Annotated in this window: 98 protein-coding genes (2 of these 98 running past the window's edge); 42 read left to right on the plus strand and 56 right to left on the minus strand. The window is 68.2% G+C overall.

Annotation, left to right across the window (positions count from 1 at the left end):
* The 6 genes from WS45_RS12995 to WS45_RS13020 form a co-directional block, all read right to left on the minus strand.
* A protein-coding gene (locus tag WS45_RS12995) for a glycoside hydrolase family 2 protein (protein ID WP_059700205.1) crosses the window boundary here: on the minus strand, positions 1-2,398 show its 5' portion. It extends 77 nt beyond the left edge of the window; 2,398 of the gene's 2,475 nt are visible here — the first part of the coding sequence; the start codon lies at positions 2,396-2,398; its stop codon lies off the left edge, out of view.
* The gene (locus WS45_RS13000; protein ID WP_059700207.1) at positions 2,395-3,450 is read right to left on the minus strand and encodes a DUF1839 family protein; all 1,056 of its coding nucleotides are present in this window, start codon (positions 3,448-3,450) and stop codon (positions 2,395-2,397) included. The genes WS45_RS12995 and WS45_RS13000 overlap by 4 nt, the downstream gene beginning before the upstream one ends.
* A complete protein-coding gene (locus tag WS45_RS13005; protein ID WP_059525165.1) occupies positions 3,447-4,418 on the minus strand; it encodes an amino acid--[acyl-carrier-protein] ligase in 972 nt (323 codons plus the stop codon). The genes WS45_RS13000 and WS45_RS13005 overlap by 4 nt, the downstream gene beginning before the upstream one ends.
* Complete coding sequence (locus WS45_RS13010; protein WP_059700209.1) at positions 4,415-5,611, minus strand: acyl-CoA dehydrogenase family protein; 1,197 nt, start codon at positions 5,609-5,611, stop codon at positions 4,415-4,417. Before WS45_RS13010 ends, WS45_RS13005 begins: the two co-directional genes overlap by 4 nt.
* Entirely contained in the window at positions 5,608-5,859 is a 252-nt protein-coding gene (locus WS45_RS13015) for an acyl carrier protein (RefSeq protein WP_047903457.1), read from the minus strand. Before WS45_RS13015 ends, WS45_RS13010 begins: the two co-directional genes overlap by 4 nt.
* A 168-nt stretch (positions 5,860-6,027) precedes the next feature.
* Positions 6,028-6,810: a Crp/Fnr family transcriptional regulator gene (locus WS45_RS13020; RefSeq protein ID WP_179949131.1), complete on the minus strand. Its 783-nt coding sequence runs from the start codon at positions 6,808-6,810 to the stop codon at positions 6,028-6,030.
* Between the two features lie 917 nt (positions 6,811-7,727).
* Between WS45_RS13020 and WS45_RS13025 the strand changes: the two genes are divergently transcribed.
* Both WS45_RS13025 and WS45_RS13030 read left to right on the plus strand, forming a co-directional pair.
* Positions 7,728-8,510 (plus strand): Crp/Fnr family transcriptional regulator, encoded by a 783-nt coding sequence (locus tag WS45_RS13025; RefSeq protein ID WP_059525170.1) that lies wholly within the window; start codon positions 7,728-7,730, stop codon positions 8,508-8,510.
* A gap of 32 nt (positions 8,511-8,542) precedes the next feature.
* Positions 8,543-9,934, plus strand: coding sequence for an undecaprenyl-phosphate glucose phosphotransferase (locus WS45_RS13030; protein WP_059700587.1), 1,392 nt, complete (start codon positions 8,543-8,545; stop codon positions 9,932-9,934).
* A gap of 82 nt (positions 9,935-10,016) precedes the next feature.
* Here WS45_RS13030 and WS45_RS35645 read toward each other — a convergent pair whose 3' ends face one another.
* Positions 10,017-10,190: a hypothetical protein gene (locus WS45_RS35645; protein ID WP_175907158.1), complete on the minus strand. Its 174-nt coding sequence runs from the start codon at positions 10,188-10,190 to the stop codon at positions 10,017-10,019.
* A gap of 343 nt (positions 10,191-10,533) precedes the next feature.
* Between WS45_RS35645 and WS45_RS36420 the strand changes: the two genes are divergently transcribed.
* Positions 10,534-10,926 (plus strand): TraR/DksA family transcriptional regulator, encoded by a 393-nt coding sequence (locus WS45_RS36420; protein WP_059525174.1) that lies wholly within the window; start codon positions 10,534-10,536, stop codon positions 10,924-10,926.
* Positions 10,927-11,095: 169 nt separating this feature from the next.
* Positions 11,096-12,862, plus strand: a complete 1,767-nt coding sequence (polX, locus tag WS45_RS13045; protein WP_059700211.1) for a DNA polymerase/3'-5' exonuclease PolX — start codon at positions 11,096-11,098, stop codon at positions 12,860-12,862.
* 15 nt (positions 12,863-12,877) lie between these two features.
* Here the strand turns inward: polX and ald are convergent, their stop codons facing one another.
* On the minus strand, positions 12,878-13,993 hold the full coding sequence (ald, locus tag WS45_RS13050; RefSeq protein WP_059525694.1) for an alanine dehydrogenase: 1,116 nt from the start codon (positions 13,991-13,993) through the stop codon (positions 12,878-12,880).
* Positions 13,994-14,347: 354 nt separating this feature from the next.
* On the opposite strand from ald, the gene WS45_RS13055 reads away from it, so the two are divergent.
* Complete coding sequence (locus tag WS45_RS13055) at positions 14,348-14,764, plus strand: DUF3995 domain-containing protein (protein ID WP_059700213.1); 417 nt, start codon at positions 14,348-14,350, stop codon at positions 14,762-14,764.
* Between the two features lie 244 nt (positions 14,765-15,008).
* Here WS45_RS13055 and WS45_RS33420 read toward each other — a convergent pair whose 3' ends face one another.
* Positions 15,009-15,371 (minus strand): hypothetical protein, encoded by a 363-nt coding sequence (locus WS45_RS33420; RefSeq protein WP_179950365.1) that lies wholly within the window; start codon positions 15,369-15,371, stop codon positions 15,009-15,011.
* A 6-nt stretch (positions 15,372-15,377) separates the two neighbouring features.
* On the opposite strand from WS45_RS33420, the gene WS45_RS13065 reads away from it, so the two are divergent.
* From WS45_RS13065 to WS45_RS13080, 4 genes are all read left to right on the plus strand, one after another.
* Entirely contained in the window at positions 15,378-16,115 is a 738-nt protein-coding gene (locus WS45_RS13065; RefSeq protein ID WP_059700217.1) for a gluconate 2-dehydrogenase subunit 3 family protein, read from the plus strand.
* On the plus strand, positions 16,115-17,893 hold the full coding sequence (locus WS45_RS13070; RefSeq protein WP_059525180.1) for a GMC family oxidoreductase: 1,779 nt from the start codon (positions 16,115-16,117) through the stop codon (positions 17,891-17,893). Before WS45_RS13065 ends, WS45_RS13070 begins: the two co-directional genes overlap by 1 nt.
* Positions 17,890-19,284, plus strand: a complete 1,395-nt coding sequence (locus WS45_RS13075; protein ID WP_059700219.1) for a c-type cytochrome — start codon at positions 17,890-17,892, stop codon at positions 19,282-19,284. Before WS45_RS13070 ends, WS45_RS13075 begins: the two co-directional genes overlap by 4 nt.
* 185 nt (positions 19,285-19,469) lie before the next feature.
* Positions 19,470-21,191 (plus strand): cation:proton antiporter domain-containing protein, encoded by a 1,722-nt coding sequence (locus WS45_RS13080; protein ID WP_059700220.1) that lies wholly within the window; start codon positions 19,470-19,472, stop codon positions 21,189-21,191.
* A gap of 130 nt (positions 21,192-21,321) precedes the next feature.
* Here the strand turns inward: WS45_RS13080 and WS45_RS13085 are convergent, their stop codons facing one another.
* Both WS45_RS13085 and WS45_RS13090 read right to left on the minus strand, forming a co-directional pair.
* A complete protein-coding gene (locus WS45_RS13085) occupies positions 21,322-23,214 on the minus strand; it encodes a peptidoglycan D,D-transpeptidase FtsI family protein (protein WP_059700222.1) in 1,893 nt (630 codons plus the stop codon).
* A gap of 376 nt (positions 23,215-23,590) precedes the next feature.
* A complete protein-coding gene (locus WS45_RS13090; protein ID WP_059525188.1) occupies positions 23,591-23,938 on the minus strand; it encodes a DUF3564 family protein in 348 nt (115 codons plus the stop codon).
* A gap of 650 nt (positions 23,939-24,588) precedes the next feature.
* Here WS45_RS13090 and WS45_RS13095 point away from each other — a divergent pair.
* Positions 24,589-25,800 (plus strand): SDR family oxidoreductase, encoded by a 1,212-nt coding sequence (locus WS45_RS13095; protein WP_059525190.1) that lies wholly within the window; start codon positions 24,589-24,591, stop codon positions 25,798-25,800.
* A gap of 78 nt (positions 25,801-25,878) precedes the next feature.
* On the opposite strand, the gene hpaR is transcribed toward WS45_RS13095, so the two are convergent.
* Entirely contained in the window at positions 25,879-26,319 is a 441-nt protein-coding gene (hpaR, locus tag WS45_RS13100; protein ID WP_059525192.1) for a homoprotocatechuate degradation operon regulator HpaR, read from the minus strand.
* Between the two features lie 160 nt (positions 26,320-26,479).
* Here hpaR and WS45_RS13105 point away from each other — a divergent pair, with 160 nt between their 5' ends.
* The 9 genes from WS45_RS13105 (at position 26,480) to WS45_RS13145 (ending at position 34,529) form a co-directional block, all read left to right on the plus strand.
* A complete protein-coding gene (locus WS45_RS13105; RefSeq protein ID WP_059700224.1) occupies positions 26,480-27,169 on the plus strand; it encodes a fumarylacetoacetate hydrolase family protein in 690 nt (229 codons plus the stop codon).
* Entirely contained in the window at positions 27,166-27,930 is a 765-nt protein-coding gene (locus tag WS45_RS13110) for a fumarylacetoacetate hydrolase family protein (RefSeq protein WP_059525196.1), read from the plus strand. Before WS45_RS13105 ends, WS45_RS13110 begins: the two co-directional genes overlap by 4 nt.
* Positions 27,931-27,952: 22 nt before the next feature.
* The gene (hpaE, locus tag WS45_RS13115; RefSeq protein ID WP_059700226.1) at positions 27,953-29,416 is read left to right on the plus strand and encodes a 5-carboxymethyl-2-hydroxymuconate semialdehyde dehydrogenase; all 1,464 of its coding nucleotides are present in this window, start codon (positions 27,953-27,955) and stop codon (positions 29,414-29,416) included.
* A 64-nt stretch (positions 29,417-29,480) separates the two neighbouring features.
* Positions 29,481-30,329, plus strand: coding sequence for a 3,4-dihydroxyphenylacetate 2,3-dioxygenase (gene hpaD / locus WS45_RS13120; protein WP_059700228.1), 849 nt, complete (start codon positions 29,481-29,483; stop codon positions 30,327-30,329).
* Positions 30,330-30,358: 29 nt separating this feature from the next.
* Positions 30,359-30,751: a 5-carboxymethyl-2-hydroxymuconate Delta-isomerase gene (locus WS45_RS13125; protein ID WP_059700230.1), complete on the plus strand. Its 393-nt coding sequence runs from the start codon at positions 30,359-30,361 to the stop codon at positions 30,749-30,751.
* A gap of 20 nt (positions 30,752-30,771) precedes the next feature.
* On the plus strand, positions 30,772-31,575 hold the full coding sequence (gene hpaH, locus WS45_RS13130) for a 2-oxo-hept-4-ene-1,7-dioate hydratase (RefSeq protein WP_059700232.1): 804 nt from the start codon (positions 30,772-30,774) through the stop codon (positions 31,573-31,575).
* Positions 31,576-31,587: 12 nt separating this feature from the next.
* The gene (gene hpaI / locus WS45_RS13135; protein ID WP_059700233.1) at positions 31,588-32,394 is read left to right on the plus strand and encodes a 4-hydroxy-2-oxoheptanedioate aldolase; all 807 of its coding nucleotides are present in this window, start codon (positions 31,588-31,590) and stop codon (positions 32,392-32,394) included.
* 420 nt (positions 32,395-32,814) lie between these two features.
* Positions 32,815-34,032 (plus strand): DUF6402 family protein, encoded by a 1,218-nt coding sequence (locus tag WS45_RS13140; protein ID WP_257140365.1) that lies wholly within the window; start codon positions 32,815-32,817, stop codon positions 34,030-34,032.
* Between the two features lie 17 nt (positions 34,033-34,049).
* Positions 34,050-34,529, plus strand: coding sequence for a hypothetical protein (locus WS45_RS13145; RefSeq protein WP_059700235.1), 480 nt, complete (start codon positions 34,050-34,052; stop codon positions 34,527-34,529).
* A 136-nt stretch (positions 34,530-34,665) separates the two neighbouring features.
* Here the strand turns inward: WS45_RS13145 and WS45_RS13150 are convergent, their stop codons facing one another.
* From WS45_RS13150 to WS45_RS13165, 4 genes are all read right to left on the minus strand, one after another.
* Positions 34,666-35,739, minus strand: coding sequence for a porin (locus WS45_RS13150; RefSeq protein ID WP_059700238.1), 1,074 nt, complete (start codon positions 35,737-35,739; stop codon positions 34,666-34,668).
* Positions 35,740-35,877: 138 nt separating this feature from the next.
* Complete coding sequence (locus tag WS45_RS13155) at positions 35,878-36,945, minus strand: ABC transporter ATP-binding protein (RefSeq protein ID WP_059700240.1); 1,068 nt, start codon at positions 36,943-36,945, stop codon at positions 35,878-35,880.
* The gene (locus WS45_RS13160; protein ID WP_059700242.1) at positions 36,938-38,710 is read right to left on the minus strand and encodes an ABC transporter permease; all 1,773 of its coding nucleotides are present in this window, start codon (positions 38,708-38,710) and stop codon (positions 36,938-36,940) included. The genes WS45_RS13155 and WS45_RS13160 overlap by 8 nt, the downstream gene beginning before the upstream one ends.
* Before the next feature lie 118 nt (positions 38,711-38,828).
* Positions 38,829-39,929: an ABC transporter substrate-binding protein gene (locus WS45_RS13165; RefSeq protein WP_059689973.1), complete on the minus strand. Its 1,101-nt coding sequence runs from the start codon at positions 39,927-39,929 to the stop codon at positions 38,829-38,831.
* A 125-nt stretch (positions 39,930-40,054) separates the two neighbouring features.
* Between WS45_RS13165 and WS45_RS13170 the strand changes: the two genes are divergently transcribed.
* The gene (locus WS45_RS13170; RefSeq protein ID WP_059450182.1) at positions 40,055-40,729 is read left to right on the plus strand and encodes a response regulator; all 675 of its coding nucleotides are present in this window, start codon (positions 40,055-40,057) and stop codon (positions 40,727-40,729) included.
* 127 nt (positions 40,730-40,856) lie between these two features.
* Complete coding sequence (locus WS45_RS13175) at positions 40,857-42,254, plus strand: sensor histidine kinase (protein WP_059700589.1); 1,398 nt, start codon at positions 40,857-40,859, stop codon at positions 42,252-42,254.
* An 81-nt stretch (positions 42,255-42,335) separates the two neighbouring features.
* On the opposite strand, the gene WS45_RS13180 is transcribed toward WS45_RS13175, so the two are convergent.
* From WS45_RS13180 to WS45_RS34945, 9 genes are all read right to left on the minus strand, one after another.
* On the minus strand, positions 42,336-43,202 hold the full coding sequence (locus WS45_RS13180) for an MOSC domain-containing protein (RefSeq protein ID WP_059700244.1): 867 nt from the start codon (positions 43,200-43,202) through the stop codon (positions 42,336-42,338).
* 99 nt (positions 43,203-43,301) lie between these two features.
* The gene (locus tag WS45_RS13185; RefSeq protein ID WP_059525225.1) at positions 43,302-44,261 is read right to left on the minus strand and encodes an ABC transporter substrate-binding protein; all 960 of its coding nucleotides are present in this window, start codon (positions 44,259-44,261) and stop codon (positions 43,302-43,304) included.
* Positions 44,262-44,299: 38 nt separating this feature from the next.
* Positions 44,300-45,481, minus strand: a complete 1,182-nt coding sequence (locus tag WS45_RS13190) for a c-type cytochrome (protein ID WP_059700246.1) — start codon at positions 45,479-45,481, stop codon at positions 44,300-44,302.
* A gap of 50 nt (positions 45,482-45,531) precedes the next feature.
* A complete protein-coding gene (locus WS45_RS13195) occupies positions 45,532-46,356 on the minus strand; it encodes an ABC transporter ATP-binding protein (protein ID WP_059700248.1) in 825 nt (274 codons plus the stop codon).
* Complete coding sequence (locus WS45_RS13200; RefSeq protein WP_059700590.1) at positions 46,350-47,450, minus strand: ABC transporter permease; 1,101 nt, start codon at positions 47,448-47,450, stop codon at positions 46,350-46,352. Before WS45_RS13200 ends, WS45_RS13195 begins: the two co-directional genes overlap by 7 nt.
* Positions 47,451-47,454: 4 nt before the next feature.
* Positions 47,455-48,489: an ABC transporter substrate-binding protein gene (locus WS45_RS13205; RefSeq protein WP_059689977.1), complete on the minus strand. Its 1,035-nt coding sequence runs from the start codon at positions 48,487-48,489 to the stop codon at positions 47,455-47,457.
* A 36-nt stretch (positions 48,490-48,525) separates the two neighbouring features.
* Entirely contained in the window at positions 48,526-49,371 is an 846-nt protein-coding gene (locus WS45_RS13210) for a class II aldolase/adducin family protein (protein ID WP_059525233.1), read from the minus strand.
* Between the two features lie 20 nt (positions 49,372-49,391).
* Positions 49,392-50,477: an LLM class flavin-dependent oxidoreductase gene (locus tag WS45_RS13215; RefSeq protein ID WP_059525235.1), complete on the minus strand. Its 1,086-nt coding sequence runs from the start codon at positions 50,475-50,477 to the stop codon at positions 49,392-49,394.
* Between the two features lie 82 nt (positions 50,478-50,559).
* The gene (locus WS45_RS34945) at positions 50,560-50,856 is read right to left on the minus strand and encodes a hypothetical protein (protein WP_156437136.1); all 297 of its coding nucleotides are present in this window, start codon (positions 50,854-50,856) and stop codon (positions 50,560-50,562) included.
* 58 nt (positions 50,857-50,914) lie between these two features.
* Here WS45_RS34945 and WS45_RS13220 point away from each other — a divergent pair, with 58 nt between their 5' ends.
* Positions 50,915-52,246: an acyl-CoA dehydrogenase family protein gene (locus WS45_RS13220; RefSeq protein WP_059700591.1), complete on the plus strand. Its 1,332-nt coding sequence runs from the start codon at positions 50,915-50,917 to the stop codon at positions 52,244-52,246.
* A 61-nt stretch (positions 52,247-52,307) separates the two neighbouring features.
* On the opposite strand, the gene WS45_RS13225 is transcribed toward WS45_RS13220, so the two are convergent.
* A complete protein-coding gene (locus WS45_RS13225; protein WP_059700251.1) occupies positions 52,308-53,231 on the minus strand; it encodes a LysR family transcriptional regulator in 924 nt (307 codons plus the stop codon).
* Positions 53,232-53,305: 74 nt separating this feature from the next.
* Between WS45_RS13225 and WS45_RS13230 the strand changes: the two genes are divergently transcribed.
* Together WS45_RS13230 and WS45_RS13235 are read left to right on the plus strand one after the other, a co-directional pair.
* On the plus strand, positions 53,306-53,872 hold the full coding sequence (locus WS45_RS13230) for a cysteine dioxygenase (RefSeq protein WP_059689982.1): 567 nt from the start codon (positions 53,306-53,308) through the stop codon (positions 53,870-53,872).
* Between the two features lie 111 nt (positions 53,873-53,983).
* A complete protein-coding gene (locus WS45_RS13235; protein ID WP_059700252.1) occupies positions 53,984-55,609 on the plus strand; it encodes a rhodanese-related sulfurtransferase in 1,626 nt (541 codons plus the stop codon).
* A gap of 99 nt (positions 55,610-55,708) precedes the next feature.
* On the opposite strand, the gene WS45_RS13240 is transcribed toward WS45_RS13235, so the two are convergent.
* The gene (locus tag WS45_RS13240) at positions 55,709-56,854 is read right to left on the minus strand and encodes a glycerophosphodiester phosphodiesterase (protein WP_059700254.1); all 1,146 of its coding nucleotides are present in this window, start codon (positions 56,852-56,854) and stop codon (positions 55,709-55,711) included.
* A 370-nt stretch (positions 56,855-57,224) separates the two neighbouring features.
* Between WS45_RS13240 and WS45_RS13245 the strand changes: the two genes are divergently transcribed.
* Positions 57,225-58,289: a phytoene/squalene synthase family protein gene (locus WS45_RS13245; RefSeq protein ID WP_059525247.1), complete on the plus strand. Its 1,065-nt coding sequence runs from the start codon at positions 57,225-57,227 to the stop codon at positions 58,287-58,289.
* A gap of 490 nt (positions 58,290-58,779) precedes the next feature.
* The gene (locus WS45_RS13250) at positions 58,780-60,000 is read left to right on the plus strand and encodes a porin (protein WP_059689985.1); all 1,221 of its coding nucleotides are present in this window, start codon (positions 58,780-58,782) and stop codon (positions 59,998-60,000) included.
* A gap of 155 nt (positions 60,001-60,155) precedes the next feature.
* Here WS45_RS13250 and WS45_RS13255 read toward each other — a convergent pair whose 3' ends face one another.
* From WS45_RS13255 to pdxR, 8 genes are all read right to left on the minus strand, one after another.
* Positions 60,156-61,634 carry an efflux transporter outer membrane subunit gene (locus WS45_RS13255; RefSeq protein ID WP_059700256.1) on the minus strand — a complete coding sequence of 493 codons (1,479 nt, stop codon included), beginning with the start codon at positions 61,632-61,634 and terminating at the stop codon, positions 60,156-60,158.
* A 10-nt stretch (positions 61,635-61,644) separates the two neighbouring features.
* Positions 61,645-62,799 (minus strand): ABC transporter permease, encoded by a 1,155-nt coding sequence (locus WS45_RS13260; protein WP_059700258.1) that lies wholly within the window; start codon positions 62,797-62,799, stop codon positions 61,645-61,647.
* On the minus strand, positions 62,796-63,767 hold the full coding sequence (locus tag WS45_RS13265) for an ABC transporter ATP-binding protein (protein WP_059700260.1): 972 nt from the start codon (positions 63,765-63,767) through the stop codon (positions 62,796-62,798). The genes WS45_RS13260 and WS45_RS13265 overlap by 4 nt, the downstream gene beginning before the upstream one ends.
* Positions 63,764-64,732, minus strand: coding sequence for an HlyD family secretion protein (locus WS45_RS13270; RefSeq protein WP_156437137.1), 969 nt, complete (start codon positions 64,730-64,732; stop codon positions 63,764-63,766). Before WS45_RS13270 ends, WS45_RS13265 begins: the two co-directional genes overlap by 4 nt.
* The gene (locus WS45_RS13275) at positions 64,729-65,427 is read right to left on the minus strand and encodes a TetR/AcrR family transcriptional regulator (RefSeq protein ID WP_059700262.1); all 699 of its coding nucleotides are present in this window, start codon (positions 65,425-65,427) and stop codon (positions 64,729-64,731) included. Before WS45_RS13275 ends, WS45_RS13270 begins: the two co-directional genes overlap by 4 nt.
* A gap of 255 nt (positions 65,428-65,682) precedes the next feature.
* Positions 65,683-66,105 carry a cupin domain-containing protein gene (locus WS45_RS13280; protein WP_059700263.1) on the minus strand — a complete coding sequence of 141 codons (423 nt, stop codon included), beginning with the start codon at positions 66,103-66,105 and terminating at the stop codon, positions 65,683-65,685.
* A gap of 13 nt (positions 66,106-66,118) precedes the next feature.
* The gene (locus tag WS45_RS13285) at positions 66,119-66,556 is read right to left on the minus strand and encodes a carboxymuconolactone decarboxylase family protein (RefSeq protein ID WP_059700265.1); all 438 of its coding nucleotides are present in this window, start codon (positions 66,554-66,556) and stop codon (positions 66,119-66,121) included.
* Between the two features lie 95 nt (positions 66,557-66,651).
* Positions 66,652-68,133, minus strand: a complete 1,482-nt coding sequence (pdxR, locus tag WS45_RS13290; RefSeq protein WP_059700266.1) for a MocR-like pyridoxine biosynthesis transcription factor PdxR — start codon at positions 68,131-68,133, stop codon at positions 66,652-66,654.
* Between the two features lie 161 nt (positions 68,134-68,294).
* Between pdxR and WS45_RS13295 the strand changes: the two genes are divergently transcribed.
* Positions 68,295-69,212, plus strand: coding sequence for a LysR family transcriptional regulator (locus WS45_RS13295; protein ID WP_059700268.1), 918 nt, complete (start codon positions 68,295-68,297; stop codon positions 69,210-69,212).
* 146 nt (positions 69,213-69,358) lie between these two features.
* On the plus strand, positions 69,359-70,108 hold the full coding sequence (locus tag WS45_RS13300; protein ID WP_059689994.1) for an SDR family oxidoreductase: 750 nt from the start codon (positions 69,359-69,361) through the stop codon (positions 70,106-70,108).
* A 71-nt stretch (positions 70,109-70,179) separates the two neighbouring features.
* On the opposite strand, the gene WS45_RS13305 is transcribed toward WS45_RS13300, so the two are convergent.
* Positions 70,180-71,835 (minus strand): glycoside hydrolase family 32 protein, encoded by a 1,656-nt coding sequence (locus tag WS45_RS13305; protein ID WP_059689995.1) that lies wholly within the window; start codon positions 71,833-71,835, stop codon positions 70,180-70,182.
* Positions 71,836-72,001: 166 nt separating this feature from the next.
* Complete coding sequence (locus WS45_RS13310) at positions 72,002-73,588, minus strand: glycoside hydrolase family 68 protein (protein WP_059689996.1); 1,587 nt, start codon at positions 73,586-73,588, stop codon at positions 72,002-72,004.
* A 168-nt stretch (positions 73,589-73,756) separates the two neighbouring features.
* Here WS45_RS13310 and WS45_RS13315 point away from each other — a divergent pair, with 168 nt between their 5' ends.
* From WS45_RS13315 to WS45_RS13335, 5 genes are all read left to right on the plus strand, one after another.
* Positions 73,757-74,791 carry a substrate-binding domain-containing protein gene (locus tag WS45_RS13315; RefSeq protein WP_059689997.1) on the plus strand — a complete coding sequence of 345 codons (1,035 nt, stop codon included), beginning with the start codon at positions 73,757-73,759 and terminating at the stop codon, positions 74,789-74,791.
* Positions 74,792-75,205: 414 nt separating this feature from the next.
* The gene (locus tag WS45_RS13320) at positions 75,206-75,892 is read left to right on the plus strand and encodes a type 1 glutamine amidotransferase domain-containing protein (protein ID WP_059525276.1); all 687 of its coding nucleotides are present in this window, start codon (positions 75,206-75,208) and stop codon (positions 75,890-75,892) included.
* A 144-nt stretch (positions 75,893-76,036) separates the two neighbouring features.
* Complete coding sequence (locus WS45_RS13325; RefSeq protein ID WP_059700270.1) at positions 76,037-77,146, plus strand: NADH:flavin oxidoreductase/NADH oxidase; 1,110 nt, start codon at positions 76,037-76,039, stop codon at positions 77,144-77,146.
* Positions 77,147-77,307: 161 nt separating this feature from the next.
* Positions 77,308-78,378: an AI-2E family transporter gene (locus WS45_RS13330; RefSeq protein ID WP_059525280.1), complete on the plus strand. Its 1,071-nt coding sequence runs from the start codon at positions 77,308-77,310 to the stop codon at positions 78,376-78,378.
* 223 nt (positions 78,379-78,601) lie between these two features.
* Positions 78,602-78,976: a hypothetical protein gene (locus tag WS45_RS13335; RefSeq protein WP_059690217.1), complete on the plus strand. Its 375-nt coding sequence runs from the start codon at positions 78,602-78,604 to the stop codon at positions 78,974-78,976.
* A gap of 39 nt (positions 78,977-79,015) precedes the next feature.
* On the opposite strand, the gene WS45_RS13340 is transcribed toward WS45_RS13335, so the two are convergent.
* Entirely contained in the window at positions 79,016-79,810 is a 795-nt protein-coding gene (locus WS45_RS13340) for an SDR family NAD(P)-dependent oxidoreductase (RefSeq protein ID WP_059690000.1), read from the minus strand.
* 161 nt (positions 79,811-79,971) lie between these two features.
* On the opposite strand from WS45_RS13340, the gene WS45_RS13345 reads away from it, so the two are divergent.
* Entirely contained in the window at positions 79,972-80,820 is an 849-nt protein-coding gene (locus tag WS45_RS13345; protein ID WP_059700272.1) for an AraC family transcriptional regulator, read from the plus strand.
* A 99-nt stretch (positions 80,821-80,919) separates the two neighbouring features.
* Here WS45_RS13345 and WS45_RS13350 read toward each other — a convergent pair whose 3' ends face one another.
* The 7 genes from WS45_RS13350 to WS45_RS13380 form a co-directional block, all read right to left on the minus strand.
* Entirely contained in the window at positions 80,920-81,525 is a 606-nt protein-coding gene (locus WS45_RS13350) for a LysE family translocator (protein WP_059690219.1), read from the minus strand.
* Positions 81,526-81,619: 94 nt separating this feature from the next.
* Positions 81,620-83,077, minus strand: a complete 1,458-nt coding sequence (locus WS45_RS13355) for a heavy metal sensor histidine kinase (protein ID WP_059700274.1) — start codon at positions 83,075-83,077, stop codon at positions 81,620-81,622.
* A complete protein-coding gene (locus WS45_RS13360) occupies positions 83,074-83,769 on the minus strand; it encodes a heavy metal response regulator transcription factor (RefSeq protein ID WP_059450219.1) in 696 nt (231 codons plus the stop codon). Before WS45_RS13360 ends, WS45_RS13355 begins: the two co-directional genes overlap by 4 nt.
* Before the next feature lie 21 nt (positions 83,770-83,790).
* Positions 83,791-85,296 carry an efflux transporter outer membrane subunit gene (locus WS45_RS13365; protein WP_059690006.1) on the minus strand — a complete coding sequence of 502 codons (1,506 nt, stop codon included), beginning with the start codon at positions 85,294-85,296 and terminating at the stop codon, positions 83,791-83,793.
* Between the two features lie 5 nt (positions 85,297-85,301).
* Entirely contained in the window at positions 85,302-86,534 is a 1,233-nt protein-coding gene (locus WS45_RS13370; RefSeq protein WP_059700276.1) for an efflux RND transporter periplasmic adaptor subunit, read from the minus strand.
* 33 nt (positions 86,535-86,567) lie between these two features.
* Entirely contained in the window at positions 86,568-89,735 is a 3,168-nt protein-coding gene (locus WS45_RS13375; protein WP_059700278.1) for an efflux RND transporter permease subunit, read from the minus strand.
* Positions 89,736-89,963: 228 nt separating this feature from the next.
* The gene (locus WS45_RS13380; RefSeq protein WP_059700280.1) at positions 89,964-90,731 is read right to left on the minus strand and encodes a Crp/Fnr family transcriptional regulator; all 768 of its coding nucleotides are present in this window, start codon (positions 90,729-90,731) and stop codon (positions 89,964-89,966) included.
* 168 nt (positions 90,732-90,899) lie between these two features.
* On the opposite strand from WS45_RS13380, the gene WS45_RS13385 reads away from it, so the two are divergent.
* Positions 90,900-92,552, plus strand: coding sequence for an acyl-CoA synthetase (locus tag WS45_RS13385; RefSeq protein ID WP_059690010.1), 1,653 nt, complete (start codon positions 90,900-90,902; stop codon positions 92,550-92,552).
* A 39-nt stretch (positions 92,553-92,591) separates the two neighbouring features.
* Here WS45_RS13385 and WS45_RS13390 read toward each other — a convergent pair whose 3' ends face one another.
* The 4 genes from WS45_RS13390 to WS45_RS13405 all read right to left on the minus strand — a co-directional run bounded on the left by WS45_RS13390 (position 92,592) and on the right by WS45_RS13405 (position 97,124).
* Positions 92,592-94,574, minus strand: a complete 1,983-nt coding sequence (locus WS45_RS13390) for a methyl-accepting chemotaxis protein (protein WP_059700282.1) — start codon at positions 94,572-94,574, stop codon at positions 92,592-92,594.
* Positions 94,575-94,713: 139 nt separating this feature from the next.
* Positions 94,714-95,145, minus strand: a complete 432-nt coding sequence (locus WS45_RS13395) for a YqaA family protein (protein ID WP_059525300.1) — start codon at positions 95,143-95,145, stop codon at positions 94,714-94,716.
* 37 nt (positions 95,146-95,182) lie between these two features.
* Complete coding sequence (kch, locus tag WS45_RS13400) at positions 95,183-96,358, minus strand: voltage-gated potassium channel protein (RefSeq protein ID WP_059700284.1); 1,176 nt, start codon at positions 96,356-96,358, stop codon at positions 95,183-95,185.
* 124 nt (positions 96,359-96,482) lie between these two features.
* The gene (locus tag WS45_RS13405) at positions 96,483-97,124 is read right to left on the minus strand and encodes a LysE family translocator (protein WP_059700286.1); all 642 of its coding nucleotides are present in this window, start codon (positions 97,122-97,124) and stop codon (positions 96,483-96,485) included.
* A 286-nt stretch (positions 97,125-97,410) separates the two neighbouring features.
* On the opposite strand from WS45_RS13405, the gene WS45_RS13410 reads away from it, so the two are divergent.
* On the plus strand, positions 97,411-97,893 hold the full coding sequence (locus WS45_RS13410; RefSeq protein ID WP_006755380.1) for an Lrp/AsnC family transcriptional regulator: 483 nt from the start codon (positions 97,411-97,413) through the stop codon (positions 97,891-97,893).
* A gap of 646 nt (positions 97,894-98,539) precedes the next feature.
* Here the strand turns inward: WS45_RS13410 and WS45_RS13415 are convergent.
* Entirely contained in the window at positions 98,540-100,192 is a 1,653-nt protein-coding gene (locus tag WS45_RS13415) for an IclR family transcriptional regulator (RefSeq protein WP_059700288.1), read from the minus strand.
* Between the two features lie 177 nt (positions 100,193-100,369).
* Here WS45_RS13415 and WS45_RS13420 point away from each other — a divergent pair, with 177 nt between their 5' ends.
* Together WS45_RS13420 and WS45_RS13425 are read left to right on the plus strand one after the other, a co-directional pair.
* Positions 100,370-101,329, plus strand: a complete 960-nt coding sequence (locus WS45_RS13420) for an MBL fold metallo-hydrolase (protein WP_059525310.1) — start codon at positions 100,370-100,372, stop codon at positions 101,327-101,329.
* A 182-nt stretch (positions 101,330-101,511) separates the two neighbouring features.
* Positions 101,512-102,879, plus strand: coding sequence for an MFS transporter (locus WS45_RS13425; protein WP_059700291.1), 1,368 nt, complete (start codon positions 101,512-101,514; stop codon positions 102,877-102,879).
* Positions 102,880-103,275: 396 nt separating this feature from the next.
* Here WS45_RS13425 and WS45_RS13435 read toward each other — a convergent pair whose 3' ends face one another.
* A complete protein-coding gene (locus WS45_RS13435; protein WP_059700295.1) occupies positions 103,276-104,076 on the minus strand; it encodes an SDR family NAD(P)-dependent oxidoreductase in 801 nt (266 codons plus the stop codon).
* 140 nt (positions 104,077-104,216) lie between these two features.
* On the opposite strand from WS45_RS13435, the gene WS45_RS13440 reads away from it, so the two are divergent.
* Positions 104,217-105,176, plus strand: coding sequence for a GlxA family transcriptional regulator (locus WS45_RS13440; RefSeq protein WP_059700296.1), 960 nt, complete (start codon positions 104,217-104,219; stop codon positions 105,174-105,176).
* A gap of 74 nt (positions 105,177-105,250) precedes the next feature.
* On the plus strand, positions 105,251-106,399 hold the full coding sequence (locus WS45_RS13445; RefSeq protein WP_059700299.1) for an epoxide hydrolase family protein: 1,149 nt from the start codon (positions 105,251-105,253) through the stop codon (positions 106,397-106,399).
* A gap of 127 nt (positions 106,400-106,526) precedes the next feature.
* On the opposite strand, the gene WS45_RS13450 is transcribed toward WS45_RS13445, so the two are convergent.
* Both WS45_RS13450 and WS45_RS13455 read right to left on the minus strand, forming a co-directional pair.
* Positions 106,527-107,018: a 2,4'-dihydroxyacetophenone dioxygenase family protein gene (locus WS45_RS13450; RefSeq protein ID WP_059450233.1), complete on the minus strand. Its 492-nt coding sequence runs from the start codon at positions 107,016-107,018 to the stop codon at positions 106,527-106,529.
* A 99-nt stretch (positions 107,019-107,117) separates the two neighbouring features.
* The gene (locus tag WS45_RS13455; protein ID WP_059690021.1) at positions 107,118-108,083 is read right to left on the minus strand and encodes a LysR family transcriptional regulator; all 966 of its coding nucleotides are present in this window, start codon (positions 108,081-108,083) and stop codon (positions 107,118-107,120) included.
* Between the two features lie 105 nt (positions 108,084-108,188).
* On the opposite strand from WS45_RS13455, the gene WS45_RS13460 reads away from it, so the two are divergent.
* Both WS45_RS13460 and WS45_RS13465 read left to right on the plus strand, forming a co-directional pair.
* Positions 108,189-109,547 carry an aspartate aminotransferase family protein gene (locus WS45_RS13460; RefSeq protein ID WP_059690022.1) on the plus strand — a complete coding sequence of 453 codons (1,359 nt, stop codon included), beginning with the start codon at positions 108,189-108,191 and terminating at the stop codon, positions 109,545-109,547.
* A gap of 50 nt (positions 109,548-109,597) precedes the next feature.
* Positions 109,598-111,115 (plus strand): CoA-acylating methylmalonate-semialdehyde dehydrogenase, encoded by a 1,518-nt coding sequence (locus WS45_RS13465; RefSeq protein ID WP_059690023.1) that lies wholly within the window; start codon positions 109,598-109,600, stop codon positions 111,113-111,115.
* Between the two features lie 132 nt (positions 111,116-111,247).
* Here the strand turns inward: WS45_RS13465 and WS45_RS13470 are convergent, their stop codons facing one another.
* From WS45_RS13470 to WS45_RS13480, 3 genes are all read right to left on the minus strand, one after another.
* A complete protein-coding gene (locus WS45_RS13470; RefSeq protein WP_059468071.1) occupies positions 111,248-111,622 on the minus strand; it encodes a COG4315 family predicted lipoprotein in 375 nt (124 codons plus the stop codon).
* Positions 111,623-111,963: 341 nt separating this feature from the next.
* Positions 111,964-112,896, minus strand: coding sequence for an AEC family transporter (locus WS45_RS13475; RefSeq protein ID WP_059690220.1), 933 nt, complete (start codon positions 112,894-112,896; stop codon positions 111,964-111,966).
* 164 nt (positions 112,897-113,060) lie between these two features.
* Positions 113,061-113,235, minus strand: partial view of a LysR substrate-binding domain-containing protein gene (locus WS45_RS13480; protein ID WP_059700301.1) — the 3' end only. The gene runs 710 nt beyond the window's last position; the window shows 175 of its 885 coding nt (coding positions 711-885); the start codon falls outside the window, past its right edge; the stop codon is at positions 113,061-113,063.

The raw sequence follows: 113,235 nt of genomic DNA on the forward strand, positions 1-113,235 counted from the left end.
CCGCATGGTCGCCGGTGTTATCCAGCGGCACGAGCGCGACGCGTGCCGGCGTGCCGGGCGCGAGATCGAACCATTCGTCGCGCGGCACGAAGCCCGGTGCGTCGATCTGCACATGACGCGCGACGTGGCGCGTATCGATGTCGACGTGCCACGTGTCGCCGGTGCGCGACACGCATGCCTCGATGCCGGGTTCGCGGCGGGCGAACACGGCCGGATGCGTGCGGGACGGAAAGTAGAAGGCCTGCGACAGCAGCGTGCCGTCCTCGGCGCGCAGCGTCGCGACGACGGTGTCGTGCTCGCACGGGCCGAAGCGATACGCATAGGTCCAGTCGAAAAAGCGGCCGAGCAATTCGGCCGACTCGAGCCGCACAGCGTCGTGCGCGGCGATCCGGAGGGCCCCGCCGGCCCGCGCGACCGGCGTACGGCCGTCGCGCAGCGCGACCAGCTCGACCGCTGCCGACAGCGGCGCCGGCCGTTCGTTGATCACATGCACGTCGAGCCCGTTCAACCCTTCGTCGACGAGCAGGACCTGCACCGGTTGAAGTACCTGGCGTAGCGCATACCATGCCGATTTTGGCCGATGCGTCGCATCGAGCAAGCCCCATCCGGCGCCCGCCATCACGTCCTGGAACTGCCAGACGAGCGCACCCGCGCAGCGTGAGCCGGTGCGCCGCCATTCCGAGAACGTGTCGCGCATCAGGTCCGCGATCACCGCGCGCGACAGCTCGAAGTAACGCGCCGGATCCTCGCGCCGCAGGCGGTCGGGTGCCACGTCGTACAACGTCTGCAGATAGTGATCGCGAATATCGTCGAAATCCCACGACGTGCCGGGATCGCGCGGCACGGCCGCTTTCCAGCGCGGCTCATGAACGCCCGGCCAGCCGAGGCTTGCGAGCATCGCATCGCACGGCACGTTCGCGAACGCGAGACATTCGCTTGCGAAGCGCACGTCGGCGCGACGCGCGTCGTCGAGCGGGCGAAGGTACGCGCCGACGCCGTAATAGTGCGACACGCGTTCGCGCGGCATGAACGGCAGCACGCCGCCGTCGGGCGAGTCGGGGACGTAAAGCGCGTCGGGCCGTCGCGCCGCCGCATGGCCGGCGAGGCGCTCGGCAGTCAGTTCGAGGAAGCGCTGCTTCGGCCCGAGCCCCGACATCGCGGCCTGCTGCGCGATCTCGCTGCCGCCGCACAGAACCGCGAGCGATGGCGATGCGCGGTGGCGCGTGAGGAACTGTTCGGCTTCGCGATCGACGGCGTCCGCGAACGCGCGATCGTCGAGCGCGTAATCGAAATTCGCGAACATGAAGTCCTGCCAGACCAGCAGTCCGAGCCGGTCGCACCACGCGTGGAATGCGTCGGCCTCGTACGCCATCGTGCCGCCGACGCGAATCATGTTGAAGCCGGCGTCGCGCGCGAGTCCGAGCAGCCGGCCATAGGTTGCGTCGTCGGCGTGCAGCGCGAGCGGTGCGGCGCTGCTCCAGCAGGCGCCGCGCGCGAACACGCGCACGCCGTTCACGCGCAGGCCGAAGCCCTTGCCGTCGTCGCCCGCGTCCTGCTCGATCGTGCGAAAACCCGTCGCGCCGAGCGGTCGTCGATCGGCGCCGATGTGCAATGCGACTTCATAGAGCACCGGTTCGCCGTGCGTGTGCGGCCACCAGCGGCGCACGTTCGGCACCGCGACGGTCGCGTGCAGCCGGTCGGCGCCGCTGCGCTCGAGCGTCGCGTGGTGCTCGCCGCACGACAGCCGGGCCGTGAACGCATCGGGCAGCGGCCCGGCGAACGCGAGTTCCGCGTCGAGCCAGCCGGTGTCGCCATCGATGCGCGCATGCAGGTCGCAATGAACGAGAACGGGCCCGTCGGCCGGATCGAGCACGTCGACGGGCCGCCACGGTCCGGTCGGCACGCAGCGCGGAAACCACCCGGGCATGTGCCCGAGCAGCGACGTGCGAACGGTGCGCAGCGTCGCCGGTTCGGTCAGTCGCGTGCGCCAGCGTGCACGGCGCGGTGCGCGCACGTCGCGCAGGTGCGGCGCGAGGGCGCGGAAGCAGACGGTCAGGCGGTGTGTGCCATCGAGCGACACGGGCACGTCGTGCGCGACGAACATGCTGTCGGAGCGCAGGATCGGCGTGTCGTCGAGCCAGGCTTCGGCGAGTGTCGCGAGGCCGTGAAAGCGCAGCACGCGCGGCCCGTGCCCGTGCAGTTCGACGCGATACCAGTGGTCGCGCTCGTCGAGCGACGCCGTATCGTCGGGGCGTCCGGCCTGCACGAGCGCTTGCGCGACCGTGCCGGGGACGGGGGCGGCGATCCAGCCGTCGGCGGGAAGATCGCGCGGCCCGCGCGTGGCGCCCGCTGCCGTGGCGAGCATCGACCACGCGAGCGCGGCGGGCGCGCGTCTCACCGCATCGACGGCACGGAGGCCGCGTCGACGCGAACGGGCACCGCGCGCTGAAGCGGCGGGGTGATCTGCCGCGCGCAGTCGATCAGGTCGGCGTAGGCCGCTTCGATCGCTTCGAGCGTCGCGTCTCCGCGCTCTTCCTTGCCGCGCGCGCAGGCCCGCGCCAGCCGGAACTCCAGCACCATCGCCTCGGACGCGATGCGGTCGCAGGCGGTGCGAATCTCGGCGAACGGTCCGACGCAGCCGCTTGCCTGCAGCCAGCGCGCGTAATGGCCGAACAGTTCGAAGTTTGCACCGAGTTGGCGCACCGAATTGAACGAGTACGCATGGAACCGTTCGAGCGGCGAATCGGCGAGCGATTTCGCATCGATCTGCAACTGGCGCCGGAACGCCGCGACCGGATTGACGACCGGCAGGCGGCGCAGATGGCGCTGCAGCGCCGCGAGCGAGGCTTCGCACAGCGCGCGCTCGTCGAGCGGCGCGAAACGCCGCTTCGCGCACTCGACGTACGGCGGCAGCGGCATCGGCGAACCGCCGCCTACGAGGCCGTCGTAGTCCACATCCTCGGCCACGTAATAGCCGCTGTTGTGGAAGTAGCCGATCTGGCGGTGCGTGCGATCGATCGAGTCGATGCCGATCGTCGTCTTCGTATGCTGCGCGCGGTAGCTGCTGCCGCGCGTGTCCGGCAGGAACCACGCGTCGACCTCGACGATCATCAGGTGACCGCGTGCGACCTGCGTCTCGATGTGCTGGTCGAGCGGCTCGTAGATCGAATGCTCCTGCACGACGATTCCGTAAAGCCGCTCCAGTTCGTCGTGCGGAAACTTGAAGAACGTGAACTGGTCGCCCTCGAAATCGAGCGCGATCGTAAACGGCAGTGCCGCGTACGGATTGAGGCCCCACCAGCGGAGCACCTCGAGCCACATGTCGACGTAGCAGTTGGTCTGCTTCCAGACCATCTCCTGACTGTGCAGCGGGTGCGGCCGGTAATGGCGTGCGCGGTGGCGCACGTCCTCGAACGACGCGTCCTCGCCGTCGCGGGACACGAATTTCATCGCGTACCCCACAGCACGTCGCGAACGTCGGCCGGCCATGCGTCGATGTCGAAACCGTGATGACGGAACAGCGCGAGCGTCAGCCGCTCGAGGCCGAAGCCGACACAGCCCGTGTGCGCGACGTCGCCCGTCGCGGTGCGGATGTCCCACAGCAATCCGAAGTGATCCATGTGGTAGTTGAAGCTCAGGCACGCGGTCTGGCGATCGTCGTGCTCGATGGGGATCAGAAGCTCGAACTTCAGGTTCTGCTCGCGCTGGCTGTTCGCGACGATCTTGCCGCCGCGCCCGAAGAACGGATCGTTCGCGAGATCGATCGCGTTCGGCAGGCGCAGCGCCTCGATCATCCGCGTGCCGCGCTCCATCCACGTCGCGCGGAACGCGACGATCTGCTCGGGCGTGCCGATCCGCACGTATTCACGCATCCGGAACAGCTGCATGCGGGTCGGGTCGAGCGACGGCTCGTGGCGGAAGCAATACGAGAACACGTCGACGATGCGGCCGTCGTCGGGCAGCGCACCCGCGCGCGCGACGACCGGATAGACCGGGTAGCAGGCGGCCGGCGTCAGCACGACGTAAGTCGGCTTCTGGCTTTCGGTCCAGTCCTCGCCGCGGTCGAGGCACTGCAGCACGCGCTGGTGGCGCTGCTCGTCGCCGCAGAACGCATGCACGCTGCCCGCGAGCTGCGGGAAGCTCTTCATGTATTCGCTGCGCTCGAACTCGGTGCGGCTCATCGCCGGCGGGAAGCGCAGCACTTCGGCCTGCTGGTCGGCGCCGAGGCGCGTGACGAAGGCGTCGAGCGCTTCGACGACGCGCTCGAACCGTTCGCTGCGGCCGAACAGGCCCTGGATGCCGGTGGACACGAGCAGGCCCGCATCGATCAGCGCGTCGCGCAGCGGATTGACGCCCGCGCGGTCGAGCGGTGCGTCGGACGGGGTGGCGGCAGAGGGCACGGACAGGCGGTCGTTCACGAATGTTTCTCCAGCGTCGTGGGACGCAATGCGAGCAGCAGGCTCGCGGTATTGGCGGCAATGCGGTCGTTGCTGATCATCAGCGGTGCCGCGTGCAGGTCGCGCAGGTGGCGGCCGATGCTGAACGGCGTGCCGTGCTTGTAGCCGGCCATTCCGCAGATCATCATCGCCTGCTGTGCGACTTCGAGCGCGGTCGACGACACATAGGTCTTCAGCGTGTTGATCTCGGCGGCCCAGGCCATGCCGGCCGACCACGAGCGGGGCGACGCGCTGGCATGGAGGCGCAGTACGTTGTCGACGCGGGCCTGCATCGCCTGCATCAGCGCAAGCGATTCGGCGATGCGCCGCGACGCGGGCGACGGCGCGCCGTCGGTCTGGCGTGCCTGCGCGCGGAAGAACTGATGCGCGCGATGGAACGCATCGCCGGCCACGCCGATCCACACCGCCGCCCACAGGATGTGCGAAACCGGCACCATCGTCTGCTCGGCGATCTGCGCGAACGGCACGGGCAGGCATTGTTCGGTCGCGCCCTGTGCGTCGAGCACGAAGCCGTTGCTGCACGTTCCGCGCATGCCGAGCGTGTCCCATTCGCCGCGGCGCGTGAGCGTGTAGCCGTCGCGCAGCAGCGTGACGAGCACCTGCTCGGACGCCGGCGCGTCTGCGTCGCGCCGCGCGGTCGCGAGGATGCCGTCGGCATAGTCGCCGTACGAGATCGTCGGTGCGGATTTGTGCAGCCGGAATGCGCCGCCGTTGGCTTCGAGCGCGCACTGGCTTGCGCGCAGGTTGCCGCCGACCCCGTCTTCGGATGTCGCCGACGCGAGCAGCCACTGATGGCGCACGAGCTGCTGCAGGAACAGCTTGTGCCAGCCCTGGTCGGCAGCGTGATTGACGATGCACGCGACCTGGATCTGGTGCATCGCGAACACCATCGCCGACGATGCGCACGCTTGCCCGAGGATCGAGCATGCCGATGCGATGTCGGCCAGCGACGCGCCGGCACCGCCGAGCCGGGTCGGGACCATTGCGCTCAGCAGGCGGCGCGCGCGCATGGCCTCGATCGCTTCGACGGGGCAGCGCGCATCGCGATCGACCGCATCCGCATGCTGGGCGGCGATATGCGCGACGGCATGCGCGGCCTCGTCGAGCCGGTGTGCTTCGTCGTCGGCCGCGAGTTCGGGAAGCAGCGCGCTCATGCGGAATGCTCGGAGCGTTGCAGGGTCGCGATCGTATCCGCGAGCGCGTCGATGCTGCGGAACAGATTGCGGTTCAGCATCTCGTCGGGAATCTCGATGTTGAACTGCTTCTCGATCGCGAGCATCAACTGGATCGTGTCGAGCGAGGAGAGGCCCGCTTCGTAGAGGTCGTCCCCGTCACCGATCGAATCGATCGCGGCTTCGAGGTGGGCGACGTGCTTGAGGATGGTTCTGATTTCGTTTTTCACGTGCTGCTCCGGCGTGTGTGGTGTCGTCCGCACGGGCGGACGCGCGCAGCGCGCTGACATCCCCCCGGCAGTCCGGCATCAGTAGACCATTCGCAAGCACGGTGTTCTGTTCGCCACCCTACAATCGGCTGACTCGGATCGCACGCGTGCGCCGAAACGCCGTGCGCATCACGCGCGTGCCGCAGCGGCCACGCTCGAGTCGGCCGACAGGATGCGCTTCATCTCGTCGCGCACGATCGCGCGGCAGCCGCACGACATTTTCTCGAGGCCCGCAAGGTCGGCAAGCTCGATCGAGCTCCGGTACTGGCGGATCAGGCCGAGTTTCTGGATCTCGCCGGCTGCGTCCGTGACCGTCTCGCGCCGCACGCCGAGCATCTGCGCGAGCATGCTGTGAGTCACCTGGATCTCGATGCTGCGCGACCGGTCGTAGGCAAGCAGGAACCATCTGCATAACTGATGTTTGAGCACATGATGGCGGCTGCAGAACGTGATCTGCGATACCTGGGCCATCAGCAGCCGCACGCAGACGAACACCAGATGGCGAATCACCGGCGATGCATCGAACGCGGCGGCGAAGATGCGTCGGTCCAGCCGGTAGACGAAGCCGTCGCGGCATGCGACGGCACGGCAGGGCATCCGGCCGCTGCCGCCGATCACGTCGTCGCACACGACGCTCTCGCTGCCGATCTCGGCCACTTCCAGCGTCATGCCGCCGGACGATACGTACTGCAGCGAAATCGCCGTCGTGACGGGCAGGTAAACCGCGGTGAGCATTTCGCCGGGTTCGCACAGCACCTGGCCCGATTTCAGGTGAACGAGCTGAAGATTGGCAATCAGCGTGGCGCGTTCCTCGCGGTCGAGGGCCGCGAGGAACCGGTTGGCGTCGAAGCTGTGGGAGAGCTCGATCATGCCGCTCGCGTGGGCGACGGCGTCATTGGCCTGGTGGGTCACGGCGCATCCTCGTAGGGGGCGGTCGCACGTCGCGCGGCGGCATCCATGGGGATTTAGCACGCGCGTGCGGATTTGAGTTCGTCGGAATTCGAATGCCGATGGCGGGAAAAGGCTAGCATGCAATTGAATTCGATAAATTGCGCGCTGCGTAACTTCACAAAGTTTGACGATTAGAGATAAACGGAAACGTTATATGGATTTGAAGATCATGTTTTCACGAGTTAATCGAATTGATATGGATCGGCGGTTAAGTTGGGAATTCGATGACGATCTGGAATCAATCGGGAAGCGATGCATATCGTACAGGTAAAATATTAAGAATGCATTGAACATTATTTGACAATTGAGATTTTAGTCATGAATTTATCAATTGAATCATGGAGTTGCGGTGGTCGTGTGCGTTTGCTTACAGAGTCGTAAATTAATATAACGATTCATATTTGAGACAGTTTCAAACGATCATTCGAGGTGTCGGGCGCCGCTCGGGTGTCGCGCGGGACGTCACGGAAACAATTGAAAACGGGTCGTAAGTAGTTGAACGATAAGCTTCGCGGCCCCGCTGCCGGAGCCGCCGCATACTCGGTGGCCATTGATCAGTCGAATCGCCGGCAGTGTCCACTGCGGCAGAGGGTGTCCGAAAATGAGACGCTTTTTGCGGTTTTCAGTCGGCAATTCGGGGGGGCAAAATCGCGGGTCATTTATATATTAAGGATGAAGCGGGTATTGGCACGCAAATCGCTTATTGAGATGGGCGCATCGAAACGGGACTGCCGATTCGATCCGGCGGCGCGAAGCCGACGGTCGATTGGAAGGAGGGTTGTGGGCCGCAACCCGAGTCGCCGTCGGGACGCGCATCGCGATAACGAGTTCCGCTGACGCGGCTGCATGCGGCGCGGACGACAAAATGGGATACAGACATGCTTCATCTTCACTCGAGCTACTCGGCGAATGCCATCCTCGATGCCCTCCCGGAGGACAGCATCCGCGCCATCGCACCGCACCTCGAACTGGTCAGGATCAAGGCAGGCATGCTCGATCGTGTCGGGGAACCGATGCGCCACCTGCATTTCCCGACGACCGCCATGATGTCGGTGCAGCACCTGATGGAGGACGGTGCGATGGTCGAGGTCGCCGTGGTCGGCCGCGAAGGCGTGGTCGGTCTGGCGACGCTCGTCGGCGGTACCGCGATATCGAACCGCGTCGAAGTCCGTATCGGCGGCATGGCCTATCGCGTGCCGACCTGCGTGATGCGCTCGGAATTCGAGCGTTCCCCGGCGACGTATCGGCTGCTGCTGAACTACTGCCAGGCGACGATGGCGCAGATCTCGCGCAGCGCGTTGTGCAACCGGCATCACTCGGTCAGCGAGCAGTTGAGCCGCTGGCTGCTGCTCGCGCATGACCGGATCGACGGCGACGAACTGGCCGTCACGCAGCAGACGATCGCGAACATGCTCGGCGTGCGCCGCGAAGGCGTGACGGAAGCAGCCGGCCACCTGCAGGAAGCCGGGCTGATCCGTCAGCGTCGCGGCCGCATCACGGTGCTCGACCGCGACGGCCTCGAGCGCCAGGCGTGCGAATGCTACGAGCTGATTCGTGCGGACTTTCGCCGGCTGCTCGGCACGCGGAACGGCGCGCGATCGATGCCGGTGCGACCGCGCATGCACGACGTGCACGGCGGATTTCCGGTGCATGGTGCGTGACGATGCACGCGACGGCGGGTGGAACGAATACGATGCGGCGCGCCGCGATCGCCGCGGCCGATGTCGCGCTCGTGCTGGCAGGCGCGCTCGCCGCGCAGGTTGCGACGGGGCTCGCGTGGCGCGATCTGTCGGATGCGCAGCGCGGCGCGATTGCGTTGCTGTGCGCGCTGACGGTCGCGTTGTTGCCGCGCAGTGTGCGCGTGTCGCGCGGGGCGTCGTCGTCGCATGACAGCGGAACCGTGCTGACGCGCACGGTGGTGGCCGTCGTGTGCGCGGGCACGCTGACGGTGGCCGGCACGATGTGGATCATGAACCGCGGCGGCACGGTCACGACGCGCTGGATTGCGCGGACGGTGCTGTCCGGCGACGCGGCACTGCTGCTCGGCAGGCTGGCACTGTGCGCGTTGGCGATGAAGCGCGGCGATTCGCGCACGCGGCAGCGGCGGGTCGCGATCGTCGGCGCGACCGCTTACGGACGGGTGGCGATCGAGCGCATGCAGCTCGAGCCGACCGGCCCATTCGCGGCGGCGTGCGTGTTCGACGACGACGCGCCGGCCGCGGCAGCCACCGCCGGGATCGGCGGCGTGCCGGTGATCGGCGACTGGGTCGCGCTTCGGCGCATGATCCGCGGCGGCGAGATCGACGAAGTGTGGCTCACGCTGCCGATGTCGCACGAGTCGCGCATTCAGCGCATCGTGCGCGAACTGCGCGACGAGTTCGTCGAGTTGAGACTGTTGCCGGACGTGCGGCAGATGGCGGTCGTCGAGCGATCCGCGACCGATGTGCTCGGCATGCCGGCAATCAACCTCGCGACCACGCCACGTTCCGCGCCGGAACTGTGGGCGAAGTTCGCGTTCGACCGGCTGTTCGCGGTCGCCGTGCTGATCCCGCTGCTGCCGCTGCTTGCGGTGCTGGCGATCGCGGTGAAGCTGTCGTCGCCGGGGCCCGTCTTGTTCAGACAGCGCCGCAAGGGTGCCGACGGCCGCGAGTTTCACATCCTCAAGTTCAGGACGATGCGCGTGCATCGCGCACAGCCCGGTGTCGTGCGGCAGGCCTCGCGCAACGATGCGCGCATCACGCCTGTCGGCGCGTTTCTGCGGCGCACGTCGCTCGACGAGCTGCCGCAGTTCTTCAACGTGTTGTTCGGCCAGATGTCGGTGGTGGGTCCGCGTCCGCATGCGATCGAACACGACGACTTCTATCGGCAACTGGTCGACTGCTACATGTATCGCTATCGCGTACGGCCCGGGATCACGGGATGGGCGCAGGTGAACGGCTATCGCGGCGAGACGCGCAAGGTCGAGGCGATGGCCGCGCGCGTGAAGTTCGATCTGTTCTACATGCAGAACTGGAGCTTCTGGTTCGACATGAAGATCATCCTGATGACGGTCGTGCGTGGCTTCGTCGGGCGCAATGCATTCTGACGAAGAGGATTGCGAAGTATTCTGCGCGGCGTTTTCGTCGTCGATGCGATGCGCCCCGGGACGGCGCACCTGAAACCGCGCGTCAACCGTCCGACGGCGGCTGAGCGGCCGCCGGCAACGCAGCGGGCGTGGCGGCGGGGCTGGCGTCGGGCGCGGCTTGCGCGCTCGACGGCTGGATGGCGTGCTGGATCGTCGGCACGACCATCGTCGGGAACAGGGCCGCAAGGGCCACCCAGATGACGACGCCGAACAACATGACGTTCTCCCTCGAAGCAGCGGATTCGCCGCGCATGTTTTCAATCTATGTCGCAACTTTTTACAGGGGATTGATCGACCTCAACGGCGGCTGCATCAGACGAATGCGGGTGTGCGGGATTATCGCGTCGGTCCCCCGTTTTCGCGCGCACGAGGTGGGCGCTGACGCCGGTCAACACACGCGTGTGCATTGGGTTTATGCTGCGTCGAAGGCGTCCGGCGCTTCGTGCGGCCGGACGTGCATCCGGGCGCGGCGAGCCGGGGCGTTCCGGCCCGCCGCGCACCGGCGCGACAACCGCGCGCCGTATGCTCGTTGCGCGGAACCCGAAAAAGGAGAGACGGCGATGGCGCTCGATCAAGAACAACGGCGGACGCTGCAGCAGCGACTGACCGAGAGCGAGCAGGCGTTGCGGGCGGATATCCGCACGAGCGAGGACCAGCGCGCGTCGGAGTCCTACGCGGAGCTCGCCGGCGCGGCGCCGGACGAGGGTGACGAGGCGAACGCCGATCTGTTCGTCGACATGGATCACGCGCTGATCGGGATGAAATTGACCGAGTTGCGTGCGATCGGGCGCGCGCAGCAGCGCATGCGCGACGGCAGCTACGGCGAATGCATCGACTGCGATGCGCCGGTCGGCTACGAGCGGCTGCTCGCACGCCCGACTGCCGAGCGTTGCACGCATTGCCAGTCCCTGTACGAGCGCCGCTACGCGACGACACCGCGCGCATCGCTCTGAGGTATCGGCGCAGGCGCCGCGCAAGCCGCATGTCCCGCGCGACACGACACGGGCAATCGGTGCAGGATGACCAACGGGCGCCCGCCGTCGTCGACATGCGGCGCCGGGCGGGCAGATGCCGGCGCGCCGGCGCACGGCGCCATCCACGTGGAAGGGAGTCACGCCGACCATGCCGATCCACAATGCCGAGTGTGCGGCCGTCTTCGCCGAAATCGCCGACATGCTCGAGATCCAGGGCGCCAATCCATTCAGGGTGCGCGCTTATCGCAACGCGGCCCGCACGATTGCCGACTACGGGCGCGACATTCCCGCGATCATCGCGAGCGGCGGCGATCTCGGCCGGATTCCATCGATCGGTGCCGATCTCGCGGCGAAGCTGCGCGAGATCGCGTCGACCGGCACCTGCGAACTGCAGCAAACGCTGCGCCATGCGCTGCCGGGCGCGATCGTCGAACTGCTCGACGTGCCGGGGCTCGGCGCGAAACGCGTCAAGGCGCTGCATGACGCACTGCACGTCGACTCGCTCGAACAGCTGCGCGCCGAAGCGAAGAGTGGGCACATCCGTGCGCTGCCGGGTTTCGGCGCGAAGACCGAAGCCCATCTGCTCGACGCGATCGACGATCGCCTGAAGCGCGAGCCGCAACGCTTCCTGCTGCCGGATGCCGCGCAATCGCTGATGCCGTTGCTCGAGCGTCTGCGCAAGGTGGCCGGCGTCGGCGAAGCGGTGCCGGCCGGCAGCTTTCGCCGCAGCCGCGAGACGGTCGGCGATCTCGACATCCTCGTGACGGCCCGCGATCCGGCCGCGGTGGCCGATGCGTTCGTCGGCTACGGTGAAGTCGCGCGCGTGCTCGCGAACGGCAAGACGCGTTCGAGCATCATGCTCGGCAACGGGCTGCAGGTGGATCTGCGCGTCGTCGATGCCGACGCGTTCGGCGCGGCGCTCGTCTATTTCACGGGATCGAAGGCGCACAACATCGCACTGCGAAGGATCGCGCAGGCCGGCGGCCTGAAGATCAACGAATACGGCGTATTCCGCGGCGACGAGCGGATCGCGGGCGCGACGGAGGCATCCGTCTACGAGGCGATCGGTCTTCGCTGGGTGCCGCCCGAGTTGCGCGAGGACCGCGGCGAGATCGATGCGGCGCGCGCGGGCACGCTGCCGGCGCTGGTCGAGCGCAGGCACGTTCATGGCGATCTGCACGCGCATACCGCGGCGTCGGCCGGGCGCGACAGCCTGCGCGCGATGGCGGATGCGGCCCGGGCCCGCGGGCTCGCTTATCTGGCCGTCACCGATCGCGCACCGGATACGAAAGGTCGCCGCACCGACGGCGACTGGCTCGTGCGGCAGATCGACGAAATCGACCGCCTCAACGCGTCATTCGACGACTTCGTGCTGTTGAAGGGCGTCGAGGCCGGCATTCGCGAGGACGGCAGCCTCGACGTGCCCGACGACGTGCTTGGCCGCCTCGACCTCGTCGTCGGCGCGGTGCGCGACGGCTTCGACCTGTCGGGCGACGCGCAGACCGCGCGGATCCTGCGTGCGATGGATCAACCGAATTTCACGATCCTCGCGCATCCGACCGGCCGGCTGCTCGGCGAACGCGACGCATGCGAACTCGACGTGCCCCGCGTGCTCGCCGCGGCCGCCGCGCGCCACTGCTTCGTCGAACTCGACGGCGACCCGCGACGGCTCGATCTGCCGGACGTCTGGTGCCGCGAGGCCGCGAAAGCCGGCGTCGCCGTGGCGATCGGCTCGGACGCACGGTGCGCGAATGATCTGGACAACCTCGGATACGGTATCGGCCAGGCGCGGCGTGGTTGGCTCACGCGGCAGGACGTGCTCAATACGCGCACGCTCGCGCAACTGCGGCCTTTGCTGGCGCGCACGATGCGCGCGAGCGGCGCGTCGAATCGCGGCCGCCCGAAGGGTGCGTGACGGCGCGCGCCGAAGTCAGGCCAGCACGTCTTCCGCCGGTACGTACGGCAGGCCGAGCGCCAGCGCAACGGCCTCGTACGTGATGCGGCCGTCGCATACGTTCAGGCCCGCGCGCAGATGCGGATCGTCTGCCATCGCGCGCTTCCAGCCCTTGTCGGCGAGCGCGAGCGCATGGCCGAGCGTCGCGTTGTTCAACGCGAACGTCGACGTGCGCGCGACCGCGCCGGGCATGTTCGCGACGCAGTAGTGCACGACGCCGTCGACGACGAAGGTCGGCTGCGCATGGGTCGTTGCATGCGATGTCTCGAAGCAGCCGCCCTGGTCGATCGCGACGTCGACGACGACGGCCCCCGTGCGCATCGTCGCGATCATGTCGCGCGTGACGAGCCGCGGCGCCGACGCGCCCGGCACGAGCACCGCGCCGATCACGACGTCGGCGTCGCGCACGGCTTCGTCGATGGTGTGCGCGTTCGAGCAGACGGTCGCGATCCGGTTCGCGAAGACCAGGTCGAGCTGGCGCAGCCGGCCCACGTTCGTGTCGAGCACGGTGACGCGTGCGCCGAGGCCGACCGCCATCTGCAGCGCACCGGTGCCCACCACGCCCGCGCCGAGCACCACGACGTGCGCGGCCGGCACGCCGGGCACGCCGGCCATCAGCACGCCGCGGCCGCCGCGCGGGCTTTCGAGGTGCGTCGCCGCGACCTGGATCGACATGCGTCCCGCGACCTCGCTCATCGGCGCGAGCAGCGGCAGCCCGCCGCCGGGACCCGTCACGGTCTCGTACGCGATGCACACCGCACCGGACTTCACCAGCGCGGCCGCCTGCTCGGGATCGGGCGCGAGATGCAGATACGTATAAAGAATCTGTCCGCGCCGCAGCATCGCGCATTCGGCCGCCTGCGGCTCCTTGACCTTGATGATCATGTCGGCGCGCGCGAAGACGTCGCGCGCGTCGTCGCACAATGCCGCGCCGGCGGCCGTGTAGTCGTCGTCGAGCAGGCCGATCGCGGTGCCCGCGCCGCGCTGCACGAGCACGCCGTGGCCATGCCGCGTGAGTTCGCGTGCCCCGGCCGGCGTGAGGCCGACGCGGTATTCGTGGTTCTTGATCTCCTTCGGCACACCGATCAGCATGAGTCGTCTCCATGGGTATTCGTCATTGTCGTCGTGCCCGGGTGCGCAGCGATCGTCCGATCGAGCGTGCCGGCGAACGGCACGTGTGCGGCGGTCGCGCATGCACGGTTCGAGTGCCGTACTGGAATAAAAGGGTAGTGGTGCCCGGAGGGAAGTCAAGCGGCGGCCGGTGAGACGGCGCGCGCGCACTGCGCCGCAGCACGCGGCATGGCGCATTGCGACCGGACGTCGCAATGCATGCGGCACGTGGTTTGGGTATCGTCTCGTGTTGCGTGGAACGGGGCCGCGCGCGGCCGGAGCCTGTCCGGCCGGATCACGACACGACGACACGATGAGACAAGGAACCTTACCGAGATGACCGGCGCGTATTTCAGCGTGCCGACGCTTTGTGCGATCGCACTCGTTCACGTCTACTGGGCGTTCGGCGGACGGCTCGGCAGGCGCGCGGCCATTCCCGAACAGGACGGGGTGCCGCTGCTGCGGCCGACCATGCTCGGCACGCTCGCCGTCGCGACGGCATTGCTGGCCGGCGCATGCGTGGTGGCGTCGCGCGCGGGCTGGCTGTGGCCGAACCGGTATCCCGGCGCGATCGCGTCCGCGATCGTTGCGCTCGCATTGATCTTCGCGGTGCGCGCGGTCGGCGATTTCCGCTACGTCGGCTTCTTCAAGCGGGTTCGCGGGTCGCGTTTCGCGCGGATGGACAGCGTGTGTTACTCGCCGCTGTGCGTGGCGCTCTCGTGGTCGATCGCGTCGATGCTGTGGCCGTGGTGAGCGTCGCGCCCGGCGCGGCAGGCCGTGTGCAGCGACCGGCGCACTGACGCTCGTCGCGGCGTCGAGACGGAACGCGCAGACCGGGGAGAAGCGGGCGAAGCCCGCGCGCGCATCGCGCCGGCGGGGTGAGCGACGACACGACCGCACCACGGCTCTTGCGCATTCCGGAAAACGATTTCCCCATTATTGCGATTTTCGATGTAATGAATTGCATCGAACCCTTTGGAGGTGGAACCGGTTCCATCTATAATTCGCGACGTTTGTCGCCGGGCCCGGAATGAGGGTCGTGCACGATGCGCTTGCCGCCGGCCAGCGCGGCGTCTAAGTTGGATAGGGCCATGGCGATGCAGGGCAGATGCGGGCGGTAAGCCGGTATTTGTCCGAAGATCAGACCCGCGAAGAGGTCGACTCCATGCAGCGCGCCGACAACCGGCGCGCTGCGCGGCTGCATGACGGCGCCACCGCGTAACGCGCGGCGTGCGCCCGCATCGAGGTTGTTCGCAACACCGCAAGAACAGGACGGCCGGCCGCGCGCGGCATGGCTGCCGTGCCGGGCATGCCGCATGCGGAATGCGCGCCCCGAACCACGTTCCCCAACGATCACCATCCGACCATGTCCACGCCACCCGACAAACCCAATTCGCGTCGCCGTTTCCTGCGCACGTCGGTCGCGCTCGTGCCGATCGCGTCGGTCGCCGGTTGCGACCTGCGCTCGTCGTCGTCCTCGACCACGGCCGGCAATGCGTCCACCGCATCGGCCGGTGTCGAACGCGCGCCGTACAAGCCGACCTTTTTCGACGCGAAGGAGTGGGCGTTCGTCCAGGCCGCCGTCGACCGCCTGATCCCGGCCGACGCCGAAGGCCCCGGCGCGCTCGAATCCGGCGTGCCCGAATTCATCGACCGCCAGATGGAAACCCCGTACGCACACGGCGCGACGTGGTACATGCAGGGGCCGTTCCAGCAGGGCGTGCCCGAGCTCGGCTACCAGCTCAAGCTCGTGCCGCGCGACATCTACCGGCTCGGCATCACGGCGGTCAACCGCTACTGCGAAAAGGCCCACGGCAAGGTGTTCACCGATCTCGACGCGCCGACTCGCGACACCGTGCTCGGCGCACTGGAGAAAGGCGGCGCGCAGATCGACGACGTGCCGTCCGTCGTGTTCTTCGGCCAGTTGCTGCAGAACACGCGTGAAGGCTACTTCTGCGATCCGGTGCATGGCGGCAATCACGACATGGCAGCGTGGAAGATGATCGGTTTTCCGGGCGCGCGCGCCGACTTCATGGATTTCGTCAACCAGAACGGCAAGCCGTACCCGTACGGCCCGGTCTCGATCAACGGGGAGCGCAGCTGATGGCCGCGGAAAAGAAGCCGCACGTCGATGCGGTGATCGTCGGTTTCGGCTGGACCGGCGCGATTCTCGCGAAGGAACTCACCGAAGCGGGCCTGAACGTCGTCGCGCTGGAGCGCGGCGAATATCGCGACACCTATCCGGACGGCGCGTATCCGAACACGATCGACGAGCTGACCTACAACGTTCGCAAGAAGCTGTTCCTCGACCTGTCGAAAACGACCGTGTCGATCCGCCACGGCGTGCAGGACACCGCGCTGCCTTACCGGCAGCTCGCCGCGTTCCTGCCGGGCGAGGGCGTTGGCGGCGCGGGGCTGCATTGGTCGGGCGTGCATTTCCGGATCACGCCGGAAGAGCTGCGCCTGCGCAGCCACTACGAGGAGCGCTACGGCAAGAAGTTCATCCCGGAAGGGATGACGATCCAGGACACGGGCGTCAGCTACGACGAGCTCGAGCCGTATTTCGACTTCGCCGAGAAGGTGTTCGGCACGTCGGGGCAGGCATACAAGGTCGGCGGCAAGGTGGTCGGCGACGGCAACGTGTTCGAGGCGAACCGCAGCGACAACTTCCCGCTGCCCGCGCAGCTCAACACGTATTCGGCGCAACGCTTCTTCGATGCGGCGAAGTCGCTCGGGCTGCATCCGTACCGGCTGCCGTCGGCGAACACGTCCGGCCCATACACGAACCCGTACGGCGTGCAGATGGGGCCGTGCAACTTCTGCGGCTACTGCAGCGGCTATGCGTGCTACATGTACTCGAAGGCGTCGCCGAACCTGAACATCCTGCCCGCGCTGAAGCAGGTGCCGAACTTCGAGTTGCGCTCGAAGTGCCACGTGCTGCGCGTGGACCTCGACGACACGAAGAAGCGCGCGACAGGCGTCACCTACGTCGACCCGGCAGGCCGTGAAGTGCACCAGCCGGCCGATCTCGTGATCGTCGCGGCGTTCCAGTATCACAACGTGCACCTGTTGTTGCTTTCGGGCATCGGCAAGCCGTACGACCCGATCTCGGGCGAAGGTGTCGTGGGCCGCAATTTCGCGTACCAGAACCTGTCGACGATCAAGGCGTTCTTCGACAAGGACACCTTCACGAACCCGTTCATCGGCGCGGGCGGCAACGGCGTCGCGGTGGACGACTTCAACGCGGACAACTTCGACCATGGCCCGCTCGGCTTCGTCGGCGGTTCGCCGCTGTGGGTGAACCAGGCCGGCGTGAAGCCGATCAGCGGCATCGCGACGCCGCCGGGCACGCCGCAATGGGGCGCCGCGTGGAAGAAGGCCGTGAAGGACAACTACGCGCATACGATCTCGATGGACGCGCACGGCACGAACATGTCGTACCGCGATGTCTACCTCGATCTCGATCCGACCTATCGCGATTCGTACGGCCAGCCGCTCTTGCGGATGACCTTCGACTGGAAGGACAACGACATCAAGATGGCGCAGTACGTGACCGGGCAGATGAAGAAGATCGCGGAGGCGATGGGGCCGAAGGCGATCGGCGTGTCGACGCGCGAGTTCGGCAAGCACTTCGATTCGCGCGCGTACCAGACGACGCACCTGGTCGGCGGCGCGATCATGGGCACCGATCCGAAGACGAGCGTGCTGAACCGCTACCTGCAGTGCTGGGACGTGCACAACGTGTTCGTGATGGGTGCGTCGGCGCTGCCGCAGGGCATCGGCTACAACCCGACCGGGATCATCGCGGCGCTGGCCTACTGGTCGGCACGTGCGATCCGCGAGCAATACCTGAAAAATCCCGCTCCGCTGGTGACCGCATGAAGAGGACAGTGAACCATCACAACGCCGCGCGCCGAATTTCCCCGCTGCGGCGCGCACTGGCGATCGGCACGGCATGGGCGGCGTTCGGTTTCGCGGGCGGCGCGGCCGTCGCGCAACCGGCGGCGCCGGCGGCACAGTCGGCCGACGCGAACCTCGTCAAGCGTGGCGAATACCTCGCCCGCGCGGGCGACTGCATCGCGTGCCACACCGCGAGCGGCGGCAAGCCGTTCGCGGGCGGGCTGAAGTTCGACACGCCGATCGGCGCGATCTATTCGACCAACATCACGCCGGACCCGAAGACGGGCCTCGGCGGCTGGACGCTCGACGACTTCACCCGCGCGGTGCGCGAGGGCGTCCGCAAGAACGGCGACACGATGTATCCGGCGATGCCGTATCCGTCCTACGCGCGGCTGAGCGACGACGACGTGAAGGCGCTGTATACGTACTTCATGCACGGCGTCGCGCCGGTCGAACGCGAGAACCGCGCGGTCGACATCGTGTGGCCGCTGTCGATGCGCTGGCCGCTGACGTTCTGGCGCAAGATGTTCGCGCCGGCGCCGAAGCCGTTCGATGCGGCGTCGTACACCGATCCGGTGGTCGCGCGCGGCGCGTATCTCGTGCAGGGTCTCGGCCATTGCGGCGCGTGCCACACGCCGCGCGCGGCGACGATGCAGGAGCGCGCGCTGACCGATGCAGGCGGCCTCGACTTCCTGGCCGGCGGCGCGGCGATCGACGGCTGGGTGCCGACGAGCCTGCGCGGCGAGCCGCGCACCGGGCTCGGCACGTGGAACGAAACCGAGATCGTGCAGTTCCTGAAGACCGGCCGCACGCTGCGCACGGCCGCGTTCGGCGGGATGACGGACGTGGTCGGCCACAGCATGCAGCACATGACCGACGACGACCTGACCGCGATCGCGCGCTACCTGAAGACGCTGCCGCCGCGCGTGCAGGGCGAGCAGCCGCACGTGTACGACGCGGCCGCGGCGAAGGCGCTGCAGACCGGTGACGCGAGCAAGCCCGGCGCCGCCGTCTATCGCGACAACTGCATGGCGTGCCACCGCAGCGACGGCCACGGCTACACGCGCGTGTTCCCGGCGCTCGCGGGCAACCCGGTCGTGCAAAGCGAGGACCCGACGTCGCTCATCCACGTCGTGCTGGAAGGCAGCGCGCTGCAGGGCACGCACACCGCGCCGTCAACCTTCACGATGCCGCCGTTCGGCTGGCGCCTGTCGGACCAGGAAGTCGCGGACGTGTCGAACTTCGTGCGCACGAGCTGGGGCAATACGGGCGCGGCGATCACGGCCGCGCAGGTCGCGAAGGTGCGCAAGAGCACGCCGTCGACGCGGCCGGAGCCGCCGCCGGGCGCGCGGTTCCCGCAGGCGTCGCGCTGACGCGCGCGGTGGGGCGCCGGGCCCCGCCCGATCGATCCGCCTCACGAGCCGACCGCCCGGGGTAGTACCCCGCAATGGCGGGCCATCGCGTGAATTTTTCGCGGTGGCCCGCCATTTTTCCATCTCATCCCTTATCCTTTCATTCTTGAACCTTACTAAATAGTTACAAGAACTCGGGAGGGAGGATGCCTCATGACGTCAGCCTGATTGCGTTGCTCGCGGCCGGTTTCGGTCTCGCGATAATCTTCGGTTACCTCGCGTCACTGCTGAAAATGCCGCCGCTCGTCGGCTATCTGCTCGCCGGGATCGTGATCGGCCCCGGCACGCCCGGTTTCGTCGGCGACCTGTCGCTCGCGCAGCAGCTCGCGGAAGTCGGCGTGATGCTGCTGATGTTCGGCGTCGGCCTGCATTTCTCGCTCGGCGACCTGCTCGCGGTGCGCAAGATCGCGCTGCCGGGGGCCGTCGTCCAGATCACCGTCGCGACGTTGCTCGGCGGCGGGCTCGCGCTCACGTGGGGCTGGAGCCTCGGCGCGGCGCTCGTGTTCGGGCTCGCGCTGTCGGTCGCGAGCACGGTCGTGCTGCTGCGGGCGCTCGAGGGGCGCGGGCTCGTCGAGACGGTGAACGGGCGCATCGCGGTCGGCTGGCTCGTCGTCGAGGATCTCGTGATGGTGCTCGTGCTCGTGCTGCTGCCGCCCGTCGCGGGGCTGCTCGGCGGCACGCCGCCCGGCGACGCGCACGCGGCCGGCGGCAGCGTATGGGGCACGCTCGGCGTCACGATGCTGAAGGTGGCCGCGTTCATCGCGCTGATGCTCGTGGTCGGCAAGCGCGTGTTTCCGCGCATCCTGTGGCTCGTCGCGCGCACCGGTTCGCGCGAGCTGTTCACGCTGTGCATGATTGCCGCGGCGGTCGGCATCGCGTTCGGCGCGGCGAAGCTGTTCGACGTGTCGTTCGCGCTCGGCGCGTTCTTCGCCGGGATGATGATGCGCGAGTCGGAGTTCAGCCGGCGCGCGGCCGACGAGACGCTGCCGCTGCGCGACGCATTCTCGGTGCTGTTCTTCATTTCGGTCGGGATGCTGTTCGACCCGACGGTGCTGCTCACCGAGCCGCTGCACGTGATCGAGGTCGCGGCGATCGTGCTGGTCGGCAAGACGCTCGCGGCGGTCGCGCTCGTGATCGCGTTCCGCTATCCGTTGAACACCGCGCTGACGGTCGGCGCGGGCCTCGCGCAGATCGGCGAATTCTCGTTCATTCTCGCGGGGCTCGGTCGCGCGCTCGGGCTGCTGTCGGCCGAAGGGCAGAGCCTGATCCTTGCGGTCGCGCTGATCTCGATCGCAATGAACACGCTGCTGTTCGCGATGATCGATCCGGCGCTCGCGTGGATCCGCAAGCATTCGGCGATCGCGCGCAAGCTCGAGGCACGCGACGATCCGCTCGCCGCGCTGCCGATGTCGACGCCGCAGACGCATCTGACCGGGCAGGTCGTGATCGTCGGCTACGGCAAGGTCGGCACGCGGATCGCGCATGCGCTGGACGAGCGCGGAATCGCGTATGTCGTCGTCGAGCAGAATCGCGAGCTCGTAGAGAAGCTGCGCGCGGACGGCGTCGCCGCCGTGTCGGGCGATGCGATCGAGCCGATCGTGCTCGTCCAGGCGCATATCGCGCGCGCCGGGATGCTGGTCGTCACGTTGCCGGACGTATTCGACGTGCGGCAGATCGTGGAGATCTCGCGCACGCTGAATCCGACGCTGGAGGTCGTGCTGTGCACGAACAGCAGCGACGAGGCCGCGTTGCTGTCGAGCGAGGGCGTCGGCACCGTGTTCATGGGCGAGAGCGAACTCGCGCGCGGAATGACCGAGCACGTGCTCGGCAGGATGGCGAAGCCGGTGGCGGCCGCGCACGCGCACTGACGGTCGCGCGGCCGGATTCGCGCGGATAGAGGGAGCGTATCGGCCAGCGGAAAGCGGGCGTGCCGGGCATTCGACACGGCGAACGATCGACCTGTTCGCCGCGCGCGGCGCCGAGTGCGCCCCGGCGGCTTCAGCCCGCCGCCGCCTTTGCCTGTACGGTCGCGCCGGATTGCGCGGCCGTTTTCACGGGCGCCGATGCCTTCTGCTCGGCCGCCGTTTTCGGTTGCGCCGCGGCCTTCGGCGCCGCGACGGTCTTCTGCGGCGCGGCCTTGACCGGCGCACTCGGCGTCGGCTCGACCGGGGCGTCGGGCGGCACGCCGAGCAACTGCAGCGAGCCGCTCGTGACCGACGAGAACACCGGGCCGGCCACCGTGCCGCCGTAATAGCCCTTGCCGCGCGGCTCGTCGATCATCACCGCGACGATCAGGCGCGGGTTGCTCATCGGCGCCATCCCGGCGAACAATGCGCGGTACTTGCCCTTCGCATAGGTCGCGCCGACCTGCTTGCGCGCCGTGCCCGTCTTGCCGCCGATCCGGTAGCCGTCGACCCGCGCGCGGCGCCCGGTGCCGCCTTCGCCGACGGCCGACTCGAGCATCGCGCGGATCGCCGCCGCGGTTTGCGGCGACGTCACGCGGTGGCCGCGATGCGCGTTGATCGTCTGCGGGTCGGAGCCGTTCTTCAGCAGCGACACCGGGTGCAGCGTGCCGTCGCCCGCGTAGGCGGTGTAGGTCTGCGCGATCTGCAGCAGCGACATCGACAGCCCGTAGCCGTACGCCATCGTCGCCTGCTCGATCGGCCGCCAGCGCTTGTAGCCGCGCAGGCGGCCCGACGCGACGCCCGGGAACGTCAGCTCCGGCGCGCGGCCGATCCCGTATTCCTGGTACTTGTTCCAGATCGTTTCGGCGGGCAGGTTCAGCGCCAGCTTCGCGAGCGCGACGTTGCTCGACTTCTGCAGCGCCTGCGAGACGGTCAGCGAGCCGTGGTTCGACGTGTCGTGGATCACGGCCGGGCCGATCTTGTAGGTGCCCGGCGACGTATTGATGATCGTGTTCGGTGTGACCTTGCGCTCGTCAATGGACAGCGCGACGACGAGCGGCTTGATCGTCGAACCCGGCTCGAACGTGTCGATCACCGCGCGGTTGCGCAGCTGCTGGCCCGTCAGCCGGGCGCGGTCGTTCGGGTCGAAGGTCGGGTAGTTCGCGAGCGCGAGGATTTCCCCGTTCTGCGCGTCGAGCACGACCACGCTGCCGGCGACCGCGTTGTTCTCGAGCACCGCGGCCTTGAGCTGGCTGAACGCGAGCTGCTGGATCCGCCGGTCGATCGTCAGTTCGATCGTCGCGCCGTGCTGCGCGGGCACGAGCGGACGCGTGTCGGACACGATGCGGCCCAGTCGATCGCGGATCACCTCGCGCTGCCCGGCAGTGCCCGACAGCCGCCCGTTCGCCGCGAGCTCGACGCCTTCCTGGCCCTTGTCCTCGACGTTGGTGAAGCCGACCACGTGCGCGGCCGATTCGCCCTCCGGATAGAAACGCTTCGAGTCGGCGATCTGCGTGATGCCGTCGATCTCGAGCTTGTCGAGCCGGCTCGCGGTGTCGGCGTCGATCTGCCGCTTGAGCAGCACGAACGTCCGGTCGTTGCGCAGGCGGCGCTTCACTTCCACGAGCGGCATGTCGAGCAGCTTCGCGATCTGCGGATAGTCGATTTCGGCGACCTGTTTCGGATTTGCCCAGATTTCATAGGTCGACAGGCTGACCGCGAGCATCGCGCCGTTGCGGTCGACGATGCGCCCGCGCATCGCGTCGAGCTCGATCGTGCGCTGGTAGCGCTTCTGGCCTTGCCCGACGTAGAAATCCTGGTTCGCGACCTGCACCCAGAAGGCGCGTCCGATCAGCGCGGCGAAACCGAGGGACACCATGATCACGACCAGCTTCGAGCGCCACATCGGCAGGCGTGACGCGAGCATCGGATGCTTGGTCGCGGCGGCGTATGGATCGGCGGGGTGGGTCTTCTTTTTCACGCTCATGCAAGGGCCGGGTCGGGCCGCCGGACGGCGGCAAGTCAGTCGGAATAATGCGATTGTAATAAATGAGTAAACATCATGTGGGGAAAGTGTGTTTCGGCCCCGTAAAAGATCGGCGTTTCCGCCCGGGCACGGTCGGGAAAAGGTGGGGGCGGGGCGAAATGGCGGCGCGGCCTGACGTGCTGACGCAACGGAGCCGGAATGGAGGGGGCGGATCGTTACCGTCGCCGCGGTTCGATTAACCCGGCCCCGATTAATTCAGGGACTGGAAAAATAAAAAGGCGCCTTGAAGAGAGGCGCCTTATTGATGAATATCGAAATGAATATCGCGGAAACCGGAATAAACCCGAAAACCGCAGAGGATTGCCGTCAAAAATACCTATCGCGCGACGGAAATAAATTCATGGTATTCCGGCTCCGCCGTGGAACGATCGACCGCTTGCAGACGCCATGCACCGTCGGGGTGCTCGCCGGCGAGCACCGCGGGACCTTGTTCGCGCTGCGTCGCGCTGAACGACAGCCCCTTCAACTGGCACACGGCCTTCCCGCTGTCGGCCGCGCAGAGGGCCATTGCGCCTTCCACGTCCCGAACCTTGCCCCAGCTCGGAAGATCGATCCCTTGGTGAGCCTCGCGTGACCACAGCCCCTCGTCGGTATCGACCCAGAGCACCGCGAAGGAGTGACGGGTTGCCGACTCGCTGCCATTAATCCGAATAGTGAGGCGCATTGGATCGTCTCCTGAAGAAAATGACACATTCGACCGTTTTGGTTTGACCAGTCTAGATAGACTGCGGTGAAACGCAAGTGATAATCCGCAATAAATCCGAAGTGCGCCTATAGGCGTTTCCCGATGAAACGATGTCTGACGATCCGCCGCAATTGTGACGGCGCGCGCAAACGCAGGCGCAGCATGATCCGCGCACCGCGATCGGACCCTGGTGTGTCCCGGACATGCGATGACCCCGTGAGAGGCCGCGTCGAAGTGTCGCGCCGAAACGAGGGCTCCACGCGCATCGGCCGTCCGGCCGCTGACGCATCCCGAATGCTGCCGGCCCGGACGTTTCGACGATTTGATCGCCCGGCCGGCGCGACATACTCCGACATTCGCGTACAAATCCTCACACTTTCACGAAACTTTCAGGACAGACTTGCGGGCGATCAGGCCCCACACTTGGATTTTCCGATCCTGCGCCGTGGACGCCCGTCCGCGGCGGGCCGCCGCCGCCTCGTGCCAGAGACGCGATCGACGCGATCGCGGGCCGCAGCCCGATCGGGATTGCCGGGGCGAGCGTCGGCCCCGGCCCGGCCGACAGCCGCGCGCCGCTCCGCGATCCGGGGCGGCCGCGCCGTCCGGCCGATTCTTCGAAGGAGACTATCGTGCTGATCTGGAAAACCGCGTTGTCGCTCAACTGGCGCACGAGCCTCGTGTCGCCGGCCAGCGCACCGGTCGCGGCGGCCAACGTCGGACGGCTGGTGCTCACCGGCGCCACCGGCTTCATCGGCAGTACCGTGCTGACGGCGCTCGTCAACGCCGGGTTGCTCGAGCGCATCGTGTGTGTCGTGCGTGCGGAGAATCGCGGCCACGCAGTCGCGCGTTTGCGTGAAGCGGCGTTGCGCGCGGGGCTCGCGCCGTACTGGGCATCGCGTCTCGGCGACGCGAACGTGGTCGTCGGTGCGCTCGGCGACGTGTGGCAGGGCACCGACGCGTCGCGTCTCGCCGGCGCAACGCACGTGATCCATTGCGCGGGCCATGCGTCGCCGGCCGACGGTTCGCACCTGCAGGCCGACATCGCCGATTCGCTGCGCTTTGCCGAACGGTTCGCGCACGCGCCGCAACTGCAGCGTTTCGTGTACGTCGGCACCGCCTATGCGCACGCGGGCCGCGGCGGGATCGTGTACGAGGCGACGGCGGGCGCGTCGGCGAGCGACGCGGCGCAGGGCGGCGACGGGTTGCACGGCGCGGTGCTCGCGGCGGACTACCTGCAAGCGAAGGCGGAAACGGAGCAGCGCCTGCGCGCGCTCGGGCTGCCGCTCGTCGTCGTGCGTCCGTCGCACGTCGTCGGCCACACGGTGCTCGGCACGCGGCCCGCACCGAATTCGTTCTGGATGTTCCGCGTGGCGCACGCGGCGCGGCGCTTTACCGCGCGGCCGATGACGCGCATCGACATCGTGTCGGTCGACGACGTCGCGCGCGCGACGATGCTGCTGGCCGTGAAGCCGACGCTGATGCACGACGTGTACCACGTGTCGGCCGGCGAAGAGGCGCCGCAGGTCGCGCAGATCGTGCGCGCGATGGACGAGGCGGCCGGCATGACGGGCGCGCCGCGCTACGTGGCCTGTGCGCCGGCCGAACTGCCGCTCGTGGTGCGCGACGTGCTCGGGCGGTCCGATCCGGCGCTCGAACGCGTGATCGGCCGCGCGTTGCAGCGTTGCGCGGAGTTCGCGATGGTCGATCGCGTGTTCGACAACCGCCGCGTGCGCGACGAAATCGATTTCGAGCCGCTGCCGTTCATCGATTACGTCGAGGAGTGCATGCGCACGTCGCGCGGCGTCGCGGTGACAGAACTGATGCGCGGCGCGCTGCACTGAGCGCCCGCGCGATTCGGGGCCTGCCGATTCCCGGCGGCCGGTTCGCCGCCGCTCGCGGCGGTCCGGCGACGGCAGGCCCTACGACGCGCTGCCGAGTTCAATCAGCCGGTCGAGCGCGCGGTAGATGTCATCCAGGCCGTCCTGGCCGAAACGCGCTTCAAGCTGACGATACTGCTCGTCGATGCGCGGACCGATTTCCGTGACCAGCTTCCTGCTTTGCGGCGTCAGGCTCACCAGCAGCCGACGCTGATCTTCCTGCGCGCGCGTGCGCGTAATCAGGCCGTCGCGCTCCATCCGTTCCAGCACGCCCGTGAGACTCGGGCTCAGGATGCAGCAGCGGCGCGCGATCTGTCCCGCTTCGAGCGCGTGCGAAGGCTCGCCGTCGAGCACGCGGATGATCCGCCACTGCTGTTCGGTCAGCGCGAATTCCTTGAGAATGGGGCGGAACAGGCCCATCAGCGTTTCGCGGGCCTCGAGCAGCAGCATGGCCAGGTTGCGATGGTCGAGCGTACGGTTCATCGGGGTGGGTAGAGGTGCAGAGGACGGGGACGCATCAATCTTAACAGCCGATGGTGATGAATTTCGCGTATCAGGGTAATCGAGGTTGCGGGCATTCGATTGTTTACTTAAGATGTTAACTATTGACGATGCGCCGCGACGCGCGGCAGGGGAATGACGCATGGAGCTGTCCTGCATGACCGCCGCGGCGCCGCCGCTGCCGGTCGCCATCGGTACCGTCTACGGTGCGCTGCTCAACGAGCGCGCCGCACTCGACGCGCTCGGCGACGCCGTGCACGCTCCGCCTTACGGCCGTCCGCCGCAGGCACCGATCCTTTACATCAAACCGGCCAACACGCACGCAGCCGATGGCGCGGCCGTCGTGGTGCCGGCGGGCGTCGATGCGCTGGAGATCGGCGCATCGGTGGCCGTCGTGTTCTCGCGGCGCGCGACGCGCGTGCCGGCCGCGCAGGCGCTCGACTACGTGCATGGCTTCACGCTCGCGAGCGACGTGTCGGTTCCGCATCCCGATTACTACCGTCCGGCCGTGCGCTTCAAATGTCGCGACGGTTTCTGCCCGCTGGGCCCGGCGATCGTGCCGGCGGCCGCGCTCGGCGACATCGACGCGATCGGCCTGACGGTACGGATCGACGGCCGCACCGCGGTGTCCGCATCGACCGCCACGCTGATCCGCCCGGTGCGCGAGCTGATCGCCGACGTGACGGCGTTCATGTCGTTCGACGCGGGCGACGTGCTGCTGCTCGGCGTCGCGGGTGGCGCACCGCGTGCCCGCGCGGGCAGCACGGTCGAGATTGACGCTGCCGGCATCGGCACGTTGCGGCATACGCTGATTGCGGAGGAAGCACGATGAAGACGGCGCGCGTGATCTACAACGGCGCACTGCATGCGGCCGAACCGGCCGGCGACGGCGCGATCCGCCTCGACACGGGGCGCGTGCTCGCCGAGGACGCGGTGACGTGGCTGCCGCCCGTCGCACCGCGCACGACGTTCGCGCTCGGCCTCAACTACGCGGACCACGCGAAGGAACTCGCGTTCAAGGCACCGAGCGAGCCGCTGATTTTCCTGAAGGGGCCGAACACGTTCATCGGCCATCGGTCGCACACCGTGCGCCCGGCGGATGCGACGCACATGCATTACGAGTGCGAGCTGGCCGTCGTGATCGGCCGCCCGGCGCGCAACGTGAGCCGGACGCGGGCAATCGACTACGTTGCCGGCTACACGGTCGCAAACGACTATGCGATCCGCGATTACCTCGAAAACTACTACCGCCCGAACCTGCGCGTGAAGAACCGCGACACCTGCACGCCGCTCGGGCCGTGGTTCGTCAGCCGCGACGAGATCGGCGATGCGGGCGGCCTCATGCTGCGCACGACGGTGAACGGCCGGGAGACGCAGCGCGGCAGCACGCGCGACATGATCTTCGACGTACCCGCGCTGATCGAGCACATCAGCGGTTTCATGACGCTCTCGCCGGGCGACCTGATCCTGACCGGCACGCCGGAAGGGCTGGCCGACACGAAGCCGGGCGACGAGGTGGTGACCGAAATCGAAGGGATCGGCCGGCTCGTGAACACGATCGTCGGCGAAGCTGACTACTATCGCGCCGGCTGAGCCCGTCGCCCAAGGAGAGCACATGACCATCAAGCACTGGATCGACGGCCGCGAAGTCGAAAGCCGAGAGACGTTCACGACGCTGAACCCCGCGACGGGCGACGTGATCACCGACGTCGCGTCCGCCGGCGAGGCCGAAGTCGACGCGGCCGTGCGTGCGGCGAAGGAAGCATTCCCGAAATGGGCGAACACCCCGGCCAAGGAGCGCGCGAAGCTGATGCGCAAGCTCGGCGAACTGATCGAGAAGAACGTGCCGATGCTCGCCGCGCTCGAGACGCAGGACACCGGCCTGCCGATCGCTCAGACGAGCAAGCAGCTGATTCCGCGCGCGTCCGAGAACTTCAACTTCTTCGCTGAAGTGTGCGTGCAGATGAACGGCCGCACGTATCCGGTCGACGACCAGATGCTGAACTACACGCTGTACCAGCCGGTCGGCGTGTGCGCGCTGGTGTCGCCGTGGAACGTGCCGTTCATGACCGCGACGTGGAAGACGGCGCCGTGTCTCGCGCTCGGCAACACGGCCGTGCTGAAGATGTCGGAGCTGTCGCCGCTGACGGCCGACCAGCTCGGCCGGCTCGCACTCGAGGCCGGCATTCCGCCGGGTGTGCTGAACGTCGTGCAGGGCTACGGCGCGACCGCCGGCGACGCGCTGGTGCGCCATCCGGACGTGCGCGCGGTGTCGTTTACGGGCGGCACGGTCACGGGCAAGCGGATCATGGAACGCGCGGGGCTGAAGAAGTATTCGATGGAGCTTGGCGGCAAGTCGCCGGTGCTGATTTTCGACGATGCCGATTTCGACCGCGCGCTCGACGCGTCGCTGTTCACGATCTTCTCGATCAACGGCGAGCGTTGTACCGCGGGCTCGCGGATCTTCGTGCAGCGCACGATCTACGATCGCTTCGTGCAGGAATTCGCGCGCCGCGCGAACAACCTGGTGGTCGGCGACCCAACCGATCCCGCGACGCAGCTCGGCGCGATGATCACGCGCCAGCACTGGGAGAAGGTGACGGGCTATATCCGGATCGGTGAGCAGGAAGGCGCGCGCGTGGTGGCAGGCGGCGCGGACAAGCCGGCCGGTCTCGCCGACCATCTGCGCAACGGCAACTTCGTGCGCCCGACCGTGTTCGCGGACGTCGACAACCGGATGCGCATCGCGCAAGAGGAAATCTTCGGGCCGGTCGCGTGCCTGATTCCGTTCGAGAACGAGGAAGAAGGGCTGCGGCTTGCGAACGACACGTCGTACGGGCTCGCGTCGTACATCTGGACGCAGGACGTCGGCAAGGTGCATCGCCTCGCGCGCGGCATCGAGGCCGGGATGGTGTTCGTGAACAGCCAGAACGTGCGCGACCTGCGCCAGCCGTTCGGCGGCGTGAAGGAGTCGGGCACCGGGCGCGAGGGCGGCGAATACAGCTTCGAGGTGTTCGCGGAGATCAAGAACGTGTGCATCTCGATGGGTTCGCATCACATTCCCCGCTGGGGCGTGTAACGGGCGTGGATCGTTTCGCCGCAGGAACACCGTCAGAACGCCAGAACGATACGGAGACTTAACGATGGGCAAACTGTCCCTCGCCGCCAAGATCACGCACGTGCCGTCGATGTACCTGTCGGAGTTGCCCGGCAGGCATCATGGCTGCCGCGAAGCGGCGATCCGCGGCCATCAGTTGATCGGCGAGCGCTGCCGCGCGCTCGGCGTCGATACGATCGTCGTGTCGGACGTGCACTGGCTCGTCAACGCCGGCTATCACGTGAACTGCAATGCGCGGTTCGCCGGCACGTACACCAGCAACGAGCTGCCGCATTTCATCCGCGACATGGCGTACGCGTATCCGGGCAACCCGGCGCTCGGCCGCCTGATCGCGGAGACGGCCAGCGTGCGCGGCATCGCGACGCGCGCGCACGAGATCGACAGCCTCGAACTCGAATACGGCACGCTCGTGCCGATGCGCTACATGAACGGCGACCAGCACTTCAAGGTCGTGTCGATCGCGGGCTGGTGCATGTGGCACACGCTCGACGAAAGCCGACGCTTCGGCGAAGCGCTGCTGGAGGCCATTGAAAAGAGCGATTCGAACGTCGCGTTCCTCGCGAGCGGTTCGCTGTCGCACCGCTTCAACGACAACGGCAGCCCCGAGGAATCGATCCACCAGATCAGCCGTGAATTCTTCCGGCAGGTCGACCTGCGCGCGGTCGAGCTGTGGAAGCAGGGCGACTTCAAGACCTTCTGCGCGATGCTGCCGGAGTACAACACGCATTGCCACGGCGAAGGCGGCATGCACGACACGGCGATGCTGCTCGGCCTGCTCGGCTGGGATCGCTACGACAAGCCCGTCGAGATCGTCACCGACTATTTCGCGAGCTCGGGCACCGGGCAGATCAACGCGATCTTCCCGCTCGCCTGAGCGCCGCATCACCTATCCGGAGCGTTGCCATGCCACACATCGTCGTCGAGTACACCGCGAACATCCGCGACGACGCGCGCATTCCCGCGCTGCTGCGCACGATCAACGCGACGCTGATCGCGCAGGGCGGCGTGTTTCCGACGGGCGGCATCCGCTCGCGCGCGATCGAGCTGCAGGACTACTGCATCGCCGACGGCACCGGGGACGACGCGTTCGTCCACGTGACGCTGAAGATCGGCTCGGGCCGCAGCGACGAAATCAAGAAGGCCGCGTGCGACGCGTTGTTCGACGCGATCAAGGCGCATTTCGCCGAGCTGTACGCGAAACGCTATCTCGCGTTGTCGATGGAGCTGACCGAGTTCAGCGAAAGCGGCTCGTACAAGCACAACAACATCCACGCCCGCTACAAGCGGGCCGGCTGAACACCTTTCCCGATCCGACCATGCTCGAACCCGCCATCATCGACCAGCTCGCGCAGCGTCTGCACGACGCCGAGCGCGAGCGCAAGCAGATCCGCCAGATCTCGCTCGACCATCCCGACATCACGATCGGCGACGCCTACGCGATCCAGCGCGCGTGGGTGACCCTCAAGCTCGCGGAAGGCCGCACGCTGAAAGGGCACAAGATCGGCCTCACGTCGAAGGCGATGCAGAACACGTCGCAAATCGACGAACCCGACTACGGTGCGCTGCTCGACGACATGTTCTTCGACGACGGCGGCACGATTCCGACCGGCCGCTTCATCGTGCCGCGCGTGGAAGTCGAACTCGCGTTCGTGCTCGGCAAGCGGCTCACGGGCCCGAACTGCACGATCTTCGACGTGTACGACGCGGTCGACTATGTGGTGCCCGCGCTCGAGATCATCGACGCGCGCAGCCAGTCGATCGACCCCGATACGAAGCGGCCGCGCAAGGTGTTCGACACGATCGCCGACAACGCGGCGAACGCGGGCGTCGTGATCGGCGGGCGGCCGGTGCGGCCGCAGGACGTCGACCTGCGCTGGGTCGCGGCGATCATGTCGCGCAACGGCGTGGTCGAGGAAACGGGCGTCGCGGCCGGCGTGTTGAACCATCCGGCCAATGGCGTCGCGTGGCTCGCCAACCGGCTGTCGCGCTTCGACGTCGCGCTGGAACCGGGGCAGATCGTGCTCGGCGGTTCGTTCACGCGGCCGTGCGCGGCACGTTCGGGCGATACGTTCAGCGTCGACTACGGTCCGCTCGGGACGATCCAGTGTCATTTCGAGTGAGGTGAGCGAACGATGCTGATTCCGTCGAATGTCTTCAAGGCCGCGCTCGCGCGCGGCGATGCGCAGGTCGGACTGTGGCTCGGGCTCGCGAATCCGTACAGCGCCGAAGTCGTCGCGGGCGTCGGTTTCGACTGGCTGCTGATCGACGGCGAACATGCGCCGAACACGGTGCCGACGATCCTCGCGCAGTTGCAGGCGATTGCGCCGTATCCGTCGCATCCGGTCGTGCGCGTGCCGTGGAACGATCCGGTGATCGTCAAGCAGGTGCTCGATCTCGGCGCGCAGACGCTGCTCGTGCCGATGGTGCAGAGCGCTGAGGAAGCACGCGCGGCGGTGGCCGCGACGCGTTATCCGCCGCACGGGATTCGCGGGGTCGGCAGTGCGCTCGCGCGCGCGTCGCGCTGGAATCGCGTGGGCGACTACCTGCATCGCGCGAACGACGAGATGGCCGTGCTCGTGCAGGTCGAGACGCGCGCCGGGCTCGATGCGATCGACGCGATTGCGCGGGTCGATGGCGTCGACGGCGTGTTCATCGGGCCGGCGGATCTGGCGGCCGACCTCGGACATCTCGGCAATCCCGGGCATCCGGACGTGCAGATGGCGATCGACGGCGCGATTCGGGCGATCAAGGCGGCGGGGAAGGCGCCGGGCATTCTCAGTGCGGACGAGGCGGCGGCGCGGCGGTATCTCGAAGCGGGGGCGCTGTTTGTAGCGGTGGGAGTCGATACGACGCTGCTGGCGCGGAGTGCGGAGCGACTGGCGGCGCGGTTCAAGGGGAACGGTGGGGAGGCGGCGAAGAAGGGGGATGGGACGTATTGAACGAGGCGGACCTGATCTTTGGGGAGGGATGTATCCCGTTTCGCTTCTTGCGACTTTCGGTCGTTTCGAATGAAATCGCGCCGTCGCGTGTGAGATTTTCAGATCTGATCCGCTACAGGATCTGGCGCGATCAGGCGGACGCAGCCGCGATTGAGGAATTGAGTCGACAGGCGCAGAAACGCGGGACGTGACGAGTTCGCCGTTTACACTTGTCAACAATGCGTGTGTGCTTTACCCTGCGCCGCCAGATTGCCGAAGGGACGTTTCGGGAAATGCGTTTGCCACCCGAAACGGAGGAATGTGTGTGCGATGTATGTAAGAAGACCTGAAAAGATCTGCGTTCTGGACTCGATCGCTTTGATCATTGTTGATAAATGTACATCGCACGACATTGTGCGGCTTGGTGTGGAATTGTAAGGTTTGGGATTCTACAACGCGAGTAAAGGTATGGCGCGCGATACCGATAGGATTCCGTACTTCAAGATCAACAAGCTGGTTTGGAAATGGAAGCGTTGTGAGGGGGGCGATGGATGCATCCCAGTGTGCGATGTCGGTCTATCGATGGCAATGGCTCCCCCGGTGAAGGAGTCGCCAGCCAGGCAGTCCAAACCTGTTGTTCAGACCGACAAGCGCGATTCGCTCGATAAGTTGGTGGACGACCTCGAAAGAATTGCAGGCGCATTTTCACGCTTCAAGAAGTGGTTGGATACACCCGATCCGCCCAAGAAAACGAAGGCAGGGGAAAAGAAAAAAGAAGTACCGCCATTCGATATTCAGCAAATTCCTGATGCCATGCGAAAAGAGCATATGCCGGTTTCTGCGAAATTGATGGAGCGGTGGTTTGCGGGGGAACTCAACTACTCGATTACATCCAGAGACCAGAGTAGCGAGATTAACCAGAATGGCGACCTCTACCCTGAGTCGATGGTCGATCGAACCACCGTAAAAATGGATTGGGTCCTCAAGCATGGGCGCGCAAAGAAGCAATACGACAGTCTCGTAAATTCCGATATATATAGCTCACGTGCGTATGAAACCCTCCAAGATATTCTTGGCCGATACCGTAGGCGCGGAGACGTATCGCCCTGGATGGTCAGCGGCTACGATATCCGAAAGCTACACAAGGAATTCCAGTTCCAGCGAGCGGCGGTAGAAAGTTCCTTTGAACAGAAGGCTTTGCAGGCCGTGCGGCGACTGCCCGATGCCGGCGTCCCTGATGACCTGACCGGCGCGTTGGGCGCATTCAACCTCTATGCGGCGGTAGCTGGCGTTACGTTCGACGTCAGAAATACGAAGGCGACGGTTACGCACATCGTTGTCTACGTCAGGGACGGGTATTCCTTTGAGGGGGATACGAGCTCACGGTCCCAGTACCTTGGACACTGGAGCAAAAACGGCGTAGTTATCGTACCAAGCTACGTGGCAGCGAATCTTGCGGATCAGCCGTGGTTTGACTTTCCGGTAGTAGCAGGCAGTACGGTCGCAAACCTCTATGAACCGGGGAAGATTTACTATCCGGTCCGGAATCGCTCGTTCCGCGAGTGGCAAGCACGGACCCATCGAGGCGGCGACTTCATCATATTTTCCGACTATAGGCCGATCATGTTAGCTAAACCCATAACGGTATATTTCGAATGAATGGATTGGCGATAGGTATGCAAGGTGCAGGAATGGTTGCACTTGCAGCACTCGTTCTGGCCGGAACCGTTGTCTGTCTGCTGATAGTCGTTTTATACAGCCTCTCGCACAAGGAGGGGCGCGTTGAACGAATGAAGTCGGGAATGAAGGCACTGGGTTCCGGTCTGGCAATTGTCACTTTGTTGTTCTGCGCTGGTTCTTACTACAAGGATGCGCGCGTACGCTCACAGGCGATGCGGTTTGATACCGAGCTTTCCAGGAACGATGGGGGGCGTTATACGGCGCAATACGCCTACCTCGGAGCGGATCGAATCCTTTTGCGCCTCTATCGGACATCCGACATGCGATTGCTTGCAGAGCGGACTTACGAGTCCCCGGATTCCGTTCGTTTGGTATGGACCAAGGAATCCCTGATATTTGATACTGCCGTTGATAGTGAGGGAGAGATCAGGCTGCCGCCTACTCGGTTTGATCGATTCAAGGCTATGTTGCCGTAGCAGACAGTGATCCGTGCGTGTGCGACGTCGTGCTGCGCGTTAGGCCCGGCGCACGATGGCGAGCGAGTGCCAGTGACCGCATCGCATGGAGGCGGGCAGGCGACGCGCGCCGCCGCCTGTGCCATCAAGCCAGGACTCAGAACCGCTGCTGAATCCCCGCCGTCACGCCGACCTGCGTGGTGCCATACCCGGCGAAATCGCGCGATACGCCGACCTTCTGGTCATGCTTCGCGATCGCGAACGCACCGGCCGCGTACAGCACCGTGCGCTTCGACAGCGCGTAATTCGCGCGCACCGACACCAACGTCGGATCGGCATCGCTGCCACCCTTGACGTTCTGGTGATAGACAGCGGCGATCAGCGAGAACGCCGGTGTGAACTGGTACGATCCGCCGACCCAGTACGTGTCGCTCAACTGGTTCGCCGCCGCAGTGCGAAACGTGCGCTTGTAGTTGCGATAGCCGGCCATCGTCTTCAGGTCGCCGAAGTCGTAGCTCAAGCCCGCGTGAATGCCCTGAATGTAATTGACGGTATCGGCCGGCGTGACGCTGTCGGCCGCGCCGTTCTGCCGATCGAACGTGAGCACCGCCGCGAACGGGCCGGTCTCGTAGCCGAGCGCGAAGTCGTATTTCGAGCTGGTCTTCACGCTGCCCGGCACGTTGCCGAAGCCGTACATCGCGCCGAACTTCACGCCGCTAAATTCACCGTCGTAGCGCACCGCGTTCGACGAGCGCGTGAACATGCCGTCCTTGCGGCCGCCCGTCGCCATCGACGATGTCGCCCACGAGTAGTTCTGCGCGTAACCCATCGGATCGAACGGCAGCATGTAGTCGTACGTGACGGTGTAGTTGCGGCCGAGCGTCAGCTCGCCCCATTTGCCTTTCAGGCCGACCGTCGCGCGACGCGCGAAGATCGAGTCGGGGCCGTCGTCGAACGCACCGTTCGCGAGGTCGATTCCGCTTTCGAGGCGGAACACGGCCTTCAGCCCGCCGCCGAGATCCTCGACGCCGCGCAGGCCCCAGCGCGACGTATTCTTGTTGCCCGACTTCAGTTTGACGGAATTGCCGCCCTCCGGCGCCGCATGGTTCGTGTATTCGATGCCGGCATCCATGATCCCGTACATCGTGACCGACGACTGCGCGTGCACGACGGGGGCGGCGATGCAGGCCGCGGCGGCCGAGCTGGTGAGGACTGCTGCACGAAATTTCATTGACGGTGTCTCCTGATTTATTGTGGGTTGGGTGAAACGGGTATGACGCGGTCGAGGCCAACGCCGGAAAGCGTTCGCCGGACGGTCTGTCATTGCCTTGCTCGACGTGCGCGGCGCGCAGAGCACGCCGCGCCCGGGTCAGCCCACTTTCGCGAACGCCCAGCAGTCGTTGGTCGGGAATTCGATCCAGTGCTTGCCGGCCGCGCGCGGCACGTGGCCGAACGCGCGCAGGCGCATCTCGCCGCAATGGAACAGGTATTCCCAGCGATCGCCGAGATACATCGACGTGACGAGATCGGCCTGCAGCCGGTTCGCCCCCGGGCCGTCGGCGACCTGCACGCGTTCGAGACGGATCACGGCCTGTGCGTCCTGGCCCGGTGCGAACGTGTCGCGGGCCAGCGCCTGCAGTTCCCAGCCGTCGCCGGCGAGCGTCACGCGTTCGCCGTCGACGGCCGCGACGCGTGCGTCGATGCGGTTGTTGCTGCCCATGAACTCGGCCGTGTACAGCGAGCGCGGCGCGCCGTACAGCTCGGCCGGCGTGCCTTCCTGTTCGATGCGACCGTTGCGCAGCAGCAGGATGCGGTCGGACATCGCCATCGCTTCGGTCTGGTCGTGCGTCACGCAGAGCGCCGACAGCCCGAGCGACACGATCAGCTCGCGCAGCCACGCACGCGCTTCCTCGCGCAGTTTCGCGTCGAGGTTCGACAGCGGCTCGTCGAGCAGGATCACGGGCGGGTTGTAGACGAGCGCGCGTGCGATCGCGACACGCTGCTGCTGGCCGCCCGACAACTGATGCGGAAACCGTTCGGCGAGATGGCCGAGGCCGAGCTGATCGAGCGCGGTCTGCACGCGGCGCTTCTGTTCGGCCGGCGCGACGCGGCGCAGCTTGAGCCCGTAGCCGACGTTGTCGGCCACGGTGCGGTGCGGCCACAGCGCGTACGACTGGAACACGAGGCCGAGCGAACGCTGTTCGACGGGCAGGTCGACGTGCCGCGCGCCGTCGAAGAACACGCGGTCGTCGAGCTGGATGCGCCCGTCGGACGGCTGTTCGAGGCCGGCCACCGCGCGCAGCAGCGTGGTCTTGCCGCTGCCCGATGCGCCGAGCAGGCACACGACTTCGCCGGCTTTCAGTTCGAACGACACGCCCTTGAGGATCGGGTTGGCGCCGTAGCTGAGATGCAGGTCGTCGACGATGAGCTTATCCATGAAGTTTCACTCCGAAGCGCAGGGCCACGCCGAGACCGGCGCCGACCATCGCGATGTTGATGACAGAGAGCGCGGCCACCTGGTCGACGGCGCCGGTCGCCCACAGCGACACGAGCAGCGCGCCGATCACTTCGGTGCCGGGCGACAGCAGGTAGACGGCGGTCGAGTATTCGCGCTCGAAGATCATGAAGATCAGGAGCCACGCGGCGAGCAGGCCGAAACGCACGAGCGGCAGCGTTACGTCGAGCGACACGCGGCTGCGCGTCGCGCCGACGCTGCGGCCGGCTTCCTCGAGTTCGGGGCCGACCTGCAGCAGCGCGCTTTGAATGAGCCGCATCCCGTATGCGAGCCACACGACCGTGTACGCGATCCAGATGCTCCACATCGAGTTCTTCAGCTCGCGCAGGCCCGGGACGAACAGGAATATCCACAGAAACGCGAGACCGGCGAGCAGGCCGGGCACCGCGCGCGGCAGCAGCACGAGGTAATCGAGCAGTTTCGTCGCCCAGTCGTGCCGGCGGTGGCCGGCGAACGCGACGAGCGAGTAGAAGCCGATCGCGAGCGCGCCGCCGATCACGCCGATGCCGAGCGTGTTGACGATCGCGCGCACGAGGTTGTCCTGCTCGAACAGCTCGATGAAGTTCGACAGCGTCAGCACTTCGGCGAGCGCGACGCCTTCGCCCCAGTTGGTCACGAATGCGCGCAGCACGATGCCGGAAATCGGCACGATCACCGTCAGCATCAGCCACAGCGCGACGATCGCGAGCGCGACCCAGCGCCATATGCCGAGCGGCAGCACCGTCGCGCGACCGGCCTTGCCCTTCACGGTGACGAAGCGGTTCGCGGTCTTCAGCAAACGGCGCTGCAGCAGCACGAGCGGGAACGTGATCGCGACGATGCACACGGCGACCGCGGCCATCAGGTGATACGACGGCACGCCGAGCTTGTTGGTCAGCTTGTACAGGTAGGTCGCGAGCACGAGGTGGCCTTCCGGATCGCCGAGCACGAGCGGCAGCCCGAACACCTCGAAGCCGAGGAAGAACACGAGCACGCCGGCGAACAGCAGTGCGGGCATGGTCATCGGCAGGCTCACGTCGAGCGCGACGCGGAACGGACGGGCGCCCGTCACGCGCGCGGCTTCCTCGACGTCCGAACCGAGGTTGCGCAGCGCGGCCGACGAGTACAGGTACACGTGCGGCACGTGCGTGAGGCCGACGATCACCGTGATCGCGAAGATCGAGTAGACGTTCCAGGGCACGTTCTGCATCCCGAACAGTTCCTTGAACCACACCGAGTAGAAGCCGACCGGGCCGGCCGCGACCACGTAGCCGAACGCGAGCACCATCGGCGACACGAACACGGGCGTGAGCAGCAGCGGTTCGAGCCAGCGGCGGCCGGGCAGGTCGGTGCGCACCATCAGGAACGCGAGAATGCCGCCGAGCGGGATCGAGATGAACAGCATCCCGCCGGCGATGATGAACGAGTTCTTCACGGCGGACCAGAAGTCCGGGTCGGTGAAGATGAAGCGGAAGCCTTCGATGCCGAGCGTCTTGTTCGCATCGAAGAACGGCGCGGACAGCAGGCTCTGGAACAGGATGAAGCCGAGCGGCAGCGCGACCGCGACGGTGAGCACCGCGACGACGATCCAGCGCAGCATGCCGGCGAGCGGCTGCAGGTTGCTGGCCTGCAGCGCGGGAATCGCGCCGCCCGGGCCGGTGGTGGGCGGAACGGCCGGCGCCGCTCCGCGTGTGCTGGTTGAAAGCATGAGTTCGCCCCTGCGGCCATCCGGATGGCCGCCTCTAGGAAGTCGGTAAGGGGAAGGGGCCGCCCGCGCGGCGTGCGTGCGGCGGGCGGCCGTCGGTCGGCCGAAGCCGATCAGCGGATCAGCTCTTGATCGCCTGCTGCCATTGCTTGAGGAACGCGAGCCGCTTCGACTGGTCCAGATAGACGAGCAGGCCGGTGCCGATCGGGATCGGCTTCAGCGAATCGCCGAGTTCCTTCGTGAGGCTCGCGACCGACGTTTCGCCGGTCACGTCCGTGCGAATCGCGTACAGGTTCGCCTGGTTCGCGATCAACGTCTGGCCGCGCTTCGACAGCAGGTAGTCGACCCACAGCTTCGCGGCGTTCGGGTTCTTCGCCTTCTTCGAGATCGTGGCCAGGCGGCTCACGACTTGTGTGTAGTCCTTCGGGAATACGTAGCCGATCGACTTGTCCTTCTTCGCCTTCGCGTACGCATACGAGCCGATGATGTTGTAGCCGATCAGGTTCTCGCCCGACGAGATGCGCTCCATCATCGCGCCGGTGCTCGACTGCAGCTTCGGACCGGTCGCGCCGATCGCCTTCACGAGCTCCCACGTGACCTTCTCGTTCAGGTGCGCGTCCTGCGTCAGCGCGTTGAAGCCGACGCCGGATTTCTCGACGTCGTACGTCGTCAGCTTGCCTTTGAATTTGTCGGGTTGCGACGTGAGCAGCTTGATCAGGTCGGCGCGCGTCTTCGGCACCTCGTTCTCGGGAATCAGCCGCTTGTTGTAGACGATCGCGAGCGGCTCGAACGTCGTGCCGTACGCCTGCTTCTGGTATTGCGCCCATTGCGGCACGTTCGCGCTTTCGGGCGAATCGTACGACGCCATCAGGCCGTCGTTGACGAGCTTGACCTGCAGGTCCATCGCCGAGCTCCACAGCACGTCGGCGCTCGTGCTGCTCGCCGCGTTCTCGCTGATGTAGCGGTTGTACAGCTCGGTGCTGTTCATGTCGTTGTACTCGACCTTCACGCCGTACAGGCTTTCGAAGTCCTTGATCAGCGGGCGCACGAGGCCCGTGTCGGTCGTCGAGTAGACGATCAGCTTGCCTTCCTTCTTCGCGGCGTCGACGACGCCTTGGTAGTTACCCGGATATCCGGCCGGAACCTGCGCGACGGCGGCGCCGGCGGCGGTGCCCAGGACGATCGCCAGCGCGGCGGCGAGCTGCTTCGGTGCAAACGGCATGTCTTCCTCCAGTGATGCGTGTGTGTTGTTCGAGTGACGCGGATGTTAATTGCGAGGCACTTTCAGCCTGCTTTCATTTCGGTTCACAATAGCGTCCTTTGTGTCATGGATTTCCCGAGGTCCCCATGCGTGTGCTGCTCGTCGAAGACAACCCGAACCTGGCGCAGTCGCTGAACGACGCGCTGAGCGCCGCGCGTTTCGCGGTCGATCACATGGCGGACGGGGAGGCGGCGGATCACGTGCTGCGCACCCAGGACTACGCGCTGGTGATCCTCGATCTCGGGCTGCCGAAGCTCGACGGGCTCGAGGTGCTGCGACGGTTGCGCGCGCGCCGCAATCCGGTGCCGGTGCTGATCCTGACCGCGCACGGCTCGGTCGAGGACCGCGTGAAGGGGCTCGATCTCGGCGCCGACGACTATCTGGCGAAGCCGTTCGAACTGACCGAGCTGGAGGCGCGCGCCCGCGCGCTGATCCGGCGCAGCCTCGGTCACGAGCATTCGCGGGTCGAATGCGGGCCGCTTTCGTATGACAGTATCGATCGCAGCTTCCACCTCGCCGGCGAAGCGTTGCCGCTCACGCCGCGCGAGCGCTCGGTGCTGGAGGTGCTGATTCTGCGCAACGGGCGCGCGATCAACAAGGAGACGCTGTCGGAGAAGATCTTCGGGCTCGACGAGTCGGTCAACGCGGACGCGATCGAGATCTACGTGTACCGGCTGCGCAAGAAGCTGGAAAACACCGGCGTCGCGATCGTCACGCTGCGGGGGCTCGGCTATCTGCTCGAAGCGAAGGCCGCCGGATGAACCAACCCCACGCTCGCCAGCCTTGCACGGGACCGGCGTATGCGCTGAAGCGCCATTCCGGATCGACACGTCCGCTGCCCGCCAAGGGGGCGCATGCCGCGCTTGGGCCGGCCCGGTGGCAGACATGATGATTCGCCGTCCGAACCTGCGCACGCAAGTCGCGCTGTGGCTGCTGCTGCCGCTGCTCGGGCTGCTCGCGCTCGACTCGTGGCTCACGTACCAGCGCGCGATGAGCGCCGCGCACGTCGCGTTTGACCGCACGCTGTCGTCGTCGCTGAAGTCGATCCGCGAAGGCGTGCGGCTCAACGACGGTGAGATCGAGGTCGACCTGCCGTATCTCGCGCTCGAGATGTTCGAGTCGGGCGACGGCGGCAAGATCTACTACCTGATCCGCGAGGACAACGGCCACACGATCACCGGCTATCCGGACCTGCCGCTGCCGTCGGGCGACGGCGCGCTGTTCGTCACGCGCTACTACAACGTCGTCTATCGCGGCGAGCAGTTGCGCATGGCCGCGTTGCGCGTGCCGGTGCACGACGTGCCGACCGCGCAGACGCGCATCGTATGGGTGATGGTCGGCGAAACGATCGAGGGGCGCCAGGCGCTCGCGCGCGAAATCCTGATGGGCTCGCTGCTGCAGGAAGGCTTGCTCGTCGTGCTCGCGCTCGGGATCGTGTGGCTCGGCGTCGGGCGCGGGCTGCGGCCGCTGAACCGGCTGTCCGCGAAGGTCGCCGCGCGGACCGACGGCGATCCGACGCCGCTCGACACCGGCGGCATGCCGAGCGAGCTCGCGCCGCTCGTCGAGTCGATCAACCAGTACATCGGCCGCACGCAGCGGATGCAGGTCGCGCGGCGGCGCTTCTTCGCGGACGCGGCGCATCAGCTGAAGACGCCGCTCGCCGCCGTGCAGGCCGGCGTCGAACTGGCCTTGCGGCCGGACGAGCAACCGCGCGTGAACGTGCACTTGCGGCGTGTGAACGGTGCGGTGCGGCAGGCCGCGAAGATCGTCCAGCAGCTGCTGTCGCTGTCGCGGCTCGATTCGGACAGCGGCCATGCGGTCGCGCACCAGCCGGTCGCGTTGCATCGGCTGGCGCGCAGCGTGACGCTCGACTGGTCGCCGGTGGCGCGGGCGCGCGACATCGATCTTGGCTTCGAGCACGAGACCGACGTCGACGTGCACGGTCAGCCGGATCTGCTCGGCGAAATGATCGGCAACCTGATCGACAACGCGATCCGTTATTCGGGCGACCGTGCGGTGATCACGGTGCGCGTGTCGCGCGACGGCGAACATGCGCGGCTCGACGTGATCGACAACGGGCCGGGCATTCCGGCAGCCGAGCGGGACGCGGTGTTCGAGCGCTTCCATCGCGGCAGCAAGACGCAGACGGTCGAAGGCACGGGGCTCGGGCTGTCGATCGTGCGGGAGATCGCGCGCGTGCATCAGGGCAGCGTGACGCTGACCGATGCGGCGGGCGGCGGGCTGGTCGTGACGGTGATGCTGCCGACGGTTCCGGCGGCGCAGTAGAAGGCGGGCCGCGCTCGACGCAATCGCGGTGAACGGCGACGGCGAAAGCGATACGCCGTCGCGCCGTTTCGACCGATCCGCTCAGTCGCCGAACCCGATCTCAGCTTCGAGCGACTGCCCGACCTCGAGCCACGCGCCCGCGCCTTCGACGACGATCGCGTTGATGCCGAACGTCAGCGCGTCGTCGTAGTTCGGATGCGCGCGATAGGTCTGCATCGTGTCGGTCGGCTCGTGCGGCCATTCCGGGTTCGGCGCGCCGGTCACCTGGTCGATCGTCGGCATCGGGCAGCGCGTGCACAGCTTCACGAGGCGCAGGCGCACGGGCGTGTCGCCTTCGGCGTCGAGATGCTCGACGAAATCTTCTTCGTACGCATCGAGATCCGACACGACGATGTTCGGGCGGAAGCGGTTCATCGGAATTGCGGGCGCGCCTTTCGCGACGAGCTTCGCGTTCAGGTCGTCGAGCGACGACTGGCCGATCACGAGCAGCGGATAGCCGTCCGCGAACTGCGTGTGCGTGTCGATGTCGCCGGTCCATTTGCGGTTGCAGCCGCGGCGCGACTCGGCGCCGAAGCGCGCAAGCTTCAACGGCATGCCGAGGAATTCGGTGAGCCACGCGGCCGTCTCGGCGCCCGTGTCGATCGCGTCGACGGTGTCGCGCCAGACGGTCGCGGCCATCTTCGGTGTGGCGGGCGTCGCATCGCCGTCGAGCGGCGTGCGGATCTCGGGCATGCCCGGCGCGTTCAGCACGAGCGCATCGTGCTCGAGCGCGGTGCGGATCAGCGCGAGGCGCGGGTGCGTGCGCTGCGTGATCATCATCCCGTCCGGGGTGGTGATCAGCCAGTGGCGGTCGTACGCGAGGCCCGTTTCGAGCAGCTGCGCACGCGACAGCGCGATGCCGGCGCAGGATTTGATCGGATAGACGAAGAGTTCGGAGATGGCTGGCATGACGCTGGCTGAAGGCGGGATGGTCGAATCGCGATTGTGCCAGATCATGCGGAAGCCGTTTGGGCGGTTGCAGGCCGTCGCGCCGAGCCGCGCGTCGGGTCACGCCAGCGGAAAGCCGAGGTCGAAGGTCGTGCGCACGTCGAGCGGCTGGCGCAGCAGCCCGGCCTTCAGGTAGAAGTCGGCCGTGCGTTGCTGCCCGGCGATCACCGTCGCGTCGATCGGCTGCCAACGCGTGTTGCGGCGCTCGAACTGCAGCTTCGCGGCCGCCGGCGGGATGCCGACGATGCGCGCGAGCGCCGCCGAATACGCGTCGACGTGCCGGTACGACCAGGCCTGCGCGCGCACGACGCGTTGCAGGAAGTCGCGCAGCACGTCGCGCTTCGATGCGATCGCCGCGTCGGTCGCCGCGACGTAGCTGAGGCCCGACCACAGGCCGCGGCCGTTGACGAGCACGCGCGCGCGGCCGCTCGTTTCGGCGAGCGCGGTATAGGGTTCCCACGTCGCCCACGCATCGATCGAACCGGTTGCGAGCGCAAGCATCGTGTCGGCCGGCGGCAGGAAGCGGAACGATACGGCGTCGGGCGGCAGGCCCGCGGCGTCGAGCGCTTTCAGCGTGACGAAATGGCCGATCGAGCCGCGCGTGGTGCCGATGCGCTTGCCTTTCAGGTCGGCCGCGTCCTTCAGCGTCGCGTCGGGCCGCACGAGCACGGCGGTGCCGTACGGGTCGGAGCGGTTCGCGCCGATCACCTTGATGCGCGCGCCCGATGCGAGCGCGAAGATCACCGGTGCGTCGCCGATCGGTCCGCAGTCGACGGCCGCCGCGTTCAGCGCCTCGGCCAGCGGCGCGGCGGCCGGGAATTCGGTCCACGCGATGTCGTATGCGAGGCCGTTCAGTTCGCCGGCCGCTTCGAGCAGCGCGCGCAGCCCGCCTTTCTGGTCGCCGGCACGCAGCAGCGGTCGCGTGCCCGATTGCGCGTGCAATGCGGTCGGCGCGACGGCGAGGGTGGCGGCGGCGAGGGCGCTCGCTTGCGCGAGAAAGTGACGTCGGGTCGGATTCATCGTGAAGTTCGGTCGATCGGAGGAAACGGTTCAGGGATTCAATGCGGGAGCCCGGCCTGCACGTCGCGCACGGGTTCAGCGTCCGCACGCAGCAGCAGCGCGGTCAGCGGATCGACGTTCGCGGGGGCGGCGGACGGCCGGGCGGTCGCATCCGAGCGGCACAACAAATCGTCGGCCGACCAGCCCGCGCTGCCCGGCAACGCGCGCGCCCGCAGCCAGCCGCGCCGGTCGGCAAGCAATTGCGTGCCGCCGAACGTCTCGGGCGGCACGCCGGCGATCGTCGCGAACGCTTGCCAGGCACCCGGCGTCGACGCGACGCAGTTCGCGCGCGGGCCGGTTGCCGGTGGCGCGGGCGTGTCGTCGGCGGTGACGAGCAGCGTCTGCCAGCGCGGATCCTCCGTCGGCGGCGTGGTGCCTGGCGCGAGCGCAACGACGCGCACGCGCTGGCCTTCGCGCCAGCGCTCGAGCGGTTGCGGCGCGGCGCTGCCGCAACGCACGTCGAGCGCGGGCAGCGGAACGGGCACGGGCCACGCGCCTTCCGCCCGTGCGCCGCTGCCGGCCGACAGCGCCTTCAGGTAAGCGAGCACGGCCCACGTGTCGGCCGGGCCGAGCGTCGCGGCAAAGCCCGGCATCGACGCCGCGCCGCGCGCGTCGTGCATACCGTGTCGCACGCGCCAGTACAGTTCGCCGTCGAGCCGGCGGGCGAGCAGCGCGCCCGCGAAAGTCGGCGGCCAATGCCTGAGCGTTGCCGCGAGCGGCCCTTCGCCGCGACCGTCCGCGCCGTGACATGCCGCGCAATGCCGCGCATACAGGTGCGCACCGCGCGTCACGTCCACGACGGAAAGCGGCGCGGGATTGCGCTGGAAACTGGTCGGCACTGCGGGTGCGAGCCACAGAGATGCCGGCGGCCACGGCGCGAACCACGCGACGGCCAGTGCGGCGATCGCCGATGCCGCCCGCCACTTGCGCGAAACGAACGCGATGCCGCCCAGCGCCACGGCGAACGCGGTTGCCGCGCAAGCGAACGCAAGCTGTCGCGTGAGCCCGGCATCGATGCGCAGCGTTTCGAGCGCGAACCGGTGTGCCCAGGGCCACGCGGCCTGTCCGTCGACATCCCCGGTCAGACCGGCCGCATGCAGCGCGCGGGCGAACGCGATCTGCGCGCGATACAGCAGTTGCAGGAACAGCAGCGCCCAGTCGGCGAACGGCGGTGCATTCATCGGCGCAGCCTTTGCCGTGCGCGGGCCATCCTGCCAGCGGCACTCGGCATCTACCAGCTCGCATCGAGTCCGAGATGCCGCAGCGCTTCGTGGCGCAGTTCGGCGAGACGCGGATCGCCGCGATGGCGCGGATAGGGCAGGTCGACGCGCAGTTCCGCGACGATCCGCGCGGGACGCGGGCCGAACACGATCACGCGCTGCGCGAGAAACAGCGCTTCCTCGACATCGTGCGTGACGAGCAGCGCGGAAAAGCCGTCGCGTTGCCACAGCGCGGTCAACTCGGCCTGCATCGTCAACCGCGTCAGCGAATCGAGCTTGCCGAGCGGCTCGTCGAGAATCAGCAGGCGCGGATCGTTGACGAGCGCGCGCGCCAGCGCGACACGCTGCGCCATCCCGCCCGACAACTGATGCGGAAACACGTTCGAGAATTCCTGCAGCCCGACGCGCGCGAGCGCATCGTCGACGCGATGTTGCGCGGTGCGAGCCACGCCGCGCGCCTCGAGGCCGAGCGCGACGTTCGCGCGCACGCGGCGCCACGGGTAGAGCGTCGGATCCTGGAACACGACGATGCGCGACGGATCGGGCCGCTCGATCGGCACGCCGTCCTGCGCGATTCGGCCTTGTCGTGCGGCGTCGAGGCCCGCGACGAGCCGCAGCAGCGTCGATTTTCCGCAACCGCTCGGGCCGAGCAGCGCGACGAATTCGCCGGCCGCGACCGACAGCGTGACGTCGTCGAGCACCGGCAGCGGGCCGCCGGGGCCGTCGAACGCATGGCTCACGCGGCGAATCTCGATGCGCGCGCCGCGCGGCACCGTGGCATCGGGCGTGGCGGGCGCCGCGGAGACGGACGATTCGGGAACGGCGGCGCTTACCATTTGACGGTTCCTTTCTGCCACGCGAGCACTCGGTCGCGCACCGCGAACAGCAGCGCGATCAGCCCGGAAAACAGCAGCGCCATCACGATCAGCGCCGCATACATGTTCACGTACGATGCCCAGCCCTGCGCCCAGCTCAGGTACCAGCCGAGCCCCGACTTGACGCCCATCATCTCGGCGACGACGAGCACCGTAAACGATGCGCTCAGCCCCATGAAGATGCCGACGAACACGTGCGGCAGCGCGGCGGGAATCGCGACGCGCAGCACCAGGAAGCGCGCGTTCGCGCCGAGCGTGCGCGCGACGTCGTAGTACTGCCGGTTCACGCTCGCGACGCCCGACCACGTCAGCACCGCGACCGGGAAGCCGGTCGACAGCGCGATCAGGAACGCGGCGGCCGAATAGCTCGTCGGGAAAAAGTAGAACGTGAGCGGCAGCAGCGCGGTGGCCGGCACCGGGCCGAGCACGCGCAGCACCGGATGCACCCAGTAGCCGATGCGGCGCGACCAGCCGATCGATACGCCGACCGCGAACCCGACCGCGACGCCGTACGCGAACCCGAGCGAAAGCAGCTTCAGCGTATTGACGGCGCTGCCGGCGAGGCGCGGCCAGTCGTCGACGTAGACCTCGATCAATGCCTGCGGCGGTGCGAAGAACGGCGTCGGCAGCCAGCCGGTTTTGGCCGTGACGATTTCCCACGCGGCAAGCACGAGCGGCAGTGCGACGAGCCACGGGCCGGCCGGGCGCACGCGGGCAAGCCGCGCGCGCGTGGCCGGCACGCGATGGCCGAGCGTCGCGGCGACCAGCAGCAGCGCGGCGATCGCCCACGCGGCGATGCCGAACGTGTCGGTGTACGCCCAGTCGGTGAAACCGACGACGCGGTTCGGCCACACGTCAGTCACCGCGCCGAGCGCGGCCCACGCGAGCGCCGCGACGACGCCGGTCGGCCAGGTACGCGCACGGCGGGCTTCGGCCGCGAGCGTCGCGTCGCAGACCGTGCATGCTGCGCGGGACGTGGCAGGCGCGGCGGCGGTACCGCCGGTTGCGGTTGCGGATGCGGTGCGCGCCGCGGACGCGTGTTCGATCGTCGACATCGCGTCACCCCAGCACGTTCGCATAGACCTGCTGCGCGAAGCGCTGCGGGTCGGTGCTCTTCTTCAGCACGCTGATCCGGCGGAAATCGTCCGCGTAGAACGCGATTTCCTGCTGCAGATCGACGTTGGTCGGGTGGTGCGTGTAGGTCAGCGTCGCGTACAGCTTGCGCAGATCTTCCGGATTGATCTTCGGCGAATACTTCGCGAACGCCTTCGCGGCTTCGTTCGGGTTGTCGTGCGTGTATTCGGTTGCCTGCACGATCGAGCGCGCGAGCGCGGCGGCCGCCGGCCGGTCGTTGCGCACGAGGTCGCCGCGCGCGCCGATCACGCAGCACACCTTGCGCGCGTATTCGCCGGACAGGTTCGTCGCAAGTTCCGTATACGCGCCGTTGCTGCGCTTTTCGAGCAGATAGAGATTCGGGTCGCCGTCGGCGATCGCCTGGATCTCGCCCTTGTCGACCGCGACGCCGAGCAGATCGGCCGGATACTGCCGCCACGTGATGTCGCGTTCGGGATCGATGCCGTTCTTCGCGAGCAGGATCGAGAAGAAGTGCTTGCCGGGCGCCGCGAGATCGCTGACGCCGACCGTCTTGCCCTTCAGCGCCTGCAGCGTCGTCACGCCGGCCGTCTTCGCGCCGAGCAGCCGCACGCAGCCGCCGTGCGAACTGCCGATGATCTTCACGTCGAAGCCGGCTTCGAGCGGTTTCAGCCAGCGGTGAATCATCCCGACCGCCGCGTCGGCCTTGCCGGTCGCGATCGATTCGAGCAACTGGTCGGTCGATCCGCTGTAGTTGATCAGCTCGACCTTCAGCCCGTTCTTCTCGAAGAAGCCGTTTTCCTGCGCGACGACGATCGGCGTCAGGCAGAACGCGTTCTGGTTCCACGCGAACGTGAGCTTCTTCAGCGGCGGCGCGGACCATGCTTTGCGGCCGAGCGTGATCGCCGGCGCGGCGAGCGCGGCGGCGCCGGCCGCGCGCAGCAGCCGGCGGCGCTTGTCGTCATGGGCGCCGGTCGGCGCGGGTGCGGTGGGTTCGGTCATCGTGTGGTCTCCGGTTCCGGTCGTGCGGCAGGGCGCTCAGTCGAGCAGGTCGGGTTCGTCGGCGACGACGCGTGCGAACAGGCTGTCGAACGCGTGCAATGCGCCGTCGGGGCCGCCGATCTGGCCGTGCGTGTGTCGCGCGGTTGCGTGATCGATCGGTTGCGGCGTGCCGGCCGCTTCGGCCAGCAACTGCGTGTGCGCGGCGTTGTCGAGCGCGATGTACCACCACGCGGCGGCCTCGACCGTCGGGCCGGCCGTCAGGATGCCGTGGTTCTTCAGGATCACGCCCTTGTGCGTGGTGCCGTCGGGCTTCGCGAGCGCGTCCGCGATCCGCGCGCCTTCGCTCGTGTCGACGACCATGCCCGTGAAGTCGTCGAACAGCGCGTGATCCTCGTAGAACACGCACGCGTCCTGCGTCAGCGGATCGAGCGGGCGGCCGAGCGTCGACCACGCCTTGCCGTAGGTCGAATGCGTGTGCGCGGCGGCGACGATGTGCGGATGCGCGTCGTGAATCGCCGCGTGGATCGCGAACGCGGCCTTGTTCAGCGGCCGGTTGCCGATCGCAGTTTCGCCGCGTGCGTTGACGAGCAGCAGGTCCGATACCTTGATCCGCGAGAAATGCACGCCGAGCGGATTCACCCAGAAGTGGTCGGGCAGTTCGGGGTCGCGCGCGGTGATGTGGCCGGCGAGGCCCGACGCGAACCCGAAGCGCGCGAACAGGCGGAACGCGGCCGCGAGCCGCTCCTGCCGGTGGCGGCGCTCGGCGGCGACGTCGACGCGCGGCGCGGGCGGATCGAACCAGAAATGCTGGCGCGGCGTGTCGGCGAGGACGAGGCCCGACGCGGTGCGCACGGGCGATGACGAAGCCAGGACGGCGGACATGGTCGGCGTCTCCCTTTGCGTCAGGCCGCGCGGCGCGCCGCGTCGCGTGCGGCGACGGCGCTGCGCACGCGCGGAATCAGTTCGCGACCGTAGTCGATCGCGTCTTCGAGCGGATCGAAGCCGCGGATCAGGAACGTCGTCACGCCGAGGTCGTAGTAGTCGAGCAGCGCGTCGGCGACCTGTTCGGGCGTGCCGACCAGCGCGGTCGAATTCGAGCGCGCGCCGGTGAGCTTCGCGATCTCGGTCCACAGCCGCTTGTCGACGCGCGAGCCGCGTTCGGCCGCGGCGAGCAGGCGTCGCGCGCCTTCGCTCTGCTGCGGGCCGCCGCTGCCGAGGCCGGCCGCTTCGCGCAGCCGGCGCGTTTCGTCGAGGATCCGGTGCGCGCGCGCCCATGCTTCGTCTTCGGTCGCCGCGAGGATCGGCCGGAACGACACGGAGAAGCGCACCTGCCGGCCGTGCTTCGCGGCTTCGGCGCGCACGCGGGTCGTCAGGTCGCGCACCTGGTCGAGCGATTCGCCCCACAGCGCATAGACGTCCGCGTGCTTGCCGGCGACTTGCAGCGCCGCTTCCGAGGCGCCGCCGAAGTAGATCGGCACGTGCGGCTGCTGGAACGGCTTCACTTCCGAAAAGCCCTGCGTGAAGCGGTAGTGCGCGCCGTCGTGATCGAACGGCTGCGTTTCGGTCCAGATGCGGCGCAGGATGCCAAGATATTCGTCGGTGCGTGCGTAGCGTGCGTCGTGGTCGAGGAAGTCGCCGTCGCGTTGCTGCTCGCTGTCCGAGCCGCCGGAGATGAAGTGCACGGCGAGCCGGCCGCGGCTGAACTGATCGAGCGTCGCGATCTGCCGCGCGGCGAGCGTCGGCGCGGTGAAGCCCGGCCGATGCGCGAGCATGAAGTGAATGCGCTCGGTCGCGGCGGCGGCGAACGCGATCGTCAGCGTCGCGGACGGGCCGGTCGAATGGTGCGGGACGAGGATCCGGTCGAAGCCGGCCGTTTCGTGTGCGCGGGCGAAGTCGCGCACGTAGCCGGGGTCGACGACGGGGCCGGCAGGTGGATGGATTTCCGACTGCTTCTGGCTCTGGATCATGCCGATGAATTCGACGCTCATCTGGGTCTCCGATGCAAGGACGGCCCCACGCGGCCGGCAACGGCCGGCGGGGGCGGGAATGGAGCGCAGATTACCGCCGGGATCATGCGGAACGGAAATAATCAATCCCGATTTGAATATCAGATTTGCATGGTTTGGCCGCGTGTGCGTTGCGCATACGCTGTGGGCTCGCGATGGTGTCGAAAGGGCGTCGGGGCGTGTCGGGCGGGGCTTTCGCGCCGGGCAGGAACCGGTTCGGGATGTGCGGCGCGGTGCGAATGCCGATGCGTGCGCACGCATTTGCGGCAAACGTCCGCGAAGCGGCACGGCGCGCGAATGCGCAACCGGTCGCCGCCGGCTTCATGCGCCGCCGCGCCATCCGCCGATCGATCTTCGCCATGACCGCCGATCCGTTAGCCAGCTACCCAGCTACCCAGTCACCGAGGGAATCCGTACCGATGTCCGCCAGCCTTGCCGCTTCCTCGCCGCTACCGCCGCAGTCGTCGCTGCGCCACCTGCCTGCCGACGATGCGCGCGTCGCGGCGCTGCTCGAGCGCCTCGCGCCCGAACTCGCCGCCGACGCGGCCCGTAACGACGTCGACGGCCGCTTCCCGCACGAGAACTTCGCGCGGCTGCATCGCGCCGGGCTGATCGCGCAGGTCGTGCCGCGCGAGCATGGCGGCGCGGGCGCGACGCTCGCGCAGGCGAGCCGGATCGTGGCCGCCGTCGCGCGCGCCGATCCCGCGACCGCGCTGGTGCTGACGATGACGTATCTGCAACATCGCGCGCTCGGCCGTGCGGACAATCGCTGGCCCGCGCGCGTGCGGCGTGCGGTGTTCGACAGTGCGGTCGCCGAAGGCGCGCTGATCAACGCGTTGCGTGTCGAACCGGCGCTCGGGTCGCCGTCGCGCGGCGGCCTGCCCGAAACGATCGCGCGTCGCGACGGCGACGGCTGGCGGCTGTCCGGCCACAAGCTGTATAGCACCGGCATTCCGGCGCTGCGCTGGCTCGCCGTATGGGCACGCACCGACGAACCCGAGCCGCGTGTCGGCGTATTCCTCGTGCGGCGCGAGCGCGATGTGGAAGACGACGCAGGCATCCGCGTGATCGAAAGCTGGAATCATCTGGGCCTGCGCGCCTCAGGCAGCCACGAGGTCGTGTTCGACGACGTGCGGCTGCCCGCCGATCATGCGGTGGACGTGCGCGCGCCCGATGCGTGGGCCGTATCGGCCGCGAGCCATGCGGATGTCGACGCGCAGGCTGACCAGCAGGCGTGGATGGTCGCGCTGCTCGGCAGCCTCTACGATGCGGTGGCGCGCGCGTCACGCGACTGGCTGCTCGCGTTCGCGACGACGCGCGCGCCGAGCGGGCTCGGGGCCCCGCTCGCGACGCTGCCGCGCATTCAGGAGGCCGTCGGCGAGATCGAAGGGTGGTTGCACACGAACCGCGTGCTGCTCGACGAGCACATCGCGCGCACCGATGCGGGTGACGCGCCGACGGTGACGACGAGCGGCCTCGTCAAGCGAACCGTGACGGAGCAGGCGATCCGCACGGTCGAGCACGCGTTGAAGCTGTCGGGCAATCACGGGCTGAGCCGCCACAATCCGCTCGAACGTCATTATCGCGACGTGCTGTGCAGCCGCGTGCATACGCCGCAGGACGATGCGATCGCGGTCGCCGCCGGGCGTGCGGCGCTCGACGCCGCGGCGCGAAGCGCGAACGCAACCGCGAACGCGGAGACGGGCGGGACGTCGCACGACGCACCGGCATCCGGTCGAAGCGATGCGTGAGCGGGACCGCACGACGGTCGGCGCAAACGGGACAGCGCGGCGCCGGCGTCGCCGGCCTCGGTCAAGCGGCCTCGTCGTGCGCGGCGGCATCCGCGGGCAGCGTCAATGCCGCGCGCGCATGTGCGCCCACGGCCGCGAGCGGCGTCTTGATGCGCGCGGCATCCTGCCGGTGCAGCAGCCACAGATCGATCTGCGGCTTGAAATCGGCGAGCGGCACGATCTCGACCGCGTCGCGCAGCGGGCTGCCTTCGACGAGCGGCAGCGGCATCAGCCCGATGCCGAAGCCGTTCGCGACGCTCTGCAATTGCAGGTCGCGCCCATACACGTCGAGCGTGACGGGCATCGGCAGCCCTTGCGCGTCGAGCGCGCGGCGCAGGCCCGCGCGAAAGCCGCAGCCGTCGGGATTGAGCACCCAGCCGCGCGCTTGGCAGTCGGCGAGCCGGTAGCTGCGGCGCGGCCAGTCGCCCTTGCGGCCGACCGCGACGAGCCGGGTGGCCAGCAGCCGTTCGCCCTCGACGTGCGGCGGCAGCACCATCTCGCGGGCCAGAAACACCAGCGCCGCATCGAGTTCGCGGCGCGCGACGCGCTCGACGAGCATGCCGCCCCAGGCGGTCGTGACCTGCGTGGCGAGCGCGGGCCATTGCCCGGCAATCCGCGCGATCAGGCCGGGCAGCATCAGTTCGCCGAGGCCCTGCGTGAGGCCGACGCGGAATTCGCCGGCGGGTGGCCGCTGGCCGGCCGTCAGTTCGCGCAGCGCATCGACCTCGCGCAGGATCGCGCGGCACTGCTCGAACACCTGCAGGCCGATGTCGGTCGGACGCGGCGGTTTCGTGTTGCGGTCGAGCAGCGTCGCGCCGAGCGCTTCCTCGAGATTCTGCACGCGCCGCGTGATTGCCGGCTGCGTCATTCCGAGCTCGGCCGCGGCCTGGCTCAGCGTCTGGCAGCGGACGACCGCTGCAAAAGCGTCGATATCGCTAATTTTCATGTTTGTTCTGCATGGTATTTCGGGTGCATCATGACGATCCATCATATTCGGCATCATATTCGAGGAGGCAGCCGATGAGTACGCTTTCGTTGCATCAGACGCCGCTGCGTCCGTTCGTCGACGGGCTGGGCGCGCTGCTCGCGTCCGGCGCGAACGAGGCGCGCATTCTCGACGAGGGCGGCGCGCTGCTTGCCGCGCTCGTCGCGCACGACGACTGGCTGCCCGACGCATTCGCGCAACCGGATCCCGAGCGCTACCGCCAGTACCTGCTGCATCTCGATCCCGACGAGCGGTTCTCCGTCGTCAGCTTCGTGTGGGGGCCCGGCCAGACGACGCCGATCCACAATCACACGGTGTGGGGGCTGATCGGCATGCTGCGCGGCGGCGAGTTTTCGCAGCCGTACCGGTTCGACGCGACCGGCAAGCCGGTGCCGTCGGGCGATGCGGTGCGGCTGAAGCCGGGCGACGTCGAGGCCGTGTCGCCGCATATCGGCGACGTGCATCGCGTGACCAACGCGTTCGCCGACCAGGTGTCGATCAGCATCCACGTGTACGGCGCGAACATCGGCAAGGTCGAGCGCGCGGTGTTCCTCGACGACGGCACCGTGAAGCCGTTCGTGTCCGGCTATTCGAACGTGTGATCGAACGTGTGACGCCGCAACGCGCGGACATCCCGTTGCGAGCACACACGCTCGCAGCCCCGAGCTTCTTTGCTTTCTTCACCGCCTTCAACAGAATCCGACAGAGACATCGTGACGCAATCCGTTGATTCCACTTCCCATTTCCCCGTCGCGTCGTACCAGGACGTACGCGCACGCCTCCTGGCCCGCGACGAGCTCGCGCTGATCGACGTGCGCGAGGAAGATCCATACGCGCAGGGCCATCCGCTTTGGGCCGCGAATTTTCCGCTGTCGAAGCTCGAACTCGACGCGTGGACGCGCATTCCGCGCCGCGACACGCCGATCGTCGTGTTCGGCGAAGCCGACGGCGAGGATCTCGCGCCGCGCGCGGCCGCGAAGCTCGCGCAGCTCGGCTATACCGACGTGCGGCTGCTCGACGGCGGTCTCGCGGGCTGGCTCGCCGCGGGCGGCGAGCTGTTCATCGACGTGAACGTGCCGAGCAAGTCGTTCGGCGAATGGGTCGAGGCCGAGCGCCATACGCCGTCATTGTCGGCGCAGGAAGTGCAGGCGCTGATCGACGAGAAGGCCGACGTCGTGATCGTCGACGCGCGCCGCTTCGACGAGTATCAGACGATGAACATCCCGACGTCGACGAGCGTGCCGGGGGCGGAACTCGTGCTGCGCGTGCGCGCGCTCGCGCCGAACCCCGCGACCCGGGTCGTGGTGAACTGCGCGGGCCGCACGCGCAGCATCATCGGCACGCAGTCGCTCGTGAACGCAGGGCTGCCGAACCCGGTCGCGGCACTGCGCAACGGCACGATCGGCTGGACGCTCGCGGGCCAGACGCTCGAGCACGGCGCCGCGCGGCGCTTTCCCGACGACGTCGAACCCGCGCAGCGCGAGGAAGCCCGGCGCGCCGCGCGCGCGGTGGCCGAGCGCGCCGGCGTGCCGCGCATCGCGTTCGCGGACGTCGCCGCGCTCGACGAGCCGGGCCGCACGCTGTATCGCTTCGACGTGCGCACGCCGGAGGAATACGAGGCCGGCCATCTGCCAGGCTTCCTGGGCACGCCGGGCGGCCAGCTCGTCCAGGAGACCGACCATCACGCGGCCGTGCGCGGCGCGCGCATCGTGCTCGCCGACGACGACGGCGTGCGCGCGGACATGACCGCGTCGTGGCTCGCGCAGATGGGTTGGGACGTGCGCGTGATCGAGCCGGCCGGCACGGCGGCCTTCACCGAGCGCGGCCAGCCGCCGCGCGACGTGCCGGCGACGCCGCAGGTGGCCGAGGTGTCGCCCGCGACGCTCGCGGGCTGGCTGAAGGAGGCGGGGGCGGGCGAGATCGCGATCGTCGACGTGACGACCAGCGCGAACTACGTGAAGCGGCATATTCCCGGCGCGTGGTTCGTTGTGCGCGCGCGGTTGCGCGACGCGCTCGCCGCGATTCCGCCGGCGAAGCGCTATGTGTTCACGTGCGGATCGAGCCTGCTCGCGCGGTTCGCGGCGGACGACGCGCGTGCGTTGCTGCCGGCTTCCGCGGCGATCTCGGTGCTGACCGGCGGCACGGCCGCGTGGATCGACGCGGGGCTGCCGCTCGAGCACGGCGAGACGCATCTGGCGTCGCCGCGCGTCGACCGCTACCGGCGCCCGTATGAAGGCACGGACAACGCGGCCGCCGCGATGCAGGCGTATCTCGACTGGGAATACGGACTGGTCGACCAGCTGAAGCGGGACGGCACGCACCACTTCCGCGTGATCTGAGCGCGGCGCGGCATCCGGTGTGCGGCACGCCTTGCGCCACGCCCGGTTGCCGCGCGTTCAGCAGCGCATCGCATGCCGCATCCGACGCGTTCGGTACGCTCACCGCTTGAACGTATCGACGGCCGTGCGGCCGACGGCCGGATCGTCGGTGAAGAAGCCGTCGATGCCCGCGCGCAGGTACGCCTGGATCTCGCGCACCGAGCCCGCGGTGTTGCGCGTGGCCGGCGTGCCGCCGTCCTTCAGCGACGCGGGCAGGAAGTTGTTCTCCGGACGGAACGTGTACGGATGCACGACGAGGCCGGCTTCGTGCGCGTAGCGCACGTACGGCGTCGGCTGCTGCAGCGTGCCGTCCGCGGCCACGGCGATGATCGACGTCTTGTACGGGCCGACACCGTTCGCATAGGACGCGATCTCGCGCATGCCGTCGCGCGTCGACAGGTCACCGTAGGTGCGCTTGTCGTTCGCCATCACGAAGTCGTACGGACGCTGGCCGGCTTCGTCCATCAACTGCACGAGCTTCCAGTTCGGCTGGCTCGACTTGATCCGGTTGCGGATCGCCTTCAGGTTCGCGACCTCGAACGACTGGATGTAGACGGTCGCCGTGCGTGCCGTGTACGAATCCTTCAGCAGCGCATCGACGAGACGGTCCTCGAGCGGCAGACCGACCGACTGGAAGTAGGTCGGGTGCTTGGTTTCCGGATACAGATGAATCGTGCGGCCGGTCTGCGCGGACATCTGTTTCGCGAGCGCGACGATCTCGTCGAAGGTCGGAATCTCGAACTGGTCGTTGTACGCGGTGTTCGCCGGGCGGACCTGCGGAATGCGCTCGCGGGCACGCAGCGTCTTCAACTCGGCGAGCGTGAAATCCTCGGTGAACCAGCCGGTCAGCTGCGCGCCGTCGATCGTCTTGGTCGCCTTGCGGCTCGCGAACTGCGGCAGCGTCGACACGTTCGTCGTGCCGGAGATTTCATTCTCGTGGCGCGCGACGAGCACGCCGTCGCGCGTCGAGACGAGGTCGGGCTCGATCACGTCCGCGCCGTCCTCGATCGCCTTGCGGTACGACGCGAGCGTGTGTTCGGGGCGCAGCGCGCTCGCGCCGCGATGGCCGACCACCTGGACCTTCGCGGAGATCGGCTGCGTCGGATCGGATGCCGACACGTCGTCGCCGCCGCAGGCGGCGAGCAGGAGGGCGGCGGCACAGGCGAACGGGATGCAGCGCAGGGCGGTCGGGCGCGTGAAGAGCATGTCGGTGAACCTTCGAAACGGAAGTCGGTGAAAGGGGCGTCGTTCCGGCGGCGCAGCCTGTCTCGGCGGGCCGCGCGGGATCGAACGGGACGCGATCGTCGCATCGAATAATTACATATGCATTACTCGCGCCTTTCTTTCGTGTTTCTGCGCAAGGTGAACGGGACGGCCGGATTGCGCGCCCGTGCGAGCGGTGCGATCCGGCCGTCGCCGGGAGCCGGCGCGCCGGATGCACTAAACTTGCGGGACTTTTGCATCGCCGCGCCGGGCCGACGCCCGTCCGCGCGACGATGCGGCGACTCGCGGGCCGGCGCGGGCGCCCGGCGCCCGTGTGCGTCCGGGGCCCGCGCCAGCCGATTTTTACCGACCCATGACGACTCATACCGATCCCGCCTACCTGCTCGGCGACCTGCTGAAGAACGTTTCCCGCTCCTTCTACCTGACGTTACGCGTGCTGCCCGACGGCATGCGCGACCCGGTCGGCCTGGCCTACCTGCTCGCGCGCGCGGCCGACACGATCGCCGACACGGCGCTCGTCGCGCCCGATCGCCGCGCGGCGCTGCTGACCGACCTGCGCGACGAGGTCGAGCGGCTCGGCGACGGCGCGGCGCTGTCGCGTGCGCTGGAGGACGTGACGCGAATGCAGACGGATTCGCACGAGCACGTGCTGCTCGGCTCGATGCAGCCGATGCTCGCGCTGCTGCGCGCGCAGCCGGAGGCGGATCGCGCATCGATCCGCAAGGTCGTCGCGACGCTGACGTCGGGGATGGAGTTCGACCTGCGCACGTTCCCCGACGAACAGTCGGGAGAGGTCGCGTCGTTGCCGGACCGCGACATGCTCGATCGCTACACGTATCTGGTCGCCGGCTGCGTCGGCGAATTCTGGACCGACATGACCGGCGCGCACACGCGGGCCGCGCGCGGCTGGGACCTGGCGGACATGCGCGAGAAGGGCATTCGTTTCGGCAAGGCGCTGCAGATGACCAACATCCTGCGCGACTGCGCGAAGGACCTGCGGATCGGCCGCTGCTACCTGCCGGACGACGTGCTGGCCGCGCACCGCGTGGGCGTCGCCGACCTGATGTCGCCCGACGCGTCGGCGCGCGCGCGCGGCGTGCTGGTCGACCTGCTGCGCGTGGCGCTCGATCAGTATCGCGACGCGTGCCGGTACACGCTGGCGATTCCGCGCCGTTTCGTGCGTCTGCGGCTCGCGTGTCTGTGGCCGATCATGATCGGCCTCGAAACGCTCGAACGGCTGGCCGGCCATGACGCGTGGCTCGATCCGGCGCGGCCGGCGAAGGTGCCGCGCAAGCGGATCTACCGGATCATGGCGTCGTCGCTCGCGCTCGTCGGCTCGAACGCGGCGATCCGTGCGCGCATGAACGCGCTCGTCGACGCGGTGAACGCGCGGATCGAGCAGCCGTCCGCGCGCTGATTCTCGCTGAACGATGCCGGCGCGACAGGCGCGGGCATCGCCCCTCGGCCCGCATTCGCCGGGCCGCTTCCGTCCGATTCTCCCCACACGCACTGAAACGTTTTCACGATTTCGCTTTCCGAAACGTGGGTGTCATGAATGTCAGCGATCCTGCGCGGCGGCGTTGAATCGTGGCAGCCGCCGCGGTCGCGCATTTGTAAGAAGGTTGTTGCCGAAGGCGTCTGACGACATTGGACGGTCGCGATGCACCAGTAAAAATGTAAAGCTAGGGTTTTCACCGGGAAATGCCGGAAAGGCCCACCGCGTAAGCGTTTTCAGGTGTTATGTAACCGTTTGGTGAACCCCTGCGTTGCGTCGATCATACGATGACCGACTGCACATGTTGGGAAACGATTGGTAATCCGTCAGAATCGCACCGGCATGTACTCGCACATGTGTCAGTCATAAAACCACACCAGAAAAGAAATCATTCTTTGAGGACGGAGAATCAATGAAAAAGCGCGTCGCTTTCGCCATGACGGCAGTGGGTCTCGCAGCCGCTACCGCCGCCCACGCCCAGAGCAGCGTGACCCTGTACGGTATCGTCGACAACGCCATCGCCTGGCAGAACAACTCGTCGGCGACCAGCGCGGTTTCGGGCGGTCACTCGAAGGTGCAGATGGCCACCGGCATTTGGGCAGGCAGCCGCTTCGGCCTGAAGGGCAGCGAAGATCTCGGCGGCGGCACGAAGGCGATTTTCCAATTGGAAGCCGGCTTCAACGCGAACAACGGCTCGTCGCAATGGACGAACGGCATCTTCACGCGTCAGGCGTGGGTGGGGCTGACCAACCCGACGTACGGTACGCTGACGGCCGGCCGCCAGTACACCGCGTACTACACGCTGCTGTCGCCGTATAGCCCGACGACCTGGCTGACCGGTTACTACGGCGCGCACCCGGGCGATATCGACTCGCTGGACACCAGCTACCGCGCGAACAACTCGCTCGTCTACATGTCGCCGAAGTTCTACGGCTTCACGGTCGGCGGTTCGTACTCGCTCGGCGGCGTGGCAGGCAGCTTCAACCGCGGCTCGACCTGGAGCGCGGCAATCCAGTACCTGAACGGCCCGGCAGGCATCGCGGTCGGCTATCAGCGCATCAACAACGCGACGCTCGGCGGCGGCGTGTGGGGCGCGAACTCGACCGCGCAAAACGGTCTGGATTCGAACGGCAACGGTGCCGAGCAGGCCGTGTCGTCGATCAACGGCGGCTACAAGACGGCACAGTCGCAGCAACGTGTCGCCGTGACGGCCGGTTACCAGTTCACGCCGGCGTGGGACATCTCGGTGTCGTACTCGAACGTCCAGTACATCCCGGGCAACCTGTCGGCATTCCACAATACGGCGATCTTCAACACGGCGGGCGCAGTGCTGCACTGGAAGGCAGCGCCGCAGTGGGACTTCGCGGCAGGCTACTCGTACACGCGTGCGACCCAATCGAACGGCGTCTCGAGCGCGGCCAAGTACCACCAGGTCACGCTGTCGCAGTACTACAGCCTGTCGAAGCGCACGGGCCTGTACGCGGTTGAAGCGTACCAGCACGCTAGCGGCAACACGATCAGCGGCCTGACCGGCGGCATCGTCAACGCAACGACGTCGATCGGCGACGGCGTGGGCGCGGGTTCGAAGCAGAACCAGATCGCTGCAGGCGTCGGCCTGATCCACCGCTTCTGATGTCGCGCGGCGCGCGAGCGCCGCTCACGGCATGCGGTATGAAAAAACCGGCCTTCGGGCCGGTTTTTTTTCGTGGGTGCGCGCCGCACGCGTGGCGCGGGTGCCGTCGTCGGCCGAGCAGCGTCCGACGGCGTATGCCCAAGCCGTCCCGATCGTCAGCGGCTCGAATCGTCCGACCAGTTCCCCGCCAGCGACTGAAACAGCGCCGCCGTATCGGCAAGCCGGTCGGCCTGTGCACGTGTGCGATCGAGCGCGGTTTGCAGTGCCTGCCGCTGCGCGTCGAGCAGCGCGAACGTGCTGATCCCGCCTGCCGCGTAACGGTCGCCGGCAATCGCGTTGCCTGCCGCCGCTTCCCGTGCGGCCGTGTCTCGTGCCTCCAGTTCCGCCGCATCGTGTTCGACCGCGCGCATCGCGTCGGCGACCTGCTGGAGCGCCAGCAGCACGGTTTCCCGATAGCTTGCGAACGCGGCGTCGTATGCGGCTTCGGCCGCGCGCTTTTTCGCGCGCAGTTCGCCACCATGAAAGAGCGGCTGCGTCAGGCCGAGACCGACATTCCAGACATTGAGCCCGCTCACGATATCCGCGATGCGCGTGCGTTCCGAACCGATCCCCGCCGAAATCGAAAAACGCGGATACAGGTTCGCGGTCGCCACGCCGACGTTCGCGCTCGCCTGGTGCAGCACGGCCTCCGCCGCGCGGATGTCGGGCCGTTCGCGCGCGAGCGTCGACGGCAGCGCGACCGGCAGCGTGTGCGGCAGCGCGAGCGCATCGAGCGTGAGGTCGGGCAATGCGGCGTCGGACGGCGGCGCGCCCAGCAGGATCGCGAGCCGGTGGCCGGCCTGCGCGAAGCGGGCCGCGAGCGGCGGCAGCGAGGCCTGCGTCTGCGCGAGCAGCGTGCGCTGCGCACGCACGTCGGCCTGCGATACGCCGCCCGCCGCGAAGCGCGCTTCGACGATGCGCAACTGCCGCGCCTGCGCGTCGACGAGCTGACGTGTGAGCGCGATCTGCTGCGCGAGCGACGCGCGCAGGATCGCGGTCGCGACGACGTTGCCCGCGAGCGTCAGGCGCGCGGCGTCGAGCGTATATGCCTGATAGTCGACCTGGGCGCGCAGCGCTTCGAGCGCGCGCCGGTTGCCGCCGAACACGTCGAGGACGTACGACACGCTCACCGACGCGTCGTACAGCGTGAATGGCCCCGGATTAGGCACGTTGGCGGGCAGCCCGAACGCGGCGACGTCGACCTTCTGGCGCGTGGCGGACAGGTTCGCGTCGACGCGCGGCAGCATCGTCGCGCCGGCTTGCGCCGCATGGTTCTGTCGCGCTTCGTCGAGCCGTGCGCGGGCCTCGGCGAGCGTCGGGCTGTTTTGCCACGCGGTATCGACGAGCCGATTCAGCGGCGCCGAATCGAACCGCGTCCACCAGCGTTGCAGCGTGTGCGCGGCTGGCGCGAACGTCTGCGCGTCGCCGGCCGCCGCCGTTGCCGCGGGCGCTTCGTCGCGTGTGTAACGCTGCGTGGCCGGCGCGTCCGGCGTGCGGAAATCCGGCCCGACCGCGCATCCGGCGACGAGCAGCGCAATGGCCGCCAATGCGCTGCCGCGGGCGGTGTGGGAGGCGTGACGCGAAGCCGGTTTCATCGCGCGGCCCCTAGTCGAGCGTGCGCCGGTAGAAGCGCAGCGCGATGCCCATCACGACGAGCGTGAAGAGCGCGACCGGCCACACGGACGGCCACAGGTCGGCCCAGCCGTTGCCTTTGAGCAGGATGCCGCGCACGAGGCGGTTGAAGTAGGTGAGCGGCAGCAGGTTGCCGATGAATTGCGCCCACCGCGGCATCCCGGCGAACGGAAACATGAAGCCCGACAGCAGGATGTTCGGCAGGAAGTAGAACACCGCGAGCTGCATCGCCTGGAGCTGGTTCTGCGCGAGCGACGACAGCGTGATGCCGACCGTGAGGTTCGCCGCGATGAACAGCAGCGCGGACAGGTAGATCGCGAACACGCCGCCGACGAACGGCACGTCGAACACGTAGCGCGCGGCGGCGAGGATGATCGACACCTGGGTCAGCCCGATGAACACGTACGGGACGATCTTGCCGGTCATCACCTCCAGCGGCCGCACGGGCGTTGCCAGCAGATTCTCCATCGTGCCGCGCTCGCGTTCGCGCGTGATCGCGAGGCCCGTCATCATCACCATCGTCATCGTCAGGATCACGCCCATCAGCCCCGGCACGACGTTGTACTGCGTGATGCCTTCGGGGTTGTACAGGCGGTGCAGCACCACGTCGAACGCGGCCGGGCGGCCGTTCAGGTGCGCTAGCGGGCCGGTCAGGTCCTTGTCGGCGACGGGTTGCACGAGGCCCGGCAGCGCGCCGATCGCCGACGCGGTCGCGACGGGATCGGTCGCGTCCGCCTCGACGAGCAGCGCCGGGCGCTCGCCGCGCAGCAGCCGCTTCGAGAAATCGGTCGGCACGCTCAGCACGAACTGCACGTCGCCACGGGCAAGCGCATGCCGGCCGGCCGATTCGTCGGGCAGCGTCGCGACGATGTCGAAGTACGCGGAATTGCGCATCGCGGCGATGAAGCTGCGCGCGAACGGGCTCGAGTCGGCGACGATCACCGCGGTCGGCAGATGCTTCGGGTCGGTGTTGATCGCGAAGCCGAACAGCGCGAGCTGGATGATCGGCACGCCGACGATCATCGCGAACGTTACGCGGTCGCGGCGCAGCTGCAGGAATTCCTTCAGCACGATGCTCCACCAGCGCGCGACCGAGAACGATTCGCGCAGGCCCGTCCACGCGTTCATGTCGCCGCTCCGCCGGGCGGCCCGGACGCGCGGCCCATCATGTAGATGAAGACGTCTTCGAGCCCGGTCTCGATCGGCGCGACCTGCAGCGGTGCGCGACCGTCCGTTTGCGCGTCGGCCTGCGACGCGACCTGCGCGAGCGTTGCGTCGAGCAGCGCGCGATCGCGGCCGCTCACGTGCAGCGTCGAACCGAACACGACCGTCTGGTCGACGCCCGGCATCGTGCGCAGGCGCGCGGACAGTTCGGCCAGATGCCCGCCGGTGACCGAGCGTGTCGACAGGTGCTGCGACGCGACGATTTCCTCGGACGTGCCCTGCGCGAGCAGTTCGCCGGACGCGATGTATGCGAGCTTGTGGCAGCGTTCGGCTTCGTCCATGTAGTGCGTGCTGACGAGTACCGAGATGCCTTGCGCGGCCAGCCGGTGCAGTTCTTCCCAGAAGTCGCGGCGCGCGGCCGGATCGACGCCGGCCGTCGGTTCGTCGAGCAGCAGCAGTTCCGGCTCGTGCAGCATGCACGCGGCGAGCGCGAGACGCTGCTTCCAGCCGCCCGACAGCGCGCCCGTGAGCTGGTCCGCGCGGCTCGCGAGGCCGAGCCCGTCGAGCGCGCGCGAGACGGCCGCCCGGCGATCGGGCATCCCGTACACGCGTGCGACGAAATCGAGGTTCTCGCGGATCGACAGGTCTTCCCAGTACGAGAAGCGCTGCGTCATGTAGCCGACACGCCGCTTGATCTGCGCGCTGTCGCGCACGATGTCGTAGCCGAGGCAGGTGCCGCTGCCCGAGTCGGGCGTGAGCAGGCCGCACATCATGCGGATCGACGTCGTCTTGCCGCTGCCGTTCGGCCCGAGAAAGCCGAAAATCTCGCCGCGCGCGACGCGCAGCGACACGTCCTTCACGACGTGCTTGTTGCCGAAGCGCTTGTTCAGGCGGTCGACGTCGATCGCGTACGGAGCGGGGGGCGCGTTCATCGCATCCTCACGGCGACGGGCTGGCCCGGGTGCAGCTTCGGCGCGTCGGCGACGGCGGGGCGCGCTTCGACCATGAACACGAGCTTGGTCCGGCTCTCGTTGCTGTAGATCACGGGCGGCGTGTATTCGGCCTCGCGCGACACGTAGGTGACGTGCGCGGGGACGTCGGCGGGGCAGCCGTCGCAGCGGATCGCGACGGCGCGCCCCGGGGCGATCGATGCGAGGGCGGCTTCCGGCACGAAGAACCGCACCTTCAGGTTTTGCGGCGGCAGCATCTGCACGACCGGGTTGCCGGCCTGCACCCATTCGCCGACGCGGTACAGCGTGTCGTACACGCGCCCGGCGGCGGGCGCGGCGACGCGCTTCTGGTCGAGCTTCCATTGCGCTTCGGTGACGGCCGCCTGCGCGGCATCGACCTGCGCGGCCTGGGCGGCCACCTGCTGCGCGCGTCCCGGCAGGCGCGCGACGTCGACCTGGTTCTGCAACTCGCGCACCTGCGCGGCGGTGGTCTGCGCGGACGTGCGCGAATCGTCGAGCTGCTGCTTCGACAGACCGCCGGCCGCGTACTGGCGCTCGTCGCGCGCGCGTTGCGCGGCGGCACGCGCGGCCTGTGCGGTGGCCTGCGCGAGCTGGGCCCGCGTGACCGCGACTTCCGGCGGACGCTTGCCGGTCTGCAGGTCGGCAAGTTGCGCGCGTGCGGCCGCGAGCTGATGCTGCGCCTGCAGCAATGCGGCCGTTTCGTTGACGGCTTCGAGCGAGAACACCGACATGCCGGCCGCGACGGCCTGGCCGCGTTCGACCGACAACTGCGTCAGGGTGCCCGCTTGCGACGACGACAGGTACACGAATTCGCCTTCGACATAACCTTGATAAGTTGCCACGTCGTTCGCCGGCCGTCCGCAGCCGGCGAGCAGCGCGACGGCTGCGGCGGCCAGGGCGAGCGGCGGCGGGCGGGACACGTTCACGACGGCCTCCGGGGCGAATGTGCGCCGGCATCCGGCACGGCGGCGGGCGGCTGCAAGCCGGAATCGAGCAGCGCGCGGACGTGGCGATGCAGCACGTCGCGATCGACCGGCGGCAGGCCGCGCGCGCTTTGCCACAGCTTCGCGGTGGCGAGCGGCAGCATCACGAGCGCGATGATCGAATGGAACAGGAATGCGGGTTCGAGCGCGGGGTTCAGCGTGCCGGCCTGCTGCGCGGCGCGGATGCGCTCGGCAAAGCGGCCGACGTGCTCCAGCGGAATGCGCCGGATCATCCGCTCGCGCAGCAGACCGCCTTCGTGGACGATCTCGCGCAGCCAGATCGACGGCAGCCAGGGCATGCGATGCGTGACGTCGAAGAACCGGTCGACGAGTTCGGCGACGAGCGCGAACGGATCGTTTTCGATCTGCGGGGCGGTTGGCCGCCACACGAACGCGATGACCTGCGCGAGCCGCTCCTCGACGATCGCGTCGAGCAGCTGCTCGCGATTCGTGAAGTAGTAATGGACCATCGCCGACGTGACGCCGGCGGCCGCGGCAATCTGCGCGACGGTCGTCGCCGCGATGCCGCGCTCGGCGAACAGCTGCATCGCGACGTCGAGCATGTGGTCGCGCAGGTCGAAGTCGTCCACCGACGGGCGGCGCCCGCGCGGCCTGGCGACGGTGGATTTCGCGTTCATGCAGACGACGCTAATTGACGGGTTAGTTAATTTCAAGGAAGGGTTTTCGCCCGCGTTGATCGAGATCAGGCGTGTGTCGAACGGCGGTGCGGACGAGCGGGGTGGCGGCGTGACGACGGGGCGTATGCCAGTGGCGGAATGTAGGAAGCGGCTAATGGGGAAACCACGGGGAACCGGGGGAAGAAGCGCCCGCGGCTGGCGAGGACGCCGCGCGTCACGGGTGCGTGCCCGACACCACACGCACCCCGAACGTCGTCACTGATCGATCGGCGACTTCAGCGGCTGGTGCTCGCCCGTCAGCCCGAACACGACGAGTTGCGCGGGCTCGGTCGCGCTCGCATTGCGCGACACCTGATGGCGCGAACCGGGCGGCTCGTACCAGCCTTCGCCGGCGCGATAGCGGCGCACCGGGCCGTCGTTCACCTGCGACAGCACTTCGCCTTTCGACACGACCGCGAACACCGAGCCGAGGTGTTTGTGTGCTTCGGATGCCTGACCAGGCGCATAGTCGACGGTCGCGACGACGGCGAGCTTGCCGGGCGCTTCGGGCACGGCCTGTTGCATGATCGCGTGCACGTTGTCGCCGGCGTCGTGCGCAATGGCGGCGGCCGGCAGCGCGACGACGAGCGCGAGCGGCGTGCACAGCATCGCGCGGCGGAGCGTGAAGCGGGAGCGCATGATCGTCGTCTCCTTATTCCGGCATCTTGCGGAATGCGATCGCGAAGCGGTTCCACGAGTTGATCGTCGCGATCAGCATCGACAGTTCGAACAGCTCCGTGTCGTTGAAGTGCGGCTTCACGGCTTCCCAGACAGCATCCGGCACGTGGTTGTCGGCGATCAGCGTCAGCGCTTCGGTCCACTCCAGCGCCGCGCGTTCGCGCTCGGTGAAGAACGGCGTTTCGCGCCAGACGACGACCGCCGCCAGGCGGCGATCGGTCTCGCCGCCCTTGCGCGCATCGGTGGTGTGCATGTCGACGCAGAACGCACAGCCGTTGATCTGCGACGCGCGCAGCCGGACCAGTTCGGCGAGCGGCTTCTCGATCGAGCTTTTCGCGATGAATTCCTCGGCGTTGCGCATCACCTTGATGGCGTTCGGGCTGGCGGTATAGAAGTTCAGGCGCGGTTGCATGGCAGGTCCTTTTTCCGGTTGATGCGCACGGTGGCGCGACGGGACCCACTTTAAGCGTGGCACTGGCCTGCTTGAATGGCCAATTCCGGGAAAAATCAGGTAACCAGTGGCGCACCGCCGATGTTGCCCGAGTCCAGCAGCGCGGTCAGTTTCGCGAGCGCGGCGTCGATGCGCAGCGCGTCGATCCCGCCATAGCCGAACAGCAGCCCCGCGCGCGCCGCCGAGCCGACGTGGAACGCCGAGATTCCGTACAGGCCGATGTCGTGCTCGCGGGCGGCGCGGACCAGCGCGGCTTCGTCGAGCCCCGGTTTCAGGTGCGCGGCGAGGTGGATGCCGGCGGTCGGCACGATCGGGTCGAACCACGGCGCGAGGCTGCCGCGCAAATGCGCGAGCAGCATCTTGCGGCGCGCGTCGTAATGCTTCTGCACGCGCCGCAGGTGTCGCGCGAAATCGCCTTCGTGCATGAAGCGCGCGAGCGCCGCCTGCGTGAGCGTGCAGGTATGCCAGTCGACGATCTGCTTCGCCTTGGCGAGCGCGCCGCGCAGCGCGCGTGGCGGAATTGCGTAGCCGATCCGCAGTTCGGGAAAGATCGTCTTCGAGAACGTGCCGACGTACGCGACGAGGCCCGTGCGGTCGAGGCTCTTCAGCGACTCCACCGGCCGGCCTTCGAAGCGGAATTCACCGTCGTAATCGTCCTCGATGATCACCGCGCGGCGTCGCTGCGCCCATTCGAGCAGCGCGACGCGCCGGTCCAGCGTCATCGGCATGCCGAGCGGGAACTGGTGCGACGGCGTCACGTAGACGAGGCGCGCGTCGTCGGGCAGCCGCTCGATGATGAGGCCGTGCGCATCGACCGGCACGCCGATCACCGTCGCGCCGAGCGACGCGAACGCCGCGCGCGCCGGCGGATAGCCGGGATTCTCGACCGCGACGACATCGCCCGGCCGCACGACCACGCGCGCGATCAGGTCGAGCGCCTGTTGCGCGCCTTGCGTGACGAGCACGTCGTCCCAGCCGCACGCGACCGCGCGGCTGAACGCGACGTAGCGCGCGATCGCGCCGCGCAACTGCGGATCGCCGGCCGGATCGTGGTACTGGCCGGGGCCGCGCGCCTGCTGGCGCAACGCGTGATGCAGGCAGCGGCGCCATGCGTCGAACGGGAACAGCGTCTTGTCGGTCACGCCGCCGCGAAAGTCGAACGCGGGCGTGTCCTGCGGCGCGGGCATCGCGAGCGCGTCGGGCAGTTCGTCCCACAGCGCGCGTGCATCGACGGCATGGACGGGCCGTGTGGCCTCGACGAGCGACGGCGTCGAGTCTGCCGCGTGCGGCACCCGCGCGAGGCCGTCGGCGACGAACGTGCCGTCGCCCGCGCGCGTGTTCAGGAAGCCCTCGGCGACGAGACGCTCGAACGCGTCGAGCGTCGTCTTGCGCGACACGCCGAGCTGCCTGGCGAGGTCGCGCGTCGACGGCAGCCGGGCGCCGCCTTCGAGCCGCCCGTCGACGATCGCGGTGCGCAGCTGCCGAAAGATTTGCCCGGTGAGGTCGTGACGGCCTTCGATGCGGATCGCGATGTCCATCGCAGTGGTTACCTCGAATAGGGCAATTTGATGCCAATGAGCATACCGGAAGTTCGTGGGCGGCCCGGCATCCGCCGAACGTAGCCGCACGGCGCCATTCGATTGGACCGCCGCCCGCCGGTGCCTTACGATCCATCACAATCCCCGATCGGAGTGCCCTCATGCTGTCCGAAGACGAACTCGCGCTGCTCGATGCGATCCGCGCCACCGGCAGCCTGTCGCGGGCGGCCGCGCGGCTCGGCAAGGCGCCGTCGACCATCTCGCACGCGGCGCGGCAGCTCGAAACGCGCTTCGACGCGCTGCTGTTCGACCGGCGCGGCTACCGGCTGCAGCTCACGCCGGCCGGCCAGTTGCTGACCGACGAGGCGTCGCGCCTCGCGCTGGATGTCGCGCGGCTCACGCAGCGCGTGCGGCAGGTCGCGAGCGGCTGGGAGGACCGGCTGTGGATCGTCAGCGACGAGGTGCTGGAGTTCGATACGCTGCTGCCGGTCGTCCGCGCATTCGATGCGCTCGATTCGGGCGTGTCGCTCCGCTTCACGCACGAAGTGCTCGGCGGCACCTGGGAAGCGCTGCGCGACGGCCGCGCGGATCTGGTCGTCGGCGCGACCAACGAGCCGCCGGCGATTCCGGGTTTCAAATGGTTCGAGCTCGGCGCGATGGAATGGGTGTTCGCCGTATCGCCGCGCCATCCGCTGGCCGCGGCAAGCGAGCGGCTGACCCGCGACGCGATCTGCGCGCATCGCGCGGTCGTCGTCGCCGATTCGTCGCGGCGGGCCGTCGGCCGCGCGTACGGGCTGCTCGGCGGGCAGGCGGTGCTCGCGGTGCCGTCGATGCGCGCCAAGATCCTCGCGCAGCACGACGGGCTCGGCGTCGGCTGGGTGCCGCGCCGGCGGGTTGCATCGCTGCTCGCGCGCGGCGAGCTCGTCGAGAAGGAAACGGCCGATCCGCGCGAGCCGAACGTGCTGTACGTCGCGTGGCGCGGCGACCGCGACGGCCGCGCGCTGCAATGGTGGCTGGAGCAACTGCGCGAACCGCGGCTCGCGCAGCGCCTGCTCGACGGGATCGACGTGACGGGCTGAGTGCGTCGGCCGTGCAATGGGCGGACAGGTCCCGACAAACACGTTCGAAGATTTCGAACGTGTCCGCCGCGCCGGTCGTACGGCAAGGGCGGGCGCCGAGCGCATCCTGTGTTCACGGTCAACTCACCGGTTCACAGGAGAACATCATGCAACGCTTCGAAGGAAAAACGGTCCTCGTCACGGGCGGCAACAGCGGCATCGGCCTGGCGGCCGCACGGGCATTCGCGGCCGAAGGCGCGCGGGTCATCATCACCGGTCGCGACGAGCAGACGCTCGCCGCCGCGCGCGCGTCGCTCGGCGACGGCGCGCTCGCGATCCGCAACGAGGCCGGCAGCGTCGCGTCGGCGCGGGCGCTGGCGGATGCGATCGCGGCCTCCGGCGCGCGGCTCGACGCCGTGTTCGTCAACGCGGGCGTCGCGAAACTCGCGCCGTTCGCGGATATCGACGAGGCGTTGTGGGACCTCGTGTTCGACACGAACGTGAAGGGCGCCTATTTCCAGATCCAGGCGCTCGTGCCGCTGCTGAACCGCGGCGCGTCGATCGTGATCAACGGCTCGATCAACGCGCATATCGGGATGCCGGGCTCGTCCTTGTACGCGGCGAGCAAGGCGGCCGTCAATTCGTTCGCGAAGACGTTGTCGACGGAACTGCTGCCGCACGGCGTGCGGGTGAACGTGGTGAGCCCCGGCCCGGTCCAGACGCCGCTGTACGGCAAGCTCGGGCTCGACGCGGCCTCGCTCGACGAGACGGCCGAGAAGATCAAGGGGCTCGTCCCGATCGGCCGGTTCGGCACGCCGGACGAAATCGCGTCGACGGTGCTGCATCTGAGCGCGCCGGAATCGGCGTTCATCGTCGGCGCGGAAATCATCGCGTCGGGCGGGATGGGCTTGCTTTGAGCGGATGACCGGCGGGGCCGCACGACCCGACGCGACGTCGGGCGGCGCAGCCCCGCCGGGCGATCGTATCGCTAGCGCGATGTGCAGGCGTCACGAACCTCGTCGGCCCGATCGCGTCCGTGGAGCTGCGTCACCGTCAGCCCCGAGAACGTCGCGCTGCCGTGCTCGGCGAACACGGCGACGCGGTCCGCATCGAGCGGCGGAAAGATCAGATCGGTCAGCGCGACGCGGCCGCCGTTCGCGAACACCTCGACCGACCCGCGATCGACGACGATTTCGAGCCGCAGTTGCCCATGATCGAGCGGCAGATCGACGATGTGCTCGCGGCTGAACGTGCCCGCGAAATCCGTCGAGCCGGCGCGCGAGCGGTCGAGCGTCAGCGTGCGCTTCGCCGTGTCGTACACGATCCGGGTGCCGATCGAGCCATCCGCCGATCCTCGCACGATCACACCCGCGCGGGCCGCATGCCGCGGCGCGATCGTCACCGTGATGCGCTGGACGACACCGCGCGTGGCGTCCGACAGCGCGCGCGTGGCGGACTCGACGTTCAGGTTGCCTTCGTGCACGGCGGGCCGCCCGTCGGCCCACGCATCGAACGCGGCGGCCGGCGTCACGACGAGCGTCGGTTCGCCGCCGATCGTCTTCAGCGCGAACTCGCGCGGCAACGTCGTCGCGCCGCGCCAGGGCGCCGTCGGCACTTTCGCCGCGTAATCCCAGTTGCTCATCCATGCGATCGCGACAGGCCGCGCGCCCGGGGCGCCGGAGAACGTGCCGGCGGCGTAAAAGTCGGCGCCGTGATCGACCCAGCGGAATCGCGCGGGATCGGAACCGGCCGGCGCGACGTGGTCGGGCGTGAACGTGCGACCGTCGAAGTCGCCGACGAAATACATCGCGCCGGAGCCGCCGGCGACCGACCACGGGTTGACGTTGACGATCATCACCCACTTGACGTGTCGCGGATCGTCGTCGACGGGCAGCGGCACGAGGTCGGGCATTTCCCACAGCACGCCCGCATGCGGCACGTCCGGCAGCGTGAAGTCGCTCAGGAACGACCAGTGAATCAGGTCGGCGGATCGATAGAGCTTCACGACCTGCGCGTCCGCGACGACGGTCGTCATCAGCCAGTAGCCGCCAGGCGCGTACCACGACACTTTCGGGTCGCGGAACTGCTTCGATTCGGGATCGAGCGTGAGCACGGGGTTGTGCGCGTAGGGCCGCCAGGTCGCGCCGTGGTCGAGGCTGTACGCGAGCGATTGCGCCTGCGTGCCCGGTGCGTGACCCGAGCCGTCCTTGTAGACGCTCGTGTAAAGCGCAACCAGCGGCGACTCGCCCGGCGCGCCGAGGCCGGACGTGTTGCGCGTGTCGGCGACGATCGAGCCGGAGAAGATTTCCTCCGTCGCGTTCGCGCGCATCGCGACCGGCTGCTCGCGCCAGTGGACGAGGTCGGTGCTGGTCGCATGGCCCCACGACATGTTGCCCCAGTCGTGGCCGAGCGGGTTGTACTGATAGAACAGGTGATAGCGGCCGTTCTCGTAGACGAGGCCGTTCGGATCGTTCATCCAGTTGCGTTGCGGCGTGTAGTGCACGGCCGGCCGCCATTGCGGCGTGCCGTGCCCGGGCGGTGCGTCGCAGGGCGCGGCGGCGGCGTGCGTGCAGGCCGCGCTTGCCGCACACGCGAGCAGCAGCCGGGTAATCAGGCGGGGAAAGCGAAGAAACGTCGATCTCATGCGGGGTTCCGTGCTTCGGCGCGCGAAGCGGGAAAGGTGGCGCATGCCGCTTGCGACGGCAGCATGCGCGATTCTGCGAAGGAGGGAGGCGGCACGCACGCGACACGCGCGATGTGCGCCGCCTCGACGCCGGCGGGCGATGCCCGCTGCGTCCGTAGCGGACCCGTTACGGACGGGTGCCGGGGCCGCCGTTGTGGTCGGCGCCCGTCGCCGGCAGGTTCGCCGGGATGTCGCCGTAACCGCCGAGGCCGCTACGTCCGTACGTGCGGTCGACGGCCGTCGACGTGCCGTTGATGTTCACCTTCACCGTCGGCGCGAGCGTGCCGCCGCGACGCGGGCCGATCGCATCGATGAACGACTCGACGAGCCCGCCCGGCATCACGTAGTGCGAATACGACTGGAATTCGCGCGGGTTCTGGTTCGGGTCCTGCGAATACGGCGCGCCGGCCGGTGCGGAGAAGTCGGTCGGGTTGCCGAGCACGAGGCCGCTGCCGCCGTTCAGCGGCAGGAAGTCGCTGCGGATGCCGTTGCCGACGAAGCCGTAGACGCCGTCCGGCCCGTCGACGCCCGCGGCCATCGTCGTGCGGTGGCTGATCGTGAACAGGTAGTACTTGCCGTCCTTCAGATAGATCTGCGGGCGCTCGGTCTGGTCGTCGACGCAGTTCGCCGACAGGATCGGCGGCAGGAACTTCCATTCGGTCAGTTGCGGGTTCGTCGCGACCGCCAGGCCGACGTTGGCCTTTTGATACACTGCGCCCGAGTTCATGACGGCGTTGAGGTCTTCCCGGTGCGGATCGTTCGGCGCGTAGCCGAGGTCGGCCTCGGTGCAGGTCCGGGCGCCGCGCTGGCCGCCGGTGTTGCCTTCGAACACCATGTAGGTCTTGCCCGGGTGCGCGGGGTCGGTGAACACGAACGGATCGCGGAACGAGAAATACGTGTTCTGCTGGCCGCTCTGGTAGTAGTTGCCGTCCGGTTGCAGCAGCGCCTTGTGATCGTCGAAGCCGCTGAACCACACGTGCTTGTCGTCGGCATGGATGTGGCCATCGGCGCGCGTGATGATCGCCTGCGGCGGCGTGATGTCGGCGCCGCCGGGGGCCGAGCGGTTGAACGAGGTCGCGGTGTAGTAGAGGCTGACGTTGTCGCCCTGCGTGAGGCGCGCGGAGCCCGACCATTCGGCGTTGTTGGTCATCGGCGACGTGCCGAACACCTTGACGCTCGCGCCGTCCGGGAACAGGTGGCCGCCCCAGGTCCAGCCGCCGTTCGCGGGACGCTGCGACGCGGGAATCCCGGCGCGGCGATAGAAGAAGCCGATGCGCGCATGGACGTGACGATCGTCGAACGTGTAGCCGGCGTGCGGATCGGCCGTGAGCGAGAAGATCACTTCCCAGCCCTTGTAGCTGAGCTGGTTCGCGCGCAGGTCGGCCAGCGGCCAGGTATCCCAGACCCACACGTTCGAGTTGATCAGCGGGAAATCCTGCGGGATTTCCGGCATCGTCAGCGACTGCGGCAGCGAATTCTTGTCCGCGCCGGCCGTGTGCGACTGCGCGACGATCTGGCGGATGTCCGCGCGGGTCCAGCGCATCGTGAAGTTGCCTTCGGGATCGTAGGCCTGCTGCGTATGCGGCGTGGGCGCGGGGGCGCCGGTGTTTTGCGCGTGCGCGACGGATGACGCGGACGCGAAGGCGGCCAGTGCCGCGCCAGCGAACAGCAAACGTTTGGCCGCGGTCGCGCGGCAAAAAGGAAAGTAAGTCATGTCGGCATTGTTTCCGTTGACGGTGAAAAGGAACTGCTGAGGTGGCATTGATATCCAAACCGGTTTGGATGCTATTTCAAACCGGTTTGGACGTCAAAAGATAAATATTTGACGGTAATAACTACCATTCGGAAATAATTGCCGCTACGCGCGGATTGAACGAATGGCATGCACAACGCGAGGAGCGACGTGAAGGTGAATCTGAAGGCGCTGTCGGATGCGCTCGGACTGTCGCGCACGACGGTCAGTCGGGCGCTGAACGGCTACGACGATGTGAGCGAGGCGACCCGCGAACGCGTGATGAAGGCTGCGCGCGAACTCGGTTATGTCGCGGATCCGACCGCACGGCGGCTGGCGACGGGGCGTGCCGATGCGATCGGCATCGTGTATCCGTTCGGAGCCGGCGATCTGGGCGACCCGCGCTTCGGTGAAGTCGTTGCGGGCATCACCGAGCGGCTTGGCGAGCGCAATCTCGACTTCATCATCGCGGCCGCACGGCCGAACGCCGAACTCGACTCGTATCGCCGGCTCGTCGACGGCCGGCTCGTCGACGGGCTGATCGTCGCGCGCACGCTGGTCGACGACCCGCGCCTCGCGTACCTGCGCTCGAATGCGTTTCCGTATGTCGCGTATGGCCGTACGCAAACCGCCGAGCCTTACGCGTGGTTCGATTTCGACAACGAAGCGGGCGCGCGCGATGCGGTGCGGCGTCTGATCGGCTTCGGTCATCGGCGGATCGCGATGATCAGTGCGCCGCTGTCGCTGAATTTCGCGATGCAGCGCCGCGCCGGCTATCTCGCGGCGCTGCGCGAGGCCGGCATCGAACCCGATCCGGCGCTGCTGGTCGAGTGTCCGTTTACGCGCGACGGCGGCCAGCAGGGCGCGCAGGCGCTGCTCGCACAGGCTGAACGGCCGACTGCGCTGCTCGTCGACAACAACATTTCGGGGGGCGGCGCGTTCCGGGCGCTGGTCGACAGCGGCTTGCGCCTGGGGCGGGACATGTCGCTCATCGTCTATGACGGGGTGCCGCCGGAGGTCGCGTGTCCGCATCGGGTAACGGCCGTGGTGCAGCCGACCGGGCATGCGACCGGGCGTGCGCTGGCGGATCTGATGCTGGGCCTGCTCGCCGACGGCGTGCGCGGCCATCGGCTCGAGATGCCGATCATCGAGGCAGGCGATACGGACGGGCCGGTACACGGCTAGCCGTTTCGGCGGCACGCCCCCGTGGGGCGCGATCGGCAACGCACGTTGCGGGGCGCGCTCCGGCGCAAAAGCCATGACGGCGGCAGGGCTGAATGCCAGGTTTCTAGACGACCGGTCTAATCCGGGGCTATCATCCAGCCTCATGAATGCGACGTCGTTCCTGCCAACGGACGCGAAGATGCCATATCGCGCTGCAATGCTGGTGGTGCAGGAGATGCCGTCGTTTTTTTTCGAGCCAACTCTAGACGACTGGTCTAATAGACTCGAGCAATATTTTTGGCACGGAGCCGGCACGTTGACGCGTGCCGGCGGCCTAACCGGCAGGCGCGCCGTCGTCGCCGGCACGCGGCGTGCGTCGCGTGGGCTGCCGCCGCGACGCGGCCCCGTTCCCCCATTTCGAAGGAGTGTCCGATCATGAAGATTTTGGTTGTCCTGACCTCGCACGACACGCTCGGCGACACCGGCAAGAAGACCGGCTTCTGGCTCGAGGAACTGGCCGCGCCGTACTACGCGTTCACGGATGCGGGTATCGAGCTGACGCTCGCATCGCCGAAGGGCGGCCAGCCGCCGCTCGACCCGAAAAGCAGCGACCCGGCCGCGCAGACCGACGCCACGCGCCGCTTCGACGCCGATCCGGCGGCCAAGGCCGCGCTCGCGGCCACGCGCAAGCTGGCCGACGTGTCGGTCGACGATTACGACGCGGTGTTCTATCCGGGCGGGCACGGCCCGCTGTGGGATCTCGCCGAGGACCTGCACTCGATCGGCCTGATCGAGCGCGCGCTGGCGGCGGGCAAGCCGGTCGCGGCCGTGTGCCACGCGCCGGGCGTGCTGCGCCACGTGAAGGATCCGAAGACCGGCGAATCGGTCGTGCGCGGCAAGCGTGCGACGGGCTTCACCAACAGCGAGGAAGCGGCCGTCGAGTTGACGGAAGTGGTGCCGTTCCTCGTTGAGGACATGCTGAAGACCAACGGCGCGCAGTTCGAGCGCAGCGCCGACTGGGCGCCGCATGTCGTCACCGACGGGTTGCTGATCACGGGGCAGAACCCCGCGTCGTCGGAACCCGCTGCCGAGGCGCTGCTCGCGAAGCTCGGCCGTCAGTAAGCCGGCGCGGTGCCGGCATGACCGGCACCTGGCCGTTTCCGTCGTCGGGCGCATCCGGCCCGGCGACGGCCCGAACCGTTCCGTCGTGCGCACCGCACGACGGCTCATCCAGTCGTTTCGTAGAACCAAGCAAAGGAGTGGTGGATGTCTGCCCTGTTCGAACCGTTCAAACTCAAGGGTGTCACGCTGCGCAACCGCATCGCGGTGCCGCCGATGTGCCAGTACGTCGCCGAAGACGGCGTCGTCAACGACTGGCATCACGTGCATCTGGCCGGCATCGCGCGCGGCGGCGCGGGCCTCGTGATCGCGGAGGCGACGGCCGTGTCGCCGGAAGGCCGCATCACGCCGGGCTGCGCCGGGTTGTGGACCGATGCGCAGGCCGAGGCGTTCGCGCCGTCGGTCGCGGCGATCAAGGCGGCCGGCGCGGTGCCGGGCATCCAGATCGCGCATGCGGGCCGCAAGGCGAGCGCGAACCGACCGTGGGAAGGCGACGACCACATCGCCGACGGCGATCCGCGCGGCTGGCAGACCATCGCACCGTCGGCCGTGCCGTTCGGCGCGCATTTGCCGAAGACGCCGCGCGCGATGACGCACGACGACATCGCACGCGTGCAGGCCGACTTCGTCGCGTCGGCGAAGCGTGCCCGCGACCTCGGCTTCGAATGGCTCGAACTGCACTTCGCGCACGGCTATCTGGGCCAGAGCTTCTTCTCCGTGCATTCAAACCAGCGCGACGACGAGTACGGCGGTTCCGCCGAAAACCGCGGCCGTTTCCTCGTCGACACGCTGAAGGCCGTCCGCCAGGTCTGGCCGGAGCATCTGCCGCTGACCGCGCGTCTCGGCGTGATCGAATACGACGGCCGCGATGAGGAAACGCTCGCCGAATCCATCGCGCTCACGCAGCGGATGAAGCAGGAAGGCCTCGACATGCTGAGCGTGTCGGTCGGCTTCTCGACGCCCGACGCGCGCATTCCGTGGGGCCCGGCGTTCCTCGCGCCGATCGCGGAACGCGTGCGCCGCGAGGCCGGCCTGCCGGTGTCGTCCGCATGGGGGATCGACACGCCGCAACTGGCCGAGCGCGTCGTCGCCGAACAGCAGCTCGACCTCGTGATGGTCGGCCGCGCGCATCTGGCCGATCCGCACTGGCCGTACTACGCGGCCAAGCAGCTCGGCGTCGAGCGTCCGTCGTGGACGCTGCCTGCGCCGTACGCGCACTGGCTCGAACGCTATCGCGTCGCCGACAAGGTGGCCTGAGCGCAGGTCGCACCGCGCGGCGGGCGCGACGTTGGCGCCATGCATTTGACAATGCTTGGCATCGCGTCCGCGTGCCGTGGCGGTATCGATGGATAGAATGGCGGTTCGCACCGGCCCTCGGGCCGCGCGAACCGCCATTTTTTCATTTCGACAGAGGTGCCATGCGCGCACATGTCTCGCCTTCCCAGGAATCCGCCGCGCGGCCGCGTGCCCAGCAGATCGCCCGCGCCGTGCTGTATGCGGCGCTGCTGGTGCTCGCGCTGTGGGTCATCCGCGATTTTCTTCCCGCCATCGCGTGGGCCTGCGTGATCGCGATCGCGTTGTGGCCGTTGCTGAAACGCTTCGAATCGGACAGCTGGTTTCGCGACCGGCCAACCCTGATCGCGACCGCGATCACCGCGGGCGTGTCGCTGCTGGTCGTGCTGCCGGTCGCCATCGCGCTGGGCCAGGCGATCTCGCAGGCGCATGACCTGCGCATCTGGCTGCACTCGATCCAGGACAACGGCATTCCGCTGCCGGACGTCGTCGGCCGGTTGCCGTACGGTGCCGCGCAGGTCACCGAGTGGTGGCAGGCCAATCTCGGTCATCCGCTGCACGCGGGCACCGCGATGCATGGCGCGAGCGGCGAGAAGTTCATCGCGTTCGGGCGGCAGTTCGGCACGAAGCTCGCGCATGCACTGCTCGAATTCGGCTTCATGCTGGTCACGCTGTTCGTGATCATGCGGGCCGGGCACAAGTTGTCGGGTGCGTTGCTGCAGGGCGCGCGGCGTGCGTTCGGCCGCGGCGGCGCGCACCTGATCGAACGGATGGTCGCGGCCGTGTACGGCACGGTGACGGGGCTGGTCGTCGTCGGGCTGGGCGAGGGCGCCATTCTCGGCGTCGCGTATGCGCTCGCGGGGGTTCCGCATGCGGCGCTGCTCGGCCTCGTCACGGCCGTCGCCGCGATGCTGCCGTTCTGCGCGCCGATCGTGTTCTGCGGCGCGGCGCTCTGGCTGTTCGTGCAGGGTGCGACCGCGTGGGCCGTCGTGGTGCTGGCGCTCGGCTTCGTGGTCGTGTTCGTCGCCGAGCATTTCGTGCGGCCGGTGCTGATCGGCAGCTCGACCCGCTTGCCGTTCCTGCTCGTGCTGTTCGGCATCCTCGGCGGCGCCGAGACGTTCGGCCTGATCGGACTGTTCGTCGGCCCGGCGCTGATGACGGTGCTGACGATGCTGTGGGCCGAGTGGGTCGCGTGACGGCGAGGCTCGTTGTGCCGATCCGGGCCATCGGCGCAACGGCATCGACGCGTGTGCGAGCCCGCGCGGCGCCGTCACGGTTCGCGACGATCGGGCGCGCGCCGGGCCGCGCCGAGCGCGGCGTCGGACACAAGTCTCTACATTTCTTTTCGATCCGGACCCAAAGGTCTAGTAGCATGGGGCTTTCGATCACGCCGGCATGGCGCGGCAGATTTTTCCAAGCATGCGATTGATTCCGATGTCCCGTCCCGCAGCGACGCTGTCGCTGGCCGCCAGCTGCCTGATGCTGCACGGCTGCGCGTGGTTCGACTCGTGGCTGCCGTTCTCCTATTCGCGCACGCCGCTGGCGCGGGCCGCGTCGCGGCACGGTGCGACGCGCGCCGACGTTGTCCGCGCGGGCGGCAACCCGCGCAGCGTGTGGATGGTCCGTAACGGCAGCGGCGTCTGCTACAACTACTTCATCGAGCACGGCAACGAACACCGGGCGTACTTCGTCGTGTTCGACAAGGCCGGGGCCGTCACGCAATACGGCTTCGATACCTGCATGGACGCCGACCGCAAGGGCACGCTTCAACCGGACAAGGCGGCCTCGCGATAGCGCGGCCGCCATGCGCCGCGCGCGCGTGTCACGCAGTCGTCACGCGATCGTGTCGACCACGCCGCCGTCGACGCGCAACGCCGCGCCCGTCGTCGCCGAGGCCTGCGGCGAGCAGACATACACGACCAGATTCGCGACTTCCTCCGTCGTTGCCGGCCGCTGGATGATCGAGCTCGCGCGCTCGCTGCGCACGAAATCCACCGCGACGTCGTCGATGCTGCGGCCCGTCGCGTCGGCCGTTTCCTTCAGCAGCGCGCGCACGCCCTCCGACATCGTCGGCCCCGGCAGCACCGAATTGACGGTCACGTTGGTTCCGGCAGCGAGTTTCGCGAGGCCGCGCGCGATCGCGAGCTGCGCGGTTTTCGTGAACCCGTAGTGAATCATGTCGACCGGGATGTTCAGGCCCGATTCCGACGAAATGAATACGACGCGGCCCGTGTTGCGCGCGAGCATCCCCTTCAGGTAGTGCCGCGCGAGACGCACGCCGGACATCACGTTCATCTGGAAGTAATGGGCCCATTCGTCGTCGTCGATGTCGAAGAACGCCTTCAGCCCGTAGATGCCCGCGTTGTTCACGAGGATGTCGGCCTCCGGCGTGTGCTGCGTGACGCGCGCGACGCCGGCGGCATCGGACAGGTCGGCGGCGACGCCGTCGACGTCCGCGCCGGGGACCGCGCTGCGCAGCTGCGCGAGCGCGGCATCGACCGACTTGTCGCTGCGTCCGTTGACGACGACACGTGCGCCCGCCTGCGCGAGCCCTTCGGCGATCGCCAGCCCGATGCCGGCGGTGGAAGCGGTGACGACCGCGGTTTTGCCTGTCAGATCGATATGCATGAATGTACCGATTGGAAGAGGGAAACGGAACCCGCCGCGTCTGCCGCGGCGGCCGAAATCAAAGCTTAGGCGATCCGGCCGCGAAGCGTCGGTTCGCGGTTGCATCGCGTCGCGCAGTCTTGTACGGTGTGCGTTCGCCATCCGATCCGGGAGCCCGTCGCGTGAGCCGTTCCGCCACCCCCCTCGCCGTGCCGTCGCCGTTCTGGCGCGACGCCGCGCTGCCGTTCATCGAGGCGCGCACCGTCGACGACGGCCGGACGATCTGCTACGCGAAGCACACGCACGACACGTTTTCGCTCGGCGCGATCGTCGGCGGCACGAGCACTTACCTGAACGGCGCGACGAAGGAACACGTCGGGCGCGGCGTGCTCGTGATCATCGATCCGGAGCAGGTGCATGCGTGCAATCCGTATGGCCCTGACGCGTGGGCGTACCGGATGGTCTATGTCGACGTGCCTTGGCTCGCGCGGCTGCAGCATGCGCTCGGACGCGACCCGAACAGCGATTTTCGCGGCTTTTCGCCGAAGTTGACGGAGCGGCGCGACCTGTTCGCGCAGTTCGGCGGCTTTTACCGCACGCTCGTGGCACCCGGCGTCGATCCGCTCGGCAAGGAAAGCGCGGCGGTCGAATTCTTCACGCGGCTGCACGGCGCGCTCGATCGCGAGCTGCCCGTCGATACGCGGCGCGGGACCGACAACGCGAAGCTCGCGCGCGCGGCCGACTACATCGCCGCGCATTGCCGTCAGGCCGTCACGCTCGATGCGATCTGCGCGGCCGCCGACCTGTCGCCGTCCTACCTGATCCGCGCGTTCAACGCCCGCTACGGGATGACGCCGCATGCGTTCCTGGTCGACCGTCGCGTGCAGTACGGCCGCGCGGAACTGCGCCGCGGCCGGCCGATCGCCGAGGTCGCGCTCGATGCGGGCTTTGCGGACCAGGCGCATTTCCAGCGCGCGTTCCGGCGCATCGCGGCCGCCACGCCGGGCCAATATCGAAGCGCCGCGAACTGAGCGGGGGAAGGGCCGCCCCATGCCGGCGCCGCAGCGGCCGGCGACGGCTCGCCGCCCGCTGCCCGCCGCCCGCAGCAACACCCGTTCGAAGCGACGACGCTAGACGTCGAGCAGATAAAGCGCGCTGCCCGCGAGCAGCAGCGCCATCGCGCGGTTGAACAGCCGCATCCGCCGCGCGTTCGCGAGCCAGTGCCGCAGCGACGCACCCGCATACCCCCAGCACGAGATCGACGCGAAGCAGATCACGAGATACAGCGCCGCGAATTGCCACACCTGCGCGCGATCGCCATCGGCCGCATACGCGCCCATCGCGGCCACGCATGCGAGCCACGCCTTCGGATTCAGCCATTGCATCGCGGCGCCGGCCGCCGCCGACGGGCCGGCGACGTTTGGCGCGTCCGGATCGGCCGGATCGGTCGACAGCCGGCCATCGTCGAGCGCCAGCCGCAGCGCGAGGTAAAGCAGGAACGCGATCCCCGACCATTGGGTGGCCGTGGTCAGCATCGGCCAGCGCGCGAGCGCCGCGTGCAGCCCGAGGCCGATCAGCAGAAACAGCGCGACGAAGCCGAGCGTCGCGCCGGCCGCATAGCGCAGGCTCGCGCCGAGGCCGTGGCGCGCGCCCGCGCCGAGCGCGACGATATTGACGGGACCGGGCGTGATCGACGACGCCAGCGCGAACGCGGCCATCGAAACCAGCATGCTCATCATGTGTCTCCATGCGAATGTGAAAGTCGCATCGAGACTAAAGAAGCCGCGCGTGTCCGTATTGAAGAAAACTGCCCTGGGCGGCGCGGTGCCGTCAGTGCATCGCGCGCGGCGCGTGGGTCGGTCGCAGCGCGTGCGGGTCGCCCGCGTCGGCGGCCTCGGCTGAGCGTATCGGGCCGACGCTGCACGCCTGCGTCGACACCGAGAAGCCGAACGTATTGACACCGCCCGAGCACGCGACGAACACGCTGCCGCCGTGCATCTCCGCGACGGCCTTGACGATCGACAGCCCGAGCCCGTGGTTCTCCTTGCTGTTCGCGCGCGCTTCCTCGAGCCGGTAGAAGCGCTCGAACACGTGCGAGCGCTGCACGGGGTCGATCGGCTCGCCGGGGTTGGCGACCGACACGTCGACGAGCGTGTCGCGCGGCGTGATCGTCACGTTCAGCGTCGCCCCGGGCGCCGAATGCTGGATCGCGTTGATCAGCAGGTTGGTCATCGCGCGGCGGAACAGCGACGGGTCGACGGCCGCGCGCGCATCGCCGTGCAGTTCGGCGCGCAACTGCGCCTCGTCCAGCGGAATCTCGAGGAAGTCGAGCATGCGCCGCACTTCGTCGGCGAGCGACACGTGCTTCAGGTCGGTCGCGCGCTCGCCGCGATCGCTGCGCGACAGGAACAGCATGTCGTTGATGATCACGCGCAGACGCTCGAACTCCTCGAGGTTCGACTGCAGCGTCTGGCGCATCCGGTCGACCGAGCGGTCGCGGCTCGTCAGCGCGACCTGGGTCTGGCCGATCAAAATGCTGATCGGCGTGCGCAGCTCGTGCGCGACGTCCGCGTTGAAGGCCTCGAGCCGCGCGTAGGTCTGCTGGATGCGCTCGAGCGCGCCGTTGAACGACGCGGCCAGATCGCGCAGCTCGGTCGGCAACGCGTCGGTGTGCAGCCGCTGGCGGCGGTCGGTGGCGTTGATCACCGCCGCGTCCTGCGACAGCCGTTCGAGCGGCGCGAGCCCGAAACGCGCGACCGCGCGGCTCAGCAGCAGCGTGACGACGGTGGCGATCGCGATCAGCGCGGCGAGCGTCCATACGAAACGGCGCAGCATCCGCTGCGTGCGCTCGCACGACGACGCGACGATCAGCTTCAGGTCGGGGCGCTCGCCGCTGCCCGCGATCGGGACGGTCTTCGTCATCACGTCGTAGCTGCTGTGGTTGAGCGCGTATTGCTGGAACGCACCGAACGGCTTGCCGACGGGCACGCCGTCGACCGGATGACCGAAGCGGAAGTTGGCGTCGGGGCTGTCGATCTGGTAACGCGTCGACCCGTCGGGCGGTTCGAGATCGGCGAGCTTTTCCTGCATCAGGCGGCCGCGCGCGGCGGTGGTCGCGTGCGACACGATCATCTGCGCGACCTTCGCGCGCGTGTCGATCGTCGCGCGCAGTTCGGCAAACAGCTGGCGCTCCATCATCACGAACAGCCCGCAGCCGACCAGCGTGAACACAAGCAGCGACACGATGCCGAACATCGCCGACAGACGCAGGGTGATCGAGCGCTTCATGCGTGCCTCTCGCTGTCGGCGTCCTCGCGCGCCTCGAGCACGTAGCCCATGCCGCGGATCGTGTGCAGCAGCTTCTCCGCGAACGGGCCGTCGAGCTTGGCGCGCAGGCGCTTGATCGCCGTCTCGACGACGTTCGCGTTGCTGTCGAAGTTCACGTCCCACACGAGTTCGGCGATCGTCGTCTTCGACAGCACCTCGCCGCTGCGCCGCGCGAGCACGCCGAGCAGCTGGAATTCCTGCGCGGTCAGGTCGAGGCGTGTGCCGTCGCGGGACGCGCGCCGGCCGATCAGGTCGACGCGCAGGTCGCCGATCGAGATCAGCGTCGATTCCTGCACACGCGCGCGGCGCGTGAGCGCGCGCAGCCGCTCGATCAGTTCGAGGAACGAGAAGGGCTTGGTCAGATAGTCGTCGGCGCCGCCGCGCAGCCCGCGCACGCGATCGTCGACGCGGTCGCGCGCGGTCAGCATGATCACGGGCGTCTGCTTCTGCGCGCGCAATGCGCGCAGCACGCCGAAGCCGTCGAGCTTCGGCAGCATCACGTCGAGCACGACCACGTCGTATTCGAATTCGACGGCCTTCCACGCGCCGTCCTCGCCGTCCAGCGCGGTATCGACGACCCAGCCTTCCTCGGTCAGGCCGCTTTTCAAGTATTCGACGACTTTCGGTTCGTCTTCGACGATCAGGACCTTCATGGGTGTGTCCTTGTAACCGGGTTAGGGGCCGACGCTCGCGGCGGGCCGGAGGGTTGCCGCCGCGACGTCGGTCGGCGTGGCGCCGCCTGTCGCGCCGCCGTCCCAGCCGCCGCCGAGCGCCTTCGCGAGAAACACGACGAGCGCCGCACGCTGACCCTGGATCTGCACGGCCTGGCGCTCGCTCGTCAGCAACTGCTGCTGGGCCGTCAGCACGTCGATGAACGGCGTGAGGCCGCCGGCATAACGGTCCTGCGCGAGCGACACGAGCTTGCGCGCGTCGTCGACGGCCGCCGACGCCTGCTGCGCGGCTTCGGCCAGCACCGCCAGGCCCGTCACCGCATTCTGCACCTCCTGGAACGCGGTGAGCACGGTTTGCCGGTAACTGGCCTGCGCGGCCACGTAGCCGGCCTGCGCGAAATCGACGCCGGCCTTCAGCTTGCCGCCTTCGAACAGCGGCTGGCTGACCGACGCGCCGATCGACCACAGCAGCGCCGGAACGGTGAACAGCCCGGAGAAGCGCGTCGCGTCCCAGCCGATGTCCGGCGACAGCGCGATGCGCGGGAAGTACGCGGCGCGCGCGACGCCGATCTGCGCGTTCGCGGCGGCCATCGCGCGCTCGGCCGACGCGACGTCCGGGCGCCGCTGCAGCAGGTCGCTCGGCATCCCGGTCGGCAGCGCGGGCGCGTTGATCGGCACCACGCGCGGCGGCAGCGAGAATTCCGGGGCCGGCGTGCCGACCAGCGTCGCGATCGCGGTCTCGACCTGCGCGCGCTGCTGGATCAGCAGCTGCGCCTGCGTGCGCGTCGCGTCGAGCTGCGCGCGTTGCTGCAGCAGGTCGAGGCCGGACACCGCGCCGAGGTCGTGGCGCGCGCTCACGTAGTCGAGCGCCTTCTGCTGCAGGTCGATCGAGCGCTTGACGACGTCGATCTCGCTGTCGAGCTCGCGCAGCGCGAAGTAGCTCGACGCGAGATCGGCGGTCAGCACGAGGCGCGCGTTCGCGAAATCGTCGCGCGCCTGCTCGGAGCTGGCCTGCGCGGATTCGACGCTGCGCCGCACGCGGCCGAACAGGTCGAGTTCGTAGCTGACGCTTGCGGCGACCTGGATGTCGTTCTGCACGGTCGACATGCTGCGCGTCGCGTAGTTGGTCTGCGGCCGGTCGGCGGAGATCTTGAAGCGCTGGCCGCTCGCGTTCAGGCCGACGGCCGGATACTGCGCGGACGCGACCGACGCGAGCGTGGCCTTCGCCTGGTCGTAGCGTGCGGCGACGGCCTTCAGGTTCTGGTTGTTGCGCAACGCGTCGGCTTCGAGCGCGTCCAGCCGCGCGTCGCCGAAGGCGGTCCACCAGGCCGGATCGAGCGGCGCACGGGCGGGCGCGGCCGGGTGCCAGTACGCGTCGGCCGGGTCGAGCCGCCACGCGGCCGGCGTCTCGACGGCGGGGCGCCGGTAGTCGGGGCCGACCGTGCAGCCGGCAAGGGCCGCGACCGCGATGGCGGCCAGGACCGCGGCGGGGCGCAGGCGGGCGCGCATCGCGCTCACGACTTCGCTCCCGCGGCGGCGGACGCCGGCTTCACGGCCGGCGGCGCCTGCACGATGACGGTGTCGCCGTTCGCGAGCGCATCGCTCGGGTTCGCGACGAGGCGGTCGCTCGGCGTGAGCGGGCCGTCGACTTCGAGCGTCTGGCCGATCGTGCGCGCGATCGTCACCGCCTTCAGGTGCACCTGGCCGTTCGCGTCGACGGCTGCGACGGTCGGCCCTTCGGCGCGGAACAGCAGCGTGTTGGCCGGAATCTGCAGGCGGCCGACCGGTGTCATCGGCAGCGTCGCCTGCACATACGAGCCGGGGAGCAGCCGTCCGTCCGGGTTCGGCAGCGTGATCTCGATCTGCAGCGAGCGCGTCGCGACGTCGATCGCCTGGGACGTGCGCGTGATCGTGCCGTCGAAGGTCTGGCCGGGCAGCTCGGCCTGCGCGACGCTCACGTGCTGGCCAACCTTCACCTGCTGCGCGTACGCCTGCGGCACCTGCACGTACAGGCGCAACTGGTCGGCCTGCACGACCGTGAACAGCGAGCGGCCCGCGTTGCCGGAATTGACGAGGTCGCCGACGTCGACGTTGCGCTGCGTGACGATCCCGTCGATCGGCGCGACGATGCGCTGGAAGCCCTTCAGTTCGGTGAGCCGGCGCATGTTCGCGTCGGCCGCGGCGAGGTTCGCGCTGCCCTGGTTGAACGCGCCTTGCCGGTCGTCGAGTTCCTGCTGCGACACCGCATCGCGCTGGCGCAGTTGCTGCGCGCGGTCGAACGACGTCTTCGCGAGCGCGAGCGCGGCCTGCGCCTGCTGACGCTGCGCGGTGGCCTGTGCGAGTTCCTGGTTGAGCTCGGGCGTGTCGAGTTCGGCGAGCAGTTGCCCCTGCTTCACGTGCGCGCCGATGTCGGCCTGCCAGCGCAGCACGTAGCCGCTCGCGCGCGCATAGATCGGCGCCTCGACGAAGCCGCGCAGCGTGCCGGGCAGCGTCAGCTTGCCGCCGGTGGCCGCATCGACCGGATGCACGACGTTCACGTACTGGCGCGTGTTCTGCTCGGCCACCGCGTCGAGCCGGTTGCGGTTCAGCACGTTGACGACGATCGTGCGTGCGGCGCCCGCGGCCAGCAGCACGCCGACCACGATCAGCACGACCCGCCCGCGCCGCGACACCGACGTGCGCGTCGGCAGGTGCATGCCGTGTTCGTCCACCTGGATGCCGACGGAGCTGTGATGTTTCTCTTCCATGAATTGACCGGGTCTAAAGGCTAGGGGCGAAAATCAGTGTCCGGCCTGGCGCGCGCGCCGGCGGGCCAGCCGCGAATGCACGCCGCCGAACACGAGCGGCACGAACAGCAGCGTCGAAACGGTGGCGAACAGCAGGCCGCCGATCACCGCGCGGCCGAGCGGCGCGTTCTGCTCGGCGCCTTCGCCGAGACCGAGCGCCATCGGCACCATCCCGATGATCATCGCGAGCGCCGTCATCAGCACCGGGCGGATCCGCGTCGCGCCGGCCTCGAGCGCGGCCGTGAGCGGCGGCGCGCCGGCGGCGAGGCGCTGGCGCGCGAACGACACGACCAGGATGCTGTTCGCGGTCGCGACGCCCACCGTCATGATCGCGCCCGTCAACGCGGGCACGCTCAGGTGCGTGCCGGTGATGAACAGCATCCACGAGATGCCGGCGAGCGCGGCCGGCATCGCGCTGATGATGATCAGCGGATCGAGCCACGACTGGAAGTTCACGACGATCAGCAGGTAGACGAGCACGATCGCCATCGCGACGCCCGCGCCGAGACCGATGTACGACGTGCGCATCGTCTCGACCTGGCCGCGCACCGTGAGGTCGGTGCCGCGCGGCAGCGTCGCGCGCGCGTCGGACACGATCCGGTCGATCGCGCCCGCGACCGAGCCGAGGTCGCGGCCCTCGACGCTCACGTATAGGTCGATCGCCGGGCGGATGTTGTAATGCGTGATCACGGCCGGGTTCGAGACGGGGTGGATCTGCACGAGGTTGCCGAGCAGCTGCAGCGGCATGCCCGTGCGCCCGCTCGCGGAAATCGGCGTGCCGAGCAGGTCGTCGATCGACGCGATGTTGTATTGCGGGGTCTGGATCTGCAGCGGGTACTGGACGCCGGTGCGCGGGTTGATCCAGAACGACGGGGTCGTCTGGGAACTGCCGGACAGCGAGATCAGCATGTTCTGCGCGACGTTCTGCGCGGAGAGGCTGAGCTGCTGCATGCGCGTACGGTCCATGTCGGCCACCAGGGTCGGTTCGTCGTTGCGCTGCAGGACGTGCACATCGACGGTGCCGGGGATTTGCCTGATCTTTTTCATCAGGCTGCTCGCGATAGCCATGTTACTCGCGAGATCGTTGCCGAGCACCTGCACGTCGATCGCGGCCGGCTGACCGAAGTTGAGGATCTGCGTGATGATGTCCGACGGCTGGAAGAAGAACTCGACGCCGGGGAAGCGCTGCGGCAGCAGCGTGCGCAGCGTCTGCACGTAATGCTGGGTCGAGCGGTGGCCCGGCTTCAGCGCGATCATCAGTTCGCCGTCGAGCGTGCCGATCGTGCCGCTGTTGCTGTACGACAGGTTGATGCCGCTCACCGGCAGCCCGAGGTTGTCGACGATCGCGCCGAGTTCGTCGGGCGGCACGACTTCGCGGATCGCGCGCTCGACCTGATCGGCGAGGCGCGCGGTTTCCTCGATCCGGTAGCCGGTCGGGGCGCGCATGTGCAGCCGGATGTTGCCGGAATCGGCGTTCGGGAAGAAGTCGCGGCCGAGCACGAACACGAGGCCGGTCGACAGCACGCAGAAGCCGAGGAAGCACGTCGCGTAGAAGCGGCGGCGCACCAGCAGGATGCTGAGCAGCACGATGTACCACGCGCGCAGCCGCTCGAACGCGGCGTTGAACGCGTGATGGAGCCGCGCGAAACGCGACGTCGCGTGCTCGGGGCCGGTGCCGGCCTGCTGCGGGCGGAACAGCAGCATCGCCAGCGTCGGCACGAGCGTGCGCGACAGCACGTACGACGCGAGCATCGCGAACACCACGGCTTCGGCGAGCGGCACGAACAGGAAGCGCGCGACGCCCGTCAGGAAGAACATCGGCACGAACACGATGCAGATGCACAGCGTCGACACGAACGCGGGCACCGCGATCTCGCCCGCGCCTTCGAGAATCGCGTTGTGCAGGTTTGTACCGAGATGCAGGTGCCGCTCGATGTTCTCGATGGTGACGGTCGCGTCGTCGACCAGGATCCCCACCGCGAGCGCGAGCCCGCCGAGCGTCATGATGTTGATGGTCTCGCCGAGCGCGGCCAGCGCGATCAGCGACGTGAAGATCGACAGCGGAATCGAGATCGCGATGATCAGCGTGCTGCGCCAGTTGCCGAGGAACAGCAGGATCATCATCGCGGTCAGCACGGCGGCGATCAGCGCCTCGTGGATCACGCCCTGCACGGCGGCGTTCACGAACACCGACTGGTCGAACAGCGGCGTGATCGTGAGCCCTTCGGGCAGCGTCGGGATCACCTTCGGCAGCAGCGCCTTCAGGTCCGACACGACCTTCAGCGTCGACGCGTCGCCGGTCTTCAGAATCGACATCAGCACGCCGCGCTGGCCGTTCTGGCGCACGACGTTGGTCTGCGGCGCGAAGCCGTCGCGCACCGACGCGACTTCGCGCAGGTAGGTCGTCGCGCCGTTGACGGTCTGCACCGGCAGGCCGTTGATGTCGGCGACCGTGTCGGCCGACGCGTTCGTGTCGATCCGGTATTCGGTCTGACCCATCTTCGCGGTGCCGGTCGGCAGCACGAGGTTCTGCGCGTTGACCGCGTTGACGATGTCGGCGGGCGTGAGGCCCTTCGCGAGCAGCGCCTGCGGGTCGAGGTCGATCGCGACCACGCGCGTGCGGCCGCCGTACGGAAACGGGATCTGCGCGCCCGGGATCGTGATCAGTTGCGGACGCAGGAAGTTGAGCGCGATGTCGGCGAGCGACTGTTCGCTGAGCGTCTTGCTGGACAGCCCCAGCTGGATCACCGGGATGCTCGACGCGGAATAGGTGATCACGAGTGGCGGCGTCGCGCCCTGCGGCATCTGCCGCACGATCGCCTGCGCGGACGATACCGTCTGCGCGATCGCGGTCTGCACGTTCGCGCCGGGCTGCAGGAACACCTTCACGACCGCGATGCCGGGCAGCGAGGTCGACTCGATGTGCTGGATGTTGTTGACGGTCGTCGTCAAGATCCGTTCATGGACGGCCGTGATCCGGTTGGTCATCTCCTTCGCGGAGAAGCCGGTGTAATTCCAGATCACGCTGATGACGGGAATGTTGACCGCCGGCAGCACGTCGACAGGCGTGCGCATCAGCGCAAGCGGGGTGGCCAGCACGATCATGATGGCCATCACGATGAACGTGTAGGGGCGCCTGAGCGCGAGATTGACGATCCACATGGAGGCAGCGGGACAGGCGGTGATCAGGCGTCGGTGAAGGGAACCCGAATGATAGGCGTCGGGGCGGAACGGGTCACTGGCGCGAAACTGGCGGAATTGTCAGGTTGGGGCGGGGCGGCGCAAGGTCGATTCATCGGATGAAAGGCGCGTGGGCGCAGGCGCGCGGACACCGCCGCCGGACCGCACGCGCATGCCGCATCGGCGGCGCTTCCGCGCATCGGACGTCGCTCAGATCTGTTCCATCCCGACCCGCGCGAGCGCGGCCAGATCGACGACCTCGATCTGGTTGTACGCGAGCCGCAGCACGCCGAGTTTCTCGAGCTGCTGCAACGCCTGGTTGATCCGCTGCCGCGACACGCCGACGAGCATCCCCAGTTCCTCCTGCGAGATCGCGAGCGACGGGCCGGTGTCCGGGTACAGCGCGGGGTTGAACAGCTGCGCGAGCGCCTGCGCGACGCGCGCGTCGACATCGAGCAGCCGGCTGTTCTGGATCGACGCGATGAATTCGCCCATCCGGTTGTTCAACTGATGGATCACGAAGCGCGTGAACGGCAGGCTCGTGTCGAGCAGCGCATGGAACGTGTCGACCGGGACGAACAGCACGATCGAGCGCTGGACGGCGACGACTTCGTACTTGCGCAACTCGCGCTTGATCACGCTGCCTTCGCCGAACCAGCCGCCCGACGGCACGCCGGAAAACGTGCAGCCGCGGCCCGATGCGTTGAAGATCGCCAGCTTCAGCAATCCGCGATGCACGCCGATCCAGTATTCGGACGGCGCGAGCCGCTGCGCGATCACGTCGCCGGCTTCGTGCCGTTCCGCGTGGGACTGCGCGAGCACGAGCGCCTGGTGTTCCGGCGCCAGCGCGCGGAACCACGCGCACTGGCCGAACAGCACGGACAGGGCCGGCAACGGGCCCGGTTCGAGCGGCGGGTTGGCCGGCGAGTGGTCCGGCGTAGCGGCCGCGTCGGGCGGCGCAACGGAGTGGTCGTGCATGGGTGCGGGTTTGCGAGGATAGGGATAACGCGCAGCGTTCGTCGGGCACTCTGTCGTTTCGATGACAGACGGCTCACAATAGCGCCCGTTAGGCTATCGGCAATTGAACCACATCAAAACCGATCGGGGTGCCTGCACGCCGGCCGGCAGAAAACGGGAGACAGGATCATGACGCAGATGTTCGAGGCCGGACTCGGCCGCCGCGACGCCAACTACGTGCCGCTCACGCCGATCGACTTTCTGGTTCGCGCGGCCGAAGTCTACGGCGAGCGCCTCGCGATCGTGCACGGCGACGTGCGACGCACCTGGGGCGAGACCTACAAGCGCGCGAAGCAGCTCGCGAGCGCGCTCGCGCGGGCCGGCGTCGCGCGCGGCGAGACGGTCGCGGCGCTGCTGCCGAACATCCCCGCGATGGTCGAGGCGCACTTCGGCGTGCCCATGGCCGGCGCCGTGCTCAACACGATCAATACGCGGCTCGACATTTCGTCGGTGCTGTTCATGCTGCGTCACGGCGAAGCGAAGGTGCTGATCGTCGATACCGAATACGCGGAGCTCGCGCATCGCGCGGCGCTCGAAGTGCCGGGCCTGAAGATCGTCAGCGTCGCCGACGCGATGCCGGCCGACCCCGCGCGCTTCGCGGGCGCGACCGACTACGAGGCGTTCGTCGCGGGCGGCGACCCGGACTACGCGTGGACACTGCCCGCCGACGAGTGGGAGGCGATCGCGCTGAACTACACGTCCGGCACGACCGGCGACCCGAAGGGCGTCGTCTATCACCATCGCGGCGCGTATCTCGCAGCGATCAGCAACATCCTCGAATGGGACATGCCGAAGCACGCGGTGTATCTGTGGACGCTGCCGATGTTCCACTGCAACGGCTGGTGCTTCCCGTGGGCCATCGCGGCGCGCGCGGGCGTGAACGTCTGCCTGCGCAAGTTCGACGCGAAGACGGTGTTCGACCTGATCCGCCGCGAACGCATCACGCATTACTGCGGTGCGCCGATCGTGCAGAGCGCGATCGCGAATGCGCCGGCCGAGTTCCGCGCGGGCATCGATCACACGGTGCACGCGATGGTCGCCGGTGCCGCGCCCGCGCCGGCCGTGATCGCGAAGATGAAGGAGATCGGCTTCGACCTGCTGCACGTGTACGGACTGACCGAGGTCTACGGCCCGGCGACCGTATGCGCGAAGCAGGCGCACTGGGACGAACTGCCCGACGACGAGCGCGCGCGGCTCAATGCGCGGCAGGGCGTGCGCTATCACCTGGAAGCGGGCGCGACGGTGCTCGACCCGGACACGATGGCGCCGGTGCCGGCCGACGGCGAGACGCTCGGCGAGATCATGTTCCGCGGCAACATCTGCATGAAGGGCTACCTGAAGAATCCGCACGCGACGGACGAGGCATTCCACGGCGGCTGGTTCCACACGGGCGATCTCGGCGTGCTGACGCCGGACGGCTATATCCGCATCAAGGATCGCCGCAAGGACATCATCATTTCCGGCGGCGAGAACATCTCGAGCATCGAGGTCGAGGATGCGCTGTACCGGCATCCGGCCGTCGAGGTCGCCGCGGTGGTCGCGATGCCCGACCCGAAATGGGGCGAGGTGCCGTGCGCGTTCGTCGAGCTGCGCAACGGCATGAGCGCGACCGAGGAGGAAATCATCGCGCACTGCCGGCAGTTGCTCGCGGGTTTCAAGGTGCCGAAGGTCGTGCGCTTCGGCGAGCTGCCGAAGACGTCGACCGGCAAGATCCAGAAATTCCAGCTGCGCAACGCGGTCGGGTCCGACAAGGCGATCGACCTGGCGGGGGACAAGAAGTAATCGACGCGACCGGGCGGTTGCCCGGTCGTTCGTCGTGCGTCACGCGTCGCGGGCCAGCCGGAACACGCTGACGGCTTCCGACAATTGCGCGGCCTGGTCGCGCAACGCGACGGCCGCGCGTTCGGCATCCGAGATCAGCGTCGCGTTCTGCTGCGTCGCCTCGCCGATCTGCGTGATGGCCTGATTCACCTGCTCGATGCCGGTCGATTGCTCGCGCGACGCGGCGCTGATCTCGCCGATCAGCGTGCTGACCTGATCGACGCGCTGGACGATGTCGCGCATCGTGCCGCGCGCGGCGTCCGCGATCCGATAGCCCTGTTCGACGGTCGTCGACGATTCGGCGCTCAGTGCGTCGATTTCCTTGACCGCGGCCGCGCTGCGCTGCGCGAGCGCGCGCACTTCGGCCGCGACCACCGCGAAGCCCCTGCCGTGCTCGCCCGCGCGCGCGGCCTCGACGGCAGCGTTCAGCGCCAGGATATTGGTCTGGAATGCGATGCCTTCGATCGTGCCGGTGATTTCGGCGATCCGGCGCGTCGCACGGCCGATGTCGTCCATCGTCGCGACCACGCGTTGCACCGCCGTGTCGCCGTCGGTCGCGGCGGCCGATGCGTCGGCGACCAGCGCGTTCGCCTGCGCCGCATGTTCGGCGTTCTGCTGCACGGCGGCCGTGATCTGCTCCATGCTGGCTGCCGTCTGTTCGACGCTGCTCGCCTGCGTCGCGATCCGCGCGGCGATGTCCCCGCTGCCGGCCGCGATGCCGACCGTGCCGCGCGCGATGTCGGACGAGCCGCTGCGCACCTGCGCGACGATCCGCGCGAGACCATCGCCGATTCCGTCGACCGCCTGCACGAGCCGGCCGATCTCGTCGTTGCCCGCCGCGCCGCGCGCGGCGGCGCCGTCGCGGATGCGGATGCTGAGGTCGCCGGCCGCGAAGCGTTCCGACGCACGCGCCGCCGCATCGAGCGGCCGGCTCACCACGCGCCGCACGACGACGAGGAACAACGCCGCGAACGCCGCGACGAGCACGGCCCCGATCATCAGGAAACGGTTGCGGACGGTGCGCATGCTCGCGAGCAGTTCGTCGTCGAGCGCGATGCCGCCGACCAGCCATTGCCATTGCGGAATCGTCGTGAACGACACGAATTTGGCGGTGGGCCCGGTGTCGTGCGCGGCCGGATCGGCCGACGTGTAAGCGAGCCGGCCCTGGCCGGCGGCGAGCATCTGCGTGTACGGCGCGCGCGTGTCGTCCGCGCGCTGGCCGGCCGCGTCGGGATGGACGACGAAGGTGCCGCGCGATGCACCCGGCGACGCGTCGAGCACGAAGTAATAGCCGTTTTCACCGATCTTCAGCGCCCGGATGCCGTCCTGCACGACTTGCAGCTCGGCACCGACGTCGAGGCCGACGAACAGCGCGCCGATCACGCGGCCCGTCGCGTCGGTGACCGGCCTGTACTGCGTGATGTACGGCCGGCCGAACAGTTTCGCGAGGCCCGTATAGCTGCGTCCGGCGACGAGCGGCGCGTAGGCGGGGCCCGCGCGATCGAGGCGCGTGCCGACCGCGCGCGTGCCGTCCTGCTTCTTCAGCGACGTCGTGATGCGGACGAAATCGTCGCCGTCGCGCGCGAAGATCGTCGCGATCGCGCCGCTTTTCTTCAGGAACTGGTCGGGAATCGCGTAATCGAGATCGAGCGGCTGGCCGCCCGCGGACAATGTCGGCGCGGCGACGCCGCCGATGTCGACGGTGCGGGCCGGGTCGAGCGCGAAATCGGCCGGCAGGAAACTGGCGAACAGCGCCATCGAGCGCGTGGCTTCGGCGGACAGCGCCTTGTCGAACATCTCGACCATCGCGCGGATCGACTGCTCCTTGTCCGCGATGCGCGCATGGGCCTCGTCGGCGAGTTGCTGGCCGGCGAAATGGGCGAGCGCCCATGCGAAGGCGGTAAACAGCAGCGCGACCAGCACGCATGCCAGCGCGGCCAGGCGCGCGCCGACGCTCGCCCGGCCCAGTTGGGTCAATCTCATACGAATCCTGAGTGGAGAGGGAGAGAGGCGGAACGCACGCGCCACCGCATACCGTAAGGAATACGGCAGGTTCGGCGAATTCTTTAGCGGTGCGAAGCCGCAAGGGGCGAGCAGGTTCGCCCCACGCGGGCGGGCGGCGTCAGTGCATCACGAGCCATGCGACGGCCAGATACCGCCCGACCTTCGCGATCGTCACGATCGCGAGGAAGGTCGGCAGCGGCTCGCGCAGCACGCCGGCGATCATCGTCAGCGGATCGCCGACCACCGGCGCCCAGCTCAGCAGCAGCGACCAGCGGCCGTAGCGCGCATACCAGCGCTCGGCGCGCGCGAGCGCGGCCGGCTTGACCGGGAACCAGCGGCGGTCGCGGAAGTGCTCGATGCCGCGGCCGAGCGCCCAGTTGACCGCCGAGCCCGCGACGTTGCCGACGCTCGCGACCAGCACCAGCGCCCACACGGGCTCGCGCCCGGCGAGCAGCAGGCCGGCGAGCACGGCTTCGGACTGGAGCGGCAGCAGGGTCGCGGCGACCATCGACACGGCGAACAGGCCGCCGTAAGTGAGCAATTCGGACATCGCGCGATTGTACCGGCCGCACGCCGGCCGGCACCGCTCACGCGGCGGCGTCGGTGCCGAACAGCAGGTGCGAGATCACCGACTTGTCGACCGGTTCGTCGTTGAGCGTGCTGGCGAGCAGTTCGCCCGCGAGCTGCTGCGGCGAGAACACCATGTCCGGCTTCAGCAGGCGCAGCCGCTCGAGGTTGCGTTGCTGGTTCACGAGCGCGACGGTACGCACCGTCGACGCGATCTCGCGGATCGCGAGGATGATGAACGCATTCTCGGCATCGTCGGAGCGCAGCGCGAGCACCGCGCGGGCCGTGGCCGCGCCGGCGCTTTCCAGCACCGCGTGGTCGGTGGCGTCGCCGACGATCAGGTCGGTCGCGCCCGCATAGTTGTGCTCGACGCCGGCCGGCACGATGACGGTCACGGCGTAGCCGCGCTTGCGCAGCCCGTCGTGCACTGCATGCGCGACGGGCGTCGCGCCGACGATCAGGAAATGATGCTTGCGGATCACGTTCGAAATGCCTCCCTTGACGATCCGTTTCAGGCTGCCGCCGATCACCGGCCCGATGACCGCGCTGATCGACGTCGCGAACACCGTGATGCCGAGCACGATCACCGACGCGGTGAACAGGCGCGCGGTGGGTGCGTGCGGCACGATGTCGCCGTAGCCGACCGTCGACATCGACACGATCGAGAAGTAGACGGCCGTGGCGAGGTCGTGGACCGGCGGCGAGAATTCGTCGCCGAGATACAGTACGCCGAAGGTCGCGTAGATCAGCAGCGACACGATGCTGAGCAGCGCGAACAGGCTGCTCGCGGCGACGCTCGCGCGGTCGAAATGGCGCCAGTAGTAGATCAGCGTGACGGCGAGGACGGCCGTGTACACGAATACCGCGTTGCTGCGGTAGCCGCCGAGGATGCTGATCGCGGCGGCCGCGACCAGCAGCAGGATCGACAGCACCCACGCGACGCGGGCACGCAGCACGATGCCGATGGCCATCGTCGCGAGGCCGGCCGCGACGACGACCTGCGGCAGCACGACGAGGCCGGCATTGTCGACGAGGTTCAGCGCATCGGTGAGCCACGCATGATGCGCGCCGAGCTTCGCATGGGCGACGACGGGGCGCAGCACCATCAGTGCATCGAGCGCGAGGAGGAGAGCGAGATACCAGTGCAGGCCGATCGGCGCGAACAGGCGCCGCAGGCGGGTAGTGACGTGCTTCATGCAATCGCCCGGGCGAGCCGGGCATGTCCAACGAACCAGCCGCTACCCTAAAGCATTCGGCGATCGGCTGCTTTTTCGCGGGGCACGAGGGGGCCCCGGCACCCGCGCGTGAGGCCGCCCGGTCTCAGTTCCAGCCGGCCATGATCGCGCCCATGCCGACCAGCAGCCCGCCCGTCACGCGATTCATCGCGCGCATCCGCGCCGGACGCTGCAGCGCGCGGCTCAGCCGGTGCGAGAAGAGCGCCATCGACGCGACGCCGCCGGCGAACAGCAGCGCGAAGGACGTCGCGAGCAGCAGGAACTGCGCGTTCAGGCTCCAGTCCGCGCTCGGAACGATGAACTGCGGAAAGAACGACGGAAAGAACAGCAGCGTCTTCGGATTCAGGCCGGAGGTGGCGACGCCGCGCCAGAACAGCGCGCGTTCGCTGTCGTCGGGTGTGGTGCCGCCGGGCGGGGTCGACGCGGTGGGCGCGGCGATCGGTGCGCGGCCGAGCCATTGTTTGCAGCCGAGCCACACGAGGTAGGCGGCGCCGGCCCAGCGCAGCACGTTCAGCGCGTGCTCGTCGAGACGGACCAGCGAATTCAGGCACAGCGCGGTCAGCGCGAGCTGCAGCAGCACGGCGAGCGTGCCGCCCCATACGCACGGCAGCGCGCGGCGCCAGCCGGTGCGCAATGCCTGGTTCATCGTGAGGAGGTTGACGGGGCCGGGGGCGTAGATGAGGACGGCGGACGCAGCGAGGAACGACAGATAAAGCCTGAACGACATGACGGGATGTGCGGAAAACGATGGATCAGGCGCCGGCCCGTGCAGCCGGATAGGCGCGCGGGAGGCGGGACACTGCATGCCTGCGTGTCCGGCGCCGCAACTCGTGATTGCGGCCGGGCGTCCCGGTGCGAAGGGGGTTGTCGCGGGGAGCGTGCCGGACAACAGGCATGGAGAAAATGTATCAAGCGGGCCGGTTAAAAGGCTTCCTGTTTTCCAGCAAAACGCACCCGAAACCGGAATCCTGTTCAGATAGAATGCCGATTTTCAGTAGAAGATTCTTTCCATCATGGCTACCCGCGAACGCACGCCCAAAACCCTCGACAACCAGGACCGCAAGATCCTCGGTGCACTGCAAAAAAATGCGCGTCTGTCGAATGCCGAACTGGCCGAACAGATCGGCATGTCGACCACCGCATGCTGGAACCGCACGCGGCAGCTCGAGCTCGACGGTTACATCGACGGCTACGTCGCCCTGGTCAACCAGCGCATGCTCGGCTACGCGGACATCGTGATCCTCGAAGTCACGCTCGATCGCCACGAGGACGACGCGCTTGCGCGTTTCGGCGCCGAACTCGCGGCGCTGCCCGAAGTGCTCGAGGCCTACCTCGTGTCGGGCGAATACGACTACTGGATCAAGGTCGCGGTGGACGGCACGGCCGGCTACGAGCGCTTCTTGCGCGAGAAGCTGTACAGGATTTCGAGCATCCGCCACAGCCGCTCGATGTTCGCGCTGCGGTGCATGAAAGACGTGCCGTCGATTCAGGTGTGACGACAGGTGGAGACGGCACGCGGATCGTCGTGACGACGAGATTCGCGGGTGTGCCGGAGAGGAGCGGCAATCGGGCTGTCGCGTCGAGTGGGCGCGGCCCGGAGCCGGAAACAGGCGGGAAATGCCTGCGGGGCCGGAAAACGGATGAATCTTCCGTCGGCTTTTGCGGCGTTCATCCGCCACGCCGATGCCGGGCGCGGCGGCCTTACGGCGCGCGTCCCGGCAGGCGGGTCAGACGGATGATGTGACGCTGCGCTCAGCGCGGCAGGCGTGCGTGCGCTTCAGCGATGACTTCGCAGTTCTCGAGGTGCAGTGCCCATGCTTCTGCAAGCAGCTCGCCAACACGTGCGAGCCAGCCAGCGGATTGGGTGGAACGATCGGAGACATTAGACGTTTGCATGACGAAGCCCCATGTAGGTGGCGAGTTAGGGATAACCCTAATCATAGAGGAACGTCACCGCGCTGTGAAATGCGATTTCGTTATATGAGAATTACTGACAATTTCTGTTGCTGCTGCGCAACATGAATTGCACTGGCTTTCCGCGTGGCGGACGGGCGTGACGAGGCCGTGGCGAGCACGGCCTTGCATTGACGGGCGGAAGGGGGAAGTCAGGCGTGGAGAAAGTGTGCGGCAGCGGGGCGGCGCTTACGCGCCGATCCATCCGAAGCGCCACGACAGGCGGCGTGTCGCGGCGCGCAGCGCATGCGCGAGTTCGCTGTCCGGCCCGCGCGGGAAGCCGCGCGACGAGCCGATGATCGCGATCACGAGCCGGATGCTGCCGGTATGATCGAACACGGGCGCGGCGATCGTCCCGATGCCCGGCACCGGCGCATCGAACGCGAAATCGAGCGCGTCCGCGCGGATCGTCGCGAGCCGCGCGCGGAACGCGTCGTCGACCTGCGTCGCGCGGCCGGCGAGGCGCACCGGCTCGTCGGCCAGCAGGCCGGCCAGCACGTCGTCGGACATGCCCGCCGCGAAGATTCGCCCGATCGCGGTATTCACGAGCGACATCACGGTGCCGACCTGCAGGCTCACGTGCTGCGGCCGCGCGGATTCCTCGAGGCGGATCACGGTCGGCCCGAGCGGGCCGAGCGTCGCGGCCGCCACGCTCATGTCGGTCGCGGCCGCCAGCGCGACGATCTCGGTTTCCGCATCGCGCGTCGGCGACACGCGCTGCATCGCGATCAGGCCGAGCGCCTGGGCGAGCGGCCCGCCGCCGAAGCAGCCGGCGTCGTCGCGGCTCAGCAGGCCGATCTTCTGCAGGCTCACCAGATGCGGAAACGCCTTCGCGGCTGGCATACCGGCCGCCGTCGCGAGGTCGCGCAGCGGCAGCGCACGGCCCGCCGACACGAGCGCCAGCAGCAGTTCGCCCGTGCTGTCGAGCGCGTTGATGCCGCGCTGCGCTTTCGTATCGTCGGCAAGCGCGGGCGGCATGCGCTGCGTGGCCGGGGGCATGCCCGGCGCGACCGGCGGGGCATCGCGTCCCGCGCCGAGCGACGCGGTGGCTTGCCGCGCCGCATCGCGCAGCGCCGCGGCGATCGGACCGTCCCAGCCGACATCGATCGATCCGGTCGAGCCGATCACCGTCAACGCGAGTTGCAGGCGTCCATCCGCGTCCAGCACCGGCACGCACATCGCGCTGACGCCGGGGCTCGGCCGGTCCACGCCGCGCTCGATCCCGCGCGCGCGGATCGCGTCGAGTTCGGCCTGCCACGCGCCGGCGTCGGACGTGGGCTGCACGCCTTCCGCGCCGGCGAGCGTGTCGCCGGCGCCGGCCTGGCTGGCCGCCATCGCGTCGAGCTGCGCGGGGTCGCCGAATGCGCGGAACACGCGGCCGGTCGCCGTCGTGTCGAGCGACATCACCGATCCGACGTGCAGGTTCACGTGCAGCGGATAGCCGCCGTGCTCGATGCGCACGATCGTGGGCCCGAGCACGCCCGGCACCGACAGCGCCACGCTCAGGCCGACCGCTTCCGCGAGCCGCGCCGCGTGCGGCAGCGCCGCGCGATAGGCCGGCTGGCGTTCGATCGACATCAGCCCGAGCCGCAGCGACAGCGGCCCCGGCTCGTAGTTGCCCGTGAGCGCGTCGCGTTTCACGAGCGCGAGCCGCGTCAGGCTGACGAGATAGGTGTGTGCCTGCGCGGTCGACAGCTCGGCCGCGGCCGCCAGCTCCGACAGCCCGAGCGGCTTGCGCCGGCGCGCGAGCGCGTCGAGCAGCCGGCCGCCGACCTCGACGCTCTGGATTCCGCGCTGCGCCTTGGGCGGCGCGTCGTCCGCGCTGACTTCGTGGTTCTGCACGCGATGATTCTTCCGTTGACGAAACCCCGCATGGTATCCGACGCCATTTGACGCGCCAGCCCGCAGGTTTACCCGCATTAGACAATAGCAAGTGTATTTGTCATTGACAAATAATCGACGCGGGCAGATGATCCGCTCACTCCCCTCAACACATGGCTCGCAGCCACGGAACGCAACATGGCCAAAGCATTCGCCTCCCAAGCCGATCTGGAAGAGAAGAAAGTCACCTGGACGCAGCTGTCCGAGAACGCGTACGCGTACACCGCCGAAGGCGACCCGAACTCGGGCGTGATCATCGGCGACGACAGCGTGCTGATCGTCGACACGACCGCGACGCCCGCGATGGCGCAGGACCTGATCGCGAAGATCCGCAGCGTGACCGACAAGCCGATCAAGCACGTCGTGCTGTCGCATTACCACGCGGTGCGCGTGCTCGGCGCGTCCGCGTATTTCGCCGAAGGCGCGCAGCACGTGATCGCGAGCCGCGGCACGTACGAGATGATCGTCGAGCGCGGCGAGGCCGACATGAAGTCGGAGATCGAGCGCTTCCCGCGCCTGTTCGCGGGCGTCGAGACGGTGCCGGGCCTGACCTGGCCGACGCTCGTGTTCGAGCGCGAGATCACGCTGTTCCTCGGCAAGCTCGAAGTGAAGATCATGCACGTCGGCTCGGGCCACACGAAGGGCGACACGATCGTCTGGCTGCCGTCGCAGAAGGTGCTGTTCTCCGGCGACCTGGTCGAATACGACGCGGCCTGCTATTGCGGCGACGCGCAGCTCGAACAATGGCCGGCCACGCTCGAGGCGCTGCGTGCGCTCGGCGCGGAAAAGCTCGTGCCGGGCCGCGGCCCCGCGTTGCTGAATCCGGCCGAGGTCGACAAGGGCCTCGACTACACGAAGGATTTCGTGACGACGCTGCTCGCGCAGGGCCGCAAGGCCGTCGAGCGCAAGCTCGACCTGAAGGCGTCGATGGCGCTCACGCGCGAAGCGATGGATCCGAAGTTCGGCCACGTGTTCATCTACGAGCACTGTCTGCCGTTCGACGTGTCGCGCGCGTTCGACGAGGCGAGCGGCATCACGCATCCGCGCATCTGGACCGCGCAGCGCGACAAGGAAATGTGGGACGCGCTGCAGGACTGAGCGGCTCACCGCGGCGCGGCGTCCAGGCGGGCGTCCCGCCGTTTTTCTGACGGCGCCTGAACGACGGCGGCATTGGGCCGCGGGTCGGGGCGCCGGCTTCCGGTCTCACAAGAAAGCAGGGCGCACGTACGCCCTCGGAGACTGCTGCGCGCTCGAATCGCGCGGCCCGTTTGGAGAGAGACATGCCCCAATCGCTTCCCGCCGAAGCGACGATCGCGCACGCGAGTGTTGCGGCGTCGGCTTCCGCATATGAATCCACACCGGCGTCGGACGCCGGCGACGCGCTGCTGTTCCGCAAGATCGCATGGCGGATCGTGCCGTTCCTGTTCCTCTGCTACGTCGTGTCGTTTCTCGACCGCATCAACATCGGCTTCGCGCAGTTGCAGATGAAGCACGACCTCGGCTTCAGCGATGCGATGTACGGCCTCGGCGCCGCGGTGTTCTACGTCGGCTACGTGTTCTGCGAGGTGCCGAGCAACCTCCTGCTCGCGCGCTTCGGCGCGCGCCGCACGTTCACGCGGATCATGCTGCTGTGGGGCATCGCGTCGACCGGGATGATGTTCGTGTCGCAGCCGTCGCATTTCTACGTGCTGCGCTTCCTGCTCGGCGTGTTCGAGGCCGGCTTCTTTCCCGGCATCGTGCTGTACCTGACCTACTGGTTTCCGGCGAACCGCCGCGCGGCCGCGATCTCGGTGTTCTTCGCGGGCGTCGCGGTGGCCGGCGTGCTCGGCGGCCTGATGTCGGGCTGGATCATGCGCGACATGAGCGGCGTGCTCGGGCTGCACGGCTGGCAATGGATGTTCGCGATCGAAGGTGCGCCGGCGATCGTGCTCGCGTGCTTCGCGTTCGCGTATCTGGTCGACCGGCCGCAGGACGCCGCGTGGCTCACGTCCGACGAAAAGGCGCGCGTCGCCGCGCTGTGCGGCGACGGCCGTGCGCATGGCGCGCACGACACACGCAGCCTGATGGCCGCGCTCGCGAACCCGCGCGTCTATCTGTTCGCGTTCATCTATTTCTCGCTGACCTGCGCGTCGTTGACGCTCAATTTCTGGATGCCGCTGATGATCCGCGATTTCGGCGTGACCGACGTCGTGGCCGTGAGCCTCTACACGGTCGTGCCGAACGCGGTCGGCGCGGTGGGGCTGATCCTGATCGCGCGCCGCTCGGACCGCACCGGCGAGCGCCGCAAGCACTTCGCGTGCTGCACGATCGGCGGCGGGCTCGCACTCGCGGCGCTGACGCTGCACCTGCACAGCTTCGCGGCGATGCTCGCGTGCCTGTCGATCGCGGCGACGCTGATCTTCGCCGCGCTGCCGATCTTCTGGGCCGTGCCGACCCGCTATCTGTCGGGCAACGCGGCCGCGGCCGGGATCGCGCTGATCAGCAGCATCGGGATCACGAGCGGCATCGTCAGCCCGTGGGTGATCGGGCTGATCCGCACGCGCACCGGCAGCATGGATCTCGCCGTGTATCTGCTGGCCGCGCTGCTCGCGCTGAGCGGCGTCGCGCTGATGCTCGGCGTGAAGGGCGAACCCGCGCGGCGGGCCTGAACCACGGCCGGGCGCTGATCGTGATCGCGGCGGCGCCCGGACCGCAAGCGCGAGCGTTGCTGCCGTCGGCCGCAATCAGTTCGCAGGCCGCGACGACGTGCGGCGCGTCGAGCGGGCGCCCACCCGCATCGGGTGTGATGAATCGGCGGTCGGGCGCCGAGGCGCGCTCGACACGCGGCGGGAGGTGCACGGCAGGCAGCGTGGCGGGCAGCGTTCCGTCGGACGCCGCCACGCGCTGCGTGCCGGCTTCAGCGAAAATGACGAACGCGCCGGCCGTGCCGAGGGTCCGCAATGCGTCGCGGCGTCGACGGCTGCGGTGACGCAAGCGCCGTCAACGCGCTTCGATTCGGAAGCGTCGCGCCCGGACAGCACGGGCGCGGCGCGGGTACTGCGCGACTAGCGCGCAACCGCATAGCGCGGCGCCGGCGAATCCGTCGACAGGTGCGGCGCCATCGTGCGACGCGCGGCCTCGTACGCATCCCATTCGCCGGCCGCGTGCAGCGACGGAATCGTCACGAGTTCGCCGCGATCGAAGCCGACCAGCGCCGCGTCGACGAGGTCGGACGCCGACATCACGATCTCCTTCGGCAGGTGTTCGAGCGGCAGGCCGCCGGTTTGCCAGAACTCGGTCGCCGTCGCGCCGGGCAGCACGGCCTGCACCTGCACGCCTTGTTCCGCGAGTTCGTGGTGCAGCGACTGGCTGAACGCGAGCACGAATGCCTTGCTGCCGCCGTAGACGCCGTTGAGCGTTTCCGGCGACAGCGCGACGATCGACGAGATGTTGATCACGGCGCCGCCGCCGCGTGCGACGAAGCCGGGCACGGCGGCATAGGTCAGGCGCGTGAGCGCGGTCACGTTCAGGTCGATCATCCGCGTCATCGCGTCGACGTCGCTGTCGAGCAGCGGCGCGTGCGTGCCGACGCCCGCGTTGTTGACGAGCAGCGTGATGCTCGCGTCCTGCTTCAGCTTCGCCTCGACGGCGGCGAGCGCCGCGCGGTCGTTGAGGTCCGCGCCGACGATCTCGACGCTGCGCTGCGTGTCGTTCGTGATGCGCTCGGCGAGCGTGGCCAGCCGGTCGCGGTTGCGCGCGACCAGGATCAGGTCGTAGCCGCGGCGCGCGAGGCGGTCCGCATAGATCGCGCCGATGCCGGACGATGCACCGGTAATGACGGCGGTACCGCGATGTGCTTCAGTCATGATGTCGCTCCATGTCGAGGAAAGGGTGAGTGCGTGAAGGCATTCTGGCCTCGAATCGCGGCGACACAAATGACGTAGATAGGTATGATTTCGGACATCGGGTTGGTCGTGACGATCATGCCCCGCTACTGGAGATACGCATGCACCGCATCGGTTTTCTGATCAGCGACGGCTTCCAGATCATGGCGCTCGCCGCGCAATCGGTGTTCGAGTACGCGAACATGGTCGCGGGCGAGCCGTTCTACGTGATGGACAATTATTCGGTCGACGGCGGCGACGTGCGTTCGTCGCTCGGATTGCCGGTCGCGACGCGCGCGCTGCGCGGGCGGATCGACGTCGATACGTGGATCGTCGCGGGCGTCAACGATCCGCTCGCGTCGCCGGCGCCGGCCGGCGTCGTCGCGTTCCTGCGGCGCGCGAACGCGCGCGCGCGGCGGATCGCCGGTATCTGCACGGGCGCGTTCGTGCTCGCCGAGGCCGGGCTGCTCGCGCAGCGCCGCGCGACGACGCACTGGGCGTACGGACGCGGCATGCAGCAGCAGTTTCCGGACATTCGTGTCGAGGAGGACCGGATCTACATCGTCGACGGCCCGATCTGGACGTCCGCCGGGATGACGGCCGGCCTCGACCTGGCGCTCGCGATGGTGGAGAAGGATCTCGGCGCGGACACCGCGCGCTCGGTCGCGCACAAGCTCGTGATGCACCAGCGCCGTGCGGGCGGGCAGTCGCAGCATTCGGAAATGCTGGACCTCGCGCCGAAATCGGACCGGATCCAGAACGCGCTCAACTATGCGCGGCGGAATCTCAGCCGCGCGCTGACCGTCGAGGAACTGGCCGAGGCCGTCCATCTGAGTCCGCGCCAGTTCAGCCGCGTGTTTACGCTCGAAACCGGGCAGTCGCCGGCGAAGGCGATCGAGCGGCTGCGGCTGGAAGTCGCGCGGCTGATGATCGAGCAGAGCCGGCATTCGCTCGATGTGATCGCGAAGGAGAACGGTTTCCGCGACCGGCGCCACCTGCGCGATGCGTTCGTGCGCGGCTTCGGCGTGCCGCCGCAGGCCGTGCGGCGCGACGCGCGGGCGGACACGCGCGAAACGGGCTGACGCGCGCGGGCGCGCCGCCAGCGCGGGTCGGAAAAATCGCGCAGAATCTCCGGCATTCCTCGCGAGGAGACACCATGCACGCCGCCCCGTTCAGCATTGCGATTCCCGATCACGCGCTCGATGACCTGCATCGGCGCCTGCGCGACACGCGCGCACCGGTGCTGACACCGGCCGCGCCGTGGCAGCAGGGTGTGGATGGCGCGTGGCTGCACGAACTGGTTGCGTACTGGCGCGAGGGCTTCGACTGGCGGGCGGCGGAGCGTGCGCTGAACCGGCAGCCGCAGTTCGTCGCGGACGCAGGCGGGCAGCCTGTGCATTTCATCCATCGGCGCGGGGTAGGGCCGAAGCCGTATCCGCTCGTCATCACGCATGGCTGGCCGGGCTCCGTACTCGAGTTCGACGCGCTGATCGATCGCCTGTGCGATCCGGCCGCGTTCGGCGGCGATCCGCACGACGCGTTCGACGTGGTCGCGCCGTCGCTTCCCGGCTTCGCGTTCTCGCCCGCGCCCGCGGCACCCGGCATGTCGGCATTTCAGGTTGCCGACCGCTGGGCGACGTTGATGTCCGGGCTCGGATATCGTCGCTTCGGCGCGCAAGGCGGCGATCTCGGCGCGGGCGTGTCGATTGCGCTCGGCGCGCGACATGCCGACGTGGTGAGCGGCATCCATCTGAACTACCTGCCCGGCAACTACGAGCCGCCGACCGACGCGGCCTCCCCGCTGACCGAGGACGAACGCGCCTTCGTGACGCAGCGCGGAGAGTGGGTCGCGCTGGAGGGCGGATACGCGCACGTGCACATGACGAAGCCGCAGACGCTGGCCGTCGCGCTCAACGATTCGCCGGCCGGGCTGGCCGCATGGATCGCCGAGAAATTCCGCACGTGGAGCGATTGCGATGGCGACGTCGCAAAACGGTTTTCGCACGACACGCTGCTGACCGGTATCTCGCTCTACTGGTTTACCGGCTGCATCGGCTCGTCGATGCAGATGTATTGGGAAAACCGGCTGCAGCCGATGCGCTTCGCGGCCGGGCAGCGCGTGGCGGCGCCCGTCGCGTTTGCGCGCTTTCCGAAGGAAATCAGTCGTCCGCCGCGCAGTTGGGTCGAACGGGTGTTCGACGTCGTGCAGTGGACCGACATGCCGAGCGGCGGCCATTTCGCCGCGATGGAGGAGCCGGAACTGCTGGCCGACGATATTCGCCGATTTTTCCGGCGTTTTCGCTAATGCCACCGGGGGCGGCTTGGGTGACGAAGTGCGCCGGCGGTCATTCATGCGCGTGTTGGCGAGTGCATGCGCCGTGCGGATCGTGACGCGACGATGTCGCCCGTCTTGCCGCGCGATTACCGCGTGATTACCGCGTGACGAACGGCGCCGCATCGTGCGGCGCGGTGCGCGCATGCTTGCGCTGGCGCAGCAGCGCGACGCGGCAATTCTCGCGCGCGGTCTCGCGGCCGTCGTCGTCGAGCAGCACCAGATCGCCGCGCATCACGTTGAGCGTGATCACGTCGTCGCCGGGCGCGCCGAGCGTTTCCGGCGTATGCACCGACCCGGCCGGTTCGAGCACCGTCGAGCCGGCCTGCGCGATCCACTCGTATTCGCGGTAGCGCCACGCACCCTGCAGCGTATGGACGAAGACCTCGCCGTCGTGGCGATGGCGCGGCAGCGTGCCGCCGGCCGGCATCTTCAGCAGCGCGGTCAGCGTGTCTTCCGCCGCATTGATATGCAGATACTTGATCGCGAGCCCCGGCAGGTCGGCGCTCATCGGCAGCCATGGCAGCGCGTCGCCGGGCAGGCACGAAATCGGCGGCAGGTCGGTCGGGAGCGGGGCGGACGGCTGCGTCATGGCGGGAGGCGAGCGGAAACGGGAAGTGCGCATTATCGCAGAGCCGGATCGGGCCGCAGCCTCTCGTCGGACGGCGCCGCCAGCGAAACCTGAACGCGGCTACGCGTCGCTGCCGTCGCCGCCCGGCCGCGCCACCGCATGCGCCGCGTCGAGGCACGACTGGAACAGCAGCGCCGCGCGCGTCGGTCGCGGCGAGCGCCGCAGCAGGCTCACGAACCGGCACCGATAGTTGAAGCGGTGCGGCGCGATCGGTTGCATCAGCCCCTTGTTTTCGAAGCTCTCCGCGTAATGGTCGGGCAGGAAGCCGAGATAGCGGCCGGACAGGATCAGCGTCGCGATCGATTCCTGGTCCGATGCCGTCGCGCTGCGCGTGAGCTTCGCGCGATGGCTCAGCTCCATGTTCGGCGAATGGAAGCCGAGGCCGGCGAACGCGTGGTTGCGGATCGTCGTCCACGTGAGCTTGCCGTGCGGCGCGTCAAAGAGCGGATGCTGGCGGCCGCAGTACAGCAGCATCCGTTCGTCGAACAGTTCCGAATACACGAGGCTGCCCGAACTGCGGTGCGCGGGGATGATCCCGACCTGATAGCTGCCGTCGATGATCCCGCGCTCGACCTCGTTGATCGACGCGACATGCAGGTTCAGCGCGACGTCGGGCGCTTCGTCCGTGAACTGGCGGATCGCGTCGCCGAGCCGTGCGTTCGGGTTGGTGGCGGTCTTGTCGAATACGGCGACGTGCAGTTCTCCGCCCATCTTGTCGTGAATGCCGTCGATCCTGCTGCGAAATGCCTCCATTGACGCAAGCAGTCGCAAGGTTTCCTCGTACACGGTCTGCCCCTCGGCGGTCAGCGTGAAGCCCGCGCGGCCGCGTCGGCACAGCACGAGGCCGAGGCGCGTTTCCAGATCCTTCACGTGCCGACTGATCGTCGAGATGCCGATATTCAGCTCGAGTTCGGCCGCCGCCATCCCGCCGCACTGCACGACGCCCTTGAAGACCCGCAGCAGCCGCAGATCCATGTCGCTGAGCTGCCCGAGCAGCGCGCGGCTCTTCGGTTTCTTTGCTTGCATAGTTGCGCAAGTGAACATTGATATTGCGATATTGAAGAGACTAATTGGCCTCCCGACAATGCGCAACATCATCACAAGAAGGAGGGGCGCGCCGCGCCGACCGACATGACCGACACGATCACCGCCAGCCAGCAGGACGAGACGAACCTCCGCACCGACGCCGCCTGGCTCGACGCCCACTGGATGCCGTTCACGGCGAACCGCCAGTTCAAGTCCGATCCGCGCATGATCGTATCGGCCAAGGACGCGTATTTCACGGATGGCGAAGGCCGCAAGATCTTCGACGGCCTGTCGGGCCTGTGGTGCACGGGCCTCGGTCACGGCCGCACGGAAATCACGGAAGCCGTGAGCCGCCAGGTCGCGCAGCTCGACTACGCGCCGGCGTTCCAGTTCGGTCATCCGAAGTCGTTCGAGCTCGCGAACAAGATCAAGGACCTGACGCCGGCCGGCCTCGACTACGTATTCTTCACGGGCTCGGGCTCGGAAGCGGCCGACACGTCGCTGAAAATGGCCCGCGCGTACTGGCGCGCCAAGGGCAAGGGCACGAAGACGCGCCTGATCGGCCGCGAAAAGGGCTATCACGGCGTGAACTTCGGCGGCATCTCGGTCGGCGGGATCGGGCCGAACCGCAAGCTGTTCGGCCAGGGGATCGACGCCGACTTCCTGCCGCACACGCAGCTCGCCGAAAACCGGTTCTCGCGCGGCATGCCCGAGCACGGCGCCGATCTGGCCGACCGCCTGCTCGACCTGATCGCGCTGCACGACGCATCGAACATCGCGGCCGTGATCGTCGAGCCGTTCTCGGGTTCGGCGGGCGTGGTCGTGCCGCCGAAGGGCTATCTGAAGCGCCTGCGCGACATCTGCACCGCGCACGACATCCTGCTGATCTTCGACGAAGTCATCACGGGCTTCGGCCGTGCCGGCGCGATGACGGGCGCCGACGCGTTCGGCGTGGTGCCGGACATCATGAACTTCGCGAAACAGGTGACCAACGGCGTGCAGCCGCTCGGCGGCGTGATCGCGACGAAGGAAATCTACGACACGTTCATGGCCGCGGGCGGCCCCGAGTACATGCTCGAGTTCCCGCACGGCTATACGTATTCGGCGCATCCGGTCGCGTGCGCGGCCGGCGTCGCGGCGCTCGACCTGCTGGTGAAGGAAGACGCGGTGGCCCGCGTGCGCGATCTCGCGCCGTATTTCGAGGCGGCCGTGCACGGGCTGAAGGGCCAGCGCCATATCACGGACATCCGCAACTATGGGCTGGCGGCGGGCCTGACGATTGCGGCGCTGCCGGGCGAGCCGGCACGGCGCCCGTACGAGATCGCGATGCGCTGCTGGGCGAAGGGCTTCTACGTGCGCTACGGCGGCGACACGATCCAGCTCGCGCCGCCGTTCATCTCGGAGAAGCGCGAGATCGACAACCTCGTGAACGCGCTGTCCGACGCGCTGAACGAAGTGAACTGAGCGCGGCCCGTGCCGCGCGACAACCGAATTCACGAGACAGAGCCAGAAACATGAAACACGACAGCAATGTGACCTCCACCGTCGGCCATCTGATCGACGGCAAGCGCGTCGACGGCGGCAGCCGCGTCCAGCCGGTGTTCGACCCGGCCACCGGCGAATCGCACAAGAGCGTCGCGCTCGCCGACAAGCTGACCGTCGAAGCGGCGATCGCGTCCGCGCAGGCCGCGTTCCCGGCGTGGCGCAACACGCCGCCGCTGAAGCGCGCGCGCGTGATGAGCCGCTTCAAGACGCTGCTCGAGGAGCATGCGGACGAGCTGTGCGCGCTGATCACCGCCGAGCACGGCAAGGTGCTCGCCGACGCGATGGGCGAATTGCAGCGCGGCATCGAGAACGTCGAATACGCGACCTACGTGCCCGAGTTGCTGAAGGGCGAGCACAGCAAGAACGTCGGCCCCGCGATCGATTCGTGGAGCGAATTCCAGGCGCTCGGCGTCGCGGCCGGCATCACGCCGTTCAACTTCCCGGTGATGGTGCCGCTGTGGATGTGGCCGATGGCCGTCGCGTGCGGCAACACGTTCGTGCTGAAGCCGTCGGAGCGCACGCCGTCGTCGACGCTGCGCATGGCCGAGCTGGCGCTCGAGGCCGGCCTGCCGCCGGGCGTGCTGAACATCGTGAACGGCGACAAGGAAGCGGTCGACACGATCCTGACCGACCCGCGCGTGAAGGCGGTGAGCTTCGTCGGCTCGACGCCGATCGCCGAATACATCTACGCGACCGGCTGCGCGCACGGCAAGCGCGTGCAGGCGCTCGGCGGCGCGAAGAACTTCGCGGTCGTGATGCCCGACGCCGACATCGGCAACGCGGTGAACGCGCTGATGGGCGCCGCGTACGGCTCGTGCGGCGAGCGCTGCATGGCGATTCCGCTGGTCGTCGCGATCGGCGATGAAACGGGCGATAAGGTGATCGACGGCCTGAAGGCCGAGATCGCGAAGATGAAGGTCGGCCCAGGCAACGGTGCGGGCGTCGACATGGGGCCGCTCGTCACGAAGCAGCATTTCGAGAAGGTGACGGGCTTCGTCGACGCGGGCGTGGAAGCGGGCGCGACGCTCGTCGTCGACGGCCGCGGCGTGAAGGTCGACGGCCACGACGGCGGCTACTACCTCGGCCCGTGCCTGTTCGACAACGTGAAGCCCGGCATGCCGGTCTATCAGCACGAGATCTTCGGGCCGGTGCTCGGCGTGATCCGCCTGAAGTCGCTCGACGAGGCGATGGCGCTGATCGACGCGCACGAATACGGCAACGGCACGTGCCTGTTCACGCGCGACGGCGAAGCGGCGCGCTACTTCAGCGACAACATCCAGATCGGCATGGTCGGCATCAACGTGCCGCTGCCGGTGCCCGTCGCGTACCACTCGTTCGGCGGCTGGAAGCGCTCGCTGTTCGGCGACCTGCACGCGTACGGCCCGGATGCGGTGCGCTTCTACACGAAGCGCAAGACGATCACGCAGCGCTGGCCGTCGGCCGGCGTGCGCGAAGGGACGGTGTTCAGCTTCCCGTCGAACCGCTGACGCGCGATCCGGCCGCGACGTGACGCCATGCGGCCGGCGTAAAGACGCACGGGCCCGCCCCGGTCGACGACCGGGGCGGGCCTTTTCACACGTGCGGCGGCCGTGCCGACACTCAAGTCGGGGAAGGCACGCTTACGGCGCGACCACGTGCCACATGTTCTTGAAGTTGTCGCCGTTGCGGTCGCCCTGTTTCATGTCCTTCGCGAAGAAATACAGCGGCTTGCCCTTGTAGGCCCATTGCGGGCTGCCGTCGTCGCGCTTGACGATCGTGTAGGGGCCGACCGGGACGTCGGTCGCGCTGGCCTTGTAAGGCGGCCAGATCGATTCGCATTGGCCCGTGCAGGCGCTGGTGCCGGCGTTGGGCTTGTCCTTGTCGAATGCGTAAACGGTCATGCCGTTCGCCGCGACGAGCGCGCCGTTTTCGACCTTGGTGATCGAGCCTTGAGCCGAGGCCGAAACGGACGCCATGGCGAGCACGGCGGAGCTGACGAGCAGCACGGCTTTCATGATTACCTCCTTGTGGTCCGGTGGGCGGCGCAGCCGCACGCATGGCCGGGCGTGCGCGCGACTGCGGGGAATGGTGCCGGAACGCGGCGCCGTGGCCGCCGGTGCGAGCGACGTGAAGTCGAATGGCGGAGGCACGGACCCGCTTCATTCACCATAGGCGGTTTTTGGCGGGGCTGCGAGAAGAACGGGGGGCGCATCGGCGATGCGTATGTCTCGCGCAACGACGCGGCGGTTGCGCGCGTGCGGCGGGATTCGGCATCCGTCCCCGAACCTTCGCGGGTCGAACGGGCCCCCGCGGCGCGCTTTCACGACGGATAGCGACACGCCGCGATGCCGTGCCGTCAGCGAAATACCGGCGCCGACGCGAGCGCCGACAGCACGGCCGGCATCGCGAGCGCGGCGGCGATCGTCTGGAACGCGGTGATGCCGGCCATCAGCGGCGCGTCGCCGCCGAGCTGGCGGGCCATGATGTACGACGAGGACGACGTCGGCAGCGCCTGGAACAGCAGCGCGATGGTCAGCGCGGCATCGCCGAGCCCGAACAGGCGGCCGGCCGCGAGCGTGGCGAGCGGCATCGCCATGAACTTGAACGCCGACGCGACGCACATCGGCTGCATCCATTCGCGCGCCGCGTCGAACTTCAGCGCCGCGCCCACGCACAGCAGGCCGAGCGGCATCGAGGCGGCGCCGAGCGCGCGCACGGCCGGTTCGACGGCGGCCGGAAACGCGATGCCGGCGACCTGCATCGCGATCCCCAGCGCGCACCCGACGACCAGCGGATTCGACAGGATCTGGCGCACGAGCGCCCACGCGCCGAGCCGCGTGTCGCCGTAGCGCGCGAACACCAGCACGCACATCAGGTTCACGGTCGGCACGATCGCCGCGACGCACACGGCCGCGAGCGCGATTCCGTGCGCGCCGAAAAGTCCGGCGGCGAGTGCGGTGCCGACATAGTTGTTGAAGCGCACCGCGCCCTGGAACACCGACGTGAACCCGGCGCCGTCGACCGAAACGAAGCGGCGGACCAGCAGCAGAAGCGCCGCGACGAGCACGGTCGAACCGACCAGCGCCGCCGCGAGCGGCAAGACGGGCAGTGCCTGCAGCCGCGCGTCCGCGAGGCCGTTTGCGAACAGCGCCGGCAGCAGCACGTAGTAGCAGAGCCGCTCGGCGTGCGGCCAGAACGCATCGCCGATGAAGCCCGTGCGCCGGAGGCCGTGGCCGAGCGCGACCAGCAGCGCGACCGGCGCGAGCGCGAGCAGGATGGGGCCGATCATCGACGCGCCTTCAGGCGACACGGGCCGGACGGCAGGCGCGAGGAGCGGCGGAACGAAGCGGGAATCCATCCGGCGGGCAACATGGCGGCACGCAATCGAAAGAGTGACGATGCCGCCAAGTTAACATGCGGATGCAGCAGGAATAATGGTTAATTATCGGGCGTTCAATGAGAAATTCTCATGGATGACGCGGTGACTTCGGCGGCCAGCGCACGCGCGAAACGCTCGGCCGGCCGTGACTGATGTTCGAGCAGCACGACCTCGCGGCCCATCTGCGGCTGGCCGAACGGCAAGCGCGTGACGGGCGGCAGCCGCGCGAGCGTCGAGTCGGGGAGCGCG

Origin of the sequence: Burkholderia sp. RF2-non_BP3 (assembly GCF_001522185.1) — a bacterium.
In the GTDB taxonomy this organism is placed as follows: domain Bacteria; phylum Pseudomonadota; class Gammaproteobacteria; order Burkholderiales; family Burkholderiaceae; genus Burkholderia; species Burkholderia diffusa.

What these genes read in the sequence shown, in the direction of transcription:
- WS45_RS13260 (WP_059700258.1), bottom strand. Translation starts at nt 62,799, where the DNA reads ATGAACGCGTGGACGGGCCTGCGCGAATCGTTCTCGGTCGCGCGCTGG.
- WS45_RS13220 (WP_059700591.1), top strand. Translation starts at nt 50,915, where the DNA reads ATGTCCGCCAGCCTTGCCGCTTCCTCGCCGCTACCGCCGCAGTCGTCG.
- WS45_RS13360 (WP_059450219.1), bottom strand. Translation starts at nt 83,769, where the DNA reads ATGAAGGTCCTGATCGTCGAAGACGAACCGAAAGTCGTCGAATACTTG.
- WS45_RS13445 (WP_059700299.1), top strand. Translation starts at nt 105,251, where the DNA reads ATGCACGCCGCCCCGTTCAGCATTGCGATTCCCGATCACGCGCTCGAT.
- WS45_RS13315 (WP_059689997.1), top strand. Translation starts at nt 73,757, where the DNA reads ATGCACAACGCGAGGAGCGACGTGAAGGTGAATCTGAAGGCGCTGTCG.
- WS45_RS13385 (WP_059690010.1), top strand. Translation starts at nt 90,900, where the DNA reads ATGACGCAGATGTTCGAGGCCGGACTCGGCCGCCGCGACGCCAACTAC.
- hpaI (WP_059700233.1), top strand. Translation starts at nt 31,588, where the DNA reads ATGCTGATTCCGTCGAATGTCTTCAAGGCCGCGCTCGCGCGCGGCGAT.
- hpaH (WP_059700232.1), top strand. Translation starts at nt 30,772, where the DNA reads ATGCTCGAACCCGCCATCATCGACCAGCTCGCGCAGCGTCTGCACGAC.
- WS45_RS13055 (WP_059700213.1), top strand. Translation starts at nt 14,348, where the DNA reads ATGACCGGCGCGTATTTCAGCGTGCCGACGCTTTGTGCGATCGCACTC.
- WS45_RS13145 (WP_059700235.1), top strand. Translation starts at nt 34,050, where the DNA reads ATGCAAGGTGCAGGAATGGTTGCACTTGCAGCACTCGTTCTGGCCGGA.
- WS45_RS13080 (WP_059700220.1), top strand. Translation starts at nt 19,470, where the DNA reads ATGCCTCATGACGTCAGCCTGATTGCGTTGCTCGCGGCCGGTTTCGGT.
- ald (WP_059525694.1), bottom strand. Translation starts at nt 13,993, where the DNA reads ATGCTGATCGGTGTGCCGAAGGAGATCAAGAACCACGAATACCGCGTC.
- WS45_RS13460 (WP_059690022.1), top strand. Translation starts at nt 108,189, where the DNA reads ATGACCGACACGATCACCGCCAGCCAGCAGGACGAGACGAACCTCCGC.
- WS45_RS34945 (WP_156437136.1), bottom strand. Translation starts at nt 50,856, where the DNA reads ATGGCGAAGATCGATCGGCGGATGGCGCGGCGGCGCATGAAGCCGGCG.
- WS45_RS13155 (WP_059700240.1), bottom strand. Translation starts at nt 36,945, where the DNA reads ATGGATAAGCTCATCGTCGACGACCTGCATCTCAGCTACGGCGCCAAC.
- WS45_RS13010 (WP_059700209.1), bottom strand. Translation starts at nt 5,611, where the DNA reads ATGAGCGCGCTGCTTCCCGAACTCGCGGCCGACGACGAAGCACACCGG.
- WS45_RS13000 (WP_059700207.1), bottom strand. Translation starts at nt 3,450, where the DNA reads ATGAAATTCGTGTCCCGCGACGGCGAGGACGCGTCGTTCGAGGACGTG.
- WS45_RS13305 (WP_059689995.1), bottom strand. Translation starts at nt 71,835, where the DNA reads ATGAGATCGACGTTTCTTCGCTTTCCCCGCCTGATTACCCGGCTGCTG.
- WS45_RS13170 (WP_059450182.1), top strand. Translation starts at nt 40,055, where the DNA reads ATGCGTGTGCTGCTCGTCGAAGACAACCCGAACCTGGCGCAGTCGCTG.
- pdxR (WP_059700266.1), bottom strand. Translation starts at nt 68,133, where the DNA reads ATGGACATCGCGATCCGCATCGAAGGCCGTCACGACCTCACCGGGCAA.
- WS45_RS13435 (WP_059700295.1), bottom strand. Translation starts at nt 104,076, where the DNA reads ATGACTGAAGCACATCGCGGTACCGCCGTCATTACCGGTGCATCGTCC.
- WS45_RS36420 (WP_059525174.1), top strand. Translation starts at nt 10,534, where the DNA reads ATGGCGCTCGATCAAGAACAACGGCGGACGCTGCAGCAGCGACTGACC.
- WS45_RS13405 (WP_059700286.1), bottom strand. Translation starts at nt 97,124, where the DNA reads ATGTCGTTCAGGCTTTATCTGTCGTTCCTCGCTGCGTCCGCCGTCCTC.
- WS45_RS13230 (WP_059689982.1), top strand. Translation starts at nt 53,306, where the DNA reads ATGAGTACGCTTTCGTTGCATCAGACGCCGCTGCGTCCGTTCGTCGAC.
- WS45_RS13025 (WP_059525170.1), top strand. Translation starts at nt 7,728, where the DNA reads ATGCTTCATCTTCACTCGAGCTACTCGGCGAATGCCATCCTCGATGCC.
- WS45_RS13205 (WP_059689977.1), bottom strand. Translation starts at nt 48,489, where the DNA reads ATGACCGAACCCACCGCACCCGCGCCGACCGGCGCCCATGACGACAAG.
- WS45_RS13065 (WP_059700217.1), top strand. Translation starts at nt 15,378, where the DNA reads ATGTCCACGCCACCCGACAAACCCAATTCGCGTCGCCGTTTCCTGCGC.
- WS45_RS13175 (WP_059700589.1), top strand. Translation starts at nt 40,857, where the DNA reads ATGATTCGCCGTCCGAACCTGCGCACGCAAGTCGCGCTGTGGCTGCTG.
- WS45_RS13325 (WP_059700270.1), top strand. Translation starts at nt 76,037, where the DNA reads ATGTCTGCCCTGTTCGAACCGTTCAAACTCAAGGGTGTCACGCTGCGC.
- hpaD (WP_059700228.1), top strand. Translation starts at nt 29,481, where the DNA reads ATGGGCAAACTGTCCCTCGCCGCCAAGATCACGCACGTGCCGTCGATG.
- WS45_RS13215 (WP_059525235.1), bottom strand. Translation starts at nt 50,477, where the DNA reads ATGAGCGTCGAATTCATCGGCATGATCCAGAGCCAGAAGCAGTCGGAA.
- WS45_RS13195 (WP_059700248.1), bottom strand. Translation starts at nt 46,356, where the DNA reads ATGGTAAGCGCCGCCGTTCCCGAATCGTCCGTCTCCGCGGCGCCCGCC.
- WS45_RS13310 (WP_059689996.1), bottom strand. Translation starts at nt 73,588, where the DNA reads ATGACTTACTTTCCTTTTTGCCGCGCGACCGCGGCCAAACGTTTGCTG.
- WS45_RS13030 (WP_059700587.1), top strand. Translation starts at nt 8,543, where the DNA reads ATGCGGCGCGCCGCGATCGCCGCGGCCGATGTCGCGCTCGTGCTGGCA.
- WS45_RS13365 (WP_059690006.1), bottom strand. Translation starts at nt 85,296, where the DNA reads ATGCGCGCCCGCCTGCGCCCCGCCGCGGTCCTGGCCGCCATCGCGGTC.
- WS45_RS13450 (WP_059450233.1), bottom strand. Translation starts at nt 107,018, where the DNA reads ATGACGCAGCCGTCCGCCCCGCTCCCGACCGACCTGCCGCCGATTTCG.
- WS45_RS13280 (WP_059700263.1), bottom strand. Translation starts at nt 66,105, where the DNA reads ATGCGCTCCCGCTTCACGCTCCGCCGCGCGATGCTGTGCACGCCGCTC.
- WS45_RS13350 (WP_059690219.1), bottom strand. Translation starts at nt 81,525, where the DNA reads ATGAGCATGCTGGTTTCGATGGCCGCGTTCGCGCTGGCGTCGTCGATC.
- WS45_RS13250 (WP_059689985.1), top strand. Translation starts at nt 58,780, where the DNA reads ATGAAAAAGCGCGTCGCTTTCGCCATGACGGCAGTGGGTCTCGCAGCC.
- hpaE (WP_059700226.1), top strand. Translation starts at nt 27,953, where the DNA reads ATGACCATCAAGCACTGGATCGACGGCCGCGAAGTCGAAAGCCGAGAG.
- WS45_RS13440 (WP_059700296.1), top strand. Translation starts at nt 104,217, where the DNA reads ATGCACCGCATCGGTTTTCTGATCAGCGACGGCTTCCAGATCATGGCG.
- WS45_RS13470 (WP_059468071.1), bottom strand. Translation starts at nt 111,622, where the DNA reads ATGAAAGCCGTGCTGCTCGTCAGCTCCGCCGTGCTCGCCATGGCGTCC.
- WS45_RS13110 (WP_059525196.1), top strand. Translation starts at nt 27,166, where the DNA reads ATGAAGACGGCGCGCGTGATCTACAACGGCGCACTGCATGCGGCCGAA.
- WS45_RS13355 (WP_059700274.1), bottom strand. Translation starts at nt 83,077, where the DNA reads ATGAAGCGCTCGATCACCCTGCGTCTGTCGGCGATGTTCGGCATCGTG.
- WS45_RS35645 (WP_175907158.1), bottom strand. Translation starts at nt 10,190, where the DNA reads ATGTTGTTCGGCGTCGTCATCTGGGTGGCCCTTGCGGCCCTGTTCCCG.
- WS45_RS13285 (WP_059700265.1), bottom strand. Translation starts at nt 66,556, where the DNA reads ATGCAACCGCGCCTGAACTTCTATACCGCCAGCCCGAACGCCATCAAG.
- WS45_RS13240 (WP_059700254.1), bottom strand. Translation starts at nt 56,854, where the DNA reads ATGCTCTTCACGCGCCCGACCGCCCTGCGCTGCATCCCGTTCGCCTGT.
- WS45_RS13085 (WP_059700222.1), bottom strand. Translation starts at nt 23,214, where the DNA reads ATGAGCGTGAAAAAGAAGACCCACCCCGCCGATCCATACGCCGCCGCG.
- WS45_RS13185 (WP_059525225.1), bottom strand. Translation starts at nt 44,261, where the DNA reads ATGAATCCGACCCGACGTCACTTTCTCGCGCAAGCGAGCGCCCTCGCC.
- WS45_RS13255 (WP_059700256.1), bottom strand. Translation starts at nt 61,634, where the DNA reads ATGAAACCGGCTTCGCGTCACGCCTCCCACACCGCCCGCGGCAGCGCA.
- hpaR (WP_059525192.1), bottom strand. Translation starts at nt 26,319, where the DNA reads ATGAACCGTACGCTCGACCATCGCAACCTGGCCATGCTGCTGCTCGAG.
- WS45_RS13245 (WP_059525247.1), top strand. Translation starts at nt 57,225, where the DNA reads ATGACGACTCATACCGATCCCGCCTACCTGCTCGGCGACCTGCTGAAG.
- WS45_RS13390 (WP_059700282.1), bottom strand. Translation starts at nt 94,574, where the DNA reads ATGAGATTGACCCAACTGGGCCGGGCGAGCGTCGGCGCGCGCCTGGCC.
- WS45_RS13070 (WP_059525180.1), top strand. Translation starts at nt 16,115, where the DNA reads ATGGCCGCGGAAAAGAAGCCGCACGTCGATGCGGTGATCGTCGGTTTC.
- WS45_RS13410 (WP_006755380.1), top strand. Translation starts at nt 97,411, where the DNA reads ATGGCTACCCGCGAACGCACGCCCAAAACCCTCGACAACCAGGACCGC.
- WS45_RS13265 (WP_059700260.1), bottom strand. Translation starts at nt 63,767, where the DNA reads ATGAACGCGCCCCCCGCTCCGTACGCGATCGACGTCGACCGCCTGAAC.
- WS45_RS13295 (WP_059700268.1), top strand. Translation starts at nt 68,295, where the DNA reads ATGCTGTCCGAAGACGAACTCGCGCTGCTCGATGCGATCCGCGCCACC.
- WS45_RS13105 (WP_059700224.1), top strand. Translation starts at nt 26,480, where the DNA reads ATGGAGCTGTCCTGCATGACCGCCGCGGCGCCGCCGCTGCCGGTCGCC.
- WS45_RS13455 (WP_059690021.1), bottom strand. Translation starts at nt 108,083, where the DNA reads ATGCAAGCAAAGAAACCGAAGAGCCGCGCGCTGCTCGGGCAGCTCAGC.
- WS45_RS13465 (WP_059690023.1), top strand. Translation starts at nt 109,598, where the DNA reads ATGAAACACGACAGCAATGTGACCTCCACCGTCGGCCATCTGATCGAC.
- WS45_RS13125 (WP_059700230.1), top strand. Translation starts at nt 30,359, where the DNA reads ATGCCACACATCGTCGTCGAGTACACCGCGAACATCCGCGACGACGCG.
- WS45_RS13075 (WP_059700219.1), top strand. Translation starts at nt 17,890, where the DNA reads ATGAAGAGGACAGTGAACCATCACAACGCCGCGCGCCGAATTTCCCCG.
- WS45_RS13370 (WP_059700276.1), bottom strand. Translation starts at nt 86,534, where the DNA reads ATGGAAGAGAAACATCACAGCTCCGTCGGCATCCAGGTGGACGAACAC.
- WS45_RS13160 (WP_059700242.1), bottom strand. Translation starts at nt 38,710, where the DNA reads ATGCTTTCAACCAGCACACGCGGAGCGGCGCCGGCCGTTCCGCCCACC.
- kch (WP_059700284.1), bottom strand. Translation starts at nt 96,358, where the DNA reads ATGAAGCACGTCACTACCCGCCTGCGGCGCCTGTTCGCGCCGATCGGC.
- WS45_RS13210 (WP_059525233.1), bottom strand. Translation starts at nt 49,371, where the DNA reads ATGTCCGCCGTCCTGGCTTCGTCATCGCCCGTGCGCACCGCGTCGGGC.
- WS45_RS13395 (WP_059525300.1), bottom strand. Translation starts at nt 95,145, where the DNA reads ATGTCCGAATTGCTCACTTACGGCGGCCTGTTCGCCGTGTCGATGGTC.
- WS45_RS13225 (WP_059700251.1), bottom strand. Translation starts at nt 53,231, where the DNA reads ATGAAAATTAGCGATATCGACGCTTTTGCAGCGGTCGTCCGCTGCCAG.
- WS45_RS13180 (WP_059700244.1), bottom strand. Translation starts at nt 43,202, where the DNA reads ATGCCAGCCATCTCCGAACTCTTCGTCTATCCGATCAAATCCTGCGCC.
- WS45_RS33420 (WP_179950365.1), bottom strand. Translation starts at nt 15,371, where the DNA reads ATGGTGATCGTTGGGGAACGTGGTTCGGGGCGCGCATTCCGCATGCGG.
- WS45_RS13190 (WP_059700246.1), bottom strand. Translation starts at nt 45,481, where the DNA reads ATGAATGCACCGCCGTTCGCCGACTGGGCGCTGCTGTTCCTGCAACTG.
- polX (WP_059700211.1), top strand. Translation starts at nt 11,096, where the DNA reads ATGCCGATCCACAATGCCGAGTGTGCGGCCGTCTTCGCCGAAATCGCC.
- WS45_RS13320 (WP_059525276.1), top strand. Translation starts at nt 75,206, where the DNA reads ATGAAGATTTTGGTTGTCCTGACCTCGCACGACACGCTCGGCGACACC.
- WS45_RS13380 (WP_059700280.1), bottom strand. Translation starts at nt 90,731, where the DNA reads ATGCACGACCACTCCGTTGCGCCGCCCGACGCGGCCGCTACGCCGGAC.
- WS45_RS13340 (WP_059690000.1), bottom strand. Translation starts at nt 79,810, where the DNA reads ATGCATATCGATCTGACAGGCAAAACCGCGGTCGTCACCGCTTCCACC.
- WS45_RS13200 (WP_059700590.1), bottom strand. Translation starts at nt 47,450, where the DNA reads ATGTCGACGATCGAACACGCGTCCGCGGCGCGCACCGCATCCGCAACC.
- WS45_RS13275 (WP_059700262.1), bottom strand. Translation starts at nt 65,427, where the DNA reads ATGAACGCGAAATCCACCGTCGCCAGGCCGCGCGGGCGCCGCCCGTCG.
- WS45_RS13425 (WP_059700291.1), top strand. Translation starts at nt 101,512, where the DNA reads ATGCCCCAATCGCTTCCCGCCGAAGCGACGATCGCGCACGCGAGTGTT.
- WS45_RS13330 (WP_059525280.1), top strand. Translation starts at nt 77,308, where the DNA reads ATGCGCGCACATGTCTCGCCTTCCCAGGAATCCGCCGCGCGGCCGCGT.
- WS45_RS13420 (WP_059525310.1), top strand. Translation starts at nt 100,370, where the DNA reads ATGGCCAAAGCATTCGCCTCCCAAGCCGATCTGGAAGAGAAGAAAGTC.
- WS45_RS13475 (WP_059690220.1), bottom strand. Translation starts at nt 112,896, where the DNA reads ATGATCGGCCCCATCCTGCTCGCGCTCGCGCCGGTCGCGCTGCTGGTC.
- WS45_RS13375 (WP_059700278.1), bottom strand. Translation starts at nt 89,735, where the DNA reads ATGTGGATCGTCAATCTCGCGCTCAGGCGCCCCTACACGTTCATCGTG.
- WS45_RS13090 (WP_059525188.1), bottom strand. Translation starts at nt 23,938, where the DNA reads ATGCGCCTCACTATTCGGATTAATGGCAGCGAGTCGGCAACCCGTCAC.
- WS45_RS13335 (WP_059690217.1), top strand. Translation starts at nt 78,602, where the DNA reads ATGCGATTGATTCCGATGTCCCGTCCCGCAGCGACGCTGTCGCTGGCC.
- WS45_RS13150 (WP_059700238.1), bottom strand. Translation starts at nt 35,739, where the DNA reads ATGAAATTTCGTGCAGCAGTCCTCACCAGCTCGGCCGCCGCGGCCTGC.
- WS45_RS13165 (WP_059689973.1), bottom strand. Translation starts at nt 39,929, where the DNA reads ATGCCGTTTGCACCGAAGCAGCTCGCCGCCGCGCTGGCGATCGTCCTG.
- WS45_RS13300 (WP_059689994.1), top strand. Translation starts at nt 69,359, where the DNA reads ATGCAACGCTTCGAAGGAAAAACGGTCCTCGTCACGGGCGGCAACAGC.